Origin of the sequence: Rhizobium sp. YJ-22 (assembly GCF_029601685.1) — a bacterium.
In the GTDB taxonomy this organism is placed as follows: domain Bacteria; phylum Pseudomonadota; class Alphaproteobacteria; order Rhizobiales; family Rhizobiaceae; genus Metarhizobium.
This window is the reverse complement of record NZ_JARRIR010000012.1, coordinates 1-115,343: the sequence shown is the minus strand read 5'-3', so window position 1 is coordinate 115,343 and position 115,343 is coordinate 1. Positions and strand designations below refer to the sequence as shown.

Below are 115,343 nucleotides of genomic sequence, written 5' to 3'. Positions count from 1 at the left end.
GCGATGATGATCGCGGGGGCCGCCGTGATCGTCTGGATCGCGGTGACCATGTCGCTGCGGCCGCTCAGCCGACTGGGCGCGGCGATTGCCGAGCGCAATCCCGACGATTTGCAGCCGATCCGCGAGGATGTGCCGCGCGAGGTCGAGGGACTGGTGGAGCGCTTCAATTCCTTCATGGTGCGGCTTAGCACCGCCATCGAGGCGCTGCGGCATTTCACCGGCAATGCCAGCCATCAGTTGCGCACGCCGCTTGCCGTCATCCGCACCCAGCTTGCGCTTGTCGGCCGCGCGGCGACGCTGGAAGAGGCGCGCGAGGCGGCGCGCAAGGGCGACGAGGCGGTGGCGCGGGCCGAGCGCGTCCTGGCGCAATTTCTGACGCTCGCCCGCCTCAATGCCGCCGCTTCGCGGGAGACGCCGCCGCCCGCCCGCCTCGACCTGCTGCGCCTCTCTCAGGAGATCACCGCCGATCACGTTCCCGCCGCCGCTGTCGCCGGCATCGATCTCGGCTTCGAGGGGGAAGGGGCAGCATGGGTGACGGGCGAGATGCTGCTACTCGGGGAACTGGTGAAAAACCTCGTCGAGAATGCCATCGCCTATGCCGGTCGCGGGGCGGAGGTCACGGTGCGGGTCGCGTCCTCCAGCGAAGGCGTGCGGCTGGAGGTAGAGGACAACGGTCCCGGCATTCCCCCGGAAAAGCGCGTGGGAGTAATGCAGCGTTTCGTGCGCGGCGAACGCGAACGGGCGTTCGGGACCGGCCTCGGCCTGCCGATTGTCGAGGAAATCGCCGGCCTTTACGGCGCGGCCGTCACGCTGGAGGACGGGGCTGGCGGCAGGGGGCTGAAGGTTTCCGTCCTCTTCCCCGCGATATCGGTGGATGAGGCGGCCTGACTTTTACGCGACCAGCGTCTCACGCATGGCGCGCAGGATGATGACGGTGGAAGCCGCGCCCGGATCGACATGGCCGAGCGAACGTTCGCCCAACCGCGCGGCGCGGCCGCGGGCTGCGACCATGGAGCGGGTCGCCTTGGCGCCGGCTTCGGCCGCCGCCACGATGTTCGCCCACATCACGCTTGCATCCTCGCCGCGTTCTCGGGCTTCGGCGGCGGCTTCCGCAGCCGGAATCCAGGCGTCGAGCATGGTCTTGTCGCCGCGCTGGCCCTTGCCGCGCTCGCGAATGCCGATGGTCATCGCCTCGACGATCTCGGCCTGGGCGGAAACGCTCAACGCCTCATGCGACCTGACGGCCTGGGCGGCGCGGCGGAAGGCGGTGGCGTAGAGCGGGCCGGTGGAAGCGCCGACAGCATCGAGGAAAGCGCTGGCCGCCGCCTTGAACAGGTCGGAAGGCGTCGCTTCCGGGTCGAGACGACCAAGGGCTGACGTAACGGCGGCGAAGCCGAGCGACATGGTGATGCCGTGATCGGCATCGCCGATGGCGCCGTCGAGATCGGACAGCCGGTCCTTCTCCGCGTCAATATCCACGGAAATCCGCTGGAACATCCGGCAGATGCGCCGTGCAGCCTCATGCGACATTGATGTCCTCCCGCATGCCTTCAACCCACCCGCAGAAACGCCGTGTCGCACGGATGGTGAAGAAGATCGTTCAATTCCGCATCCAGATGCAAGATCGAAATAGATGCGCCCGCCATGTCCAGCGAGGTGCAGTAATGGCCGATCCAGTTGGCCTCGATATGGATGTTCTTGGCCGCCAGGCGCTGCTCGACGCGGCGGAAGAGGATGTAAAGCTCCATCAGCGGCGTCGCGCCGAAGGAATTGACCAGCACCGCCACCCGGTCGCCTGAAACCGCGTTCATTTCGGCGAAGATGCGGTCCATGATGCGGTCGGTCACCTCGTCGGCGGTCATCATCCGGTCGCGTGAGACGCCGCGCTCTCCATGAATGCCCATGCCGATTTCCATCTCGTCGGGGCCGATCTCGAAATTGTGCCGCCGCGTCTGCGGCAGGGAACAGGGCTCCAGCGCCACGCCGATGGTGAAGGTGCGGGCATTGGCCTTGCGGGTCACCGCCTCGCACTCGTCCAGCGACAGGCCGCGGTCGCAGGCAGCACCCGCGACCTTGAAGACGAAGAAATTGCCGGCCACACCGCGCCGGCCTTCCCGGTCCTCCAGCGAGGAGGAGGCGATGTCGTCGGTGGTGAGCACCGTGCGCACCTCGATCTGTGCGTCTTCGGCGGCCATTTCCGCCGCCATTTCGAAGTTCATGACGTCGCCGGCATAGTTGCCGTAGACGTAGAGCACGCCCTTGCCGCCGGAGGCGGCGCGGGTGCAGTCGAGGATGGGGGCAGGCGGCGGCGAGGAGAAGATGTTGCCGACCGCCACGGCATCCGCCAGCCCCTTGCCGACATAGCCGACAAAACAGGGCTCATGGCCGGTGCCGCCGCCGATGACCAGGCCGACCTTGCCGTCGCGCGGGCCATTGCGGGCGACAAGCGCGCGGCTGGAGCCGTTGATCGGCGCGAGATAGTTGCCATGCGCCTTGAGGATGCCCTGCAACAGCTCCTCGACGACATTGTCGGGATTGTTGAGGAATTTCTTGATCTGGGTGCGGAAATTGTTCGGCGCGGCGCCGGTGTCGCCACGGCCGCGCTGGCGCGGATCGGGGACCGCCACGCCCTCGGCATTGAGGATGCCCTGACCGGTCGCCGCATCGGTGATCAGTACGTTGACATAGCCGCCGCGCAACGCCGCCAGGATCGCCGGCACCTTGTCGAAGCCGCCGGCGACGGCGATGCGCATCCCGATGCTGCGCAGCTTGTCGAGCGACAGGCCGATGATGCGCCCGTCAAGCGGCCCGGAAACCGGCTGGCCCATGGCATCGATGAACCGCCCTGCGACGACCCCGACCGCGCCTTTTGACAGGTAATCCTGAATGGAGACGGATTCGAAGAAGCCGCTGGTGTGGATGGTCGAGTTCGGCCGCAGCGAGGAGACACCGAAGATCGCCTTGTTGGATTGGGAGAGCGCGGCGAACTGGTCGCCGATCAGCGCCTCGTCGAGCAGGGCGGCCCGCACCGTGCTGCTGGAGACGATGGCGGGCGCGGTGATGGTGATCAGTTTCGCGCCGATGGCGTTGGCCAGCGTGAAGGCGCATTGTTCCGGCGTATAGGAAAAGCTGGCGCGGGTGCCGCCGGTCGCCTGCACCACGGTCACGTCCTGGAGGTTGGACATGGCAAGGTTTTCAGCGATCGCCAGCGTCGTGCGCCCCCAGGCGATCGTCAGCGTGTCTCCGGATTTGATCAGCTTGGCGAGCGCCTGCGCGCCGGCCTTGCCGAGCCGGTCGATCAGCGGTTCCTTGCCCTCGTCATTGGGAACGACGTAGCAGTCCTGCAGGTGAAAATGCCGCTTCAGCTCCTGCGCGATGGTGATGGAGCTGAGGCGGGAAGGTTCGAGCGAGATATTGACGATGCCGCGGCTGCGGGCATCGGCGAGATAGCTGTTCACGGTGGCGCGCGAGATGCCCATGATCTCGGCGATCTCGCTCTGAGTGCGGCCGTCCTCGTAATAGAGCCAGCAGGCCCAGACATAGGGGTCGTCGCCATAACGCAAGGGGATGACATCGGCGGCCTCCGGCGGCGCGCTTGCGCTTTGTCCCGTTTTTCCGGCCGTCGAAGTCTTGGGCGCCATGAATACCTGCTGTTGTCGATTGCGTCAGGACCATGAAAGCAACGCGCGGTCTTTGCAATATCCCCGGTGCGAAAACAACGAAGACGGCGGCCGCAACCGGCGCCGTCTTCGCTGGGGAGGATCGGGAAGGTTTTCCCGACGGATTATTGCAGGCGCTGCGCCGCGCCGAGAGACAGCTCTTTCAAAATGATGGCGCAGGAGGTCGCGCCCGCATCGAGAACGCCGAGCGACCGCTCGCCGAGCCGGCTGGCGCGGCCGATCTTCGCCACCAGATCGATGGTCGAATCACGGCCCTTCTCGGCGGCGGCGACCAGCGCGTCCAGCGCCTCGGCAAAGGTTTTTCCATCCGCAATCGCCGCGTCGAAAGCCTCGACGGCCGGCACGAGCGTGTCGAGCAGCGTCTTGTCGCCGACCTTGGCCGAGCCGATCGACTGGATGCCTTCGAGGCCGGCATGCAGCATCGTGCTGAAGGCGGCGGGATCGATGGCCTCGGCGCCGTCGATCTTCTCGGCGAATTCGGTGAACATCACCCCGTAGAGCGGGCCCATCGAGCCGCCGATCTCGGTCATCAGCACAGTGCCGAGCGTATCGAGCGATTGCGCCAGCGAAAGGTTCTTGCCCGCCAGGCGCTCCGCCGCCATGCCAAACCCCTTGGCCATGTTGACGCCGTGGTCGCCGTCGCCGATCTTGCCGTCGATCTCGGAGAGATAGGCGCGGTTCTCGACGATCCGCTCGGCCATGGAAAGCACGATGGCGCCGGCATCGGCATTGTTGAAAGTCTGCATGTCCTCTTCCTCCTCAGAGCAGCGTCGTGCAGCGCACGTCGACATCGAGCAGCGTCTTCAGTTCGTCATCCAGCGCCAGCACGGTCAGCGTCGCGCCGACCATTTCCAGCGAGGTGAAGTAGTTGCCGATATAGGTCTTGTGAATCTTCAGTCCGCGCTTGACGATCTCGCTCTCGACGGTGTCGTTGAGGATGTAGAGTTCGTTGAGCGGCGTTGCCCCAAGGCCCGAGAGCAGCACGGCGACTTCGGTGCCGGCGGGAAGATTGTGATCGTCGAGGACAATCTGGCACATGTCCTTGGCAACCGCGTCGGCCGTCTTCAGCGCCTCGACGCGCACGCCGGGCTCGCCGTGATGGCCGATGCCGACTTCCATCGTGCCGGGCTCGATCTGGAAATTCGGATGGCCGACGGCCGGCAGCGTGCAGGGGCCGAGGCCGACGCCGATGGAGCGGCAATTGTCGATCGCCTTTTGTGCGGTGACGCGCACCTCTTCGAGGCTGGCGCCGGTCGCGGCCTTGGCGCCGCCGACCTTCCACATGAAGATTTCGCCCGCGACGCCGCGGCGCTTCTCGCGCTCCGAAATGGGGGCGGAGCAGACGTCGTCATTGGCGACCACCGTCGCCACCTCGATGCCGTCCTTGGCGGCGAGCTTGATCGCCATCTTCACATTCATGTTGTCGCCGGCATAATTGCCGTAGAGGACGATGACGCCCTTGCCGCCATTGGCCTCGCGAATGGCATCGTGAAAACTCTTGGCGGTCGGCGACGAGAACAGTTCGCCGACGGCGACCGCATCCAGCATGTTCCTGCCGGTATAGCCGATGAAGGCCGGCTCATGGCCCGAGCCGCCGCCGGTGACGACGCCGACCTTGCCGGCATGCGGTGCATCCTTGGCGACGACGACGCGCGGATTGTCCGCCAGTCGCACGATGTCGGAATGGGCCTTGACGAAACCCTTGACCGTATCTTCGACCACGAGGTCGGGATTGTTGATGAAGCGTTGCATAGAAGAGTCCTTACCGATCAGAGGATTGTATAGCCGCCATCGATCACCAGATCGGCGCCGTTGATCATGTCCGCGCCGCTGGAAGCCAGGAACACGGCGGCAGCGGCGATTTCCTCCGGATAGGCGAAGCGGCCGGCCGGGATGCGCTTCTTGGCGGCCTCGCCCTTTTCACCGGCCCAGGCCTTGCGGCCGAGATCGGTCAGCACGATGGTCGGCGAGATGGTGTTGACGCGGATGCCGTACTTGCCCCATTCGGCGGCGAAGGTCTTCGACATGCCGATGACGCCGAATTTCGAGGCGCAATAGGCGACATGCTCCTCGATGGCGACGGAGCCTGCCTGCGAGGCGAGGTTGACGATCTTGCCGCCCTTGCCGGCCGCGATCATCGCCCTGCCGACGGCCTGCGTCACCAGGAAGCTGCCCTTGAGGTTGATGTCGATGGTCTTGTCCCAATAGTCGAGCGACAGGTCTTCGGCGGGCGCGAGAAAGACGACGCCGGCGCTGTTGACGGCGATATCGATGCCGCCGAAGCTTTCGACCACGTCGGCAATCGCCTGATTGACCGAGTCCGGCTTCGAGACGTCACAGACGAAAGGCCTCGCACCGCCGCCGAGTTCCTCGGCCTTGGCCCTTGCGACATCGGCGTTGATGTCGAGAACGGCGACCTTCGCGCCCTTGGCGACGAAGGCGGCGGAAATGGCGGCGCCAATGCCCGAGGCGCCGCCGGTGACGACGGCAACCTTGCCGGTGAGCGGGAAGTTCAGGTCGATTTCAGGAGCTGTGTCGGTCATCTTGGTTCGGGCCTCGGTCTGGGACGGGAGGGCAGGGCGGATAAACCGCCCTGCAGGGATTTCAAATTACTTGCGGGTTTCCAGGAGCTTGTCGACGTTGTCCTTGGTCACCGGCGTCCACGGAACATTGTAGTTCTTGTCCTTGCCGTCGTTGAAGGGCATGTCCGGATACTGCGCCCAGATCGCCGATTCCGGCTTGTAGTCGCCCTTCTTGGCATGGAAGATCGCCAGATCCATCGCGCCTTGCGCCTGGGCGGTGGCGTCCTGCAGGATCGAGGTCATCGTGCCTTCCTTGACGGCGTGCAGCGCGTCGGTGATGCCGTCGATGCCGGCGATAGCGAAATCGTCGACCTTCAGCTTGGCCGCCTTGATCGCTTCGATGGCGCCCAGCGCCATCTCGTCGTTCTGGCCGATGACGCCGTTGATCTGGCCCGGATGCGCGGTCAGCCAGTTTTCCATCAGCGTCTGGGCTTCGGCGCGCGACCAGTTGGCGGTCTGGTCTTCCAGAACCTTGACCTCGGGGCACTCGGCCAGCGCCTTCTTGTTGCCTTCCAGGCGCGAGATCTGCGCCGACTGGCCGATCGGTCCCTCGAGGATCACGACATTGCCCTTGCAGCCGATCTTGTCGAGCACGGTCTTGGCTTCCATGTAGCCGGAGATCGTATCGTCGGAGCCGACATAGGCGGCGAGCAGGTCCGAATTGACGCGGGTGTTGGAGCCAACGACCGGAATGCCGGCATCGCTGGCGGCCTGGACGGCGGTGGCGCCGGCCTCGATGTCGATCGGCACGAAGATGATCGCGTCGAACTTCTGCGTGATCATCGTGTTGAACTGTTCCTGCTGGACCAGCGCGTCATAACGGCCGTCGAACACGGTCAGCTCGACTTCGCCGCTCTTGACCGCCGGGTGCTGTTCCAGCGCCGCCGACCAGATCTGCATGAATTCGGCATTGAGGCCGTAAGGGGCGGCGCCGATCTTCAGCTTCTTGTCCTGCGCCAGCGTCGGCGAGGCCAGCAGCGCCGTGGCGGCGGCAAGGGCGATGAGCATTTTCTTCATGATAGTCTTCTCCTCCGTTGAGATGTCTTTTGCGGATTTCCGGGTATTTCGGACAGCCGACAGGGCTGCCCGGTTCGATGGCGGGCGATAGTCGCTCCGGGCGTGACATGGTCTGGCGGGTTTAGCCGCCGTGATTGCGCTTCTGGTCGAGCATGACGGCGCCGACGATCAGCGCCCCTTTCAGAACCTGCTGGTAATAGGACTGGATTCCCATGAGATCGAGGCCGTTGTTCATGACGCCGATGATCAGGGCGCCGATCAGCGTGCCGGTGATGCGTCCGACGCCGCCCGACAGGCTTGTGCCGCCGATGACGACCGCCGCGATGGCGTCGAGCTCGTAGGCGATGCCGGCCTGCGGCAGGGCGGAACCGGTGCGGGCGGCGAGGATCATGCCGGCCAGGCCCGACAGGCCGCCGGAGATGACATAGACCGAGAAACGCAACCGGCCGACATTGATGCCCGAGGTGTTGGCGGCATGCGGATTGCCGCCGACGGCATAGATGTAGCGGCCGAAGCGCGTGCGGTTCAGCACCCACCAGGAAACGGCGAAGGCGATGGCGAGGATGACGACCGGCATCGGAATGCCGGCGATGTTGCCGGTGCCGATCCAGCGGAAATCCGCCGTCAGAGCCGGAACCGGCTTGCCGCCGCCATAGATCAGCGTCAGCCCACGCGCCGCCGAGAGCATGCCGAGCGTGGCGACGAAGGCGGGCACCGAAAAGCGCGAGACGATGATGCCGACCAGCGCGCCGCAGGCGATGCCGACCCCGAGCCCGACGGGAATGGCGATGAACGGCGAATAGGGCGCGCCGACGATGCCGGCCGTTGCCGAACCGGTGGCGAAACTGGCGCTGACGATGCCGGCCAGCGCCACCACCGAGCCGACCGAGAGGTCGATGCCGCGCGTCAGGATCACGAAGGTCATGCCGATGGCGAGCACCCCGTTGATCGAGGTCTGCAGCAGCACGTTGGAGATGTTGCCGGCTGTCAGGAAGAATTCGTTCGATACCGACAGGATGGCGGCGAGCAGCAGGAAGGCGAGGAAAATGCCGTATTCCTGGATGATCAGTCGGCGCCGGTCGGAGCTGAAAAGGCTCTTGCCGGCAGTGTTCTCGGTGGAAGACATGTCATGAACCTCTTTCGATCTCGGGCACGCGGGGCGCGGGTTACTTTCGACGTCAGGTCGAAAGATGCACCAGCGTCTGCGCGTCCGCCTCCTCCCTGGGGCATATTCCGGCCGGCCGGCCCTGACGCATCACCAGGATGCGGTCCGACATGCCGAGCACCTCGTCGATTTCCGACGAGATCATCACGACGGTGCCGCCGCTTTCGGCGAATTCGCAGATGATGCGGTAAATCTCGCGCTTGGCCCCGACATCGACGCCGCGCGTCGGTTCGTCGAGCAGCAGCACCTTCGGATTGCGCAGGAACCACTTGCCGAGCACCACCTTCTGCTGGTTGCCGCCGGAAAGGCCGGAGACCGGCATGGTGTCGCGCGCCGCCTTGATGCGGAAACGCTCGATCATCTCCCTGCTGGCCGCCGCCTCTCCGGCGCGGTCCATGTTGAAGCGCGGCGAGAGTTCCGGCAGGCTGGCGAGGCAGACATTGTTGCGCACGCTGTCGATCAGGTTGAGGCCGGTCTGCTTGCGGTCCTCGGTGACGAAGGCAAGCCCTTGCGCCATGGCATCGGCCGGCTTCTTCACCGTGATCGGCGCGCCGTCGAGCCTGATCGTCCCGGCCGATGGTGCATCGAGACCGAAGATGCAGTTGAAGATCTCGGTGCGCCCCGAGCCCATCAATCCGTAAATGCCGAGGATCTCGCCCTTGTGGGCGGTGAAGCTGACATTCTCGATCTTGCCCGGTGCCGTGAGGCCGGCAACCTCGAGGCCCGGCACGGATGTCGGCGCGTTGGTCTTGATATATTCCTCGCCGAGGGCGCGGCCGACGATCATCTCGATCAGGCGGGGGCGGTCGATATCCGCCAGCCTGCCGCTGTCGACATAGGCGCCATCGCGGAAGACGGTGTAGGAATCGGCGATCTGGAAAATTTCCGACAGGCGGTGCGAAACATAGACGATGCCCTTGCCGTCGGCCTTCAGGCGCCCGATGGCGGCGAAGAGCTGCTGCGCCTCCTTTTCGCCGATGGCCGAGGTCGGCTCGTCCATGAAGATGACTTCGGCATCGTGGCTCAGCGCCTTGGCGATTTCGACGAGCTGTACCTGCGCCACCGACAGGTTCATCATGAACTGGTTGGCGCGGATGTCGAATTCGAGGCGGTCGAGCAGGCCTTGCGCATTGCGGTTCATCGTCTTGAAGTCGATGCCGCCGAAGCGGGCGGAAGGCTCGCGGCCGAGATAGATGTTTTCCGCCACCGTCATGTGCGGAACCGGGCTCAGTTCCTGCTCGATGATGGCGATGCCGGCGGCCAGCGCCGCGGCCGGTGTCGAATAGACGACGTCGGTGCCGCGCCGGCGGATCGTGCCGCCGTCGCGATTGTGGATGCCCATGAGGATCTTCAGGAAGGTGGATTTTCCGGCGCCGTTGCCGCCGCACAGCGCATGCACGGAGCCGGCCTGCAATTGCAGGCGGCCGTTGCGCAATGCCGCGACGCCGTTGAACGACTTCTGCAGCCCGTCCACATCCAGCAGCAATTCCGACATGCCGTTTCCTCCCGACATCCTCGGGCGCACGCAAGCCTTTCCACGTTCGCCCTTCGATGATGACAATATTCGATCATGTCTCGACATTTGTCAATATTGCGATGACATATGACAAATGGAGGTGTATATGGAGGAAAATTTCTTTAAATTCAGCATGATATGCGTCAAGCTTCGCTTTCCTGCGCTCCGGCATATGAAAATTAAAATGCGACATCTGTAAATCGCGCATGGTCGACCATCGCGTCGGCGCTACCGGGAAGTGTCCGACGCCGGATTCTTCGCAACCGGGAAATAGCGGCGCCGTCCTGCAAAACTGTGATAGACTGCGCATCCGTTGCACAGGCAGGAGCGGCATGGCCCGCTCGATACCGAAGCGCTCATTCCGTTATCCGTATCGAATCCGCATGTCCAAATTCACGCCTGACGAAATCACCATCATTGGCGGCGTCTATCGCGCGCTGCTCTCGGAAGCCTGGTTCAACCGCAATGCGGTCACCGAGCGCGAGTTGCTCAAGCTGCTGATTTCATCCTATCGCCAAACCCCGGCCTCTGGGGAGGAGCTGCTTGTGCGCTGCGCCGCCGAGGCTGAACGGCGCTTCGGCCGGCGGCGGTGACGGAATTGCGTGCAATCCGGCATCGGGTCATCGAAACGGCGGCCGTAAACTGCTACTGACGCCTTATCGATTCCTTTTGCGAAGCCCGGACTTCATGAAAACCAAGACGCGCGGCTATATTTTCGTTCTCCTGGCAGTCAGCATTTTTGCCGCGCAGGACGGCTTCACCAAGTTTCTCGGCGACCGCTATCCGCCGATCATGGTGACGATGGTGCGTTTCTGGGCCTTCGCCGTCTTCGTGACCATCCTGGCGGCGGCCTCGCCCGGCGGTTTGCGAAAGGCGGTCGCCACGCGCCGGCCGGGGTTGCAGATCATGCGCGGCGTGTTGCTGGTCGCCGAAATCGTCGTCACCGTCTTTGCCTTCACCCATGCGGGGCTGGCCATGAGCCAGGCGATCTTTCAGGCGACGCCGCTGCTGGTCACCCTGCTGTCGGTGCCGCTGCTCGGCGAAAAGGTCGGCTGGCGGCGGGCGACGGCGGTCGTCGTCGGCCTGTTCGGCGTGCTGGTCATCCTCAATCCGGTCGGTGTGCATTTCGACCTGTCGCTGCTGCTGCCGCTGACGGCGGCCTTCATGTTCGCGATCTACAGCGTCGCCACCCGCGCCGTCAGCCGCTATGACAGCGCCGTCACCAGCGTCTTCTATGCCGGCGTCGCCGGTGCGGCGGCGATCTCGCTGGTCGGCCCCTTCTACTGGACGGCGATCCAGCCCGCCGACTGGTGGGCGATGGCAGCCCTGTGCATCTGCGGCACGCTCAGCCATTATTGCCTGATCCGCTCCTATGGCCTTCTGGAGGCGGTGGAAGTGCAGCCGATCACCTATCTGCAACTGGTGCTCAGCGTCATCGTCGCCGTCCTGTTCTTCAATGAAAGCGTCGGCTGGAACATGATGGCCGGAGCGGTCATCGTGGTCGGCGCCGGCCTCTTCACGGTCTTGCGCGAGCATCATCTTGAAAAACGGCGCGCGGCGGAAGGCGGTTGAAAGCCGCATTGAAATTCCGCCTTCAAGGTAATACATTTCTTCCAGCAGGTATTACCGAAGGGTCGTCATGAGCACCACCGTCACAGCAAAGGGCCAGGTCACCATCCCCAAGCCGGTTCGCGACCTGCTCGGCATCGTTCCCGGCAGCAAGGTCGATTTCCGCCGCACGCCCGATGGCGACGTGGTGATCATCCGCGCCGGCAAAGCCCCACCGGCGAGCCGCTTCCAGAAGCTGCGCGGCCATGCCGGCAAGGGGTTGGATACCGAGGCGATCATGGCCTTGACGCGCGGCGAGCCGTGACGCTCGTCGACACCAACGTGCTGCTCGATCTCGTCACCGACGATCCGCGCTGGGCGGATTGGTCGGTGGCGCAGCTCGAAGCCGCCAGCCTCGCCGGCCTGCTGCTGATCAACGACGCCATCTATGCCGAGCTTGCGGTGCGTTACGGGCGCATCGAGGAACTCGATGCCTTCATCGCCGAAGCGGGGCTTGAACTGACGCCCATGCCCCGCGCTGCGCTGTTCCTCTCCGGAAAAGTGTTCACGCGATATCGCCGCGCCGGCGGCACGCGCACCGGCGTGCTGCCGGATTTCTTCATCGGCGCCCATGCCGCCGTCGCCGACCTGCCGCTGCTGACCCGCGATGTCGGCCGCTATCGCAGCTATTTCCCGACCGTGAGACTAATCACGCCGGAGAGTTAATCCTGCAAATGCGGCCCGAGCAGCACGCGGTCGGCCTCGCTGAGACGGTCGTTGGCCGTGTTGAGTTGGTGCCAGTAGGGATAGAGGATCGGCGGGGCGCTGACCGCATCCAGCCGGGCGCGCTCCTCCGCCGTCAATGTCAGATCGGCCGCTGCCAGGTTGTCGGCAAATTGTTCCGGCGTGCGTCCGCCGACGATGACGGAGGTGATGCCGGGTCGCCCCAGCAGCCAGGCGAGCGCCACCCGCGCCGCCGACACGCCGCGCCCGTCGCTGATCTCCACCAACGTCTCGACGATCGTCCACAGGCGGTTTTCGTCGCGGATCGGCGGCTCCGTCCAGCCGGCGAACTGGCGGGTCCCTTCCGGTGCCGCCTGGTTGCGGCGATGCTTGCCCGAGAGCAGGCCGCCGGCGATCGGGCTCCAGACGAGCACGCCGAGCCCCTGGTCGACGGTGATCGGCAGCAGCTCGTATTCGGCCTCGCGGGCTTCGAGCGTATAATGGATCTGCTGGCTGACGAAGCGGGCGCGGCGATCCCGCTCGCTGACGCCGAGCGCCTTCATGATGTGCCAGCCGGAGAAATTGGAGCAGCCGACATAGCGCACCTTGCCCTGGCGCACCAGCGTGTCGAGCGCTTCCATGGTTTCTTCCAGCGGGGTGACGCCATCCCATTCGTGAAGCTGGTAGAGGTCGATGACATCGGTCTTCAGCCGCCGAAGGCTCGCCTCGCAGGCGCGGATCAGGTGATAGCGCGACGAGCCGGCGTCGTTCGGATCGCTGCCCATCGGAAAGCGCGCCTTGGTGGCGATCAGCACGCCATTCTTTCGCGGTCCGCCGATGATTTCCCCGAGGACTTCCTCGCAGACGCCGTCGGAATAGACGTCGGCGGTGTCGATCAGGTTGACGCCGGCGTCGAGGCACATATCGGTGAGCCGCCGCGCCTCGGAGACGCCGAGCTCGCCCACCGTCTTTGCCCAGCCCTTGCCGCCGAAGGTCATGGTGCCCATGGTGATGGTCGAAATTTTCAGGCCCGAGCGCCCGAGCAGCCGATATTCCATGTCGTTCTCCTCGTGTTGTCGGGTGAATGTGTAAGCCGAAACCAAGCCGCTGCCAACGGCCGCCGCCGATTGATTCTCTTGCGCATTGCAGCCTATACCTCAGGAAGCGAACGCATGCGGCGGCGGAGGGAAAGCGGTGCTGCGCTTCACGACGGACGACATTCCCGCTCAGGACCGGTTCGAACACTGGCGCGAGACGCGCGGCAGGAGCCTGTTCGGCGTCACCATCGAGCTGGACCGGGAAAAGCGCGGCGATTTCAGCGGGCATTTTACCGCTGAAGCCTATGGCGGCGCGATCGTTTCGGAACTGCAAGCTTCGGCTTACCGAGTCAGCCGCACCCCGCAGGATATCGCCCGCCTGTCCAGCGACAGCCTCTTGCTCGGCTGGCAGATCGAGGGCGGCGGCTGGATGGAGACCGGCCGGCGGCCGGCCCTGCACCGCATCGACAGCGGCGCCTTCACTGTCGGCCATTCCGAGCAGACCTATTCGGGGACGCCGAACACGGATCGCCGCTTCCTGTGGCGCATGATCAAGATCCCGCTCGCCGGCTGCGATTTCGCGCCGCCGCTCGCCGATCTCGCCAGCCAGCCGATCCGTGCCGCCTGGCTGCGGCCGGTGACCGCGCTGTTTTTGGCGATCGGCGCGCGCGATGCCGTGCTGCCCGATCCTGCGGCCGGCATCGATGCCATCGGCCGGCTGGCGCTGGTGGCGACGGGACGCCTGCCGCATCACGCGCCGGAAAACCGGGCCGCGCTGCGGCTGGCGCTGCTGCAGGCCGCGCGCGCCATCCTGCGGCGTGATCTCGACCGCCCGGACCTCTCGCCCTCGCTTGTCGCCCGCGAACTGGGCGTTTCGCCGCGGCAGCTCCACATCCTGTTCGAGCCTTCCGGCCTGTCCTTCGCCCGCACGCTCACCGGCTTCCGGCTGGAGCGGGCGCTGCGCCTGCTGCTGCACCGGCAGGAGCGCACGGTCGCCGACATCGCCTATGCCTGCGGTTTCGACAGCCTCGCCACCTTCTACCGGGCGTTTCGCGCCGCCTACGGCATGACGCCGCTGGACATGCGGGCCATGCCGCCGGCGGTGGTTTGATAAAAGGCAAGGCTTTGCGCAGAGTGAGAAGACCGGTCCTCCGCGGCTGTGATAGGGCGCGCTGATCCTTCAGCGAGGTGCCCGTTCATGCCGATCGCGTCTTCTCTCATGGAAAACGCTTTGCCAACGCCGTTTCCGGTCCCGCAGCCCCTGCCGCCGGGACTGGACAGGACGGCGATTGCCGCCCATCCGGCCCTGCGCGCCGTGCTCAAGGTCCAGGCCGGGGCCTTCCTGGCGGTGCATCGCCAGATCCCGCGCATCGCCGCGATCTTCGGCACGCAGCAGCGTTACCTGCTGGCGCAACTGGCAACCGCCATGGCCTTCGAACGCGGCGAGCGCGGCCTGGTCGTCGCGCATTTCCTGGAGGCGGTGAAGGAACATGCCATTGCCAGCCGCAACACGGCGATCAGCTTCGTCGAGGAAATGCTGCATTACCGCATGGCGCAGGCCGGCCCGGCCGGCGCCGATCGCCGCTCGCGCCCGGTGGTGCTGGCCGGCTCGACGGTCGCGGCGCTGGAAACCTGGCTCGCCTTGCATCTGGAAAGCCTCGACGCCCTCGACGGCGGTTCTCGCCGCGCGACGCTACGCCGCGATCCTGGCCTTCTGGCGCAGATGCATCCTCGGATCGTCCGACAACTGCTGTCTTCAAAAACGACGATGCAGCCGGCCCGCATCCTCGCGCTGTTCAGCGACATGAACGATGGCGGCCTGCTGATGGACAAGATCATCGCCAGCCTCGACGACGCGCCCGCCGGTGCGGAGCGGTTTCCGACACGGATACGCTCCTTCGGCCAGTTGAGCGAGCCGCTGCGCATCACCCGCACGCATCTCCTGCGCAAGCTTGCAGCTTCGGAACGCACCGCCCATGTCGGCTGGTCTGCCAAGCGCGGCGCCTCGATCTTCTGGATTTCGCGGGACTTCCTCACCGAATACGAGGCCTACCAGATCGACAAGCTCGCTTGTATCGAAGCCGCCTGGCAGGCTGCCGCCGCCTGATATTTGGTCACAGTTTTCGTCCGCATCCATTCACAACCCATATCGATGCATCGCATCCTTTGATGGGTTGTTTGCCCCACGCGCTCTTGACTTGGATCGCAACCTATTTCACACATTAGTTGTCAGACATCTTACATAAACGGGGAAAAGGCTGACGCAGCCTATCTGGAGGATCCTCATGAAAAAGCTCTTTGCGCGCCTCGTCATCGGCGCGGTCTTTGCCGCCGCCGCCGTGTCCGCCCAGGCGGGGCAGACGCTCGACCGTGTCATGGAAAAGAAGGCGATGGTCGTCGCCACCAACAGCGGCTGGCCGCCGCAGAGCTATCTCGACGACAACAACGAGATGGTCGGCTTCGATATCGACGTCTCGCGCGAGATCGCCAAGCGCCTCGGCGTCGAGGTCAGCTTCGAGACGCCGGACTGGCAGACGCTGACCGGCGGCCGCTGGCAGGGCCGCTACGATCTCGGCGTTGGCTCGGTGACGCCGACCAAGGCCCGCGCCCAGGTGATCGATTTCGTCGGCATCTATTATTACAGCCCCTATGTCTTCGTGGTTCACAAGGACAGCGAGGCCAAGACGGTCACCGACCTCAACGGCAAGGTGATCGGCGTCGAGACGGGCACGACCTCGGAAGACTATATCAACCGCAAGCTCGAAATCGACGCGCCCGGCCTGCCGCCGATCGAATACAAGATCGAGCCGGGCGAAGTCCGCACCTTTGCCGATTCCATGCTGCCCTTCGACGACCTGCGCCTCGGCAACGGCGTGCGTCTCGATGCCGTGATCGCGCCGGAACAGACCGCCCTCAACGCCATCAAGAACGGCTATCCGCTCAAGGTTCTCGAAGGCGAATATGCCTTCAAGGAGCCGCTGGTGGTGATCGCCGAGAAGGGCGATGCGGAATGGACCGCCAAGGTCGGCGGCATCATCGCCGACATGAAGAAGGACGGCACGCTCGGCAAGCTGACCACCAAGTGGTATGGCAAGGACTACGCCGCCGACTGATTTCGGCATGAGGGCATGGGGGATCGCCTCCATGCCTTGTCCGTTGGCGAAGATTGACGTTTCCCGAAGGCAGCCCACGCGATGAGTTATCCGGATACCTATTACAGACGCACCATGACCGACCCGGCGGAGCGATCCGCGCTCAAGGGCCGCGAGGAATGCGACACCGTGATCGTCGGCGGCGGGCTCGCCGGCCTAACGACGGCGCTGCAGCTTGCCCGTGCCGGCCAGTCCGTCATCGTGCTGGAGGCCGAAAGTGTCGGTTTCGGCGCCTCCGGCCGCAATGGCGGCTTCGTCGGCGCCGGGTATGCCACCGGCAGCGACGAGATCGCCCGCATCGCCGGCAAGGAGGCGGCGCGCAAGCTGCATATGATGTCGATCGAAGGCATGGATTTCGTGCGCGACACCATCCGCGACCTCGGCATCGGCGACGCCCGGCCGATCCCCGGCATCATGAGCGTGCTGCGCTACGACGATGCCGCCGACCTCAAGGCCTATGCCGACGGCTTGCGCCGCGACTATGACTACGAGCTGGAATTCATGGAGCGCGACCGCGTGCGCTCCGTGCTGAAATCCGAGCGTTATTTCCAGGCGCTGCGCGACGGCCGCGCCTTCCACATGCATCCGCTGAATTACCTGCGCGCCGTCGCCCGTGAGATCGAGCGGCTTGGCGGGCGTATCTTCGAGGGCTCGCCGGCCCGTTCCGTCGATCTCGATGGCGCGCAGAAACGTGTGGCGACCGCCGGCGGCGAGGTTTTCGCCCGGCATGTGGTGTTCACGACAGGCGGCTATACCGGGGCGCTGCTGGGCGCATTGAAACGCGCCTTCCTGCCGATTGCCACCTATGTGATGGTCAGCGAGGAAGCGCCCGATATGATCGCTTCGGCCATCGCCACCTCGGACGCCATCGGCGACAATCGCCGCGCCGGCGACTATTACCGGGTGATCGACGGCGGCAAAAGGCTGCTCTGGGGCGGGCGCATCACCACCCGCGCCGCCTCGACGGAGGCGCTGGTCAAGGAATTGCGCGCCGAGATGGTCGGCACCTATCCGCAACTGGCAGGCCTGAAGACCGAGCTCGCCTGGTCGGGGCTGATGTCCTATGCCCGCCATCTCATGCCCCAGATCGGCAAGATGCGGGATGGCGTGTGGTATTGCACCGCCTTCGGCGGCCATGGGCTCAACACCACTGCCATCGGCGGCAAGGTGATCGCAGAGGGCATTCTCGGTCAGTCGGAACGCTACAGCCTGTTTTCGCCCTTCGGCCTCGTCTGGGCCGGCGGTCTCGCGGGGCTGGCGGTGGCGCAGCTCACCTATTGGAAACTGCAGGCCCAGGACTGGTGGCGCGAGCGCGCCGCCTGAGGCGAGGGGGATCGACTACGATGATCGGCCGATTGATACTGACCTATCCGGAGGCGTCGCGTCGCGCCGCGAGCCTGTTCTTCCTTCTCGTCGTGACGCTTGGCCTCTACCAGCTCGGCATCAGCTCTGCCTGGCTTGGGCATCTTCTGCCGATGTCGTCAGCCTGGCTCGGCGAAAACCAGGCCGCCGGCCGGCTGGTCTCGGCGCTGCTGATCGCGCTGATCGTCGCCGCCAATTGGAAGCTGCTGCGGCAATTGTCGCGCCGTCAGCAGGTGGTCGGCGTCTGGGTCGAGCTGTTCGCCCTGCTGATGCTGTTCTTCTATTCCTTCGACCTGTCCTTCGCCTTCATCGCCAAGAAGATCGGCTACCTGATCACGCAAGGGGTGACGACGACGCTCTATATCTCGGCGATCTCGATCATCATCGCCACGGTGATCGCGCTGGCCGGCGCCATCGCCAAGCTGTCGACCAACGGTGTCATCTACGGTCTTGCGACCTTCTACACCTCGCTGTTTCGCGGCCTGCCGCTGCTCATGCAGATCTACATCATCTATCTCGGCCTGCCGCAGGTGGGCTACGTCATCGGCGCGGTGCCGGCCGGCATTCTGGCGTTGTCGCTGTGCTACGGCGCCTATATGACCGAAATCTTCCGCGCCGGCATCGAAAGCATTCCGCGCGGGCAGACGGAAGGCGCGACCGCTCTGGGACTCAGCCCCTCGCAGACCATGGCGCTGGTCGTCCTTCCGCAGGCGATGCGGGTCATCATTCCACCGACCGGCAATCAGTTCATCGCCATGCTGAAGGATTCTTCGCTGGTCTCCGTCGTCGGCGTCTGGGAAATCATGTATCTCGCCCGCACCCAGGGGCAGACGGAGTTCCGCCACATCGAAATGCTGATCACCGCCTCGATGATCTACTGGATCCTGTCCATCTGCCTCGAATATGCGCAGGCCCGGATCGAGGAAAGGTTCGGCCGCTTCAATGTCCGTTGAGCCGTCGCCCTTGTCCATCGATGCCGCCGCCGTCACGCCCGCCAACGGACGGGCGGCGGGCGTCGTTCTCTGCGCCTTCGCGCTGTTTTCCGGCGCGGATGTCTTCGTCAAGCTGCTGGCCGGGCATCTGCCGCCGCCGCAGGTGACTTTCATGATCACCGCCGTCGGCTTGATCTTCCTGACAGGACAGGCGCTGGTGCGCGGACAGGTGCGGCGGCTGGTGCCGCGCGAGCCGAAGCTGGCGCTGCTGCGCGGCGCGCTTCTGGCCGGCGATACCGTGCTGATCCACTATGCCTTTGCCAAGCTGCCGCTGGCGGAGGCCTATCTGATCGCCTTCCTGACGCCGATCCTGGTGGCGGTGCTGAGTTTCTTGCTGCTGGGCGAAAGGCTGTCGGCGCGCGGCTGGTGCGGGGTGCTCATCGGTTTCGCCGGCGTCGCCGTGGCGCTGGAGCCGGGCGTGGCGCCGCTGAATTACGGCCATGCCGCCGCGCTTGGTTCGGCGGTCCTCTTTGCGCTGTCACTGGTGCTGCTGCGCAAGGCGAAGCTGGCGGAGACCGACGACGCGCTGGTGGCGAGCGCGCTGGTGGTGCTGGCGCCCCTGGCGCTCGGCCTTGCCGTGGTGACTGAAGGCCTGGCGGCGGTCGGCACCACCGATCTCGTGCTGGCGCTGGCCGGCGGGCTGGCGATGCTCATGGGCCACGGCTTGCTCGTCCGCGCCTTCCGCATCGGCGAGGCTTCGGTGGTGGCGCCTTTCCAGTATAGCCAGATCGTCTGGGGCTGCCTGTTTGGCCTGCTCTTGTTCGCTACACCTGTCGAGTTGCATACGCTGGCGGGCGCGGCGATCATTATTCTTTCCGGCTGGCTCGTCCTCAAGAAAGCGTCACAAGGGTAGAGGCCGCTGCGGAAAACCCCCGACATGGGTACAGGTCCAGCTGGCATGGTCGCGGCCGGCCTCCAAGCAGCGTTGCAGCGGCGCACGGCCTAAAAAGGCGGCGAGGAAGCCGGCGATGAAACTGTCGCCGGCCCCCGTCGTATCGACGATCTCGACCGGGCGTATGCCGGTTTCGGCCCGCAGGCTACCGTCCATCGCCGCGGACCCGTTCGCCCCTCGGGTAACGACGGCGGTATGTGCACCACCATCGAGCAACGACCGCATGAGGCTGTCGGCATCGCCGTCGCCGGCGGAAGCGAAGGCGACGCTCAGCCCGTCTATGCCGAGATTGCCGGGATCGGCATTGACCGAAATATCCTGGGAAACGCTGACGCCCGCCGCTGCGAGCGCCCGCCGCAGCGCGCCGCCATCGTCGAGCCAGCCGATATGCACATGGTCCATGGTTTTCAGCGCCTCGATGTCGGAAGGCGAGGGGCGGTAGCCGGCGCAGACGCCGAAATCCTCATAGGCGATGACCCGGTCTCCCGAGGGAAGCACTTCGATATCCGTATACGCCGTCAGTCCGGGACGCGTTTCGGCATGGTCGAGGCGCACGCCGTTTTCCGCCAGCAGATCGAGCGTGCGGCAGCCATCGGCATCCTCGCCGACCGCGCCGAAATAGAAGGCGGTTTGCCCGAGCCGCGCCAGTTGCACGCCGACATTGACCGCGTTACCCCCGACCAGAGACTGGTTCAGCGGCGGCCGGAAACGATCGATGCAATTGTCGCCGACGGCGGCGAACCGGAAAGAGCCCATGAAAAGCCTCGCTGCGAACGAAAAGGCCGCGCGAGTTTTTTCGCCCGCGCGGCCGAGGATTAACGATATCGGGCCGGGCGGCTCAATAGGCAACCTTCTTGTAATAGCGGCGCGTGGTCAGCGGATGGTCGCGCAGCACTTCCAGATGCGCGCTGATGCGCTCCAGAACGGTGGCGAGCAGCACCGGCGAGATCAGGGTGCGGGTCTCCGCCGAAATGCCAGGCAGTTCGAAATCGGCGGTATCGAGCACCGTCAGCCTGTCGGTATAGCTCGGGGCGAAATTCTCGATGCGGTCGGCCAGCGGCCGAAGCGCGTCCTCGCCCTTGAAGAGGATGACGCTGACGTCCTTTTCCACCAGTTCGAGCGTGCCGTGAAAGAAATCGGAGGCATGCACCGGGCGAGTGCGGATCCATTGCATCTCCTCCAGAATGCACATGCCGTAATAGAAGGCTTCCGGCCAGACGTTTCCCGCGCCGGTGACGATGTGGTAATCCGCGCCGGCGAGGATCTTGGCAAAACCCTCGGCCTTCGGCTCATAGGCGCGCTTCACCTCCAGCAGCAGCGGCGGCAGCGACACCAGCTCGGCGACGATGCGTTCGTAACCCTCGATTTCGCCGCGCGCTTTCAGGATCGCCAGCGCGATGAACAGCGATTGCAGGTAGAAGGATTCGCAGGACGTGTCGTCCTCGGCGAAGTTGACGAAGACATGGTCGCCGCCCTTGCCGAGCGGCGTTTCCGCATGACCGACCAGCGTGATCACGGTCGCGCCGATTTCCTTCAGCTTCGCCAGCAGCGCCACGCTTTCCTTGGTCGTGCCGGAAAGCGAGGGCATGACGACGATGGATTTTTCGGTGAGGTTGGCGCAGCCGGTCAGCACGATCTCGGCCGGCATGTCGAGGAAGGCCGGAAAACGCGAACGGCGCTGCAGCAATTGCGCCGCCGGCTGCATCAGGATCGCGGCGCCGCCGGTGCCGAGGAAGAAGATGCTGTCGGCGCCCTCTGCCAGGCAGGTGTTGATCACCGTTTCGAGGCGCTTCTGCAGCGCAACGGCGCCCGTCTGGATACGCAGGAATCTCTGTTCGTCGAAGTTCAGCATGGCGGGTCTCTCGATGGCCTGGCGACGGTCGGGTCACCTTCAATAATGTTGTAAGACAACTGACATCATTGCGAGGTGCTGTCAAGCTGCCCTGCGTTTGGAAATCCCTGATGATCGCCGCAAGCGCCGTGTCGTCGGCCGGGTGATAAAACTTGACCCGACACTATTTGTCAGACAAGAAGAAGGTTGCAACAACCAGCATATGAGGCAATCCCTTGGAGGAGCCCCTTCGCGATTCCCGCACCCTTGCCGTTCAGTTGCGTGACCGGATCGCCGACCTGATCCGTTCGGAGGGACTGAAGCCCGGCGACAAGCTGCCGACCGAGGCGCAACTGACCCAGCGTTTCAAGATTTCCCGGCCGGCGCTGCGCGAGGCGCTGAAACTGCTGGAACAGGACGACATCATCTATGTCGAGCATGGGCGCGGCCGGTTCGTCTCGGCGCTGTCGGCTGTGCAGGTCGATCGTCCCATCACCGTGTTCGAAAGCGTCACCGACATGACGCGGCATTACGGCTATCGGCCGGTCAACAAGGTTCTGTCGATCTCGGAGGAGAAGCCGGACAAGCGGCTGGCCGAGGATCTGCAACTCGCGCAAGGCGACCGCGTCATCCGCATCGAGCGGCTGCGGCTGCACGAGGATGCGCCGATCCTCTATTGCGTCGATTACGTGCCGCGCAGCATCATCCCGACGCGGCTGTTCGACATTGACTGGAGCGGCTCGCTGATCGCGCTGCTGGATACGTATCGCAACCGTCCCCGCATGTCGGCAGCCACCGTTTCGGCCGTGCTGCTGCCGCAGGACGTGGTCGAACGGCATGATCTCGGCGATTTCGGCCCGGCGCTGCTGATCAAGGAAATCTGTTTCAACGCAGCCGGCGTTCCGGTCAACTATGCCATCGACTACCATCGCGGCAGCCATTTTTCCTTCAGCCTGACGCGCAAATAAGCGGCGTCTGCGGCTCCATCCGGCGCTGCAAGCCCACGTCTGATCCCAGCGCCTTCTCGGTTGAGCGGCATGCGGCAGCCATGGGTCGTGCTTCTCAAGACAGGCATCTCCAGTCAGCGCGGGCGGCATCTCGGGCGAACCGGCCAAAGGCAGCGAAGTTCTCCGGGCGCATCGCAAGGCCTTTGGGAACAATCGCGGGACGACGGTGTTGGAACGGCACCATCACGAAGGAACCTGCCATGCGTTTATGCTCCCGAATGGCCCGGCTGACTGCCGCGGCCGCCGTTACGATCGTCGTTTGGGCCCCCCTGGCTGCGGCCCAGGATATGGCAAAGCCGGCTCCCGAAATGCAGGCCGTACTGGACAAGCTCCAGGCACTGGAAGCCAAACCCGTTGCCGGTCTGTCTGTACCGGAAGCACGCATGCAGGCGAGCCCCGCCGATGCCGCCCGCGCCCTGCAATGGGAAAAGCACATTTCCTCCGATCCGGAAGCGAAGGTGACCACCAGGGATATCGCCATTCCCTCGCCGAATGGCGGGTTGGCGGCGCGGGTCTACGTTCCGGACGGCAAGGGACCGTTCCCCGTCGTCGTCTACTATCATGGTGGCGGATGGGTGATCGCCGACATCAACGTCTATGATGCAAGCCCGCGCGCCATTGCCGCCGGCGCGAAGGCGATCGTGGTTTCGGTTGAATATCGCCATGCGCCGGAGCACAAGTTTCCCGCAGCCCACGACGATGCCTGGACCGCTTACCAATGGGTGGTCGAAAACATCCATGAACTGAACGGCAATGCGGAGAAGATCGCGGTCGCCGGGGAAAGCGCCGGCGGCAATCTCGCCGCCAACGTCGCATTGATGGCCAAGACACAAAAGACCAGGCAACCCGTGCACCAGCTTCTCGTGTATCCCGTCGCCGGCAGCGACATGAACACGCCGTCCTACAAGGAAAATGCCAATGCCAAGCCGCTCGGCAAGGCGGATATGGAATGGTTCGTGAAACATGTCACCACGTCCATGGATCAGGCGAAGGATCCGCGCATCGATCTCGACGGTCGTTCCGACCTTGCCGGCGTCGCGCCGGCGACGGTGATCCTCGCCCAGATCGATCCGTTGCGTTCCGAAGGCGAAACCTATGCCGAAAAGCTTGAGAAGGCGGGTGTAAAGGTCAACGTCAAGACCTTCGATGGCGTCACCCATGAATTCTTCGGCATGGCCAAGGTCGTGCCGCAGGCCAAGCAGGCCATGGATATGGCGATCACCGATCTGACCGCCGCCTTCGACAGTGTAAAGTGAGGAGCGACCGATGAGAATATGGATCTCCACCGCAATCGTCTCGGGTTTCCTGCTGGCCGCGCCGGTCGCCCAGGCTGCAAAACTCGAGAATGCCGGCAAGGCCGCCGCCGCGATGAACATCGAAAAGATGTCCTTCGTAAAGACCGTCGAAAGTTCGAACGCCTTCGAAATCGAATCCAGCCGGATCGCCGAGAAGAAGGCGAGCGCCGGGGATGTCAAGGAATTCGCCAGACAGATGGTCGCCGACCACACCAAGGCGGGCGAGGCGCTGAAGAAGGCGGCAAAGCTTTCCGGCGACGCCAAACCGGAACTGGCGCCGAAACATGCTGCGATGCTGAAACTGCTCGATGCGGCATCGGGCGATGAATTCCAGGCGCTCTACATCGATATGCAGACGGTCGCGCATATGGAGGCCGTGACCCTCTTCGCCACCTATGCCAAGGGCGGTGACGACGAAGCCGTCAAGTCCTTTGCCGAGAAGACGCTGCCGACGCTCGAAATGCACAAATCTCATGTCATGAAGCTTGTCGCCGCCCATTGACGGCGACCGCCAACTCTGCGAAAGCCCGCCGGTCTCTTCGGCGGGCTTTCGCATGCCGGGCTCATCCACGCCCTGCTGAAGCTTTGAAGTCCTGCCGGTAACGGGTTGGCGCAACACCTTTGGCGGCGCGGAACTGACGGGCGAAATGGGCCATGTCGGAAAAGCCGCATTCGGCGGCGATATGCCCGATCGACAAGTCGGTCTGCACCAGCATCTGGCAGGCCCGGCCGATGCGCAGTTGCGCGACATACTGGCTGATCGACATACGGGTGCTGCGCTTGAACACCCTCTGCAACTGGCTGTCGGTCAAATGAGCGATGGCCGAGAGCGGCTCCAGCCGCAGTGGCTCCCGATAATGTGCATGCAGCCAGGTCAGCACCCGGCGCATTCGCTCGCGGTCGCGCGGGTTTCCGCCGACCGAAATTTCTCCCGACGCCAGTTGTCGGCCGTCGGCGGCGGAAAGGTCGAGCAGGATCGACTGCAATTCCAGCGCCTGCCGGGCGGGCGCCAAGGCGCCCAGCGCCAGCATGCGGGGGCGAAGCCGCGCCACCGTTTCGTCGTCGAATTCCAGCCCGCGCCCGGCCGCGGCGGCAAGCGGACCGAGGCTCGCATATTCCGGCATCAGCGCCATCAGCCCCTCGATCCAGTCGCGGGTGAACCAGCAGACGATAGCGCGGTGCAGCGGCGCATCGCCGACCAGCGCCTCGGACTGCCAGGCATGCGGCAGGTTTGGGCCGAGCAGCACGAGATCGTCGTGTGCATATCGCTCCACATGATCGCCGACGAAGCGCACCCCGCAACTGCCGACCGTCAGCGTCAGTTCGAATTCGGGATGGTAATGCCAGTTGAAGGGAAAGTCGGGCAATTGCCGGTCGAACAGCAGCCAGGAGCGGTCGCGCGGGATGGTGACGGTTTCGAACCAGGGCTGCATTGGTGCATTGCTCCCTTCCTGTACTGAAAGAATGCGGCAATCGTACAAAATCATGCGGCCGGAGGGAATGGTGCAATCCGTTGCCGTCGTTAGATTGGCGCGGACAGTTCAAGGGGTTCGCGGATGGATACGGCAATTCGACCGGATGTGGTCATCATCGGCTCGGGCGTGGGCGGCGGCACGGTGGCGCGCCAACTCGCCGGCACGGGCGCAAGAATCCTCATCGTCGAGCGTGGCGATTTCCTGCCGCAGGAGCCGGAAAATTCCGATGCCGAAGCCGTCTTCGTGCAGGCGCGCTACAAGACACGGGAGGAATATCAGGACCGGAACGGTCGCCGCTATCGCCCCGGCCAATACTACTTCGTCGGCGGGCATACGAAATTCTATGGCACCGCGATGTTCCGTTTCCGCGAAAGCGATTTTCGCGCGGTGGACCATGAGGATGGCGTTTCGCCCGCCTGGCCGGTTTCCTATGCCGACATGGAGCCGTGGTATGGCGAGGCCGAGCGTCTTTTCGGTGTGCGCGGGCAGGCGGGGCTGGATCCGACCGAGCCGTTCCGCTCGGCGGCTTATGATCATGCCGCCATTGCGCATGAGCCGGTCATTGCCGACATGGCCGAAAAACTGCGCGCCGATGGGCTTCGTCCCTTCCATATGCCCTCGGCGGTGGATTTCGGGCCGGGCGGTCTCTGTCGCCGCTGCGGCGCCTGCGATGCTTTCGCCTGTCGGTACGGCGCAAAAGGCGATGGCGAGACGCGGCTGATCCGCCCGATTCTGAAGCATCCCGATGTCACGCTATGGACGAAGGCGCAGGTCATGCGGCTGCTGCCGGGAGCGGACGGGCGCATCGAAGCGGCCGAAATCCGCCGCGAGGGCCAAGTGATCCGGGTCGAGGCGCCGCTTTTCGTGCTCAGCGCCGGGGCGATCAATTCGGCGCTGATCCTGCTGCGGTCGGCCGGTGAAACCTGTCCGGACGGGCTTGCCAACCGCTCCGGCGTCGTCGGCCGCTACCTGATGAACCATCACCTGACCGGACTCATGGGACTGATGCCGTTGCGGGTCAACGACACGAAATTTCCCAAAACCCTGTCGGTCAACGATTTCTATCACGGCCTGCCCGGCGATGGCGCGGCGCGGGGCAATGTGCAGATGCTCGGCAACATCCAGGGGCCGATGATCCGCGCCGCCTATTCCTGGGTGCCGCGCCCGCTCGCCAACCTGCTCGGCCGCCACAGCGTCGACTGGCTGTGCATGTCGGAGGATCTGCCGAACGCGTTGAGCCGGGTGCGGCTGCTTGCCAACGATCAGGTGGAGATCGACTACCGGCCCGGCGACCGGCCGGCGCATGACCGCTTCGTGCGGCATGTGAAGGCGCGGCTCGGGCGGATCTTCCCGCTGGTGCTGCGCCACGATTTCGGCATCGAGGCGCCGTCGCATCAATGCGGCACGGTGCGCATGGGGGACGATCCCGCCACGTCGGCGCTGGATGGCCTGTGTCGCGCCCATGATCACCGCAATCTCCATGTCGTCGATGCCTCCTTCTTCCCGTCCTCGGCGGCGCTCAATCCGGCCCTGACCGTCTGCGCACAGGCGTTGCGGGTCGGCAATCACCTGCGCACCGCCTGGCGCAACGACGATCTCGCCGCCTGACTTTCTGGAGCTTTTCATGACCCATAATTTCCTGTCGCCGCTGACCGGCTCCTTCGCCATGCCGGCCGCCGAAAATCCGACGGTCGCCATGATCGAGGCCGCCTATCGCCATCATGGCCTCGACTGGCGCTATCTCAATTGCGAGGTGGCGCCGTCAGCCTTGGCCGATGCCGTGCGCGGCGCCCGCGCCATGGGCTGGATGGGCTTCAACTGCTCGATCCCGCACAAGGTCGCGGTCATCGAACATCTCGACGGGCTTGGCGAAAGCGCCCGCATCATCGGCGCGGTTAACACCGTCGTGCGCCGCGGCGAGCGGCTGATCGGCGAGAATACCGACGGCAAGGGTTTTGTGGCCGCGCTCGCCCCGATCGTCGATCCCGCCGGCAAGCGGGTCGTATTGCTCGGCGCCGGCGGCGCGGCGCGCGCGGTCGGTGTCGAGATGGCGCTGGCGGGTGCTGCCGAAATCGCCATCGTCAATCGCAGCGCGGGGCGCGGCGAGGAGGTGGCGGCGATCATCGATGCCAATACGCCGGCAATCGTCCGTTATCAACCGTGGATGAGCCGGTATGTCGTGCCGGAAGGGACGGATATCCTCATCAATGCCACCTCCATCGGCCTGTTTCCCGATGTCGAGGCCATGCCGGATATCGATGCCGACAGCCTGCGGCCGGACATGGTTGTGGCCGACGGCATTCCCAATCCACCGCTGACGCCGTTCCTGCGGGCGGCCCAGGCGCGTGGTTGTCGCACCGCCGACGGTCTCGGCATGCTCGTCAACCAGGGCATCGTTGCCATCCGCTACTGGACCGGCATCGACGCCGATGCCGCCGTCATGCGCCGGGCGCTGCTCGATCTCGGCCTTTGATCATCGATTCCTGAACACGGTGCAGGGCACGCCGGCGGCACGGATGGCGGTGCAGAGCTTCGTCGCTTCTGCCCGGTTCTCCCGGCCGATCCGCGCGGCGTAGCGTGGCCGCGCGCCGAAATTGCCGCCGCGCTGACGCACGAACAGCGCCCGTTCGGCGCTCAGCGGCGGCGGCAGTTTCATCAATGCCAGATTGAACAGGCGATCGACGACCGCAGGATTGTAATGTGCGGCAAGTTGCACGCCCCAGGGCGCCCAGTCGGCGGATTGGAAAAGGATCGGCTCGCGCATCCGCCGCGTCTCGGCGAGCGTCACGCAGGCCTGCTGGAAGGGCGTATCCCTGGCGAGCTCGGGTGCGGCGCTCTCCGGCGGATTGTCGCGCCAGGTCTCGATGAAGGCGCCGGTGATCATGAAAACGTAGTCGCGCGTCTCGATCGGCAGCCGGTTGCCGGTGAGAAAACGACGCAAGCCATCTTCGCCGGCATTGTAGGCCGCCGCCGCCAGGCCGAGATTGCCGAAGCGGTTCCTGAGATCGCTGAGATAGCTGGACGAGGCATCCAGCGCCTGAATGACATCAAAGCTGTTCTGCAAGCCCCTGAGACGCGCCGTGCCGGGCATGAACTGTGCGATGCCCTCGGCCCCCTTGGGGCTGACGGCGTCCGGCCGGAACAGGCTTTCGCGCCAGATCAGCCGGGCAAAGAAAGCCGGCGGAATATCGCGCGTGGTGGCGAAATGGTCGATGACGGCGCAGAGATCGGTGTTGAACCTTTCCTTGCGAATGCAGAGCGCATGGTCGCCGTCGTGACCCTGGTAAAGACAGGCATCGCGGTCGTTCTCGTCGGCACGGGCTGTTGCCGCCAGCGCGAGGATGGCGAAGAGCGCCATGGCCGCCGCTCCTGATAATCCTGCCGGCTGGGGCAAAGCGACCGGTCCTTTCCAAATCCGGGGGCCAATCCTTGTGCAGGCGGAGTTAACCACGGAGCGGATTTCGGCTCAACACCGGATCGAGCCGGGACCTCGGTCGATCAGCCGTCCTGCAGGAAGGGAGAGAGGCAGTCAAGCTGCTCGCCGGAATAGGAGCGATAGGTATTGTCCTGCGCCCGGTAGGAACGATAGCGCGCTGCGCACCAGGACATATGCGCCTGCGACAGCCCGGCAGGCGAAGACGCGGCGCGGCTTTCGTCCATATGCGGCGAAACGCAGGTACGAACCGTGCCGGTATAGGAGCGATAGGTATTGCTGCCGGGATCGTAGGAGCGGTAGCGGTTGGCACACCAGGCGACATGCGCTTCGGAGGGCTGGCCGGCCGTATCGTCGATCACGGCCGTCTTCTGGACGACAGGCGCGGCTGGGCGCGGCAAGGCGGGCGGATCGACGGGCGCTATGGAGGCGAGGCGTTCGAAATTCTGCCTTGAGGGATCGACGCGCACCGGGCGAATCGTCCACAGGTCGGTAACGTCGACCTGGCGAATCTGCGGCCCGTCCGTCTGCGGCGACATGAGCAGCGAGGCGGTGGCCGAGCCGACGAAGCAGAGGCCGAGCGCCGAGCCGATTGCGAAAAGAAAGCGGCCGAACTGTTTCATGGGTCATGCTCCCCTCAAGGGGCCGGCCCCGTAAAACGGATCGGCGCCCTCGAGTCGGTTCAGTGTCAGTTGAGGATCTGGATCACCTTGCGGGAGGAAGGCTCGACGATCACGCGTTCGTCGTTGACCACCGCATAGGCATAGGTGGGATCCTCGGGCACCGGCGTGACGACGACGGTTTCCGGCAAGGCCGTGCCGACCACGACATGCTCCTCGACGACGACCTTCTTTGTCGGCATCGGCGCTTCGCGGACATAGGTGACGACCTTCTGCGGCGGCGGATCGATCGCCGTGCCGATCACCGCGCCGGCAACGCCGCCGACCGCGGCGCCGACCGGGCCGCCGACGATCGCACCGGTCGCCGCGCCGCCGACGGCACCGGTCAGGGCGCCGTCCTCGGCATGGGCGCCGGTGGTGAACAGGGCGGCAATCGTCAGCGGAACGGCTACGAAAATCTTACGCATATCGGTTCTCCTTCTTGAAAGGCCGCGACCCTTTGTGCGGGCGCGTGGCCGTATGCTCCCGGCAAGCCATTGGAAACGTTCATCCATCTGCAGCCACCGGAGACGAAGTATAAATTCCCGACCGGCCAAACAGTTCCTGATCCCCGCGTCAGATATGAAAGATGCGAGATTGCTCCGGCGGCAGCCACGGCTTCGAACCGCTTCAGCCTGTGTGACCGGCGGCTGCGTGGGGAGTTGGGGTCGTCTGGATAACCGGAATGCGGCCTGTCTTACGATGGCTGGTTCGTGGTGCCCGGCGGAAATTTCAGCGCCAGCGCTTCGATTTCCTGCCGGCAGGCAGTGCGCGCATGCGGCTTGGTCATGTTGCGGTCGGCATCCGGCACGAGGACGAGCCGCGCGTTCGGATATCGTGCCAGCTTCGCGCCGTCGGCGCCGAAGTGGTAGGAAAAATGGTGCAGGCCGACATCGTTATCCCGGTACAACAGCACCAGTTCCGCCTGATGCGCCTGGATGGCCTGCAGCGCGCCATGGACCTCCCGGCCCTCGCGCGACAGCGCCGGCACGGCCGCCGCCAGCGGCCCGGCAAATTCCAGAAGCCGCTTGCGCAGGAAGCGGAAGGTATTGAGGGCGGCATATCCAAGGTTGACGTCGCCGCGCAGGATCTTTTTCCAGGTTTCCAGTTTCAGCGCCTTGGAGCCGTAAGAGCTCAGCCGCTGCGGCGAGAATTGCAGCCATTCGTCGATCGACTGGGCAGGATCCCAGAACAGCGTATAGGCATTGACGACAACCAGGCCCCTGACGCGCGGATCACGCGCGGCGGTACGAAAGGCAAGATAGCCGCCGCTGCAACGTCCCGTCAGGATGACCGGCCCGAGGCCGCGGCCTTCGATGAAATCGATCGCCGCCGCGACATCCAGATGCTGCGCCTCGGAATAGATGATCTGGGCCGGCACGCCCGCCAGCGGCGGACTGTCGGCGACATTGGCGGGGTCGAAACGCAGCGAAGCGATGCCCTTGGCGGCGAATTGCCGGGCGGCGAGCGCGGTGATCCGTCCCCAGCCGGAAGCTCGCTCATAGGCGGTGCTGAGCAGGATCACCGTCGCGCCCTTGCGCTCACCGTCCGCCGGCTCGCAGAGGATGCCGTAAAGGCGCTCGCCTTCACCGAACCGGACAGGCGTCTCGACAAACCCATCGCCGCACAGAGGCATGTTGGCCGGGTCGGGGAAATCTTGCCGCATGGCGCCAATGCCCGGCAGCGGCGCGTCCTCGCTCCCGATCCTGCCGATCCAGTCTGTCACCCTGCCGATCATCGCCAAAGGAGGCCGCGAGGTCGAGAGGTCATGAACCAGCTCGTTATAGCCTTCATAGGCAAGCAGCTCGACCGTCGCGCCGTGGGCGCGAAGCTGTTCGGCCAAGGCGGTTTCGGACGGCGGCGTGTGGCGGCTCGCCAGCAGGTAGTGTTTCACCCGTGACGGCCCTGCGCGGCCGAGATTGATGCCCTTGATATCGGCGATCAGCGGTTCCGGCAGCGCAACGCCGCCGAACACCAGCGTGCCACCTTTCTTTTCCGGCGCCTCCTCGATCATCTGGGCCCAGATCGACATTTCGCGCACATAGCCACGCCCGGAAACCGCCGGCGCCAGCAGCGCCAGTCCCCGGACATGCCGTTCATTGGCAAAGGTTTCGTAAGCCAGCGATGCGCCGATGCCCTGGCCGATGACGACGAGTTCGCCCATGCCCGACAGGCCGCGCAGGGTCTCGGCGGCCGCAAGCAGCGTCGCGCGCCAGGCGGAAAGACCCGCATCCGGGTCGCGGAATTCCAGGGCATCGCCCGTGCCCGGATAATCGAAGCGCAGGCTGGCGATGCCGGCATCGGAAAGGGATTCGGCAAGGACGCGCCAGAATTTGCGCGTACACATGTCCTCATAGCCCCAGGGGCTCGCCAGCAGCACCGCGACGCCGGCCTGCCGGCCCGGTTGCGCGGGCGTGAAAAGGCCAATCGTGTCCGAGAAGGTCACGGGAGTCGCCACCGCGCCGGGCTCGCCCTTGCGGTATGGCTGGGTTTTTTCGAGATCGGAAATCGGGCGTGTCATGGCGGTCACGGACTCTTGCGGCAGGCCGGGGGATTGAAGGATGACGGCTTTTCCGGTCGTTTTCATTCGGGCACCGGCCGCTTGCGCAGCAACCGGAACATCGAGGCGTCCAGGCCTGTCAGCGCCTTGTCGGCCCGACGGAAGGCAACGGCCTGGATGGCATAGATGAGGGTGCTGGCGATGACCGCCCCGGTAATCCCGAAATGCGGGACGAGAGCGAACAAAGCGAGGCAGCGCAGCAACACGCCCATGGCGGTGATCAGCAGATAGCGGCCTTCATGACCTGACAGCATCAGCGCCAGCGTCGATGCCCGCGTCGTCCCGGCGGCTGCCGTTCCCAGGCACAGGATCAGCAATTGCGGGTAATATTGGGTGTAGTTCTCGTTGATGACCCATAGCGCCAGATAGCCGCCGGCGGTGATGCCGAGAAGGCCCATGCCGGTGAAGAAGGCCATGATCCAGGCGAGATTGTCGAGCATCTTGGCGAGCGCCGCGCGCTCGTCGCGGTAGTAGAGCGCGGGCAGGTGCTGGGTGGCGAACAGGTTGACGGCGTCGGCGGCTGCGGCAAACAGGTTGGCGAAGCGGACGGTGACGAAATAGGCGCCCGCGACCGTCGGATCCATCAGGAAACCGATGATGATCACGTCGATATACTGGTTGGTCGCTTCGAGCGAAGCGGTCATCCAGAGCTTGCCCGAGCGCGGAAGCCATTGGCGAAACTCGACGATGGCGCGCACCGTCCGGAAATCGGGAAAAAGCGCGAGGATGTGGCGCCGGATCATGACGAGCTGCGCCAGCAGCGCCACGAAGGCGCCGCAGGCGAGCACGGTGAAAATATCGGCGATGTCTGCTGGCGTGCCGTTGACGAGGCACATGCCGAGATAGACGATGGGCGGGAGGCCGACGATCGCGAAACTCAGGCCATCGCCATAGACGGTGCCCCGTTCGGTGCGCACCAGATGGATGCAGATCTGCAACGGCGACGAAATCACGAGATAGGCAAGCGTCGCCAGCGCCGTGCCATGGCCGACATAGGTGAGCGCCCAGGGATAGAAGATCGCCGTTGCGATCAGCGAGCCGCAAACGGAGGCGACGAAGGTGAATAGCAACGCGCCTTTGAGACGTGGGGCGTCCGCGTTCACCTTCATCTCGTTCCATATGCGCAGGACGAAGGGCTCCTGGCCGACGGCGGCAACGATATAGAGCAGACTGGCGGCGGAAAAGAGGATGGAATAATAGCCGAAGGCGCTGGGGTCGAGCGCGCGTGCGGCCAGCGTGATCAGCGTGAAATTCAGGGTCAGCACCATCACCTTGATGACGACCGCCGTCACCATGCCCGAGACATCCCGCTGTTTCAGGAGATCGCGCAGCCTTTGCGACAGCGAGGGCCGCCCGGCCGCCGGCGCGACCATATCATCCGACATGGGCCACCCCCATGCCATACGCCCTCTCCGCAACGCCAGACATCCGCCGCCCTAACCAGCCCGTCGATGGCATCATCATACTCCCAACACCGATCCGCCGCACCGATGACGATGCGAATTCATGCGCCCCGCCTGTTCCATCATGGATCATGCGATAGGGGGCCAGGAAGCCGGACTGCCCTTGGTCTATAGAAGATCCATCGCCGTAAAGCGTAAACGACGTACAGGATGTTAGCGCGAAGGTTAACGCGCCGAAACGGTATTCGTGAAAGTTGTGTCTATCTGCAGGCGGCGGAGATCGCGGCGGCGTCATTCATGAGGCGGCCGGCTCCGGCAGGACGGTGCTGACGATCGAGGCGTCCAGGGCTTCGTAGGCGGCGAGGCCGATGGTGTCGTAGAGTTCGGCGCGGGTCTGCATCTCCTCGAGCATGGCCCTGGTCGAGCCGTCGCGTTTCAGGATGGCATAGAGCTTCTCCTGGGCCTTGTTGGCGACGCGCAGCGAAGAGACCGGCCAGATGACCATGCGATAGCCCATCGTCTCGAATTCGGAGGCCGTGAAGAAGGGCGTGCGGCCGAATTCGGTCATGTTGGCGAGCAGCGGCACGCCCGGCATGCGGCGGGCGAATTCGCGGAACATCTCGGCGGTGGCCAGCGCTTCGGGGAAGATGGCGTCGGCGCCGGCCTCGACGAAGAGTTTCGCGCGCGCCACCGCCCCGTCAATGCCTTCGCTGGCGGCGGCATCGGTGCGGGCGATGAGATAGAGGTGGCGGCGCGCACGGGCGGCGGCGGCGACCTTGGCCGCCATGTCATGGGCATCGGCGAGCTTCTTGTCGTTGAGATGGCCGCATTTCTTGGGCAGCAACTGGTCCTCGATATGGACGGCGCCGGCGCCGGCATCCTCGAAGGTCCGCACCATGTGCATGACGTTCAGCGCCTCGCCATAGCCGGTATCGCCGTCGACCAGCAGCGGCAGGCCGCTCGCGCGGGCGATCTGACGGATGAAGAAGGCGACCTCGTCAACGGTGACGATGCCGAGATCGGGAATGCCCATGGAAGCGGTCATCGCTGCGCCGGAGAGGTAGAGGCCGGCGAACCCGGCGGCCCTGGCCTGCAGCGCCGCCATGCCGTTATGCGCGCCGGGAAGCTGCAGGATGCCGCCGCTTTCCACCAGGGCGCGGAAGCGGAGGCCCGCCGGCTCGGCGGGCAGGTCATGCGAAACGAGATAGGGCATCGGTCAATCCTCAGGCGGCTTTCGAGGGCGCGGCGGCCTCGCCGCGCCTGTCGATCGGCAGGAAGCTGCGGTTTTCCGGTCCGGTGTAGTTTGCGGAGGGGCGGATGATCTTGTTGTCCATCCGCTGCTCGATGACATGCGCGGCCCAGCCGGAGGTGCGTGCGATGACGAAGAGCGGGGTGAACATCGCCGTCGGCACGCCCATCAGATGATAGGAGACGGCGCTGAACCAGTCGAGATTGGCAAACATCGCCTTGGTCTCGGCCATGGTGGCCTCGATGCGGGCGGCGATGTCGAACATCTTCGTCGTGCCCGCCTCGACCGACAGGCCGCGCGCCACCCGCTTGATCACCTGGTTGCGCGGATCGGCAACGGTATAGACCGGATGGCCGAAGCCGATCACCACCTCCTTGGCCTCGATGCGGCGACGGATATCCGCCTCCGCCTCGGGGGGATCGGCGTAGCGCTTCTGGATCTCGAAGGCCACCTCGTTGGCGCCGCCGTGCTTTGGACCGCGCAGTGCGCCGATCGCGCCGGCGACGGCGGAATAGAGGTCCGATCCGGTGCCGGCGATCGAACGGGCGGTGAAGGTCGAGGCGTTGAATTCATGCTCGGCATAGAGGATCAGCGAGGTGTGCATGGCGCGCACATGCGACGGCTTCGGCGGCGCGCCGTGCAGCATGTGCAGGAAATGGCCGCCGATGGATTCGTCGTCGGTCTCGACGTCGATCCGCCTGCCGTTCTGGGCGAAGTGATGCCAGTAGAGCAGCATGGAGCCGAAGGAGGCCATCAGTCGGTCGGCGATATCGCGGGCGCCGGGATGGTTGTGATCGACCGCTTCCGGCAGCACGCATCCGAGCGCCGAGACGCCTGAGCGCATGACGTCCATGGGATGGGTTGCGGCCGGCAGCAGTTCCAGTGTGCGCCGGACGACATCCGGCAGGCCGCGCAGCGCCTTCAGCCGCGTCTTGTAGGCGGCAAGCTCGACCGCCGTCGGCAACCAGCCATGGACAAGCAGATGGGCGATCTCCTCGAATTCGCAGGCCTCGGCGATATCGAGGATATCGTAGCCGCGATAATGCAGGTCGTTGCCGGTGCGGCCGACCGAGCACAGTGCGGTGTTGCCGGCGACGACCCCGGAAAGGGCGACGGATTTCTTCGGCTTGGGCAATGTCATGGGTTTCTCCTCCGGCTTCAAGCGGTCCAGTCGAAAATGCCCCTGGCGGCGGCGGGGCCGAGGGTTTCGGGTGCGACCTCAAAATTCAGACGCGTGAGATCGCCGGCCGGCAGCAGCGTGAAGCTTTCGACGGCGGCGATGAAGCGATCCTGCTCGGCCGGCGCGACGACGCCGTCGGCCAGCGTGCGGAATTTATGGATGTAGTCGGCGCGCCGGAACGGGCGGGCGCCGAGCGGATGGGCGTCGGCGATCGCCAGCTCGTCCTCGATCACCCTGCCGTCGGCAAGCGTGACGACGACGCGGCCGCCAAAAGCCTTTTCCGCGGGATTGTGGCTGTGGTAGCGCCGCGTCCAAACGGGATCTTCCACCGTCGAGACCTTGTGCCAGAGCGCGATCGTTTCCGGCCGGCTCGCCCGTTCAGGCGCATAGGAGTGCTCGTGATGCCAGCCGCCGTCTTCGAGCGCCACGGCGAAGATATACATGATCGAATGGTCGAGGGTTTCGCGGCTTGCCTGCGGGTCCATCTTCTGCGGGTCGTTGGCGCCGGTGCCGATCACATAATGGGTGTGGTGGCTGGTGTGGATGACGATGCTTGCCACCTGCGAGAGATCGCCGATCTTCGGCCCCATGCGGCGGGCGAGATCGATCAGCGCCTGGCTCTGGTATTCGGCGGAATGTTCCTTGGTGTAGGTGTCGAGGATGGCGCGCTTGGCCTCGCCGGGTTGCGGCAGGGGCACGCTGTATTCGGCCTTGGGGCCGCCGAGCAGCCAGGCGATGAAACCGTCTTCGCCCTCCCAGGCGGGCGAAGGGGCGCCTTCGCCGCGCAGCACCCGGTCGACGGCCTCGACCGCCATCTTGCCGGCGAAAGCCGGGGCATAGGCCTTCCAGCTCGAAATCTCGCCCTTGCGCGACTGGCGGGTGGTGGTCGTCACATGCAGCGCCTGCTGCACCGCCTGATAGATCGTTTCGACCGGCAGGTTCAGCGCCGCGCCGATGCCGGCGGCGGCTGAAGGGCCGAGATGGGCGATATGGTCGATCTTGTGCTCATGCAGGCAGATGCCCTTTACGAGGTTCACCTGGATTTCATAGCCGGCGGCGAGGCCGCGCGCCAGCGCCTTGCCGGTCAGGCCGCAATGCTGGGCGACGGCGAGGATGGCGGGGATATTGTCGCCGGGATGGGAGTAATCGGCAGCGAGAAAGGTGTCGTGGAAATCGAGTTCGCGCACGGCGACGCCATTCGCCCAGGCGGCCCATTCCGGCGAGACGCGGCGGGTGCCGGGCAGGCCGAAGACGGTGGCGCCCGGCGCATAGGGATGGGCGAGCGCCTGCGCCCGGGCACTGGCGACCGGCCGCCGGGCGAGCGAGGCGGCGGCGACCGCGGCATTGTCGATGATGCGGTTGCCGATCATCTGGACGACCTCGTCCTCGATGGCGACATCGTCGGCGGCGACAGCGGCGATCTTCCAGGCAAGCTGGTCTTCACGGGCGAGATGTTCGGCGGACTTGTGGGTGCGGACGGTATGCGATTTCACGAATGCGTCTCCCGGAGTGTTGTCGTCTGAAGGCGCGGCGCTTGCCAAGCCGGTATTTATTCGCAATATCTACATCCTGAATTCGGCGCAAATGACTGAAAATGCAGATATTTGCGAAGTCGTTTCCGCAGAATTGCAAAGGTTGCGAAGAAGGGATGTCCGGTGAAGAAAGCGTTTGTGGGAGTGCGGCTGAAGCGCCTGCGCGAGGAGCGGCGGCTGACGCAGCAGGGGCTGGCCGACAGCCTCGGCATTTCGCTGAGCTATCTCAACCAGATCGAAAACAACCAGCGGCCGATCACCGTGCCGATCCTGCTGCGGCTCAACGCCGCCTTCGGCGTCGACGTGCAGCTTTTCTCCGACGAGGACGAGGCGCGGCTGGTCGGCGGGCTGCGCGAGGCCTTCGCGAGCCTGCATGGCGGAGAAGCGGTCAGCCTGGCGGAGATGCGTGAGATCGCCGCGAACATGCCGGCGGTCGCCCGTGCCGTCCACGCCCTGCACCGGCAAGGGAGCCGGGCGGTCGAGCAGGTGGAGGCGCTGTCGACGGTGCTTGGCGACGACCGCAAGCCACCGGCAGCAGGCCTGCCGACGATGCCCTACGAGGAAGTGCGCGATTATTTTTCGGCCCGCGCCAACCATATCCCCGAACTGGACGAGATTGCCGAACGGCTGGCCGGCGATCTCAACATGCCGCTCGGCCGATTCGACGCCCCACTCGAAAACCGGTTGCGGCAGAAGCACGGGGTCGCCGTCGAAATCGGCCGCGACCAGCCGGGGGCGGCGGCGCAACGCCGCTTCGATCCGGCCACCAAGACGCTCAGCCTGTCGTCGCGGTTGAGCGAGGGCCAGCGCGCCTTCCAACTCGCGACCCAGCTCTGTTTCCTGGAGCAGGAAGGCCTGCTGGACCGGCTGGCGGGGCCGGGCCAGTTCGGCAATGGCGAGACGCGGGCCCTGGCGCGCATCGGGCTTGCCAATTATTTCGCCGGCGCGCTGATCATGCCCTACGGGGCCTTCCTGCAGGCGGCCGAGGCCCTGCGCTACGATATCGACCTGCTGGAGCAGAAATTCAATGTCGGCTACGAGACGGTCTGCCATCGCCTGAGCACGCTGCAGCGGCCGCAGGCGCGCGGCGTGCCGTTCTTCTTCGTGCGCGTCGATCGCGCCGGCAATATTTCCAAGCGCCAGTCGGCGACGAACTTTCACTTTTCCCGGGTCGGCGGCACCTGTCCGCTGTGGAACGTCTATGAGGCCTTCGCCACGCCCGGGCGCATCTGCACGCAGCTTGCCGAAATGCCGGACGGGCGCGCCTATCTGTGGATCGCACGCACCGTGTCGCATCGCGGCGGCGGTTTCGGCGCGCCGGCGAAGGCCTACTCGATCGGGCTCGGCTGCGACCTGGAGAATGCCGGGCGGCTGGTCTATTCCAAGGGGTTGGCGCTTGGCGATCCGGGTGCGCGCACGCCGATCGGCGTGGGCTGCAAGCTCTGCGAACGCGCCGATTGCTCGCAGCGCGCCTTTCCCGCGCTTGCCCGGCGGCTGGTGGTCGACGAGCGGGTGGCGAGTTTCGCGCCCTATTCGGCCTCGTGACGAACGAATCTAATAAACATATAAAGATTTCTTTATGTCTATTGACATCCCCCGGGATTTCGGAGGATATGCCCCTGTCATGGTTCCCCGGAGCAGTCGACCTGCGCCCCCGGGGCTAAGAGGGAATCCGGTGCGCCCATGGCAATCCCGGAGCTGCCCCCGCAACTGTAAGCGGCGAGCCGCTGTCCACGATGTCACTGAGGCGAAAGCCTCGGGAAGACGGACAGCGGCGACGACCCGCAAGCCAGGAGACCTGCCACGACGAATAACGTCCACGGGCGGGGTGTCCCGGTGGTTGCTTGCCCGCTGCCGGCAACGGCAGCGCCTGCATGCGTCCGCTTTACCCATGCCCCCAGAACCAATGGGGTATGACCATGACCAACCAGACTCTCACCGTCGCCAGCCTCGGCTTTCCGCGCATCGGTCGCCATCGCGAGCTGAAATTCGCGCTCGAAGGCTACTGGTCCGGCAAGATTGCCGAAAGCGACCTTCTCGAAACCGCCGCAAGGCTGCGCGCCGAACACTGGGCGCTGCAGCGCGACAGGGGGATCAGCCGCATCCCTTCCAATGATTTTTCCTTCTACGACCATGTGCTGGATACCGCCGTGATGGTCGGGGCCATTCCGCCCGCCTATGGCTGGAGCGGCGGTGCGGTGCCGCTGTCGACCTATTTCGCCATGGCGCGCGGCAGCCAGGGCGAGGGTCATGCCGATTGCGGCCATGCCCATCACGGCCATGGCGTTCCGGCGCTGGAAATGACCAAGTGGTTCGATACGAACTACCACTACATGGTGCCGGAAATCGCCGAGGACCAGGAATTCGCGCTCACCGCGCTAAAGCCGGTGGAGCATTTCCTGGAGGCGAAGGCGCTCGGCATCCACACCCGCCCGGTCATCCTCGGCCCGGTCACCTTCCTCAAGCTCGCCAAGGCGCGGCCCTCGACCTTCAAGCCGCTCGACCTGCTGCCGAAACTGCTGCCGGTCTATGCGGAACTGCTGCGCCGGTTGAGCGAAGCCGGCGCCGACTGGGTTCAGGTCGACGAGCCCGTTCTCGTCCTCGACCTGACCGAGGGCGAACGCCATGCCTTTACGCTGGCCTATGAGGCGCTGGCCGCAGCCGCGCCGAAGCTGAAGCTGATGCTGACCACCTACTTCGGCGCGCTCGACGACAATCTCGCCGCCATGGCGGCGTTGCCGGTCGCCGGCCTGCATGTCGATCTCGTCCGCGCGCCGCAGCAGATCGAGGCGGTGCTTCAGGCGACGCGCCCGGATCAGGTGCTGTCGCTCGGCGTCATCGACGGGCGCAACATCTGGCGGGCGGGGCTTGCCGGCATCATCGAACGGGTGGAGCCCGTCGTATCGGCGCGCGGCCTCGACCGCGTCGAAATCGCCGCCTCCTGCTCGCTGCTGCATGTGCCGATCGACCTGGAGCTCGAGACGGCGCTGGATGCCGATCTCGCGACATGGCTGGCCTTCGCCACGCAGAAGCTTGATGAGCTTTCGATCCTCGGTCGTGGCCTGGCGCAGGGCAAGAGCGTCGTGCTGGAAGCGCTGACGGCGTCCACGAAGGCACTCGCCGCCCGCGCCGCCTCTTCGAAGGTCACCGATCCGCTGGTGCAGGGCCGGCTGTCAGCCATCGATGCCGGCATGCGCGAGCGCGCCAGCGCCTTCGAGCATCGCCGAAAGGTGCAGGCCGAAGCGAACCGCCTGCCGCTGTTCCCGACGACGACCATCGGCTCCTTCCCGCAGACCAGCGAGGTGCGCAAGGCGCGCGCGGCGCATGCCAGGGGCGCGATGAGCTACATGGACTACGAGGCATTCCTGCGGGCGGAAACCGAAACGGCCGTGCGCTGGCAAGAGGAAATCGGCCTCGACGTGCTGGTGCATGGCGAGTTCGAGCGCAACGACATGGTGCAGTACTTCGGCGAGCAGCTTTCCGGCTTCGCCTTCACCCGGCATGCCTGGGTACAGAGCTACGGCTCGCGCTATGTCCGCCCGCCGATCATCTTCGGCGACGTCTCTCGTCCCAATCCGATGACGGTGCGCTGGTGGGAGTATGCGCAATCGCTGACCGACAAGCCGATGAAGGGCATGCTGACCGGGCCGGTCACCATCCTCAACTGGTCGTTCGTGCGCGACGATATCGCGCGCAGCGAGACGTGCCGGCAGATCGCGCTCGCCATCCGCGACGAGGTCGTCGATCTTGAAAAGGCCGGCGCCCGCATGATCCAGATCGACGAGGCGGCGTTGCGCGAAGGCTTGCCGCTGCGTCACAGGGATTGGCAGCATTATCTTGACTGGGCGGTTGAATGCTTCCGCCTGTGCTCCAGCGGCATCGCCGACCGCACGCAGATTCACACCCACATGTGCTATTCGGAGTTCAACGACATCATCGCAGCGATTGCGGCCATGGATGCCGACGTCATCTCCATCGAGACCTCGCGCTCGAAGATGGAGCTGCTCGACGCCTTCCGCACTTACGCCTATCCGAACGAGATCGGCCCCGGTGTCTACGACATCCATTCGCCGCGCGTGCCGGAGATCGCGGAAATGACCGATCTCCTGTCGCTGGCACGACAGCGGCTGCAGGACCGGCAGATCTGGATCAACCCGGATTGCGGCCTCAAGACCCGCAAATGGGAAGAGGTCCGGCCGGCGCTGGTCAACATGGTCGCCGCTGCCCGGGAACTACGCAACGCCGCCCGGTAACGCTGCAAGACGTGAACGATGCGGCCCGGGTGAAAATCCGGGCCGCATCTTTTTGTGCGCATCGCGCAGCGGTGTATCTGTGCATAACCCGCTCCGACTGGCGCCGCTATCCACAGTTTTCATGCTTTCCGCCTCTTTCTTTTTGCAGGGAACACGCCACCCATTGACGGAACTTTAAGATCGCCTACTATATCTAGTGTTCAAGGTTCCTTCGATTCGAGAGGATCGAAGGCTAAGACGGGAATCCGGTCGGGCTTTGCCCAAGCCGGAGCTGCCCCCGCAACTGTGAGCGGAGAGCGTTCGTTCCTTCATGCCACTGGGCTTGCCCGGGAAGGCGGAGCGAGGGCTTCGACCCGCAAGCCAGGAGACCTGCCTTGGATGTTGATATCCACCGGCGGGGTGCCCGGCAGGAATGCGTTCCGTCGCGGCATGATGCCGCCGGCGCCTTCCCCGACAGCCCTGTCATGCGCAGCTTCGGGGTGAAGTCCATGTCGAATTTTCCGTTTTCGCGCCTCTAGCGCTTTCGACGCCGTTTCGGCGTGACCGTCCCATCTCTGCTTTTTTCCCGGCCGTCCCGCGGCGGCCGAATGATCCTTCACGTCCATTCACGAGGAAAATCCATGTCCATCACCGTCTACTCCAAGCCGGCCTGCGTCCAATGCACCGCCACCACCCGCGCCCTCGATCGCCAGGGCCTCGACTACACGGTCGTCGACGTCTCCGAAGATGCGGATGCCTTCGCGCTGGTGCAGGGGCTCGGTTATCGCCAGGTTCCGGTGGTCATCGCCGGCGAGCGCCATTGGGCGGGCTATCGCCCCGACATGATCGGCGGCCTCGCCTGAGACGCAAGCGATGGGCGACCTCGTCTATTTCTCCAGCCGGTCGGAAAACACCCATCGCTTCGTGGAAAAGCTCGGGCTGGCGGCGGCCCGTATTCCGCTGCGTGACGAGACGCTGAGGGCCAAGGCGCCCTTCGTGCTCGTCGTGCCGACCTATGGCGGCGAGGGCGGCAAAGGCGCCGTTCCCAAACAGGTGATCCGCTTCCTCAACGATGCGGAAAACCGCGGCAACCTTCGCGGCGTGATCGCCGCGGGCAACAGCAATTTCGGCGCGACCTTCGGGCGCGCCGGCGACGTCATCTCCGCCAAATGCGGCGTGCCCTATCTCTATCGCTTCGAGCTTCTGGGCACTGCGGAAGATGTCGCCAACGTCATCAACGGATTGGAACGGTTTTGGACACGATGACCTCTTCGGTGGCGCGGGATGCGGGTGAAAAGCCGCTCCACGCTTTTCCCCATGCCGCGGGCGACAAGCCGGCAAAGGCCCCGGAAATCACGGCGCTGGACTATCACGCGCTGAACGCCATGCTGAACCTCTATGACGAGCAGGGGCGGATCCAGCTCGACAAGGACCGGATGGCGGCCAAGCAGTATTTCCTCCAGCACGTCAACCAGAACACCGTTTTTTTCCATAACCTGCGGGAAAAGCTCGATTATCTGGTGACCGAGGGCTATTACGAACAGGAAGTGCTCGACCAGTATTCCTTCAATTTCGTGCGCGACCTCTTCGACCGCGCCTATGAGCGGAAATTCCGTTTCCCCACCTTCCTCGGCGCCTTTAAATATTACACCTCCTACACGCTGAAGACCTTCGACGGGCAGCGCTATCTGGAGCGGTACGAGGACCGGGTGTGCATGGTGGCGCTGACGCTGGCGCGCGGGCAGGAGGCGCTGGCCTGCGATCTCGTCGACGAGATGCTGTCCGGTCGCTTCCAGCCGGCCACCCCCACCTTCCTCAATGCCGGCAAGAAGCAGCGGGGCGAACTGGTTTCCTGCTTCCTGCTGCGCGTCGAGGACAATATGGAAAGCATCGGCCGCTCGATCAATTCGGCGCTGCAGCTTTCCAAGCGCGGTGGAGGCGTGGCGCTGTCGTTGACCAATCTGCGCGAGATGGGCGCGCCGATCAAACAGATCGAAAACCAGTCCTCCGGCGTCATTCCGGTGATGAAGCTCTTGGAGGATAGCTTCTCCTATGCCAACCAGCTCGGGGCGCGCCAGGGCGCGGGCGCGGTCTATCTGCATGCCCATCACCCGGACATCATGCGTTTCCTCGACACCAAGCGCGAGAATGCGGATGAAAAGATCCGCATCAAGACGCTGTCGCTCGGCGTCGTCATCCCTGACATCACTTTCGAACTGGCGAAGAACAACGAGGACATGTACCTGTTCTCGCCGCATGACGTCGAGCGCGTCTACGGCGTGCCCTTCACCGAGATCTCGGTGACCGAGAAATACCGCGAGATGGTCGAGGATGCCCGTATCCGCAAGAAGAAGATCAAGGCGCGCGATTTCTTCCAGATCATCGCCGAGATCCAGTTCGAGAGCGGCTATCCCTACATCATGTTCGAGGACACGGTGAACCGGGCAAACCCGGTCGCCGGTCGCATCACCATGAGCAATCTCTGCTCGGAGATCCTGCAGGTCAGCGAAGCCAGCGCCTTCAACGACGATCTCTCCTATGCGAAGATGGGCAAGGACATCTCCTGCAATCTCGGCTCGCTGAACATCGCCGCCGCCATGGACTCCGCCGATTTCGGCCGCACCATCGAGACCGCCATCCGGGCGCTGACCGCCGTTTCCGAAATGAGCCATATTTCCTCGGTGCCTTCGGTGGAGAAGGGCAATGACGACAGCCACGCCATCGGCCTCGGCCAGATGAACCTGCACGGCTATCTCGCCCGCGAACGCATCTTCTACGGCTCCGACGAAGGCATCGATTTCACCAATATCTATTTCTACACCGTCACCTATCACGCCATCCGTGCCTCCAACCGTCTCGCGGTCGAGAAGGGCGTGAGCTTCAAGGGTTTCGAGAATTCGAAATACGCCTCCGGCGATTATTTCGACAAATATGTGCAGGCCGAATGGCAACCGGCGACGGAGAAGGTGAAAGGCCTGTTCGAAAGGGCCGGCATCCACATCCCGACGCAGGAGGACTGGCTTGAGTTGAAGCGGGCGGTGATGCAAGGCGGGCTTTACAATCAGAACCTGCAGGCCGTGCCGCCGACCGGCTCGATCTCCTACATCAACCATTCGACCTCCTCGATCCACCCGATCGTTTCGAAGATCGAGATTCGCAAGGAAGGCAAGATCGGACGCGTCTATTATCCCGCCGCCTATCTCACCAACGACAATCTGGACTATTATCAGGACGCTTATGAGATCGGCCCGGAAAAGATCATCGACACCTATGCGGCGGCGACGCAGCATGTCGATCAGGGCCTGTCGCTGACGCTGTTCTTTCGCGACACGGCGACGACGCGTGACATCAACCGGGCGCAGATCTACGCCTGGAAGAAGGGCATCAAGACCATCTATTACATCCGCCTGCGCCAGATGGCGCTGTCCGGCACGGAAGTGCAGGGCTGCGTCTCCTGCGCGCTGTGATTTCGGGGATAACCATGAACATCCAAGTGAAGACCAAGGCCCCCAAGGCGGCGTCCGCCGTCAGCGCCATCAACTGGAACCGAATCGAGGACGACAAGGATCTCGAAGTCTGGAACCGCCTGACCGGCAATTTCTGGCTGCCGGAAAAGGTGCCGCTCTCCAACGACATTCCCTCCTGGGCGACGCTGAAGCCAGCCGAGCAGCAGCTCACCATCCGCGTCTTCACCGGGCTGACGCTGCTGGATACGATCCAGAACGGCGTCGGCGCCGTGAAACTGATGGAGGATGCCATAACCCCGCATGAGGAGGCGGTGCTGTCCAACGTCGCCTTCATGGAGGCGGTGCATGCACGCTCCTATTCCTCGATCTTCTCGACGCTGTGCCTGACGCCCGATGTCGACGACGCCTATCGCTGGTCGGAGGAAAACGAGTTCCTGCAGCGAAAGTCGGCGCTGATCATGGGGCAATACGGCTCCGGCGATCCGTTGAAGACGAAGGTCGCTTCCGTCTTCCTCGAAAGCTTCCTGTTCTATTCCGGCTTCTACCTGCCGATGTACTGGTCGAGCCGGGCGAAGCTGACCAACACCGCCGACCTCATCCGCCTCATCATCCGCGACGAGGCCGTGCACGGCTATTATATCGGCTACAAGTTCCAGCGCGCCCTGGAGCGCGTGTCGGCGGCGGAGCGCCAGGACATCAAGGATTTCGCCTTCGACCTGCTGTTCGAGCTTTACGACAACGAGGCGAAGTACACCGAAGCCCTCTATGACGGCGTCGGACTGACCGAGGATGTGAAGAAATTCCTGCATTACAACGCCAACAAGGCGCTGATGAACCTCGGCTATGAGGCGCTGTTCCCGCCCGAGGCCTGCAAGGTCAACCCCGCCATCCTTTCCGCCCTCTCGCCGAACGCCGACGAGAACCACGACTTCTTCTCCGGTTCCGGCTCCTCCTATGTGATCGGCAAGGCGGTGGCGACCGAGGACGAGGACTGGGATTTCTGAGGCCGGCGACGCCAGTCCCGATGTCGTGGCGTGGCGGGTGCATGTCGCATTCTCAAGCGGACGCTTCGGCGGATCGTGTTTTTTTAGCACTGTTCAAGGTGCTGCTTCGACGCCTGTCGAAGCGGATAATTGGGAAACCGGTTCAAAGCCGGTGCTGCCCCCGCAACGGTTACGGATAAGGCTCTCGACGGATGCCACTGGTTTTTACCGGGAAGGCGTCGGGAGCATCCCTCAAGGGATAGTCCGAAGCCCGGAAACCAGCCTCGGACAGCAGACCTGGCCGGTTGCGGAGGGCGATCGAGAGGCGAATGACGGCCCTCGCTCGGCCGTCTTTCCCGTCTCGTCTCCTTTCCCCGGTCATCCGATGCGCGCCATCGGCGCGTGCGTTGACAGATCCGTCCGTTGAGGAGCGGCGGCAACCCAGAGGAGATGAGCATGAGCAGCAACAGAGGCGTCGTCTACATGCGCCCCGGCAAGGTCGAGGTTCGCGACATCGACGATCCGAAGCTGGAGGCGCCGGATGGCCGCCGCATCGAGCACGGCGTCATTCTCAAGGTGATTTCCACCAATATCTGCGGTTCCGACCAGCATATGGTACGCGGCCGCACCACCGCGATGCCAGGCCTGGTGCTTGGCCACGAAATCACCGGCGAGGTCATCGAGAAGGGCATCGACGTCGAGATGCTGGAGATCGGCGACATCGTCTCGGTGCCGTTCAACGTCGCCTGCGGGCGCTGCCGCTGCTGCAAGTCGCAGGATACCGGCGTCTGCCTGACCGTGAACCCGTCGCGCGCCGGCGGCGCCTATGGTTATGTCGACATGGGTGGCTGGATCGGCGGGCAGGCGCGCTACGTCACCATTCCCTATGCCGATTTCAACCTCTTGAAATTCCCCGATCGCGACAAGGCCATGGCCAAGATCCGCGATCTCACCATGCTCTCCGACATCCTGCCGACCGGCTTCCACGGCGCGGTCAAGGCCGGAGTCGGGGTTGGTTCGACCGTCTATGTCGCCGGCGCCGGGCCGGTCGGTCTGGCGGCGGCCGCCTCCGCGCGCATCCTCGGCGCCGCCGTGGTGATGATCGGCGATTTCAACACGGATCGCCTCGCCCATGCCGCGAATGTCGGCTTCGAGCCGATCGATCTGTCGAAGAGCGACCGGCTGGGCGACATGATCGCCGAGGTCGTCGGCACCAACGAGGTCGACAGCGCCATCGACGCGGTCGGCTTCGAGGCGCGCGGCCATGCCGGCGGCGAGCAGCCGGCCATCGTGCTCAACCAGATGATGGAGATCACCCGGGCCGCCGGCTCGATCGGCATCCCCGGTCTCTACGTCACCGAGGATCCGGGCGCCGTCGACGATGCGGCCAGGCATGGCAGCCTGTCGCTGCGCTTCGGTCTCGGCTGGGCGAAGGCGCAATCCTTCCATACCGGCCAGACGCCGGTTCTGAAATACAACCGGCAGCTCATGCAGGCGATCCTCCATGACCGCCTGCCGATCGCCGACATCGTCAATGCCAGGATCATTTCGCTGGAGGATGCGGCGCAGGGTTATGAAAGCTTCGACCAGGGTGCTGCGACCAAGTTCGTCCTCGACCCGCATGGCGACCTGCTGAAGGCCGCCTGATCCTGTCTTGCAAGCGCCGGCCGCAAGACGCTTGCGGCCGGCGGCACATTGCGGCGGGAGGTTGTGCGTCATGCTTGACCTCACCGCCGATTGTCAAATAGTCTTGAGATACGGAACAGGTTCCGTCGATATGACGGATGAAAAGGGAATGCGGTGAGGTCTCTCCAGCAGGGACCGATGCCGCGACTGCCCCCGCAACTGTAACCGCAGAGCTTGCCCCATGATGCCACTGCGCCCGGCGCGGGAAGGCGGGGAGAGCGATAACGCGGAAGTCAGGAGACCTGCCTGTCCCGGTCACCCATGCCAGGATACGGGGTGTGTCCGGGCGCGGCCGTCCGTAGCGGTGACATTGTCGAAATGTTGCCGGGTCGCGTGACGGCGGGGGGAAGCGTCGCTTTCCGTTTTCCGATACGCGCCCGCGGTGGGAAGCCGTGCAGGATTCGTCCTGCCGTGAGGGAAAGATGAAGACGCTCGTGGCGGGAACCTTCCCGCTTGCAATCGCATTGCGCCGGCCGGGTTTCGCCCGGAAACGGCCGGAGGCCGACCAGCCGGCCACGCCCGACATCATCATCGCCGCCAACTGGCGGCTCTCCTTGGAACGGATCATGCGCGCCGGCGCGCCTGGAGCAACTGCGGATGCGCTGCGCCGAAGGCAGTCATGTGCTGCCGGCGATCGACGGCGTCGCGGCAAACTCGATTTTGGCGCTGGCGGCGGGCCGGCGGCATCCGGCGTGTCCAGGTCTTGCTCGGGCCGCAAGGCACCTTTCAATACCCATTCCCTGATCGGCGAGGCCAGGATGATCGTGCCGCCGGCCGGGCAGGGCGCGCGCGCGAAGCGTAAGGAGAAGAAGCCATGAGCGAGTTTCGTGAAATCCTGAGGGATTACCTCGCGGACGAGAGGGCGAGTTGGAGCCTCGGCTCGTTCGGGGCAATCGCCGAGTTCCATCAGGACCGGAACGAGGCGCTGGAGGTCGATTCGCCCGGCCTGTTCGAGCGCGCCAGCGCGCGCGGCGCCATCCGTCTTCATGCGGCGGCGATCGAGCGTATCGTGCCGGTGGCCTATGAGACGCTCAGCCCGAAGCCGCATCGCTGGAGCCACGCCATCGCGCTTTGCCTGCCGGAAAGGGATGCCGCGCGCGAGGCGCGCAGCGTGCTGACCGAACTGGGCCCCGATGCCGACGCCATCCGCGCCGTTGACCGCAAGGCCATCCTCTTCGACATGGGCCTCGGCCTGCCGCAATGCGATTTCTGCATCCGCACCCGGGATGAAGACCTTCTCGCGATCCTGCGCGCCAATCTCGGCCGCAGCCTGTTCGATCCGGCCAATTCCGCCGCCGGCGCCATCCTCAAGGCGCATCCGCACCGGGTCGCGCTGACCCAGGTCGGCCGCGTCGAGGTGTTCCAGATGATCGGCGGACCGGACACCGGCGGCGTCTCCCCGCCCGGCCCGCATACGCATCTGCTGCCGCAACTGTTGAAATCCGGCCGCACCCATTCCGCCAACACACCGATCCCGGAAGGCCTGTTGCCGCTCGGCTACCTGCATCCGGCCAATCCGGTGATGGATGGCATGGGCGCCGATACCGCCTTCGACATCGACGACCACGCCCGGTTCCAGGCGCTGTTCGACCGCTATGCCCGCGCCGATCTGCCCGCGCTGCGCAGGGCGGTGCTGGAGGCGCTGGCAAGCGAAGCCGATCCGGCCGGGTTCGCCCTGCCCGCCGACCGCTTCGCCCGCGCGACCCTGCGCCTGACCTTGCGTCAGCAGCATCGCCTCGCCGAACGCTTCGGCAGCCGCATCTATGCCGGCCTCGTCGCCCGTTGGCGCGACGCCTTCGACAGGGCGTCCGACACCGCCGCCGCCGAGGACGACAACCCCGGTCATTGATTGCTGTCCTAATTCGCCTCCTGCGCTTCAGGGTCCGTCGAACGGTCCCGCCTGACCGACCTCACGCCCGGCGGTGCTTGGGAGTGACGCCATAGGCCTTCTTGAAAGCGGTGGTGAAGCTCGAGGGATTGCGGTAGCCGGCGAGGTAGGCCGCCTGGGCGATAGGAATGCCATCGCGCTCAAGTGCGGCGCGGGCGGTTTCCAGTCGTTCGCGGCGGATGAAATCGGAGATGGGGATGCCGAAGCTTTCCTTGAAATGGCGCTGGATCGAGGAGGTGCCGATGCCGACGGCCTCGGCGATGCGGTCGAGCGTCAGTTCCTCGCAGACATGGGCGAGGATATAGTCGCGCACCTTCTCGCTCTGGCGGCGGCTGAGCGCGCTCGGGTGATGGGCGGTTTCCTGTTCCGAGCCGACGAGCGCCGAGCAGGCCTGGCAGAGAATGTCGAAGGCAAGGGAATTGCGGTGCAGGGTCAGGAGTTCCCCGGCCATCGAGGTCGGCGGGTTGAGGATCTGCTCGGCGATCTGGATGAGATGCCGGCTCGGCCAGAAGCGGAATTCGGCGAGATGCGCGCAGAAGAAGGCGCGCAGTTTCGGCATGCTGGTCGGCTGCGAATGGATGAGCCGCTCGATCCAGGGCAGGGGCGCCGAGATCATCACCTTGCGCAGCGGCGTCTGGCTTTCGTTGACGAAGCGCAGCTTGCAGCCGCGCGCGATGTTGAGCATGAAGACGATCGGTTCCGCAGTCTCGGCATCGCCGGCATCGATGCGGAAGTGCACGTCGTCCATGATGAAATGCTGCTGGCCCTGCAACAGCACCATGACGATGCATTTCGGCCAGACGTCATAGAGATCCTCGTCGGGCGTGCAGGTCGGCGGGCCTTCCATGGCGCCGACGAACAGGTGCTGGGGAATTTCCGGTTTCGTCATCACGTTCAAGGTTCGCTCCCTGGGCCTCGCCCGACGGAAGCCGGCGATGCCTGCGCGTAGTTTTTTGCCGTTTACGCGAAAGTCTTTCCCGTCGACAGCCCGGACAGGCTAATCATATAGTTGATCGCGTCAATCAAGTTTTAATTGCCGGCGCTTATGCCGGCCTTTCTGGCATGTGGGTTGGAAAATGTGGGGCATCTTTTCGCCGTCGATCGGACGGTGCCGTATCGTATTGCTGGCGGCGGCGAGCCTTGTCGCGCTGAATGCGGCGGAGGCGCAGCAGCGCAACGGGGCTGGCGACGGCACCGAACTGGAGGCCATCGTCGTCAAGAACGGCGGCACCGAGAAAGGCAACGGCCCGGTCGACGGTTATGTCGCCAGACAAAGCATGGCCGGCACGAAAACCGATACGCCGGTGGCGCGCACGCCGCAAAGCGTATCGGTGGTCTCCAGGCAGCAGATCAAGGACCAGCACGCGCAATCGGTCGCCGAGGCGCTGCGCTACACGCCGGGCGTCTTCACCGAATATCGCGGCACATCCAACCTGCGCGACGAGCTGTTCGTGCGCGGTTTCTATTACGTGCCGAAATATCTCGACGGCCTCTTCCTCGGCGGCGATCTCTCCTATGCGAAGATCGATCCCTATCTGCTGGAGCGCGTCGAACTGCTGTCGGGGCCGGCTTCGGTGCTCTACGGACAGGCCAATCCCGGCGGTATCGTCAACATGGTCAGCAAGCGGCCGACCGATGCGCCGCTGCGCGAGGCGGAGCTGTCGGTCGGCAGCGACCGCTCCGTCTCGGCCGGCTTCGACATCAGCGACCGCGTCAACGACACCGTCGGTTACCGCGTCGCGATCACCGGGTCGCGCCGCGATCTTCAGGAGGATTTCGCCAGGCAGCAATCCTTCGCCATCGCCCCGTCGATTGCCTGGTCGCCGGATGAGGGCACTTCGCTGACGGTGCTCGGTGGCTATCAGAACGAGCCGCATGCCGGTTATCGCAACTTTCTCGATGCGGCCGGAACGGTCGATCCGATCCCCGGCTTCGGTTATGTGCCGCGCGACTTCTTCGTGTCCGATCCAGATTACGAGCGCTCGCAACGCAAGCAGGCTTGGATCGGTTATGAATTCAAGCATGAATTCAACGACAGCCTGACGTTCCGCCAGAATGCCCGTTACCACCATGTCGACTGGCTGCATCACACGCTGGTCTATGGCAGCGCCGGCGCCGACCCGGCCTCTGGGGCCAACACGCTGATCAGCCGTTCGGCAAGCGGCGGCACGGATGCCTGGAACCAGTTCACTATCGACAACCAGCTCGAAGGCAAGTTCTCGACCGGCGCGGCCGAGCATACCCTTCTCGGCGGTGTCGATTACCAGTATCGCACGCGCGACTACGAATGGGGCCGCGCCAAGGTGCCGAGCCTCAGCATCGCCGCGCCGAGCTATGGCGGCTTCGACTACGATTCGCTGGTTCTGGCGACCTCCGACCTGCAGGAACTGACCGCCCGGCAGGCCGGCGTCTATCTTCAGGACCAGGTGGAATTCGGCAAGCTCGACCTGATGGCGGGCCTGCGCTACGACTGGGCCAAGACCGACATCGACGACCGGCTGGCCAGCAACAACGACCAGAACTACAAGGACGGCGCCTTCACCTGGCGCGCCGGCGCGCTCTACACCTTCGACAACGGCATCGCCCCCTATGTCAGCTATGCTACCTCCTTCGAGCCCTCGCTCTACATGCCGCCGGCCGGCCAGGATGCATTCTCGCCGACGACGGCAGGCCAGTTCGAAGTCGGCGTCAAATATGCGCCCGAGGGTTCGGGCATGTTGCTGACCGCCGCCTTCTACGACCTGACGCAGAACGACGTGGTCGCGGGCGCCTGGAACCCGACGCTTGCCCGGACGGAGTATTCGCAGATCGGGAAGATCCACAATCGCGGGCTGGAACTCTCGGCACGCGCGGAAATCACCGATTCGCTGTCGCTGATCTCGGCCTACAGCTATATCGATTCCGAAATCGAATCCTCGGTCACCAGCGGCGAAGTCGGCAAGATGCCGGCGCGCATTCCCCAGCATCAGGCCTCGTTGTGGTTGACCTACGCCATCGATCAGGGCCCGCTGGAAGGCCTGACGCTGGGCGGCGGCCTGCGCTATCTCGGCAGCAGTTGGGGCAACAACACCAACACCTTCAAGGTCGATCCGGTGACGTTGTTCGATGCGATGGTCTCCTATGATTTCGGCGCGAAGCAGCCGGACTGGAAGGGGCTTTCACTGCAGGTCAACGTCAAGAATATCGGCGACGAGCGCTATGTCGCCTCCTGCGCCAATGCCTATGCGTGCTTCTACGGCGAAGGCCGCAGCGTCGTCGCGACCCTGAAGAAGACATGGTGAGGACGGCATTGGGCCGAACCGGTATCGCGACCGCGATCATGATGCTGGCGATGGCGGGCGCCGTGCGCGCCGAAGCGCCGTCGCCGCTGGTCCCCGGACAGGAGATTGCCGGCCGCGCCGAGGCGCGCCGGCTGTTCGATCCGCAGGCGATGCCGGGCGACTACATCAAAGGGCGGATCAATGTCGGCGAAGGCCGCTTCGATCTCGATCTGGTCGACGGCGAGGGGCGGCACGTTCGCCGCCTTGCGGAAGATGCGACGGGCGTTGCCGAATTCCAGTTCGTCGCCGGCAGCGCCGGGGAGCGGCTGGCGGTGACGGCCGGCCAGGCGGCGGGACTCTATCGGCTGCTGATCGATCGCCGCATCACCGTCGCCGAGCAGCAGGCGCCGCCGCCCGCCTATCTCAGCCCGGAAATCGCCCGCATGGCCGCTTCGCTTGCCAGGGGCGAGACGACCGACGCTTTCTGGAAACGCATCGAGGAGCGCGGCACACCGCTGGTCGAGGACGGGCCGGACGGCACGGTTATCGTCACCTTTCTTGGCCGGGGCGCGCAGCGCAACATCCGCCTGTTCGGCGCGCCGAGCGGCGATCACGAGGAATTGCAGCGGCTCGATGGCTCGGACATCTGGTTCCGCAGCTTTGCGGTTCCGGCCGGCACACGCCTGTCCTACCAGCTCGCCTTCGATGTGCCGGACCTGCCCGGCAGCGCCCGCGAGCGCCGCGTCGCGATCCTCTCGACGGCCAGGGCCGATCCGCTCAACCCGCATCGCTGGCCGGCCGAAGCCATGGATGACTACAATCAGGATTCGGTGCTGGAATTGCCCGGCGCACCGCCGCAGCCCTTCGTGGCCGCGAGCGGCGCTCCGCAAGGCACGCTTTCCCATATCGAAATGGCAAGCCGCATCCTCGGCAACAGCCGCGACATCACCATCTATCGCCCGCCCGGCTTCGATCCGGCGCACAAGGATATCGTGCTGCTGTTCATGTTCGATGCCGATCAATATCTCGAAAAAGTGCCGTTGCCGCGCATTCTCGACACCATGATCGCCAGGGGCGCGGTGCCGCCCGTGGTGGCGGTGTTCGTTGCCAATCCGGATCGCGCCGCGCGCGCGCGGGAACTGCCTGGCAATGCCGATTTCGCCGATTTCATGGCGGGCGAGCTTTATCCGCGCGTTCTCGCCGAAACCGGCATAAGGCCTTCGGCGGAGCGCACGGTGCTGGCCGGCTCCAGCTATGGCGGGCTGGCGGCGGCGACGGTCGCGCTGCGCCATCCCGAAACATTCGGCGCGGTGCTGTCGATGTCCGGCTCCTTCTGGTGGAGCCCATCGGGAACGCCTGACGATCGCAAGGAATATGTGGCCGGGCTGGTCGCAGCCGCGCCCGCGCCGCCCTTGCGCTTCTTCCTCTCGGCCGGGATTTTCGAGACCGGCTCGGGCGGCACGGCCGGCATTCTCGATACCAGCCGGCATCTGCGCGACGTGCTGCAGGCGCGGGGCGTGCCGGTCATCTACCGCGATTATGCCGGCGGGCATGACTACCTCGTCTGGCAGGGCGCGATCAGTGACGGGTTGACCGCGCTCTTCCCGCAGCGATAAATATGAGTAAATGAGTTATATTTTTTAAGGAGCAGGCCATGCATCAGGCAAGCGCATATCTGGAAACCGTGAACGGCCCTAAATACCTGGCGCAGCTCTGCAAGCATTTCGCCCACAAGATCGAAGTCTTCCATTCGGAAGGCCATGGCGTCTGTCGCTTCCCGTTCGGCACCGGCATCCTCGATGCCGATGAGAGCGGATTGCGCATGGTCGCGGAGGCCGCTGGCGCGGATGAGCTCAGGCGGACGCAGGAGGTGATCGAATCGCACCTGATGCGTTTTGCCTTCCGCGAGCCGCAGCAGGCCCTGCAATGGCATGGCGCCGATCAGGCCGCCCCAGCGTGAACGGATGACCCGATGAAATATCTCAATGCCTTCGCCGCCCTTGTCGCCGTCGCCTTTGTCGCGTTCTCCGCCTTTGCCGTGGAGATCGCCACGGCGCGCGGCCCGGTCGAGATCGCGGCAACACCGCGGCGGATTGCCGTCTACGATATCGCCGCTCTCGATACGCTCGAACGGCTCGGCATCCACCCCGCCGGCATTCCCGACAAGCTTTATGTCCCCGAACTGGAAGCGGTGAAACGCGATGCCGTGTCGGTCGGCACGTTGTTCGAGCCGGATCTGGAGGCGCTGAGCGCGCTGGCGCCGGATCTGGTGATCGTTGGCAGCCGCTCGGCTGGCCGGGCGGAGATGACCGCCAAGGTCGCGCCAACCATCGACATGACCATCGACGGCAATGATCTGATCGGCCAGGCCCGGGCGCGGCTTGCCGCCTACGGCGCCCTGTTCGGCAAACAGGCCGAAGCCGATACCGCCATTGCCGGGCTGGATGTGGCGGTGCAGGCGGCCAAAGCGGCGATTAACGGCAAGGGCAAGGGCTTGATCGTCATGACCAACGGCCCGAAGGTCTCGACCTACGGTCCCGGCTCCCGCTTCGGTTGGCTGCACAGCGTGCTCGGCCTGCCGCCTGCCGTCCCGACCATCGATGCCGCGACCCATGGCGAAGCCGTCTCCTTCGAATTCATCCGTGACGCCAATCCCGATTGGCTGCTGGTGCTCGATCGCGCCGCCGCCGTCGGCAGCAGCGAGCAGGGCGCGAAGGTGACGCTCGACAACGAACTCGTCGCCGAGACCACCGCCTGGAAAAAGGCGCAGGTGATCTATCTGCCGCCCGCCGATTTCTACATTGCCGCCGGCGGCGTGCAAGCCGTCGAGCGCGTGCTGGCGACGATCACCAAGGGTTTTGCCGCCACGCAATGACATCGGCATTTTCCATTTTTCCGTCGCGCCGTGGGGTGGTGGCGACGCTCGGGCTTGCCGCCTTGGGTGGGCTCAGCCTGTTCGTCGGCGTCAGCCCGCTGCCGCCGGGACGGCTGCTGAGCGATCCGCAGGCGCTGCAGCTTCTCGTCGTCAGCCGTCTGCCGCGCACGCTGGCGGCGCTGCTGGCCGGCGCTGGCCTCGCGATTGCCGGACTGATCATGCAGACGCTGGCGCGCAACCGTTTCGTCGAGCCGGCGACAGCAGGGACGGCGCAGAGCGCCGAACTCGGCATTCTCCTGGTGACGCTGCTCTGGCCGGCAGCAGCGCTGCCCTTGAAGACGTTGATCGCCGCCGGCATGGCGATGGCCGGCACGGCTCTGTTCCTGGCGACGGCGCATCGTCTGCCGCCGACCCAGCCCTTTCTCGTGCCGCTGTTCGGCATCGTCTATGGCGGCGTCATCGGCGCGGCCGCCACCTTCGCCGCCTGGCAGGCGGGGCTGCTGCAATTCCTGTCGATCTGGACCAGCGGCGATTTTTCCGGCGTGCTGCGCGGTCGCTATGAATTGCTTTGGCTTTCGGCGGCGATGGTCGCGGTCGCCTGGGTTGCCGCCGACCGGCTGACGATCATGGCGCTTGGGCGCGATGCCGCCATCGGGCTCGGCATCGATCCCGCGCGAATGATGCAGCTCGGCCTTGTCATCGTCTCGGTCGTCACGGCGCTCACCGTCGTCGTTGTCGGCATGATTCCCTTTGTCGGGCTGGTGGTGCCGAATCTGGCGGCGCGGCTGATCGGCGACAACATGCGCGCCACGCTCGGCTGGGTGGCCTTCGGCGGCGCCACGCTGGTGCTCGGCTGCGATATCGCCGGCCGACTGATCCGCTTCCCTTACGAAATCCCGGTGGGAACGGTGATGGGCGTGGTCGGCGGCATCCTCTTCCTCTGGCTGCTTCTGCGGCGATCCTAGAGATGGCCGGTCGTCACATTCTCGGCCTCGCCCTGGTCGCCGTCGCCTGCATGGTCGCCTTCCTCGCCATCGGCCTGCGCGGCGATATCGCTTTCGTGCTGCAATTGCGCGCGGTCAAGCTGGCGGCGCTGGTGCAGGTCGGAGTGGCGATCGCGCTCTCCACCGTCGTCTTCCAGACGGTCACGGGCAACCGTATCCTGACGCCGTCGATCATGGGGCTCGACGCGCTCTATCTGTTCGGCCAGATGCTGATGGTCTTCCTGCTCGGCGGCGTCGGCTATGCGACGCTCGATCCGCAGCTCAAATTCGCCGCCGAAATCCTGCTGCTGATGGCGCTGGCCTGCGCGTTGCTGTTGCCGATGCTGCGCCGGCGCCTCGACATGGGGCTGATGCTGCTCGCCGGCGTCGTCTGCGGCGTGCTGTTTCGCAGCCTGCAGGCGCTGCTGGCGCGGCTCATCGATCCCAACGAATTCGCCGTGGCGCAATCGGCGAGCTTCGCCAGTTTCAATGCCGTGCGGACCGATCTTCTGGCCTTCGCCGCGCTCGTCACGCTTGCCGCTGTCATCGTCGTCTGGCGGGCGCGACATGTGCTGGATATCGTCGCGCTCGGCGCCGATGCGGCGACGGGACTCGGCATCCACTGGCAACGGACGGTCACCGGCCTGCTGGTGCTGGTTGCGGCCCTCGTGGCTGTGTCGACCGCGCTGGTCGGGCCGGTCGCGTTTTTCGGCCTGCTGGTCGCGGCACTCGCCAAACGCATAACCGGCACCGTCCGCCATGCGACGCTGCTGCCGGCGGCGGCGCTGACCGGCATCATCGTCCTGGTCGGCGGGCAGGCGCTGTTTCAGCATGGGCTGGGGTCGGGCGCGACGCTCGGCGTCGTCATCGAATTCGTCGGCGGGATCGTCTTCCTGCTGATGCTGCTTTGGGGGAGCCGGCGATGATCCGCATCGAAAACGTCTCGTTGCGCATCCGCGCGACGCCGATCCTGCGGGACATCAACCTGACGATCCCGAAGGGTGGCGTCGTGGCGCTGATCGGGCCGAACGGCGCCGGCAAATCCTCGCTGCTGTCGCTGATCGCGCGCCTGCGGCCGTTGCAGCAGGGCACGATCCATATCGACGGACTGCCGGTCGACCGCACGCCCGGCCCGGAGCTTGCCCGGGTCGTCGCCATCCTGCGCCAGGATTCGACTGTCGCCAGCCGGCTGAAGGTGCGCGAACTGGTCGGCTTCGGCCGCTTTCCCCATGGCCGCGGCCGGTTGACGGCGGCCGATCTCGAAATCGTCGACCAGGCCCTGGCGCGCTTCGAGCTCACCGATCTCGCCGACCGTTTCCTCGAAACCCTCTCCGGCGGCCAGCGCCAGCGCGCCCTCGTCGCCATGGCCTTCGCCCAGGATACCGATTACCTGCTGCTCGACGAGCCGCTCAACAATCTCGACATGCACCACGCCCGCGAACTGATGCGTTCGCTGCGCGCCATCGCCGTCACCAGGGCCAGAACGGTGGTCATCGTCCTGCACGACGTCAACCAGGCCAGCGCCTATGCCGACCGGATCGTCGCCATGCAGAACGGCTGCATCATCGCGGACGCCGCCCCGCTCGACCTCCTGACGCCCGACACCCTGGAAACCGTCTTCGGCTTCCGCATGCGTGTCGAGATCATCGCGGGCAAACCCTTCGTGCTGCATCACCTCTGATTGCGGGTCGGTCATGTCAGCAGGGAATGCGGTCCCGGCTGCTTATGCCGGCATTGGAACTTCTAATTTTCCAGTGCAAGCAAAGATTTCTACCCTGATCCTCGTCGAACGGATGCGGTTTGCCGCGGGATCAGGGAGTTTTCGAATGAACATGTTTGCGAGAGGAATGCCCAACCAGCTTCTCAGGCTGCAGGAGATGCACAATGGCGAGAAGGTGCAGCCGACCTTCTCGGCGGGCGAGATGGAGCGGCGGCAGAACGCCATGCGCCGTATCCTGGAGGAGCTGAAGCTCGATGCGGCGATCCTCACCTCCTATCACAATATCTGCTATTTCTCCGACTTCCTCTATTGCTCCTTCGGGCGGCGCTATGCCTTCGTCATCACGCCGGAAAAGGCGACGTCGGTCTCCGCCGGCATCGATGCCGGGCAGCCCTGGCGCCGCACCTTCGGCGACAACATCACCTATACCGACTGGCAGCGCGACAATTTCTTCCATGCCCTGCAGCAGCTCCTGCCCAAGGCCTCGCGCATCGGCATCGAGTTCGACCAGGTGAACCTCGATCTGCGCCGGCTGCTGGAAGAGGCGTTTCCAAACGTCGAATTCGTCGATATCGGTTCGCCGACCATGTGGCTGCGCACGATCAAGTCGGCCGAAGAAATCGTCCTCATCAAAGAGGGTGCGGCGATTCCTCTCTGGAGACAGATGTCACATACCCGTCGCGCTGCCCGTCTTGGATGCGGGCTATGAGGAAAACCTATGTTGCGACATGCGGCGACGCAAATAAGTAGGTGTCATGTCGACATGAGCACGGCTTATCGGAGGACGCGCAGCACCGAGAGCCGTCGTCACCGCTGCGTTCTTTCCAGTCGCATCGCGGCGCCGTCGATCAGCATCGTCAATCCGGCTTCGAAGAACAGTTCGTGGCCGCCTTGCCTGTAATGCGCGAGGGCACGACCGGTCAGGGGAAAGTCGGCGGCCGCGGCATCTCCTTACTGACGCGGGGCTGGATGGTCTTCCTGCTGATGCCGCTCTTCTGCCTTGGCGGGAGGCGCGCCCGCACTGCAATCGCTGGTGACAGGAGGGGTCGACGACGAACATCAGGGGCGCATGCAGGGGCTGCTGTCCAGCATGGCGAGCCTGGCGTCGATCGTCGGTCCGCTGGCGATCAGCACCGTCTATTTCGCGTCGTCCGATGTCTTTCCGGGGCGGGTCTCGGTGCTGGGCGCAGCCTGCCATCTGTTATGCCTGTCGGTCGCGTTGGCCCGTCCGCAGGTTGCGGGGGTGCAGGCGTTGGATCGTCGCTCCGGCTGATGTGGCATCGATTTTTGTGGCAATAGATTGGATGCCTGACCATTTGCTTCATTTTTTTGATTGAAAATCTGCTGCAATTACAAAAAATCAAGAAATATAGGCCCTATAAGGAAAAATTTTCATTGCCTGACCGGCTTATGCTGCGACGCGGCATCTTTTCCGATTGAAACCTCCGTTATTTTTGATACAAATGAAATGACAATGAACATTTGGTTCTGAGGCTGGTGCGGCAGTCGCGGATGTTCCATGGAGGGGAGCATGTGCGAGAGCGAGCGGCGGCCGGGAATGGTGTCAGCCATATGGAGGGAATGCCCTTCATCCCGACAGTGCCTTACGAATCTTGGGAGGAATGGATGCGGGTACTGGAGAATGTCGAGCCTCGCGAGGTGATGTTTTACTTCGAGGAGCTGAGTAGCAAGCACCGATGCTCGCAGCATGAAAAACAGGCGACGGATTACATTGCGGAATTCGCCGAGCAGCGCGGCCTGCGATATCACCGGGACGCGCTTCAGAATATCATCGTAAGGAAACCGGGCACGCCAGGATACGAGAATGCGCCGGCCGTGATCCTGCACGGCCACCTCGATATGGTGTGCAAGATCGATGAAGGCTACGCGCATGATTTCGCCAATGGCGGCGTGCGGCTGAAGCTCGACGGTAATTTCATCCGCGCCGAAGGAACCACGCTCGGAGCGGACAACGGCCTGGGCATCGCCTATATGCTGGCGCTGCTGGATTCCACGGACATCCCGCATCCGCCGCTGGAATGCGTCATGACCGCCATGGAGGAAATGGGCAAGGTCGGCGGCGACGGCGTCGACGTGACCCTCCTCACCGGCAAGCGGATGATCGATTTTAACTGGATCGACGAAAGACAATTGCTGGCGGGATGTTCAGGGGACGTGTCCTGCCGGATCCGTATCGACCCTGAGTGGGAGACGCCGGCGGCCGGGCATTCCCCGCTTTCCGTTTCCATCCGGGGCCTGAAGGGCGGACATTGCGAATTCGACATTCATTTCGATCGCGCCAATGCCATCGTTCTGGTCGGCAGGCTGCTGAGGGCGGCGATGCAGGTGGCCGCAGTCCGGGTGGCGACGGTTTCCGGTGGTGTCCAGAACAACGTCATTCCCGCCGACGGGGATCTGCTCCTTTGGGTGAGACATGACCAGATCGACGCCGTCGAGGCGGCCATCGCCAAGCTGACCGCGGTTCTGAAGAACGAATTCCGTTTTGCCGACCCTGATCTGAGGATCGAGACGCGACGCACGCAGCAGCAGATCGACCGTGTTCTTTCCGCGCATGCGACGTCCAGGCTCGTGCGCATCATCGCCTTGCTGCCGAACGGGGTGCAGACGCAAAATCTCGAAGTGCCGGGCAATTGGGAGACGTCCAACAACATCGGCCTGATGGTGACCAAATCGGCCGCGATCGAGATCGTCTGCACGATCACCAGCGCCGTCACCTCGCGAAAGCATGCTGTCCTCGATCAGATCGTGCTGCTTGCCGACCTTGCGGGCGAGGGGGTCAGCGCCGAGCAGATCGGGCTTGATGCACCGGAATTCCCTTGGAACCGCCATTCGCGGATGCTGGAAATTGCCAGGCAGAGCTACGAGCGCGTCATGGGCCGGGCTCCGGATGTTCTGGTGTCGGTGTGCAGCCTGGAACTGGGCATGTTCACCCAGCGGATCGACGGCCTCGACACGATCGGCATCGGCACGAATCTCTACGATCTCCACTCTCCCAAGGAGAGCATGGATCACACGTCCGCTGCCCGCGTGTGGCCGCTGATCAAGGACGTGATGAAGCATCTCGATCATTGAATGCCGGCCATCGCGACCGGTGGCCCCACAGACAACAAGAGTGCAGCGCCTATGCCCCGACGGGCACGGGAGGAGCGAACTTGTCCGTAAATTCAGGGGAAATGCCGTTGGTTATCGGGACACTGCCGCCGGGCGCCGGATGACATGACGGAAAGACCGGGGGCCTGTCGCCGGGCGGCGCACCGAGGCGCCGCCGTGTCCAGGCGCGCAAGGACTTCATTTTGAGGGCAGCACCGGCCCCGTCAAGGCGGCGGGCATTGCGTGCGGCTCCAAGCTTCCGGACCTCCCTGGCGACGATGTCCGGACATTTGTTCGAAAACCCACGCACGGGAATGGTTAACGACTGGTGTCAATAAGGAGAAATACACCATGCGCATATTCGACCGACTTCTGCCCGAACACAACAAACGCCTGAAGATGCTGCTGGCCTCGGCCTTGACGGGCGGCCTTGCATATATCGCCGCAATCGCTCCGGCGACGGCGGCGACCGTCGACAAGAAGGACATGGTGATGGTCGTGTCCGTCATCAACACCACCAATCCCTATATGATTTCGAATATCGAAGGTGCGAAAGCGCTGTCGGAGAAGCTGGAAATCCCGCTCGAGGTCGTCAACTCCAACAATTCCTCCCAGACCGAGATCTCATCCATCCTGTCCATCCTGGCAAGCGGCAAGAAGGTGATCATGTTCGTGAACACCGTCGCCAGCTCCGACGCGCCGACGATCGTCGACGCCGTGAAGCAGGCAGGCGGCTACGTCACGATCTGGTGGAACAAGCCGACGGACTATAAGCCGCAGAGCGTCGGCGACAACTTCGTGGCCTTCCAGAAGATTCCCGGAGTTGAATCCGGTCGTTGCGGTGCGAAGGCGATCGGCGACGCCCTTGGCGGAAAGGGCAGCGTCGTGATGTTCCCCGGCGTGCAGGACAGCACCACCAGCAAGACCCGCGTTGCCGGGTTCAAGACGGAGATGAAGGAGAAATACCCGAACATCAAGATCCTCGACGAGCGCCCGTCGAACTGGGATCCGCAGCTCGCCGCCCGCAACGCCAAGGATCTGATCGTCAAATATGGAAGCCAGATCAACGGCGTATGGAGCGCGGACGACGGCATGCAGATCGGTGCGATGCAGTCCTTCGAAAACGCCGGCCTTCTGGACAAGGTGAAATTCGCCTCCGACGGCCTTTATCCGAAGACGCTGGAGGATATCAAGTCGGGTCGCGGTGGCAACGCAATCGTCGGCGAAACCTTCCATCGGGGCTACATGGCCTCTGCGGTCGGCCTCTATACGGCCTATCTTGCGGCAACCGGCGAGGTGGTGCCGAGCACATTGCCGCCCGAAAAGCGCGAAAGCCTTTTCAAGCTCAGCTGCGTCACGCCCAGCAACTACCAGCAATATCTGCAATACGACGAGCCCGATGCGCCCAAGCAGTTTGTCGAGCGCCTTGTCAAGAACGGCCCCTGGAACACCGAACCGATGCCGCTTGTCGGCGGCGGTTCGAACGAGCAGGGCGAGTTCTGATCCGCCTGTCTTGCAAGACATCGGCCGGGCAGACGCATCCGGCCGATGGACCGGCCCCGAAAACCGGATCGAGGGGCCTCACTGTCAGATCTTGGGATCGGCGATCTGCCTGCCGATCCAGCCAACGGGACCAGCGCCATGCAGGATCATCTATCGAAAATCTGGAAAGGCCCGATCGGATTGATCGCGTCCATCGCCGTCCTCATTCTTCTCTTCTCGGTTCTCAATCCGAGGTTCGCGAGCGTTGAAAACCTGCAGAATGTTCTGTTTCAGGTCTCGGTGCCGCTGATCATCCTGGTCGGGACCAGCATGGTCATTCTCATGGGGTCCATCGATCTTTCCGCCCAAGGCGTCATGGGCGCGGCGGGCATGACCTGGATCCTGCTGTCGCCGAATACGCGGCTGGAGATCGACCTCGGCATCTGGGCCTGGGTCGCCGCCCTGGGGCTGGGGCTTCTGCTCGGTCTGGCAACGGGCGTAATTTATGCAAAGCTGCGCGTGCCGTCTTTCGTGGTGACGCTGGGAACCTGGTATGTCGGGCTCGGCATCGGCATCATTCTCTATGGCAACGGCATGCTGCCCAGCCTCACGGACGAAGCGCTGGCGCGCTGGCCGACGCGCTTGACCCTGGGACTTCCCAATTCCTTCTGGCTGGCGGCCTTCGTGGCGGTCGCGGGGGCGCTGGTCATGCAGTTCACCCATCTGGGCCGGGGCATACTGGCCATCGGAAACAACGAACTGATCGCCCGCAGCAGCGGCCTGCCGGTGTCGCTGATGAAGGTCTCCGTCTTTGGCCTCGCGGGACTGCTCAGCGCGCTCGCCGGCATCCTCGCCACGATGCAGTTGGGTTCCGGATCGCCCGACATCGGCAATGGCCAGCTTTTCACGGTCATTCCGGCGGCTGTCATCGGCGGCACGGCGCTCAGCGGCGGTGAAGGCGGCATGATGCGGTCGACGCTCGGCGTCTTCCTGCTCATCATCCTCAACAACGGTCTGGTGCTGGCAGGCATCAACCCGGATTATCAATCGGGCGTCTTCGGTGCCATCCTGATCGTCGCGATCGTCGCGGTCGCCTGGCCGGAGCGCAGTCGTCTGAAGGTGGCGAAATGACCGAGCATCCTGCAGTTCTGAAGCTCACCGACATCAGCCGATCCTTCGGCACGATCAAGGCGGTCAATTCGGTTTCCCTGGAGATCAGGCGTGGCGAGGTTGTCGGCCTCGTCGGCGAAAACGGCGCGGGCAAATCGACACTGCTGAAAATCCTCGCCGGAATCGAGCGGCCGGACAGCGGCCAGATCGAGATCAACGGAAAGCGAGTGAATTTCCGCGGCCCCAACGATGCGTTCAAGGCGGGCGTCGGCGTGGTGCATCAGGAGCAATCCCTGTTCACGAACCTGACCGTCGCGGAAAACATCGACAAGCAGAACTCCAATCGCCGCGGTCTCAGTCGCTTCGGCATCCAGGACTGGTCGCGCCTCAACAGGGAAGCCGCAGCCGTTCTCGACAAGATCGGCGTCAAGCTCAGTCCCAAGGCAATCGTCGGCGATTTGTCGTTCGTCGACCGTCAGATGGTCGAGATCGCCCGGGCCGTCTGCGTCGATCCCGGCGCCGGCGTGACGCCGCTTGTCATCCTGGACGAGCCGACGGCCGTGCTGGAACAGGCGGAAACCGAGGTGCTGGAGCGCGAAATTCGCAACCTGCGCCGGTTCGCCAGCGTGATCTTCGTCTCTCACCGGCTGGATGAGATCCTGCGGATCTGCGACCGGGTCGTGGTGATGCGCAGCGGCAAGCTGGTCAGCGACCGGCTGACCCGGGACATCACCAAGGACGATCTTTTCAGCTCGATGGTCGACGATGTCGCGATTGCGCCGCATCGAAGCCGGTCTCGCCCGCGGGCATCCGGCAATCCGGCCATCTCGGTGCGGGGGCTGAGCCGGAAGGGTCGGTTCAAGGATATCTCGTTCTCGGCTCATCGCGGGCGCATCGTTGCGCTGATGGGGACCAACGGTTCCGGCCGCGGCGCCCTTGCCAGGTCGCTCTTCGGCGCCGAGGCCCATGACAGGGGAACCATCGAGGTGAACGGCAAGCCGGTTTCCGGCTGGTCCATCGGGCGCGCGGTCGCGGCCGGCTTGGCTTACGTGCCTGCCGAAAGGAAAACGGAGGGTATGATCGGCGGCTTTTCGGCGGCGCGCAACGTGGCGCTGGTGCATCATGATGCGTTGAAAACCGGGCATTTTCTCAGCCCGGGCAGACTGGCGCGCCTCGCGCAGACCTGGTTCGACCGTCTGGATGTGAAACCCAACAACATCGACCTTCCCTTGTCGCAGTTCTCGGGCGGAAACCAGCAGAAGGTCGTCCTGGCCAAGTGGCTGACATCGCCCGACCTGAAGGTGCTCATTCTGGATCATCCGCTTCGCGGCCTCGACGTCGGCGCCTCCCAAGCGGTCAATCATCAGATCCGGCGCGCCTGCGACGAGGGCGCGGCAGTGATCATGATACCCGACACGATCGAGGAGGCCCTCGAGATGGCTGACGAAATTCTCGTGATGCGGGATGGGGAACTCTCCGCGCGCCATGACCTCACGGTCCAGGGCACTCCGGCAATCCAAGACATCATGGCGGAAATGGTATGACCGACAGAACCGATTATCCCACGCAGGCAGCAAACGCATTCCGCGCGGAGGGGACGATGAACCTGCCTGCAAAGCTTCGAGAGATGGCATCCTGGCACACCATGTCGCCGCTTCTGGTTTTTCTGGCGATGCTGCTGACGGTCTCCGTTCTGAATTCCGCCTATCTCGGCCCGCTCGGCATTTCCATCGTGACAGCGTCGGCCGCTCCGATTTTGCTGGTGGCGCTGGGGCAGGCAATGGTCTTGAACATCGGATCGATCGATCTGTCGAACGCGGCGATCAGCCTTCTCGGCTCCATCCTGCTGGCGCTTGCCCTGCCGTCGCTCGGGATAGGTTCGCTTCTTGCCATTCTTCTGCTTCTCACGCTGATCGGCGCGATCAACGGCGCCATCGTGGCCTACACACAGGTGCCCTCCTTCGCCCTGACGCTCGGAACCCTCGGCATCCTGCAAACGGCTGCCCTGGTCGCGAGCGGTGCCGAGACGATCTATGTGAGCGAGAACCGCGAACTGGTGACGATGTTCTACACCTACAAACTCGCCAATGCGCCGCTGACCTTCTGGATCGGGGTTGCGGTCGCCGTTCTCTACTGGTTCGTGCTGCGATTCACCGTGTTGGGACAAAACATGACGGCGGTCGGGAAGAACGAAACCGGCGCCATCTTCTCGGCGGTGCCCAATCGGTTGGTGAAGATCGTGACCTTCGCCATTTCGGGTTTCACCGGCGGTCTGGCAGGGCTGAGCATCGTGGCGCAGGCAGGGTCCGCGTCGACGAGCGGCCTGGGAAGCAATCTGCTCCTGCCGGGTATCGCCGCGGCGCTGGTCGGCGGAACCTCGATTTCCGGCGGCCTGACCAATCCGATCAACGTCGTCTTCGGGGCACTGACCGTGGCATTCGTGCCGATCGCCATCCAGGCCATCGGTGCCGGGGCAGAAGCCCAAAGCCTGGTGTACGGCATTTTCATCATTCTTGTGGTGGCGCTGACGACAGCCCGGACCCGTGATGCCGTGATCAAGTAAGCGCCAGCCCGCCAACGGGCCACGCAGACCGAAGCCTTTCCACCCGAAGCGGGATCGCTCCGGCGCCGGACAACTCCGCAAAAGCAAGATAGTTTATAAGCCGCCGAAACTCCGTTTCGGAGGTTTTCAGCATGCCAGTTCCGGACATTTGCCGGATCGACGTGAGGGCAAGGCGATTGCGTGAGGCAGCCGTAAGCAGGCTGAGCTTGCCTTTCGCTATTCGCACCTGCGCACTGTTGAACGTCTCGGGAATCATCCCCGACAACGCGTCATAACGACGGATATAATCCCGCTATGCGGGATATTTTGCCAAAAAAATGGTTTCGAAGAGAAAATCAGACTTGGCAAAACAGCCGAGTTCGTTGACAGCTTTCCGATCTCCCTTTATGAATTCCAATTATGGGAGATTAAATTCCGAATAGCGGGATTTGTAATCGATTTGTCAGTTTTGGCGCCTGTAGGTGCGCGGCTGGCGCGCGCTATCGGAATTCGCAGCATACTGGAGAGGAGAATTCATGCTAGGGCAGGTCGTGGTGAGCGGGCTGGCGATGGGCGCCATTTATGCGCTTGTGGCTCTTGGTTACGCCTTCGTCTGGAAAACGATGAACATCGTGAACTTTGCGGCCGGCGAGTTCCTGACCTTCGGCGCGTTCGTTTTCGTCGCCACATTCGTCACCCGAATGGGTCTTCCTTTCTATATTGCGGCCCCGCTGGCCATGCTCGCGATGGCCTGCCTTGGTGCCGCCTTTTCGCGCATCGTGTTTTCGCGTCTTCAGAAGCAGCGTACCATCGTTGCCATCATCGCCACCGTCGGCTTCGGACTTTTCCTCAAGGAAACCGCCCGCATCATTTACGGTCCCGAGCCGCTGCTCTATCCCGGCCCGTTCGGTTTCGACACGCTGAATTTCGGCGCGATCAGCATTTCCAAGCAGCAGATCCTGGTCTTCGCGGTCGTTCTCGTCATCATGGCGCTCCAGTATCTCGTGTTGCGTTATACGATGATCGGCAAGGTCATGCGTGCGGTTGCGCAGGACCGCGAAACGGCAGCGCTCATGGGCATCTCCGTCAATTGGGTTCTGGCCGGCACCTTCGCCTATGCGAGCGTTCTGTCGGCGCTCGGCGGCATTCTTCTCGCGCCGATGTTCTTCGTGACCACCGAACTGGGCACGCTTGTCGGCCTCAAGGGCTTCGTCGCCATGATCATCGGCGGTTTCGGCAGCGTTCCCGGCGCGATCATCGGCGGATTGATTCTCGGGCTGGGCGAGAACGTCGCCGCGTTCCTGATCTCGTCCACCTACAAGGACGCCATTGCCTTCATCGTACTTCTCGCCTTCCTTCTGGTCCGTCCGGAAGGCCTGATCCCCGAAGCAAACGCCGATCGCGCCTGAGGAGAAGCCTGCGATGAACGTATCCATGCGCGTGCGCAAGGTCATTCTGGCCGTCATCCTCATTGGCCTGTTGCTGCCGCCCTTCATCGGTGTCAACGGCTATGCATTGCAGGTTCTCAACCTCGCTTTCATCTATTCCATTGCCGCGCTAGGCGTGACGATTGCCACCGGCATCACCGGCATGGTGGTTCTGGGGCAGGCGGCCTTCATGGGCTTCGGCGCCTATACGGCCGGCCTGATCATGACCGGGCTCGCGCTCCCCTGGTGGATCGCGCTGCCGGTCGCGGTGGTTGCAACCGGCTTTCTCGGCGCGGCCCTCGGCCTGGTCAGCACCCGCATCAAGGGGCACTATCTGGCCATCACCACGCTTGGCCTCAACGAGATATTCCGCCTGGTCGTCTTGAACGAATCCTGGCTGACCGGCGGACCGTTTGGTCTGCGCGACATCCCGACGCTCAGCCTTCCGTTCATGGGCGGCGGTCTCTCGCAGCAGCTCTACATTCCGGTTTTCCTGCTGACGGTGCTGGCCTATGCGGTTGCGCTGCGCATCTACCGCACCGCATTCGGCCGCCAGATGCGATCGATCCGTGACGACGATCTCGCCGCCGAATCCATGGGCGTCAATTCGCGGTGGGTGCGGGTTCTGTCCTTCTCGCTGTGCAGTCTCTATGGCGCCATCGCCGGCGCAGCCTTCGTGCTGGTCTTCGGCTTCATTTCGCCCAACAATTTCCTGGTTTTCGAAAGCATCAAGATGCTGCTGATGGTCGTCATCGGCGGCCTGGGTTCGATCGGCGGCACCTTCCTCGGCGCGCTCGTCGTGGTCGGATTGCCCGAAGCGCTGCGCGATCTTCAGACCTATTATCTGGCGATCTTCGGCCTCGGCGTCGTGGTCATTCTTCTGACCGTGCCACGCGGGCTCGGCATCATCGCCGACTGGTTGCTGGCGCCCTGGCTTCCCGGCGAGGAAGGCGATGCGATCGCCGATGCAAGGGCCGAGGACAGCTCCAGCGAGGAAAGCGTCGAACAGGAAGAGAAGCGTGCGATCGCCGTGGCGGCGCGGCTGCAGGCCGAGCGGGAGCAATCCGAGGCGGCTCGGATCCGTCCTGCCGCCGGCCCCCTGCTGGTGGTCGACAACGTTTCGAAGTCCTTTGGCGGACTCGTTGCGCTGAAGGATGTGTCCTTCACCGTCAATCGGGGCGAGATCCTTGGCCTCATCGGGCCGAACGGGTCCGGCAAGTCAACGATGATCAACGCGTGCTCAGGCATTGTCGGGGTTTCGTCCGGCCGCATCTCCCTCGATGGCCAGGCGATCTCCGGGTTGCCGGCCTGGGACGTTCATGCCGCCGGCGTGGCGCGCATCTTCCAGAACGTCCGCGTCTGGAACACGATGACGGTCCTGGAAAACGTGATGATCTGCCATCCGGCGACGCGGCGTGCCCGCATCCTGACGGGCGCGATCGGCACGGCGCTGGCCCGCTCGGACGAGGAACTGGCGCGCGAGGAGGCGCTCAAGGCGTTGGACCTGATGGGCATCCGCCATCTCGCGGCGCGGCGCGCCAGCGATCTTTCCTTCGGACAGAGCCGTCTCGTCGAGCTGGCCCGCGCCATCGTCAGCAGGCCGAAGCTGCTGCTTCTCGATGAGCCGGGCGCCGGCCTGCGCGGCGGCCTGATCATGGAACTGGCCGAAATCCTGAAACAGCTCAGGAACCAGGGGATGACGATCCTGGTGGTGGAGCACCGCGTCAAGCTTGTCGTCAGCATGTGCGACCGCATCGTGGTGCTCAACCTGGGAGACAAGATCGCCGAGGGCTCTGCCCAAAGCGTGGCACGCGATCCGGTTGTGATCGACGCCTATCTGGGAGGAAAGGTCGAGCGCAAGCGCAGGCCTAAGATCGTGGAGAGTGCGACCTGACGCCCGGTGGGGAAGATGCAGGCGCAACAAGAGGAGAAGACAAGCATGAGGAAGAATTTCGCACCGACGCTTCTGGCCGGATTGATCGCCCTCGGCAGCATGGCGACGGCGGCCGTCGCCGCTGACGTGACCATCGGCGCCTCGGCCCCGATGACCGGCCCGCGGGCATTGCTCGGCAAGTATTTCAAACAGGGCGTGGACATGGCAGTCGAGGAAATCAACGCCGAAGGCGGCGTTCTCGGTCAGCCGTTGTCGGTCAGCTTCGAGGACGACCAGGCGGACAATCCGAATGCGGCCATCAACGCGATGAGCAAGCTGAAGGAAGTCGGCAAGGTGCCCGTCGTTCTCGGCCCCCATTTCTCGGTCGCTCAACTCGCCACGATGAAGACCTATTGCGATGGCTCGATGATCTCGATCACCGGCGCCAGCGGCGTGCCGGTAACGCAGCAGGGCTGCGATTTCGTCATCCGTATCCGTGGCAACGACAATCTCCAGGCGCAGGCGCTGGTGGCCTATGCGCTGGAACACCTCAAGACCACCAAGATCGGCGTCATCTCCATCCACGACGACTTCGGCAAGGGCGGAGCCGAGCGTGTCGTCGCCGCCTTGAAGGACAAGGGCATCACACCGGTCGCCAATGAAAGCCACAATGCCGGCGACACGGACTTTTCCGCTCAGCTTTCGCGCCTGAGTTCGGCCGGCGCGGAACTTGTCATCATGTGGACGCATGACAACGAGTCCGCGCTGATCGTTCGCCAAGCTCGTCAGTTCGGCCTCAACTTCAAGTTCGCCGGCAGCACCTCGCTCAGCCAGCCGGCCTTCATCAACCTGGCGGGTCCGACCGGCGAAGGCGTCATCAGCGCCACCGACTTCCTGCCGGCAAACCCCGATCCGAACGTCAAGGCTTTCGTCGAGAAGTTCCAGAAGAAGTATGGCGAACTGCCGGAACTCTATGCCGCGACCTATTACGACAGCGCCAAACTGGCCGCCGAAGCGATCAACATGGCCGGCAGCACCGATGCCAAGAAGGTGCGGGAAGCCTTCGGCAAGATCGACCGGCAGGGCGTTCTTGCGCATTACAAATGCGAGCAGAACGGCGACTGCAATCACCAGACCAACATCATCGAGATCAAGAACGGCCAGCCCAACCTGTTGACTGTCGTCAAGTTCTAAGGAGCGGTCATGCTGGCTGTAATGGAAAACTCGCCGGCGGACGTCGGCGAGGTCATGCTCAAGCTCTCGAACGTCGATTCCTACTACGGCAAGGCGCAGATCCTCTTCGATCTGTCGCTGGAGGTGCGGGAACGGCAGGTCGTCGCCGTGATCGGCGCCAACGGCGCCGGCAAGTCGACGACGCTCAATGTCATCATCGGCCGGGTCAAGCCTGCATCCGGCAGCGTCACGCTGGAAGGGCAGTCGATCGCCGGAGACAGCGTCCAGGCGATCGTCAAAAGGGGCATTACCTGCGTGCCGCAGCGCCGCCGGATTTTCCCCACGATGACGGTGAAGGAAAATCTCGAAGTCGGCTCGTATATCCGCCGGCACGACAGGGCGGGAACCCGCCGGGTAATGGAGGAAGTGCTCGATCTGTTCCCGGTGCTGGCGCGAAAGGCGGGCTCGCTCGGCGGCGTGCTGTCCGGCGGCGAGCAACAGATGCTGGCGATCGGGCGCGGATTGATGGCGCAGCCGCGCGTCCTGCTCCTGGACGAGCCTTCCATGGGTCTGTCGCCGAAGCTGACGACGGAAATGTTCGAGGACATCCGCCGCATCGCCGATACGGGTCGGACGGTGCTGATCGTGGAGCAGAATGCCTATGCCGCGCTTTCGGTCGCAGACCACGGTTACGTGCTGGAAAACGGTCGTGTCGCGCTGTCCGGCGAGGCCGACGACCTGATTGAAAACGACTATGTGCGCCAGACCTATCTCGGCGCATGACCACGGCGGCGGGTGAAGCGGTGAACGAGACATTCAAAGATGCACTTCTGGCTCTGTTCGGTGAAAGGGCGTCCTTTTCGGCGGCGCTGCGCGAGCAGCATAGTCATGGCGAGGGTTATGCGGCCGTCGGCATGCCGGATGCCGTGGTCTTTGCCGAAACCACCGATGAGGTCTCGGCGCTGCTCAAGCTCTGCAGCGCCGCGCGCGTCCCGGTCGTGCCGTTCGGCGCGGGCTCGTCGCTCGAAGGCCATGTCGCGGCGGTGCACGGCGGGGTCAGCCTCGATCTCACGCGGATGAACCGGATTCTGCAGGTCTCGGCAGAAGCGCTGGATTGCCGCGTCGAGGCCGGCGTGACCCGGGAAAGGCTCAACAGCGACCTTCGCGCCGAAGGCCTGTTCTTCAGCGTCGATCCGGGCGCCGATGCGACGATCGGCGGAATGGCGGCGACGCGGGCATCCGGCACCAATGCCATGCGCTACGGTACGATGCGGGAAAACGTGCTGGGCCTGACGGTGGTTACGCCCGCCGGCGAGATCATCCGGACCGGCGGCCGCGCGCGCAAATCGTCCGCGGGCCTCGACCTCACCCGGCTTTATGTGGGCAGCGAAGGCACCCTCGGCGTTATCACAGAAGTCCAGTTGCGCCTGCAGGGACTGCCGGAGGCGATGGTCGTCGCCACCTGCCAGTTCGACCGGTTCGAAGACGCCGTCGGCACGGTGACGACCGCGCTTCAATCCGGACTGCGCATCGCGCGTATCGAACTGCTGGACGAAGTCCAGATCCGCGGCTGCATCGGTTATTCGAAAATCGAAGGCTTCGACGAAAAGCCGACCCTGTTCTTCGAATTCCACGGCAGCCAGTCGGGCGTGCGGGAGGACGCCAGCGCGATGGAGGAACTCGCCCTCGCTTTCGGGGCCAGTCACTTCCGGCATGCGGAGCGGCCGGAAGAGCGCACGCGGCTCTGGAAGGCGCGGCACAATTGCTATCACGCCAGCAAATGGCTCGCGCCGGGCAAGGACAACATGGGCACCGATGCCTGCGTCCCCCTGTCGGAATTCGCCGCCTGCATCACCGAGACCAAGGAAGACGTACGCCGCAGCGGCTTGATCGCTCCGCTGGTCGGGCATGTCGGCGATGGCAATTTCCACCTCGGCATCATGCATGATCCGAACGACGCGGACGAGACAGCGCGGGCGGATGCGCTCGCCGCGCGCGTCAGCGAAAGGGCGATCCGCTACGGCGGCACATGCTCCGGCGAACACGGGATCGGTCTGCACAAACGCCAATACATGGCCGCCGAACACGGCGCCGCATTGGATGTCATGCGCGCCATCAAGCAGGCGCTCGATCCGTTGAACATCATGAACCCCGGCAAGATGCTGCCGTGATTTTCATGGAATATCATCCCGAAATGCGGGAAAGGAAGTGCTATGAAGAAATTGATGAATTCGGCTTCGGACTATGTCGACGAGGTCCTTGAAGGCCTGGTCCTGGCGCATCCACGTCTGAGCCTCGGCGGCTCGGCAAGGCGCGTCGTGCATCGCGCGGAAGGGATGCGCAGGGGCAAGGTCGGTATCGTTTCCGGCGGTGGCTCGGGCCACCTGCCGCTCTTCACCGGTTATGTCGGCAGCGGCATGCTGGATGCCTGCTCGATCGGCAATGTGTTCGAAGGGCCCAACATCGACAGTTGCATCGAGGCGATCAAGCTGGCCGATGGCGGCGCCGGCGTCCTGCGTCTCTATGGCAATTACGGCGGCGACCGAATGAATTTCGACATGGCTGGCGAATTCCTCGAAGGCGAGATCGAGACGACCACTGTGCTGGGAACCGACGATATCGCCAGCGCCGCGCCCGAGGAAAGCGCCAAGCGCCGGGGGGTCGCCGGCATCATCTATGCCTACAAGATGGCCGGCGCGCATGCCGAGGAGGGGGGCGATCTGGCGGCCGTGACCGAGACGGCGCGCCAGGCGGTCGCCGCGACCAAGACGATCGGCCTGGCGCTTTCGCCCTGCCAGGTTCCCGGTTCGGCAAAACCGACTTTCGAGATCGCGGCCGACGAGTTCGAGCTGGGCATGGGCATTCACGGTGAGCCAGGGCTTTGGCGCAGCAAGATGAAGCCAGCCGACGAGATCGTCGACGAGATGATCGGCCGTCTCCTGGCGGAGCGCCCGGCGGGGCATCGGGGCCGCGTCTCCGTGCTGGTCAATAGCCTCGGCGCGACGCCGCTCGAGGAACTGCTCATCCTCTATCGCCGCGCCTGCGCCAAACTCGGGGAAGCCGGGCTTGAGATCGTGCATCCGCTTGTCGGCCCCTATGCGACGTCGATGGAAATGGCCGGCGCCTCGATCAGCATCTGCTTCCTCGACGGCACGCTTGAGCGGCTGCTCGCCGCTCCCTCGGGCAGTCCGTTCTGGGAGGTGAAGTAATGGCAGACATCCGCATCGAAACCCTTGAAAATGCGATAAGGATCGCGAATTCCCGCATGGCGGCGCTGGAAGCGGAGCTGAACGCGGCGGATTCGAAACTCGGCGACGGTGACACCGGCGTCATGCTGGCCCGCGTGCTGGGCAAATTCGGCGAAACGGATATCGGCGCCGGCACCGACCTCGGCGCGGCCTTCCAGGCGCTGGCGCGCGCGGCGGCCGCAGCCACCGGCTCCAGCCTGGGCACGCTGTTCGCCACCGCGCTGCTGACCATCGGCAAGGCGACCAAGGGCAGGGAAACGGCGCAGTGGAGCGAGCTTTCCGGCTTGCTGGAAGCCGCGCTCGACGCGATGATCCGGCGCGGCGGGGCGTCGCTGGGCGACAAGACGGTGCTCGATGCGCTCGACGCCGTTGTCAAGGCGACCGCTGGCCTTGCCGATGCCGGGGAGATCGCGGCTGAGGCTTCAAAGGCTGGGAATGCCGCGCTCGCGGCCTTTCTCGACAAGCCTTGTAAAATCGGACGAGCCCGCATGTTCGCGGAAAAGAGCGCGGGAATCGACGATCCCGGCATGCTCGGCTTCGTCCGGCTCGTGGACGCGCTGGCCGACCGGGATTGAACAAAGACGACGCCATCGCCGGCGTCACGGCCTGCTTGCCCATGCGCCGCCCGGTTCGTCCGGTGCGGCCTTTCGGTTTCAGGGATGGTGGCCGATGCGCTGACCGATCATGTTGGCGTGATGGATGACGACCTTGGACAGCTCTTCGATATCCGTCATGTTGATCTGCCAGCTCGGACCGCTGACGCTGATGCCGGCAATGACCTGGCCCGTCTGCCCGCGAATGGGCGCACCGACGCAACGCAGGCCGGGCTGGTGTTCGCCGTCGTCGATCGCATATCCCCGCCGCCGGGTTTTCTCCAGTTCTTCCAGAAGGGCCGGGCCTGTCACGATCGTCTGGTCGGTATAGGCCCGCAGGCCGGCATTGATCACCTTCTGGATGACGGTTTCCGACTGCCATGCCAGGATCGCCTTGCCGACACTCGTACAGTGTACCGGCGCGTTCTCGATGGAGGTCGAGGTCGGCGCGTGATCGGGCGAGGGGTCGGCACGGTGGATGACGACGGCGCTCTGCCCGTCGAAAATCGCCAGATGGACCATCTGCCCGCTCATGCGCTTGAGGGAGTCGACGATGGGGCGCGCTTCCCGGTGGAGATCGAGGTTCATCAGCACGATATTGCCGAGCTCGAAAAGTTTCAGGCCGAGCCGGTATTTGTCGCGCTCCCGGTCCTGGTCGAGGAAGCCGACTTCCTTGAGCGACGCCATCAGCCGGTGCGTGGTGCTGCGCGGAAAGCCCGTCTTGTCGCAAATCTCGGACAGCGAGAGCGCCCTCTCGTTGACCGAGAAACATTCGAGAACGCGCATGATCTTCACCAGCGACTTCAGGTTCTCGTCCGAGCCGCGGGCAGGTGACTTGGTCTTGGGATGTTCGATTGAGGCGTCCATGGAGACTTTATAGCACCAATCCCGGCATGCGGTACAGACGTTCCAGGTTTCCGACAAAAATATCGATCCCGAAAGGCAGTTTTGCCACAGCGGTTATTGACTTGGCTCCGCCGCCTTCCTATGGTCTAAATCCGAAACGTCATCCCGTATTCCGGAATTAATCGAATGCTACCTTGATGAGGCGTTTCAGGCGATCAAGGAGGAGAGGATCATGAACCAGGAAAGCAAGCTCGCTCTGAAAAGCCAATTGCAGGGCATTCTGCCACCCGTTACGATGCCCTTCGACAAAAGCGGCAAGCTCGTCGCGTCCGGCATCAAGAAGCAGATCGACTTCATGATCGATTCGGGCGTGCATGCCATCGTGGCAGGCGGCAGCACCGGCGAAGGCCATACGCTTTCGACGGAGGAATTCGTCGAGTCGATGGAAGCGACGCATGAGGCGGTCGCCGGCCGCGTGCCCTTCGTCGTCGGCCTGATCGTCAACTCGACGATCGAGGCGATCGAGCGCACCAAGAAGATCGCGCATCTGAAGCCTGCCGCCCTGCAGGTCACCCCGGTCCACTATCTGTTCAAGCCCGGCGCCGAGGCCACGATCCGCCATTTCCGCGAAATCTACGACGAAACAGGCGTTCCGATTCTGATCTACAACGTCATCCCGTGGAACTACCTGTCCGCGGACCTGATGCTCAAGATCATGGAAGAAGTGCCCGGCGTCGTCGGCATGAAGCAGAGCTCGGGCGATCTGAAGTCGCTGTCCGACCTTCTGCAGAACGCCAGGAAGGACAATATCGTCCTCACCGGCATCGACGCGCTGCTCTATCCGGGCTTCTCGCTCGGTGCCGACGGCGCCATCTCGGCCCTGACATCGGCAGTGCCGAAGCAGACCGTCGAACTCTACAACGCCGTCAAAAAGGGCGATCACGCCAGGGCGCTGGAATTGCACTGGAAGCTCAACGGCCTCTGGAACGTCGTTCGCCACGACAATCTTCCGGCGTGCACCAAGTACATCCAGTCACGGCAAGGCGTCGACTACTTCCTCCCGCGCGCCCCGATGGAGCCCGTCTCCGACGAGCAGAAGAGGGTCATCGACGGCGCACTCAAGGCGTTTGGCATCTGATCGACCGTGGCGCGTCCCGGATTTTCCGGGATGCGCCGACATTGCGCCGGGAGGTCTGCGCGCAATCGCGATGGGGAGGAAGACATGAAGTTCATTCGCTTTGGCGAACCGGGGCAGGAACGCCCGGGACTGGTCGATGCCGGCGGAACGATCCGCGATCTGAGCGCGATCGTCGAAGACGTGTCCATGCGACACCTGACGGAGGACGTCATGCGCAGGCTCGCGGCTACCGATCCACAAAGCCTGCCGCCCGTCGATAGCGACGTGCGTATCGGCCCTTGCCTCGCCGATGTCCGCAATTTGATCTCGATCGGCCTCAACTATGTGGACCACGCCATCGAGAGCAATGCTCCGATCCCCGCGGAGCCGGTGGTCTTCAATAAACTGACCTCGTGCATCTCCGGCCCAAACGATCCGGTCGTGCTCCTGAAGGGCTCCCAAAAGACCGATTGGGAAGTCGAAGTGGCGATGGTGATCGGCGCACCCACCTATCTGGTCGACGAGGCGCAGGCGCTTGCCTCGATCGCCGGGCTCTGCATCTGCCACGATATTTCCGAGCGCGAATTCCAGCTGGAGCGCGGCGGCCAGTGGATGAAGGGCAAGAGCGGACCGACCTATGGTCCGCTTGGCCCATGGCTGGTCACGCCCGACGAACTGGACATCCAGAACCTCGACCTGTGGCTGGACGTCAACGGTACGCGGATGCAGACCGGAACCACCGCCAAGATGATTTTCGGCTTCGTCGCCATCGTCTCCTATCTCTCGCAATTCATGAAGCTCATGCCCGGTGACGTGATCACCACGGGCACGCCGGCGGGGGTTGGCATGGCGATGACGCCGCCGCGCTTCCTGCGGGCGGGTGACGTCGTCAGCCTCGGCGTGAGCGGGCTCGGAGAACAGCGGCAGCAGATCGTCGCCCATCGGGCCGTCTGACCCGCAAGCAAGTTTGACACAGATGGAAACGGAGGAGGACACCATGTTTCCAGATCGCAAGTTCAGCAGCCTCAAGCGCGGTGCCTTGCTCGCATCCGCCATCGCCCTGGCGCTGGCCGCGCTGCCGGCGGCATCCCGGGCGGAAGTCCGCGAGATGCGCCTGCGGGCCGGCACCAGCCAGAGCGACCAGCATCCCGACTATCTCGGCTTCAAGAAATTCGCCGAACTCGTCAGCGAAAAGAGCGGCGGCAAGATCAAGATCAGCGTTGCGCCGGGCGCAACGCTCGGCACCGACGTGCAGATGCAGGCCAACCTTCAGGCCGGCACCCAGGATTTCATGAGTGGTTCGCCGGTCACCATGGCGGGCCAGATCCCGGAAGTATCGGTGCTCGACCTGCCCTATGTCTTCCGTTCCACGGAAGAATACGACAAGTTGATGGACGGCGTCGTCGGCGCCCGGTTCAATGAACTGATGGCGCAGAAGGGATGGATCGGGCTCGGCTTCACCAATAACGGCTTCCGCGAAACCACGACCAAGACGAAGCCGATCACCAAGTGGGAAGACTTTCAGGGCCTGAAGATCCGCGCGATCCAGAATCCGATGTATCTCGAACTGTTCTCCACGCTCGGCGCCAACCCGACGCCGCTGCCGGTGAGCGAAATCTACACGGCGCTCGAAACGGGCACCGTCGAGGCCCAGGAAAACCCGCTGCCGCAGATCGTCTTCATGCGCCTGTTCGAGGTCCAGAAATATCTCTCGCTCACCAACCACAGTCTCAACTCCGTGGTCATGCTGGCCGGCAAGCCGACCTGGGAAAAGCTGAACGACGACGAGAAGAAGATCATCTCCGAGGCGGCGCGCGAGGTCACCCTCTACAAGCGCGATCTGGTCAAGTCCAAGACCGGCGAATGGCTGGAATCGGTCAAGAAGGCCGGCGTCACCGTCAATGAGATCTCGCCGGCCGAGCGCGAGCGCTTCGCCGAAAAGGTCAAGCCGGTGGTGGAGAAATTCTCCGCGCAGGTCGGCAAGGATTTCTCCGACATGTACTTCTCGGAGTTGAAGAAGATTCAGTCCGGCGCCAACTGACAACAAGCGCCGGCATGCGGTCACGCTTGCCGGCCAATTCCTTCGTCCGGGAGGGTCATCCGTGCAGTTTTCTATGCTTGGCCGCATCGTCGATGCCTATTTCAAATTTCTCGAGTTCATCCTCTTCCTCTGCATGGCGGGCATGGTCGTCATGGTGTTCGGGAATGTCGTGCTCCGCTACGGCTTCAATTCCGGCATCCTGATCTCCGAGGAACTGTCACGTTTCCTGTTCGTCTGGATGACCTTCATCGGCGCGGTGGTCGTGCTGCGCGAGCACGGTCATCTCGGCATGGATACCGTGGTGAAGATGCTGCCTCTTGCAGGCGCCAAACTCGCCAAGGCGATCAGCGATCTCCTGGTCATCGTCTGCTGCATCTACCTCGTTTCCGGCACATGGCAGCAACACGATGTCAACATCGGCAATCTCTCGCCGGTGCTCATGGTGCCGATGGAGTATGTCTATGTCGTTGCCTATATCTCCGGCCTCTCGATGATCGCGATCACCGTCGTCAGCCTCGTCTCGACCTTCCTGCCCGGTGCGCGTGACCCCCGCCAGTCCGTCTTCGTGGATGCGGAAGAAGAAGCCGCATTGAGAAGCATCGACTCCGTTACAGAAAAGCCCGATCGATGATCGTATTCGTTTTCATTGCGGCATTGCTCGGCGCCATGGCGCTCGGCATGCCCGTCGCCTTCGCGCTCATTGTCTCCGGCCTGGCGATGATGTGGCACATCGACATGCTGAGCCCGCAAATCGTCGCGCAGAACATGCTGAGCGGCGCGGACAGTTTCACGCTTCTCGCCGTGCCCTTCTTCCTGCTGGCAGGCGAGTTGATGAATGCCGGCGGCATCTCGCGTCGCATCGTCAACGCCGCTCTTGCCTGGATCGGACATTTCCGCGGCGGTCTCGGCTATGCCGGCATCGCGGCGGCCGTCATCCTTGCGGCGCTGTCCGGCTCGGCGATCGCCGATACCGCAGCCGTCGCCGCGCTGCTGGTGCCCGCCATGCGCGATTCCGGCTATTCGGTGCGGCGTTCGACGGGTCTTCTCGCAGCCGGCGGCGTCATCGCTCCGGTCCTGCCACCGGCCATCGCCCTCGTTCTGTTCGGCGTTGCGGGCGGCGTCTCGATCACCCAACTGTTCCTGGCCGGTATCTTCCCCGGCTTACTGATGGCGGTGTCGCTCGTCCTGACCTGGGCCTTCGTCTGCCGCCGCGACAGGATCGAGCCGTTGCCGAAGAAGACTATGCAGGAGCGGCTCCGGATCACGCTCGATGCCAGTATCGGCCTTCTCCTGCCGGTCGTCATCATCGGCGGCATCCGCGCCGGCATCTTCACGCCGACGGAAGCCGCGGTGATCGCCGCCGTCTATGCGCTGGTGGTCGGCCTGTTCGTCTATCGCGAGATCAAGATCCCGGATCTCTACGGCATCGTGGTGCGCGCCGCCAAGATCACGGCGTCGGTCATCTTCCTCGTCGCCGCCGCCATGGTGTCCGCATGGCTGATCGCCGCGGCCGATATTCCGAGCTATGTCCGCGACATGCTCGAACCCTTCATCGATACGCCCATCCTGTTGATGTTCATCCTCATGGTGCTGGTCATCATCGTCGGCACCGCGCTCGACATGGCGCCGACCATCCTGATCCTGACGCCGGTGCTGATGCCGGTGATCCGCGAGGCGGGCATTCACCCGGTCTATTTCGGCATCCTGTTCGTCATGAACAATGCCCTCGGCATGGTGACGCCGCCTGTCGGAACCGTGCTGAACGTGGCAGCCAGCGTCTCGCGGATTTCGGTGGACGACGCCTTCAAGGGGGTGTTCCCGTTCCTGATGGCGGAGATCGCGGTCATGTTCCTGCTGGTGCTCTTCCCGGATCTGGTCCTCGTGCCCCTAAGGTTCCTCATGCGGTGAGGGTCGCCGCATCTCATCGCACATGCGGATCGCGGTCGCGTTGCAGATGCCGGGCTGCAATGACCTCATCGCCGGGCGCGAGCAAATCATGCTTTTCGGCGAAGGCGACAAACAGGCTGCGAGCGGTTTCCGCTTCGATTTCACCCTGCAGGGCGGCGGCGCAGGCCTTCAGCGCAACCGAATGGGCGCCATCTCTTGCAGAGACGGGCCATTCGACAAGATGCCGATAGGCATCCATCACCGAACGGACCTCCGCCGGAAAACCGAGGCCCACGAGAATGGAAACGGGTTGGTTGAATATATCGGTTTTCATCGCATTCTCCTTTCCGATCCTCAATGCCGGAGGGCGCTGCCGCAGCGGCGCCCTCCTGGACACGACTTGCATCAAGCAGCCTTGTGCGTATCGATCTGCGCGACGGCTGCCGGCTGTTCGAGAGCCGATGTGCTCTGGATGGCGATCTTGCGCGGCTTCATGTCCTCGGGGATCTCGCGAACGAGATCGATGGTGAGAAGGCCGTTGCTCAGATCGGCTCCGATCACTCGCACATGGTCGGCAAGCTCGAAGCGATGTTCGAACGGGCGGGCGGCAATGCCGCGATGCAGGTAGGTCTGGGGCGGCGCCTCCTGCTTCCTGCCGGTCACGGACAGAAGGTTGGATTGGAAGGTGATGTCCAGATCATCCCGCGTAAAGCCAGCGACGTCGATCGAGATCGCGTAGTGGTCGTCGTCGGTCTTGACGATGTCGTAAGGCGGCCAGTCGCTGACCGGGCGGCTGCGCTGGGCATTCTCCAGAAGAGTGAATATCCGGTCGAAACCCACGCTCGAGCGGAACAGGGGTGCGTAATCGTAAGATGTCGTCATAGCCATATCCTCCTTGAAGCAACATGGGTATGGAGCGCCGAAAGACAGCGCTTCCAGCAAGTCCAGTCCTGTTATCAGCGACTGGCGCATATCGATTTGGTTTTGAGGGTTTTGATTTCAAGAGACGTGGCGAAAAAATTGAACGCATCCCTCGTCTGCGTCCTGCCTGCGGCACAGCACTGCGCGCGCCGGTCTGCCCAGGCATTCCGGTGACGTTTTCAGGCAGCCGGTTTAGCCGTCTTTTTGGCAGGCAGATCTGCTGCAAAGTTTTAACGTAACGGGCAGTTTTGAACAATCTTTGGGTGTGCGGCACTCGACATGGTTGATTTATTGTTGAATATTAACGGCCTGGATGACAGGGGCACACGTGTGTGGGGAACATCGTGCTATTTCGATTTGGCAAAGAACATCAATCCTTGATCCAGGATCAGGATTGCGTTGACCGCAGCCGACCGCAGCCAGCCCTCGCCCGCATCGTCAGGGTATTGTCGCCTTGGCGGGGCGTCCTGGTTGCGGTTTCCCTCTGTGGCGCACATGCGGCATATGGTGCGGATGTTGGGGCGGCGGCACCGAACGATCCGAGCCCGGCCGCATCGGAGGCTTCGAGCTGGGCGCTGCAGATCACACCCTATATGTGGGCGGCGGGGCTTGACGGGCGTATCTCGCCCTTTCGGCGAGGCCCGACGCTGGACGTCGAGAAGTCGTTCTCCGACGTGCTGGACGACCTCAACTTCGGTGGCTTCGTCAATGTGATGGGGCGCTACGACAGCTTCGTTTTCTCGGGCGACCTGATGTATGTCGACACCACGGACAGCCAAGGCAGCGGTCCCTTGCCGGCGCTGCAGATACCGGGTCTCGGCGTCATGATACCGCCGGGCGCCATCGTCGACGCTAAGGTCGACACGACCCAGTTCACGACCACCTTGCAGGGCGGCTATCGTGTCGTCGATACCTCGCAGGTCACGCTCGATGCGCTGGTGGGCGCGCGTTTCTGGTATGTCTCCAACGACGTGACGGTCACGGCCAGCCACCCGGGGATCGGAACCCGGACAGCCACCCACAACGAAGACTTCGGCTGGATGGATCCGGTGGTGAGCATGCGCGCATTCTTCGCACTTACGGACAAGCTTTCGGTGCAGGCGCAGGCCGATATCGGCGGCTTCGGCGTGGGGTCCGACCTGACATGGTCGGCGCTGGCGACGGTCAATTACGTCTTCTCCGATCACCTCTCCGCCTCCATGGGCTACAAGGTGCTCGATGTCGACTACGATCACAAGGGTCATGTCTACGACACGCGCCTGAGCGGCCCGGTCTTCGGCGTGACCTACCGGTTCTGACGGACAAGCTTTCACGCAGTTTTCATGGATTGGTTTCCGCTATGACTTGCTTCACGCGCATATTCACCACGCTGATTGCCGCTACGGCCTTGTTGACGGCGGAGGCGCAAGCCTGCACGCGGATCGTCTATCACGGACCTGAAGGGCGGGCGCTAACGGGCCGCAACATGGATTTCAAGGATCCGATGGTCAGCAATTTCTGGGTCTTTCCGCGCGGGATGAAACGGGATGGGGTTGCCGGTCCGCGTTCGATGCAGTGGACGTCGAAATATGGCAGTCTGGCCGTCTCGGGTTATGATATCTCGACGGTCGACGGCATGAACGAAGCCGGCCTCAACGCCAGCCTGTTATGGCTCAACGCGACGAAGTTTCCGCAGGATGACAAGACGACGCCTCGCATGTCGCTCGCCATCTGGGCGCAGTTCTATCTCGATCAGTTCGCGACGGTTTCGGAAGCGGTCGATTATACGCGCAATCACCCCATCCAGGTCGTCAGCGGCGAAGTGCCCGGCCGTCCCGGCAGTCTTGCCCCCCTGCATCTGACACTCTCCGATGCGAGCGGCGACAGCGCCGTCCTTGAATGGATCGATGGCGCGCTGAAGATCCATCACGACCGCTCATACCAGGTGGTGACGAACGATCCACCCTACGACATGCAACTTGCGAACCAGAAATACTGGAGCGCCGTCAACGCCCTCAACTTCGTGCCGGGAAGCGGGCGCTCCGAAGACCGTTTCGTGCGCGCCGGTTTTTACGTCAACGCCGTCACGCAAAATGAAGACCCACGGATTGCCGCGGCCGCGGTGTTCAGCGTCATTCGCAACGCGTCGGTTCCCTATGGCGTGAGCCTTCCCGAAGCGCCGAACCTGTCCACCACCCGCTGGCGGGTGGTTGCCGATCAGAAGAGCCTGCTTTTCTATGGCGAGTCGGCGACGTCGCCCAATATTTTCTGGGTGGACATGACGAAGCTCGACTTCTCCGAAGGCGCGCATGTCAGCAAGCTGGATCTTGGCGTGGACATGAATCGTGTGCTCGCCGGGGAAGTCTCGGACAAGTTCACCGCCGCGGAGCCGTTTCGCTTCGAAACCGCCGAGTGAGCGCGCACTGCAGATCCAAGCCGCGCACGGCGTGAGCCATCGCCTTCAGATGATCGGGATTGCGAAACGCCCTGGCGGTAAAGCTCGATCAACAGGGTGGCGATGCGGCCGCCCAGGCGCTTCGGCCGGCAGGCATCGATCGGGAACATGTCTGTCGGTCTGGCCTGCCACCGAAATGAATTGGGGCTTTCCAGGCTTCAGATACTTATATTGTGTTTTTCGGCTGTCTCGAGCACATGCCTGAGATTTTGCGCTGCCCCATGCGGTGACCATTCCAGCGTCTCCGCTGCGATGTCTGCCAGCTCGGCCGCCACTTTTTTCGTCAAGCAACCCGACAATGCGATGTCCGTACGCCGAAAAACGAGATCGTCGAGCGTTCCGACTTTTTCCGCGCGGCATAGCCAGGCGATTTCCTGTCTTGCGTAGCCCGGCAGCGATATCAGGGGTGTCCATCCCGTGCTTGCATCAAGTGCTTGCCTGGCGCGGCTGCCATAGCGGCGCAACAGGCGCAGGGCGGTTTCGCGGTCGAGGTCGTGCTTGGCACAAAGATCGCTTGCCCGCGTTTCGAAAGCGGCCTCGGCAGTCGGAAAGTCGCGACCGCCGCCGATGGCCAGATGTTGCGTCGACCGGCGCCGTCGTGCGCCGATCCGGTGCAGCACGCGATCGGCAGCCTCCTCGGCAAAGCCGCGAAACGTCGTCCACTTGCCGCCGATCAGCGCCAGGACCGGAATGTTCAAGCCGGCGATCGTGTCTTCGACGATGGCGTGATCGCGGCTGATTTCGCCGGGATCGAGCCCCTCGCTGCGCGGCAGGGGCCGCACACCGCAATAGGTCATCACGATCTGGTCGCGCCCGACGGCGATTTCGGGGAAGACCTCGCGAATGACTTTGGTCATGTAGTCGATTTCTTCGGCGCTGCAATGCGCGCTGTCCGGGTCGGATATCGGAAGATCGGTCGCGCCGATCAGCACGTTGCCCATGAACGGATACATCAGGTTGACGCGCCCGTCGGACGAACCGAAGTAGATCATCCGTCCGGCAAGCGCATCGTGAAGCGCGCGATTGCGGACGACGATGTGCGAACCCTTGGTGCCGCCCATATGGCGGGAATCGATCCCCAGCCCTGCATTGACGCTGTCGATCCAGGCGCCGCCGGCATTGACGACGACCCTGGCCTCGATGGCTCGGCGCTCCCCGGTCAGGCGATCTATGATCTCGAGACGCCCTGCCTCCAAACGAATTTCGGCATGATTGAGCCCGCGCGAAGCGGGGTTGGCCGCTTCGCCGTCGAGAATAAGTTCGAGGCCGAGCCGCTCGGCATGGCTGATGCGGGCTTCGTAATAGAGACCGACGCCGACAAAGGCCGCATTGAGGGACGGCATCTCGGCTCGCGCGCGCCGCGCCGACAGCATGCGGTGTTTCGGCATGGTTCGGAAATGCCGGCCGTAAAGATCGTAAACAAGCAATCCAAGACGGGTGATGATCGATCCACGGTCGCTCATCCTGGCCTTAAAGCCAAGAAATCGCTTGATGGATGGCACGATGCCGCCGAAATGCGACGCCACCGGAAGCACCGTCTCCAGCGCCGTCACATAATGCGGTGCGTTTTTCAACAGCAGATTCCGCTCTCGCGCGGACTGCCCGACCAGCCGAAATTCGCCGGTCTCCAGATATTTGATGCCGCCATGGATGAGGCGCGAGGGCGCGGCGCTGGCGCCCGAGCAAAAATCCGTTCGTTCGATCAGCAGAACGTCGACTCCCTGCTCGCAAAGATCGCGGAAAAGACCGCATCCGTTGATGCCGCCGCCGACGATCACCACGGGATAGTTTTCCCGCAATGCGCCGAGCCGGCCGGGCATTGCGGCGCCGCGTGCCGAACCGTCAGGCATTGACGATCGCCACCTTGATCGCATCGCCGCGCTCCGCCGTTTCCAGCGCCGCGAGGATATCGGACAGCTCGAAGCGATGGGTGAGCATGCTTTCCACCTCCAGACGTCCGGAGGCAATCATTGCCAGCGCCATCTCGAATTGCAGGCGGTCGAGACCGAAGGAGCCGGTGACGACGATCTCGTTGTAATGGATCGCGTTGACGTCCAGCATGGCCTGCTCTCCGGCGCTGAACCCGGCGAACAGGCTGACGGCGCCGCGGTGGCGCACCAGGGATATGGCATCATTGGCCAGGCGTGGGACACCGATCGCGACGATGACCTTGTCGGCGCCAAGCCCGTCCGTTTCGCGTTTGACGATGGCCTTCAGATCCTCGCAGGATGGATCGACCACCATGTCGGCGCCGGCTTCCAGCGCGGCGGCGCGCCGGGAGGAACTCGGCTCGCTGACAATGACCCGGGCAGCGCCTGAAAGCCGCGCCAGCTTCACATGCAGGAGGCCGATGGGACCGCAGCCCAGGATCACGACCCTGTCGCCGATCCCGATATCGATGCGCTGCTGCCCGTTGAGAACGCAGGCCAGCGGCTCGATCAGCGAAGCCTTTTCCCAGCCGAGACCTTGAGGCAGTTTGAAGACGTTGCCGGAGAGCACGGCTTTTGCGGGAATGCGGATAAATTCCGCAAAGGCGCCATCGATCTCGTAGCCGATCGCCGTCTGGTTCATGCAGATATTTTCGTAACCGCGCTTGCAATGGGCGCAATGACCACAGGGAATGGCCGGGCAGACTGCCACCGCGTCGCCGCAAGAAAACTGGCCATGGCCACCATTGTCGACGATTTCGCCGGAAAATTCGTGGCCGAGGATGGACGGATAGCGAACGCCCACCGTCTTCTTTCCCCGGAAGATGCGGATGTCGGTCCCGCAGACGGTCGCGGCGCGGACCCGTATCAGGAGATCGCCCGGCGCGAGCGCGGGATCGCTGACGCTTTCGTAGTCAAGATGATTGGGCGCCTTGAGCAAGCCAGCCTTCATGAAATATCTCCTTCTGTCGTCTGATCAAATGTAACAAAGAATTTTCAAATGTACATATTAAAAATCGCTGGCACTTTTGTCCGGCGTCAAAATCTATGCATGCGCTCGCGGCGCAGGTTCTCGATGATGAGGCGATGAAATGTTCGGGGCGCGCCTTCGACGCGCGTCGACGGCTGCCGACGTTCCCGGCCCCGTCGGAGCCGCGCCACCCACGGACGCGATAGCGGTCATCGTGAACCGCATGGGAATGGATAAAGGCGTGTATCTACTCTATAGGTTGCGATACTGTTTGGGAAAGAGGAATAGGCGTGTCCGATTTATCTGACGATCTGCGAACCAGGGCTGCATGGCTTTACTATAAGGAAGGGATGACACAGGACCAGGTGGCGCAGGAGCTGGGACTCAATCGCGCGAAAGTGCTGCGCATGCTGGCTGCGGCGCGCATGGACGGCACGGTGCAGATCAGGGTTCTTTCCCACCAGAGCAATTGCGTGGCGCTGGAGCGGCAACTGGAAAAGCGGTTCAAGCTCGAGCGGGCCATTGTCGTTCCCGTGCCGAAACAGGCGGAGCAGCTACCGGAAATCATCGGCGGCGTGCTCGGCGAGTACATGACCGATATCCTCAAGGAAAACATGACGATCGGCCTCGGCTGGGGCAAGACGCTGAGCGCCTGCCTGCCCGCCATTCCCCAGCAGGTGGATACGCATATGTCCGTGGTGTCGCTGCTGGGCGGATTGACGCGGGTCAACACCTTCAATCCCTCGGAATTTGCCTGGCGCCTTGGCGACAGGCTGGCCGCCGAGGCCTATCTGATCGCCGCGCCGGTGTTTGCGCCGGACGAGCGTACGCGGGACGCCCTGTTGACCCATCCGGGTATCCGCGAGGTCTTCCGGCGCTCAGAGAATCTCGACACCGCCATCGTCAGTGTCGGCGATCTGTCGCCGGGTTCGACGTTCAATCGCTATGGCCTGCTGGAGCGCGACGAAATCATCTCGTTGCAGAAGGCGGGTGCCGTCGGCGACATTCTGTGCCGGTTCATCGATGCCGACGGGGAGGTTGTGGATCACGAGGTCAACCGCCGCGTGGTGGCCGTCGATCCGCGGTCGCTGCGAACCGCGCGCAAGGTGGTGCTGGCTTCAGGCGGCTGGCATAAATATGCCGCCATCAAGGGCGCGATGAAACTGCTTTCGCCCCAGGTCGTGGTGACCGATCTCGAAGTCGCGCAACAATTGCTGGGCGAATAGGTCACCACGCGATGCCGATGTCGCCGCTTCTGCGGCGGCTTGTGCGCAGAGGTTTCGAAATGGATAAAACGTGCGGCTGGTGGTCGTCGACGTGTGCGTCGCGGCCGTCCAGCCTTGCTTGTTGCCAGCCTCGCCGCGACGCCTCCAGGTTGAACATTTGTAATTCGTGAAATTTGTTTGACACGGAAATGAACATATGTGACCTTATGAGCATTAATGTTCATTTGGGAGGATGGCATGGTCGAGATCTACGATCATGAGGGCGTGGCGGTTCGTCATGGTCGGGCGCGGGTGAACGGCATTCGCATGCATTATGTGACGGCCGGCGAGGGGGAGCCACTGCTGTTGCTGCATGGCACGCCGAAAACGCATTTCTACTGGTATCGCCTCATTGCGCTGTTGACGCCGCATTTCCGCGTCGTCGCGCCGGATCTGCGCGGATTTGGCGATACGGACAAACCTCCGGCCGAGGAAGGTTACGATTCGCGCACCAACGCGCGCGACATGGCGGAGTTGATGACCCAGCTTGGTCACGACAGATTTCATCTCCATGGTGAGGATCGCGGCGCGGAATTCGCCTATGTTCTTGCCGCCAGCGAGCCCGACCGCGTCAAGACCCTGTCCTTTGCGGAAATGCTGCTTTCCGGACAGGGGCTGGAGGAATGGTCGAATTTCACGCCTGACAAGGTGTCGGCGCAGTTTCGCATGAGCGGCGTGTGGCTGTGGCATATTCCGTTCTTCTGGATCCCGCATCTGCCGGAAATGCTGATCGCCGGCCGCGAGCGTGAATTCTGGGAATTCTGGATCAAGGCGGAGACCTGGAATCCGAACGCCATCGCCGACGAGGCGATCCGCGAATGGGTGGCGAAGCTTTCGGCTCCCGGCGGTCTGCGCGGTTGCCTGGAGACCTATCGCGCCGGCCTGAAGAATGCCCGGATCAACGACGAATTGATCCGCAGGAAGCTGAAGATGCCGGTGATGACCATCGGCGCGCCCGAGTTCTTCGGCGATCTGGTGCGCGACCAGATGCAGCGCGCGGCTGAAAACGTCGTCAGGTCTGACGTCTTCCAGGAATGCGGCCACAGCCTGGCGCTGGAAGCGCCGGAGCGGCTGAGCGCCGCACTTCTGGATTTCATCCGCACGCACGGATAGGGCGCCGGAAGGGCAGTTCGGCGGCCGCCGGACAGGGGAGAAGGCGCCATCGTCGATGGCGCCCGCGCTCCCGACCTGCAGTCCGCAATATCATTTGGAGGGAGCGCCACAGAAGCGTGGTGCCGGGTGGAGAAGATGACATACGATTACAGTTCGATCGGATTTTACACGTTCGATTGCCTTGCGCGGCCGGTGACGGCGATACCGCCCGGCGGCCATACCTATTTCGTCGAGGAAATCACCATGGCGGTGTCCGGCGCGGCCGGGGCGGCGGCCGTGGTGGCGGCGAAATACGGTCTCAGCGTGCTCGCCGTCGGCGGCATCGGCGACGACCTGATGGGCAAATGGGTGATCGAGCGCCTCGGCCATTTCGGGATCGACACGTCGATGATGCAACTGTGCCCCGGTGCCGGCACCTCGTCGTCGATCGTGACGACCAGGCCGGACGGGCAGCGCCCGGCCCTGCACATGCGCGGCGCCACCGGCGCCTTCGAAATTGCCGCCGCGGATATCGACAAGGTGCTCGATGCCAGGATCGTCCATATCGGCGGCACGGGCCTCATGAACCGTATGGACGGTGCGCCGAGCTTCGCCCTGATGGCCGAGGCCAAGCGCCGGGGATGCATCACCACGCTCGACGTATTCGCCGCCGACAGGAAAGACATGGCCAATGTCGCAGGCCTGCTGCCGAACACGGACTATTTCATTCCCTCCATCGAGGAGGCGCAGGCCTTGTCAGGCCTGTCCGACAAGGCCGATATCGGCAAGTTCTTCGTCGACCTCGGCGTGGGATGCATCGTCATGACCATGGGGGCGGACGGGGCGTATTATCATCATCGCGACGGCAGCCGCTTCCAGATGCCGGCTTTCGGCATCGATGTGGTGTGTACCTGCGGCTGTGGCGATGCCTTCAATGCCGGTTTCGCCACCGGCCTCGTCAAGGGCATGAACCCGGAGGATTGCGTGCGTCTGGGGCAGGCGTCCTCGGCCCTGAACGCCACAGGTCTCGGCAGCCAGGCAGGCGTGACGGATTTTCCGGCAGCCCTCGATTTCATCGCCCGCACGCAGCCGAAGATCGCCGCGCCGTCGATCGCGCGGGCGGTTTGACCGGCGGGACGACCAGCCCGCGCATCGGCTGATCGGACGGAATCGCGCCGGCATGACCTTGCCGGCGGCGACAGGGGGAACAGGATGAACGATCTTTCACCATCGACCTTCGTGCCCAGTGAGCCGGACCGGCTGCGGGCGCGCGTGTCCTGGCTTTATCACGTCGAGGGTCACACCCAGAACGAGATCGCCACACGGATGAACCTCAATCGCGTGATGGTCGTGCGCCTTCTGGCCGAGGCGCGCCGGCGCAACGAGGTGCGCGTGTCCATGGCCGCGCCGCTTTCGGAATTGATCGGACTGGAATGCCGTGTCGAGCAGAAATTCGCGGTGCGGCGCGTGCTTCTGGCGCCGTTTGCCGATCCTGACGGCGATCCCACCATGGTGATCGCCGCCGCCGCCGGCAGTTGCATCTCCGGGTTGATGCGGTCCGGCATGACGGTCGGCGTCGGCTGGGGCACCACGCTCTACAACACGCTGCGCTATATCGCCGGCGCCTCGCTGGAGGATTTTCGCGTCGTGTCGCTGCTCGGCGGCATCGCCGCCGCCAAGCGCTACAATCCCGCCGAATTCGCCTGGCAGTTCGCCGAACTGTTCAGCGGCGAGGGATATCTCGTGCCTGCGCCCGCCGTCGTCGACAGCCCCGAGACCAAACATGCCCTGCTGGAGCGATGCGGTCTGGCCGCAACCTTCGAGATGGCCGAGAAACTGGATCTCGCCTTGCTGTCGGTGGGCGGCATTTCCAACCTGACCACCAGCTACAGGACCGGCTATCTGAGCGAGGCCGACCGCCGGTCGCTGATCGACGGCGGCGCGGTCGGCGACGTGCTGTACAACTTCATCGACCGGGACGGCAACACATTGGATCACGACGTCAACCGGCGGGTGATTTCCGTCAACCTCGCCCGGCTGAAACGCACGCCCGAGCGGGTTCTGGTGTCGGGCGGGCGCGAAAAGCGCACGGCCCTGCGCGCCGCCTTGCGGACGATTGCGCCGACCATCCTGATCACAGACGAGCAGACCGCGATCGCTCTGCTGGAGGAGGCCGCAGATTGACCGGCGTCGAAGCGGCAGTCGGTCAGGCAATTGCCATATGAACAAATAAGAATTTAGAAACTAGAAAATACAAAACGATGCCATCAGAAATGAGGCATTTAGGCCGAATATCGTTTAAATTTTGATATTTTGCGTCTCTTCCATAAAATAATCACTGCACAATTGACTAAAAGAAAAACATTTTGTACATATGGCGTGACGGGTCGATCACGTGATCCCCCGGCGCATTGGAGGAGCGGGTCCAGGACCGCGACACTTTCCTGGATGATTTTCTTCGAACATGGGAGGCGAAGTAGTGAGCGCGAAGAAGTTGTTTTGGGCCTTGGCGTCGACGGCATTTCTGGCCGCATCCGGGCTGGCGCATGCGGACAACACGTCCGAGGTCAAGCAGCCGCTGTGGTTCAAGGAGCCCTCGGCCTATCTCCAGGAAAAGGCCAGGCTCGACGATCTCTCGAACATCGTCGTCGGCGAGGGGCCGAAGGGGGAAGAGGGTGTCCTCTATTCCGACATCAAGATCACCGACGAGCAGGCCGCCAAGATCAAGGCGGGCAATTTCACCGTCGCCATCGCGCTTGGCTGGCTCGGCGACGACTGGGCGCAGCAGCAGCTGATCGGCCTCAAGGAACAATTCGGCAAGCTCGGCATCAAGGTGATCGCCGAAACCAACGCCAACTGGGACGATTCCCGGCAGATTTCGGATCTGGCCACCGTCAGCGTCCTGAAGCCGAACCTCGTCGTCAGCTTTCCGCTGAATGCCCAGACGACCGCCAGCGCCTACAAGGAACTGGCCGATGCCGGCACCAAGATCGTCTTCATGGACCAGATCGCCGAAGGCATGGAGCCGGGCAAGGACTATGTCTCGATGGTTTCGTCGGATAACCATGCGCTCGGCATGAACATTGCCGACATGCTCTCCGATGCGATCGGCGGCAAGGGCGATGTCGGCGCATTGTATTATGCGCCGGACTTCTACGTCACCAATGTGCGTTACGAAGGCTTCATCGCCCGCCTGCGCGCCAAGCATCCCGACGTCCGTCTCGTCGTCGCCTCCGGTCATAACGGTCCGAACAAGGGCCAGGAAGTCACCCAAGGCCTTCTCGCCCGCTATCCCGACCTGAAGGGCCTTTACGGTAGCTGGAGCATCCCGGCCATGGGCGCGGTCACGGCCGCCTCGGTCGCCGGTCGCGCGCCGGAAGACTTCCGGATCGTCAACGAGAACTTCGACCATATCGTCGCCGCCAACATGGCCGAGAACGGCTACATCGCCGGCATCTCCGCCCAGATCCCGTATTTCAACGGCATCACGGAAGCCAAGCTCGGCGCGCTGGCGCTGATCGGCGAGAAAGTGCCTTCCTTCGTGGTCATCCCGCCGCTGAAGGTGACGCGCAACAACCTGGCCGAATCCTACCAGAAAATCTACCGCGCCGAACTGCCGGCCGAGATCAAGACCGCTCTCGACGCCTCGCAGTGAGGACAGGTCTGACGGACGGCCCCTTGTAACGAGGGGCCTTCCCATCGCAGACGGCATCAATCTTGTGGGAGGCAAAGCCGTGGTTGATCGCGACCCTATCCTTGAAATGCGCAATGTCGAGAAGTCCTTCGGCGCCATTCCGGTCCTCAGAAAAGTCAATTTCACCCTGCGGCGTGGCGAGGTGCATGCGTTGATGGGCGGCAACGGCGCCGGCAAATCGACGCTGATGAAGATCCTGACCGGCGTTTACCTGAAGGATTCCGGCTCGATTTCCATCGAATCCAGGCCGGTGGCCATCGCCAGCCCCAACGATGCCAAGCGCGCTGGCATCGCCATGATCTTTCAGGAATTCAGCCTGGTGCCGACGCTTACCGTGGCGCAGAACATCTTTCTCAACCGCGAGCCGCGCAAGGGTTCGTTCTTCCTGAACGATCGGGCCGCCCGAAAGATGGCGCGCGCCGTGCTGCAGGATCTCGGCGAGGATCTCGATCCGGATACACCGGTGTCCGAACTCAGCGCCGGCATGATGCAGATGGTCGAGATCGCCAAGGCGCTGTCGCAGAACGCCAAGATCCTGATCATGGACGAGCCGACCGCCTCGCTGTCCGAACACGAAACCCGGACCCTGTTCAAGATCGTGCGCCGCCTGAAGGCGGCAGGCATATCGATCATCTATATTTCCCATCGCATGGCCGAAATCTTCGAATTGTGCGACCGGGTCACGGTGCTGCGCGATGGCGAGATCAAGATCACGCAGGACTGCAAGAACCTCACCATTCCCGAGCTGGTCGACCATATGCTCGGTTCCTCGTCCGCATCCGCATTTGCCTGGCAAGACCGGCAGATCGTGTTTTCCGACGCGCCGGTGCTGAAGGTGAGCAATGTCTGTCTGCCGCCGCGCGTCCGCGACGTCAGCTTCGACGTCCATCCCGGCGAGATCGTCGGCCTTGCCGGCCTGATGGGCAGCGGCAGAACCGAAATCGCCGAAGCGATTTTCGGCCGGCGCACGCCCACATCCGGCGCCATCGCCATCGACGGCAAGCCGATCGCCCGCCAGCGCGATGCGATCGCCGCGGGTGTCGCGCTGGTGCCGGAGGATCGCCGCCGCATGGGGCTGGTTCTGGATCATTCCGTCCAGAGCAACATCATGCTCCCCAATCTGGACCTCTTCCGGCGCGGAGCCTTCGTTTCCGACGGCAATGCCGCCGATGTCGTCCGCAAGATGATCGATCGTTTCCAGATCAAGACGGACAGTCCCGCCAAGGTTTCGCGGTTGCTTTCGGGCGGCAACCAGCAGAAGATCGTCATCAGCAAGTGGCTGGCGCGCAAGCCCAGGCTGCTCATCCTCGACGAGCCGACCATCGGCGTCGACATCGGCGCCAAGGGCGAGATCACCACCCAGATCCGCGAACTGGCGAAGGCCGGAACCGCCATTCTCATCATTTCATCCGAACTGGAGGAGTTGCTCGCCGTCAGCGATCGCCTGCTGATCCTGCATGACGGGCGCATCGTTCAGGATATTCAAAGACGGGACGTTCAGTCCGAGGAGGAACTACATCATGCAGTCCAAGGCCATCTCATTGACAGAACGCGACATGCAACGGCGGTTTGACATCGGCCAGGTCCTGGGTTTCGTTCAGGATCATAGCGTCTATTTCTTCTTCGCCGCGATCATTGCCTTCTTTGCCGTGACGATCGGCGACAACGGCTTCCTCAGCGTCACCAATTTCTTCAACATCGCGCGCACGACGGCGATGATCTCGATCGTGGCCTTCGCCATGACCTTCGTCATCGCTTCGGGCGAACTGGACCTGTCTGTCGGCTCGGTCTGCGCCCTCTCGGCCCTGACCTGCGGCATGGCGATCGAAGCGGGGACCGGCTGGTTCGTCGCCGTCATCCTCGCTCTGCTGTCGGGGCTCGTCATCGGCGCGATCAACGGGTTCTTCGTTACCCGCATCCGCATACCCTCGTTCCTGGTCACGCTCGGCATGTTGCAGCTCATCCGCGGCGTCGACATGCGCGTCACCTATACCAATCCCGTCGCCATCGCCGACAAGACCTTCAACAGCCTGTTCGGTTTGGGCAAGCTCTACGGCATTCCCTCGCTGATCATCTGGTCGGTGGTCTTCGCCCTGATCGGCCATGTCGTCCTGAAATACACAACCTTCGGTCGGCAGGTGCTGGCAACCGGTGGCAATCGCGTCGCTGCGGAATATTCGGGCGTGCGGACCTCGAACGTCAAGTTCTGCGTCTTCATGATCTCCGGTGTCGCCGCCGCTCTTGCCGGTCTGCTCTACTCGGGCATGATGCAGACGGCGCGCTTCAATTACGGTGAAGGTCTCGAACTGTCGGCCATCGCAGCCGTCATCCTCGGCGGCACCAGCCTGTTCGGCGGCAAGGCGAGCATCATCGGCACCTTCGCCGGCGCCCTGATGATCGGCACCATCAACAACGGCCTGATCATCATGGGCCTCGACGTCAGCGAACAGATGATCGTCGCCGGCGCCATCATCATTCTGGCCGTCGCCTTCGCGCGAAAGCCGTCCCACTGATTTTACGCGCGCCCGTCCCGGAGGAATGGACGGGCTGCACGCAAAACGCCAGAGCCCTATCGAAAAACTGTCATGGAAGGAGACATGCAATATGGCTACAGCACTCGACAAATTCGCGGATCGCAAGCCGGGTTGGGATACCCCGCTCATCGTCGAATCGCATCTCAACGGCGAACGCACCAAGGAGATGAACCCCAATACGCCGCGCACCTATGACGAGGTGGTCGAGGACGCAATCCGCTGCTGGGACGCCGGCGCCTGCGCGATCCACACGCACAATACCAACTTCAACCTCAAGGGCCAGGCCGCGGTCGACGATTACGCGCCGGCATGGGATCGCATCCTCGCAGCCCGACCCGACATGACCTGGTATCCGACGACGTGCAACCGTGAACTCTGCAATGAAAACGAGCACGGCCTGGAGCATTCCGAGATCCTGAACCGCACCCACAACGTCAAGATCGCCTGCATCGATACGGGCGTGAACCTGTTCGCCTTCGACACCGACGAAAAGGGCCACATCATCGGTCGCGAATACGGCTGGAACTACCGACAGGTGGCGGGCCAGGTCGATCTGGCGCTGGCCCGCAAGATGGCGATCATCTGGGGCATCTACGAACCTGGACAGCTCAAGCTGGCGCAGCACTACATCAACCAGGGCATGTACACGCCCGGCTCCTTCATCGACTTCTACCTGATCGGCGAATATGCGCTGACCTCGACCAAGCCGATCGGCACGTCGGGCATGATGCCGACGCTGGAAAGCCTCTATTTCTACCTCGACATGATGGAGCAGTACAGCAAGCACAAGCTCAACTGGTGCATCTCGATCTGGGGCGAGGGCGGACGCGACACCCGCGAGGTCATCAAGCGCACCATCGAGCTCGGCGGCCATGTCAAGACCGGCCTCGAGCTGTTCTACGATCCGGCGCGCAATCCGACCAATCTGGAACTTCTCCAGGAAGTGCAGGAAATCGCCCGCGAAGTCGGGCGTCCCCTCGCCACCCAGCAGCAAGCCAGGGAAATCTACGGCATCGCCTGATGACCCAAGCGATGTGCCCGCGTCCTCCGGCGCGGGCACGTTCCGGCCGGGTGATGACCGGCCGGTTTCACGCACGAGCCGACCGAGCCTGCGCCATCCCGCCTATCCCCCCAACAATCCAGTTTGCCACAGACGTGCCTCTTCTTCAGCTGCCTGACGGGAGTACGGCATGCCGCTTTTTACAAAAGCCGGCTTAGTGCCTTGAACATATGATACTTTAGATAAACTTTGTTCGGAGGCTATTTGAGTCAAAAACCCTTTATCGGCGGCTTTCAAACGAAAAACTTTCAATTTAAGCGCATAATCGCGATAAAATTCTGAATAAAATGTTTTACAAAATTACAAAAGTACAATACGATACGGACATACAATCGAAGGAGGAGAGAAATGCCCATTAATGTCGCCCCCACCGGGCTTGCGCGGGATCTGGCGAACCGGGCCGAATCCGGCCGGCCGATCCGGATTGGTCTGATTGGCAGCGGCGAAATGGGGACGGATATCGTTACGCGCGTCGCCCATATGCCGGGAATCGAGGTCGGCGCCATCTGCGACCTGAATGCCGCCCGTGCTCGCAAGGCGGTCGATATCGCCTATCGTTCGGACGGCTTTCACCGCGACGCCGCCGGCGCCGATCAGCTCAACGCGGCGATGGAGCAGGGGAAGGTGGCGATCACCTCCAACTCCGGCGACATTCTGGAAAGTGGGCTGATCGACGTCGTGATCGACGCCACCGGGGTTCCCGCGGTCGGCGCGGAAATCGGCCTCGCCGCCATGGAGCACGGCAAGCATCTGGTGATGATGAACGTCGAGGCCGACGTCACCATCGGCGCCTATCTCAAGAGCGAGGCGGACCGTCTCGGCGTCACCTATTCGCTGGGCGCCGGCGACGAGCCGTCCTCCTGCATCGAACTGATCGAGTTCGTCACCGCCATGGGCCATCCGATCGTCGCGGCCGGCAAGGGCAAGAACAATCCGCTCAACATCGATGCCGTGCCGGACGACTATGCCGAAGAGGCGGCGCGCCGCAACATGAACGTTCGCATGCTGGTGGAATTCGTCGACGGTTCCAAGACGATGGTCGAGATGGCGGCGATCGCCAATGCCACCGGCCTCGTTCCGGACAAGCCGGGCATGCATGGTCCCGCCGCGACGCTGGACCAGTTGTCCTCGACGCTTGTGCCCCGTGAGCATGGCGGCGTGCTGTCGAAGACCGGCGTCGTCGATTACTCGATCGGCAAGGGTGTGGCGCCCGGCGTCTTCGTCGTCGCCGACATGTCGCATCCGCGCATTTCCGAGCGCATGGAAGACCTGAAAATGGGCAAGGGCCCCTATTTCACCTTCCATCGGCCCTATCACCTGACATCGCTGGAAGTGCCGCTGACCTGCGCCCGCGTGGTGCTTTACGGCAAGGCGGACATGGTGCCGCTGGCGACCCCGGTCGCGGAGGTCTGCGCCGTCGCCAAGAAGGATATGCAGCCGGGCGAGACGCTCGATGCCATTGGCGAATACTGCTATCGCGCCTGGATCATGACCACGCCGGAGGCGCGCGCCGCAAGGGCCATTCCCTGCGGCCTCCTGCAGGACGGCAAGGTCACGCAGGCGATCCGCAAGGGCGATCTCATCACCCATTCGAATGCATCCGTCGCACCGGGTTCGCGCATCGCGGCCCTGCGCGCCCGTCAGGATGCGCTGGTCTATGGCAAGGAGGCTTGATATGGCCGCACAAGCACGCGCAGCACAGGCAGACGCCGTCCCGCAGGACGGCGACGCCAGCAATCTGCCCTTCATCTATCGCACCTATTCGCGCGAGCAACTGCTCGCGGCTTTGCACAGGATGCACCTCATCCGCCAGTTCGAGGAGGGCGCCGAGGAAAGCTACATGCGCGGCCTGATCCACGGCACGATGCACCTGTCCATCGGCCAGGAAGCCAGCGCCATGGGCATCTGCATGCCGTTGTCGAAGGAGGATCAGATCACCTCGACCCATCGTGGCCACGGCCACTGCATCGCCAAGGGCGCCGAGGTGTCGCGCATGTTCGCCGAGTTTTTCGGCAAGACCACCGGTTATTGCGCCGGGCGCGGCGGCTCGATGCATATCGCCGACGTGACGACCGGCAACCTCGGCGCCAACGGGATCGTCGGCGGCGGCCTGCCGATCGCCGTCGGCGCGGCCCTGACCGCCAAGCGGCTTAAAACCGGAAAGGTCGTCGTCTGTTTCTTCGGCGACGGCGCCAACAACGAGGGCGCCTTCCACGAGGCGCTGAACATGGCGGCCGTCTGGAAGCTGCCGGTCGTCTTCGTCTGCGAAAACAACGGATACGGCATGTCGACCTCGACCGCGCGGTCGACGGCAGTCGCCAATATCGCCGATCGTGCGGCCGCCTATGGCATGCCGGGCGTCATCGTCGACGGCAACGTCCTGTCGGATGTCGCGGAGGCCTCGCATGACGCCGTGGAGCGCGCCAGGCGCGGCGAAGGTCCGACGCTGATCGAATGCAAGACCTATCGCTATCGCGGCCATTCCAAAAGTGACCGTAACCGCTATCGAACCAAGGACGAGATCGAGGACTGGATGAACAATCGCGATCCGATCGTGCGCTACGAGGCGCAGCTGCAGGAATTCGGCATCGCGACGCGTGAGGAGCTCGACGCCGTGCAGGAGGCCGTGCGCCAGGAAATCGCCGCCGGAATCGAGTTTGCCAAGGAAAGCCCGATGCCGGAACTCTCCGGTCTCGCCGACAACGTCTACACGGCGGAGGTTTCCCGATGAACGCGCCTGTTCGAGAACTCAGCTATTCCCAGGCCATCAAGGAAGCGATGGCGATCGCCATGGAAAACGACGAGCGCGTCGTGCTGATGGGCGAGGATATCGGCGTCTATGGCGGCGCCTTCCAGGTCACCGGCGATCTGGTCGAGCGCTTCGGCACCGACCGGGTGATGGACACGCCGATTTCCGAACTCGGCGGCGCCGGCGTCGCCGTCGGCGCTGCGGTGACCGGCCTGAGGCCGATCTTCGAATTCCAGTTTTCCGATTTCGCCGCGCTTGCCATGGAGCAGATCGTCAACCAGGCGGCCAAGATGCGCTACATGCTCGGCGGCGCGGTCTCGGTGCCGCTGGTCATGCGTTTTCCCGCCGGTTCGGGCACGGGGGCTGCCGCCCAGCACAGCCAGAGCCTGGAAGCCTGGCTCGGGCATGTGCCGGGGCTGAAGGTCATCCAGCCGGCGACCCCGCACGACGTCAAGGGCATGCTGCTTGCCGCCGTGGCCGATCCCGATCCGGTGATGATCTTCGAACACAAGCTGCTCTACAAGATGAAAGGCCCGGTTCCGGAGGGGCATTACACCGTGCCGCTCGACAAGGCTGACGTGCGCCGGCAGGGCAGGGACGTGACCATTGTCGCGACCTCGATCATGGTGCACAAGGCGCTGGAGGCCGCCGGGCAGTTGGCCGCCGAGGGCATCGAGGCCGAGGTGGTCGACCTGCGCTCGATCCGCCCGATCGACGGCGAGACGATCATTGCCAGCGTCAAGAAGACGACACGCCTCGTCTGTGTCTACGAGGGTGTGAAGACCCTGGGTGTCGGCGCCGAAATCAGCGCCCTGATCGCCGAAAGCGAAGCGTTCGACTATCTCGACGCTCCGATTGTCCGGCTCGGCGGTTCCGAGACGCCGATTCCCTACAATCCCGAACTGGAAAAGGCCGCCGTGCCGCAGGTGCCGGATATTCTTGCGGCGGCGCGCGATCTGGTCAGGGGAGCGCGATAGGTATGGCGAGCGAAGTCATTCTGCCCAAGGTCGACATGGACATGGCGACCGGCAAGATCTCCAAATGGTTCTTTTCCGAAGGCGACACCGTCAGGAAAGGCGATGTGCTGTTCGAGATCGAGACCGACAAGGCCGCGATGGAAATCGATGCGCCGGCTGACGGCATCTTGCGCGATGTGAAGGGCGGCGAAGGCGTCGACATTCCCGTCGGTGCGGCCGTCGCCTGGATCTATGGAGAAGGCGAGGCCTATACCGGTGCCGCATCGCCGGCCCCGGCCGCGCTGGAGGCGGCGCCTGCGCCTGCCGCAGCCAGCCCGAAGGCGCCCAGTGCAACGGTTTCCGCACCCGGGGCGCACGATGGCGCCGTGCGGGCAACACCGCTGGCAAGGCGTCTTGCGCGCGACAACGGCATCGACCTCTCCGGCCTCGCCGGCAGCGGACCGCATGGCCGTGTCGTCGCCATCGACGTGACGTCCGCGATGACGACAGCGTCTGTGCCTGTCGCAGTGGCCTCGACGGGTCCGGCCGCCGCGGCAATCCCGGATGCGGTCAGGGCGCCGGGCAATGCGCTGAAGCATTTCGCCGAGGGTTCCTACGAGTTGCAGCCGCATTCCTCGATGCGCCGCACGATCGCGCGCCGCCTCGTGGAGGCCAAGAGCACGGTTCCGCATTTCTATCTGACCGTCGACTGCCGTCTCGATGCGCTGATGAAACTGCGCGCCGAGCTCAACGCTTCGGCCCCGATTGCGGATGGTATCGCGTCCTACAAGCTGTCGGTCAACGACATGGTGATCAAGGCTTACGCGCTGGCACTCGCCGCCACGCCCGACGCCAACGTCTCCTGGACCGAGGAACAGCTGGTGCGCCACCGTTTCGTCGATATCGGCGTTGCCGTCTCTGTGCCCGGCGGGCTGATCACGCCCATTGTGCGCCAGGCGCAGGCCAAGAGCCTGTCGGCGATCTCCAACGAGATGAAAGATCTGGCGGCGCGCGCCAAGGCCGGCCGGTTGAAGCCGGAGGAATATCAGGGCGGCACGGCTGCGGTGTCCAATCTCGGCATGTTCGGGGTAAGGCAGTTCGCGGCGATCATCAACCCGCCCCATGCCACCATTCTGGCCGTCGGCGCCGGCGAGCGCCGGCCGGTGGTCGACGACACCGGCGAACTGGCGGTGGCGACGGTGATGAGCGTCACCTTGTCGACCGACCACAGGGCCGTCGACGGCGCGCTCGGCGCCGAGCTGGTCGGCAAGCTGCGCGCCTTCATCGAAAATCCGATGTCGATGCTGGTGTGACGGTTCGTCATTCGTGGCCGGGCAGGCGGGTGCGGCGCGCCCGCGCCCCTTCTCTTTTTCTTTCAAGGATCGATCCATGTCCTCCGCCTACGACCTCATCATCGTCGGTTCCGGCCCGGGCGGCTATGTCGCCGCCATCCGCGCGGCGCAACTGGGCCTCAGGACCGCCATCGTCGAGCGCGAGCACCTGGGCGGCATCTGCCTCAACTGGGGCTGCATCCCGACAAAAGCGCTGCTGCGCTCGGCCGAAATCCTCGATCACGCCAACCATGCGCGGCGCTACGGCCTGCGTATCGACGGCACGGTTACGGCGGAGATCTCCGAAGTCGTCGCCCGTTCGCGTGGCGTTTCGCAGCGTCTGAACGGCGGCGTCGGCTTCCTGATGAAGAAGAACGGGATCGATGTCATTTGGGGCGAGGCCAGGCTGGCGAAGCCGGGTGAAATCGTCGTCTCGGCTCCCGCGAAGCCGCCGATGCAGCCGCAAAACCCTGTGCCGAAATCGACCCTGGGGGCGGGCACCTATACTGCACGGCATATCGTGCTGGCGACCGGCGCAAGACCGCGCGCCCTGCCCGGCATCGAGCCGGACGGCCGGTTGATCTGGACCTATTTCGAGGCGATGGTGCCGAAAGCGCTGCCGAAGAGCCTGCTGGTCATGGGCTCCGGGGCGATCGGCATCGAATTCGCATCCTTTTATCGCTCCATGGGTGTCGAGGTCACCGTCGTCGAGGTCATGGAACGCATCATGCCCGTCGAGGACGCCGAGATTTCCACCCTTGCCCGCAAGGCGCTGGAAAAACGCGGCCTGACGATCCTGACCTCTGCCCGGGTCACGAAGGTCGAGAAGGGCGCCGATTCCATCACCACCACGATCGAGACCGCGGACGGCAAGGGCCGGACGATAACCGCCGACCGGATGATCTCCGCTATCGGGGTTCAGGGCAATATCGAGGGGCTCGGGCTGGAGGCTCTTGGCATCGCGACCGAACGCGGCTGCATCGTCGTGGATGGCTACGGGCGCACCAACGTCGCCGGCCTTTATGCGATCGGCGATGTCGCCGGGCCGCCCATGCTCGCCCACAAGGCCGAGCATGAAGGCGTCATCTGCGTGGAGAAGATCGCCGGCCTGGAAAACGTCCATGCACTCGACAAGGACCGTATACCCGGCTGCACCTATTGCGATCCGCAGGTTGCCTCTGTCGGGCTGACCGAAGCGAAGGCGAGGGAGCAGGGGCGTGACGTTCGTATCGGCCGTTTCTCTTTCGCCGCCAATGGCAAGGCCATTGCGCTCGGCGAAGACAACGGCCTGGTCAAGACCGTGTTCGATAATCGAACCGGCGCTCTGATCGGCGCCCATATGGTCGGCGCCGAGGTGACGGAACTCGTCCAAGGCTTCGTCGTCGCCATGAATCTCGAAACGACGGAGCAGGAACTGATGCACACCGTCTTCCCGCATCCGACATTGTCCGAAGCGATGAAGGAAAGCGTCCTGGATGCTTACGGCCAAGCGATCAATGCATGAAAACCATGAGCGGGTTCCAGCGCGGTGTATCTGAACTTTCTTCCGGTAAGTCGGAAGAATGATCGACTGGAAAAGCGCTATGCGGCGATTTGAGCGATTGACAGGGCTGTGTTCCCTATACACATTAATGTCGCAAGGTTCAGATGTTCGGTTCCGGCTGGATGAGAACTGGAGAAAGCGATGCATTTCAAGCGGCCGCAGACGCCTGACGTCGAACCCGTCCGGCATATGCTGCGCGGGTTGCGCGGTGTGCTGAAGGAAGGTCGCGACCGGTTCGCCCGCGAGATATCGGATCGGCTGCCGACGCCGGCATCGGTTGCCGCGCGCGCGCTGCTGCACGGCGTCGATCAAATGGCGCATGATATCGATCGGCTGGCTGTAAACATCTCGCATGGCCTCAGGTCCACGTCGCCGACGAAAGACGATGCGGGTCGTCCGCGAGCCCATCCGCTTGCGGACGCGTTCATGGGAACGCTTGCCGCCGCGCGGCGGCAAAGGGCGCTTCCCGATGCGGCCATGCCGGACGAAGCCGTCGTCCGCACCGCCTTTGCCGTGGCCTGCGGGCCGGACGGGCCGTTCGAACCCGATGGCGCGGCATCCCTCACACTTGCGCTGCTGGCCGGCGGCGAGGGAGGCGACGCCGCCGATCGCGGCAGGGCAGTGGTCATTTTCGGTGCGGCCCTGTCGCTGCTGGCATCGTGCGACGGCGAAACCTCCGCTTCGATCCTGCGATCCGCCGTAGACCTCAGCGCGGCGTTGAGCGACGATATTCTAGGCGCCTGCAAGAGTGACGACGGCGCGGCGCTGGCCGACCTTTATCGGAAGTATCGCGCTCATGTATGATCTCCAGGACCTGATCGCGGCGCTTCCGCCAAGCAACAAGCCGCTGCGGATTTCGGTGCGCCAGTTGCATTGGTTTCGAGCCGCCTTCGAAGCCTGCGCGCGCCTGTGCGGCGAGCGCATGGGATGTCGCTTCGCGGTGGACGATGCCAAACTTGCCCGAATTTTCCTGCGGTGGTTGCGGGCGATCGATGCCCAGAAGCCGCGAAACCTGCGTGAGCGGCGTGATTTCTTTGATTTCGTTCCCTCGCTCGTTTTGTGTGAACTGATCGCCGATATGCCGCTGAAGACGATATCGGGGCCGAGCCTTGCCGAGCCGGGTTCCGCGGCGGCTTTCTGGCCGGAGGGCTACGTCTGCACCCAGTTCTGCCTTGCCGTCCACGGCGCGGCGACGCAACAGGAATTCAACGTTCGCAGCGAGATCGACCGGATGGTCGACGATGTGCGCAGCTGGTATTCGTTTCGGGAAAATGCATCCGAGGACCAGAATTTTGCGGCCGGATTTTTCCAGAAGCTTTTAGGCCACGAGCCGAACTGGTTCATGCCTGCGAGCTTTCAAGCACGCATGCGCGTGAATGAATAGGGGTTGAAACCGGCGGCTTTCCGCGGAGCGTCAGATCGCCATGCAGAAAGCGTCCGCCTCGTCGGTCGGGCGTGCGGGTTCGCGTGAGGGCTCTTCCCGGTTTTCCGCCATGATGTGCATGATCGAGGGCAACGCCTTCAGAAAAGCGTCGACGCATTTCGGATCGAACTGGCTCCCGGCCCGCTCGCGAATATGGTCGATCGTCCGTTCCACGCTCCACGCTTCCTTATAGGGGCGCGCCGTGGTCAATGCGTCGAAATTGTCCGCGATGGCGACGATCCGGCCGGAGAGCGGTATTTTTTCACCCGAAAGGCGTGAGGGATAGCCTTGCCCGTCCCACCGCTCATGGTGGCTGGCGGCAATTTCCGCCGCCATGCGCAGGAGGCCGGATTTCGACTCCCGCAAGATGTCGAAGCCGGCCAGCGTGTGGGTCTGCATGGAGGCGAATTCGCGCTCCGTCAGTTTTCCCTTCTTCAGCAGCACCGCGTCTGGAATTGCAACCTTGCCGATGTCATGCATGGGCGAGGCGAGGCGAATATCGGAGCAGGTCTGGTGGTCGAGGCCGTAGGCGCTGGCGATCGCCTCCGAATAGCAGCCGACGCGCTTGGTGTGCTTGGCAGTTTCCGCATCCTTGTAGCTTGCGGCGATGCTCAGACGCTCGATGATCTCCTCTTCGCGGGCACGCAATTCCAGCACGGCTTTCTCGACCTCCGTGCGAAGCCACTCGGCCTTGTCCGCCAGCTTGTTCTGCGCGGTGACGAGAGCGACGAGATTGCGCATGCGCGCCTGAAACTCCAGCGGATTGACAGGCTTGGTCAGAAAGTCGATCGCCCCCGCATTCAAGGCCGCCATTCTGACCGCGCTGTCGCCGTCGGCGGTCACGAAGACGACCGGCTTGTTCCGGTAACCATCGAAACGAAGGATCTCGGACATCAGCTCGACTCCGTTGTAGCCGGGCATCTGGAAGTCGATGATCGCGATGTCGAAGTTCAGCCCAGGCATGGCGGCAAGCACGTCGACCGGATTGTCGAAGGGCAGGGCGGTGCATCCCTCCAGCTTCGCAACGAGCCTGGTCAGGAAGGTAAGATTGGTCTTGTTATCATCGACGAGGAGAATTTTCATACCATGTCCTTTCCAGAGCACTTCCGACACTCGCGGAGTCGCCGGAAATCTTTATTCCTTCGTTCTGCCGCATTGTCCAACGCCGGAGCGCTCATGCTTCGGCTGGAAATGCTCTCAAGCGCGCCGCGATCTTTCAGATTCGCTCCCGCGCTTCAGGTCGTTGTTTTTTCGCATGTCGTTGCCGCAAAACCGCTGCACACTCTTGCACGACATGCTTAGGCGGCCAAACGATGCTCCTGGCCTTTCAGCAGATGCTCCAGTTCGCCGATCTTTTCGAAGGAAATATCTCCGGAGCGCAATGCCTGGGCGGCCGCCGCGATCTCGCCGAAGCCGACACTTGCGGCGGCGCCTTTCATGGCGTGCAGCAGGTGGTCGATCGCCTTGGCATCGCTGGCCGGCATGATCGCCCGCAGATTTGACAATATGGCACGGGCGTCCTCGAAGAAGCTTTGCAGCAATTCATTGAAGCCCTCCTCGCCGATCGCCTCGATGACGTCGGTTCGGCGTTGTTCAAAAAGAGTATCGAAATCGTTTTGCATCGGCCCGAAAGCCGCCGGAACCGGCGCGGCCTCCATGGTATCCAAAGCCCCGGTCGTTTTTTCCGTCCGGGCGATGATGTCGCGCAGTTTCGACATGGTGACCGGCTTGGTTTCGAAGCCTGTCATCCCCGCTTCGTGGCACAGGCGCTCGTCGTCGGCCGATGCGTTCGCCGTCATCGCGACGATCGCTACAGTCTTGCCCTCCGGCAAGGCCCGGATACGGCGCGTCGCTTCGATACCGTCCAGGTTGGGCATCTGCATATCCATCAGGATCAGATCGAAATCGCCGTTGCCGAAAACCGTGATCGCTTCGAGACCGTCATTGGCGACGGTGACGGTCTGGCCGAGGTGGCGAAGGAAGCCCGCGGCGACCTGCTGGTTGACGGCGTTGTCCTCGACAAGCAGGATGCGCAGCCGGTGGAGCGCCGCTTTGGCCACGTTGTTCTCAGCGCCTTCGGAATCGGCGGTTTCGTCAAGCTTGGCCGGTCTTGTCGGAAAGTCGAACCAGAATGTGCTGCCCTTGCCTCGAACGCTGTCGACCCCTATGCGTCCGCCGATTGCTTCCACGATCTGTTTGCAGATCGTCAGTCCCAGCCCGGTTCCGCCATACTTGCGGCTGATGGAGGAGTCGACCTGCGAGAAGGGCTGGAACAGCTTGTCGAGGCTTGCCTCGTCAATGCCGATGCCGGTATCCGACACCTCGATGCGAAGGCGCGGCGATCTGCTTGTCGGCACCTCCCTGATGCGCAAGGTAACCACCCCGTCCCGCGTGAATTTGACGGCATTGCTGAGAAGGTTGAGCATCACTTGCCGCAGGCGGGTGGGATCCGACAGAATGACCGGCATGACGAAAGTGTCCGGCAGGACGAGTTCGAGCAGATTGCCGTTTTCCGATGCCCGGTCACGGACCATCTCGATCGTGCTTTCCGCCAGGGGCTTGAGCGCGACGGGCCGGGTTTCGACGTCCACGTTGCCATGCTCGATCTTGGCGAAGTCGAGGATCTCGTTGATGAGCTCCAGGAGGGCATTTCCCGACCGGCGGATCGTTTGCACGCCGAGGAGCATGTTGCGCGGCAGCGGCTGCAGTTCCAGAAGCTCGGCCGTCCCCAGGATCGCATTCAGCGGCGTGCGGACTTCATGCCCCATCGTGGCCATGAATTGCGATTTGGCGCGGTTTCCGGCTTCGGCGGCCAGATAGGAGTCGTTCAGCTCCGTGGCCATCGCCTCGAGGTCGAGGCCGGCGCGCTGGACGGAGCGTAACTGGCGTCGAAGGTTGAAGATGAGGAAACAGACGCTGGCGACGAGCAGCCCGACGAGCGCGACCGTCTGAAGCTGCAGCGCCATGAGGCTGCTGCGGTTCTCGGCCCTGTTGGTGCTGACCCAATTGTTGGTGAAGATCAACAGGTTCTCGGTGGACTCGAGAAGGCTTTCCAGCTTTCCATCGACGTCGCGCAACTGCTCGAGCGGCACGGCCTCGCCCGAAGCCATGGCGTCGAAGGGAGCGACAATCCCGTAAACCGTGCCTTTGATCGCGGCAATCCGCTCGCCGATCGCGGGGGCGAACTGGCGTTCGAAGCTGGCTTGCTCGAGGATGTTCATCCGGGAATAGAGGATATCGTATCGCGTGGCCAGCGACTTGGCGCCGACGCCGGCATGGGAGCCGTCGACGATGGAAAGATGCAATTGCTCGTGTAGCCGGCGCGCCTCCCGGTCGAGCTGGTAGACGGACCACAGGGCGTTCTCGCGGATACCGTCCTGAAGGGTCGAGTAGCGGCGGAAGACGTCGACGGCGAGATAGGCGAGGCCCAACAGCAAGGCGACGGAAAACACCTGCAAGATCATGGTGGTCTTGCTGACGCGGCGGATCACGTCGCCATTGTGCTGGGCCTTCTTGATCACTCGGAGACCTCGATATCCTTGATCTGCCAGACCGAGCGGGAGAAGTATTTCTCGTTGTAGAGGCTCGGATCCAGATCGAACGGATAGATGAGGAACAGCGGCCCCTTTTCGCGGACGGACATGTCCTTTCCGTTCATGGTCAGGGCGAGCATCGTATCGAGCTTGTCGGCGTCTTCGAATGGCACGTCGGCGGAATAGTCGTTGAGCGCGACGATCTTGAGCGATTGTCCGTGCGCTCCCGCGGCCTTCAGCACGGCGCGAAGGAGAGGGCCGGAAAACTCGACCTTTCCGGACGTCCATGGCGTCTCCATGGTCCCGGTGCGTTGTTCGAGCGCGCGCAGCATGTCGCGATCGAACTGCGCCGTTCCCGCGACATTCGCATTTTTCAGATCAGGACCGCGGACGGTCAGGATGACGTCGCCGGTCGGTTTGTCGAGTGAATAGGCGGGCGATACGGCGGCAAAACCGCCGATTGCTACGGCCGCCGCAAGCAATTTGGACAGCAAGTTCATGGGACCTCGAGGAGAAACGGTCGCAAGCGCTCTTCCCTGTCACTCAGGACAGGGAAGGTTGGCCCGAAAAACGGATCAGCGGTCCGCTGAGAGGGCGCGAAAGCACCACACTGCCGGCATCATGCCGGCACGACCCTTGCGGGTTCGGACAATCTGAAAATTAGGATGGAAAGTTTGAGGAAGGTTAAAGGCGACGATTTCAATTTGAGACATACGTTAAAAATATGAAACTTGTTTGTTGACCTTATCATCGCAAGAAAAATGTCTTGTGGTCAAGGGATGCACCGCAGAATAAATCCGGCATCCTCCCCGGAGCATGGCTGAACGATCTTTCGGCATATTTGATCTTGCGCAAAGTAAACACCGGCCGGCCATGACATAATCATGACGTCGGGAAAAATGTCGGCCTCGCTCGCATGGCGGCGCAGCTTCGTCAAGCTGCCGCGTGTGTCGCATGCTTGCGCAGCGGATACTTCCATGAACGCTATCAACCCGTTCGCGCTCTTATGGGCGCTCGGCGACCTGCACAGGTCTGTGCCTTTGTATCGAGTAGTGCAACTGTCATGAAGTACATCACCATAAAGACGTCTCTTGTCGCGCTCATGAGCGCGATCATCGTCGTTGTCAGCCTTTCGTCGCTCATCGCTCTGCAGAATATTCGCTCGATCACCGCCGCAGCGGAAAAGGTCGGCAATTTCTGGATCGAGCGGCTTCTGTCCTCACGCGAGGTCAAGAGCGACTTCGCCGATATCCGTCTGGCACTGGCGCGTTTTGCGCTGGTGAACAACGCCGCCGAGTTCGAAGCGGAGGCAAAGTCCTTCGAGGATGCGAAGGCCAAACTCGAGACGTCGCTGGAAAAATACGAGGCTGGGCTGTTCTCGCCAAAGGGTCGCGCGTTGATCGGCGCCATCAGGTCCCTGTCCGCTTCCTATGTGAGCCGCAGCGCGCCTTATATCGAGCATATCAGGAGCCATGACCTCGATGGCGCGCGGGCCTTTTTCAATGCGGAGCTGACGCCGATCGCCACGCAGACGAACGCAAAGATCGCGGAACTGGTCGCGTTCATAATGCAGCAGAGCGGCAGTGAAGTCGCCGCGGCGGGCGAGGCGGCAAACCAGGCCTTTATCATATCGTTGTCCATCGCGACGGTGGCGGTGCTGATCAATCTGTTCGGAATCTACATTGTGGTGGCGCGGGTCGCCAATCCGATCCAGCGGATCACCGAGGCCATGCGCAAGCTCGCCGATGGCGATGCATGCAGCGCCGTGCCGTTTACCGAGCGTGGCGATGAAGTCGGCGCCATGGCCGGCGCCGTGCAGATTTTCCGTGAAAACGCCATCGAGCGTGCACGGCTTGAGCGAGAGGCGGAAGAAAACCGCACGCTCAGCGAAACCGAACGGCTGGAAGCCGAGGCGTTCAAGGCGAAAGCGGCGGAAGACGTGAAATTCGCCGTCGGCAATCTCGCAACAGGCCTGTCGCGGCTTTCGGACGGCGATGTTTCCTACCGCATCGAGGCGCCGTTCACCCCGAGCCTGGATGCCGTGCGGCAGGATTTCAACAGTTCGGCCGAGAAATTGCAGGTTGCCTTGCATCGCGTGTCGGAAAACGCACTCGGGATCGATGCCGGTGTCAATGAGATCAGGGCCGCCACGGACGACCTCGCAAAGCGCAGCGAACAGCAGGCTGCCGCCGTCGAGCAGACCGCAGCCGCACTCGAGGAAATCACCACGGTGGTCAAGGACACGGCGAAACGCGCCCGCGCAGCGGGGCAACTGGTGGCCGATGCGCGAAACCATGCCGAGCATTCCGGCGACGTCGTCGGCCGCGCCGTGAAGGCCATGGAACAGATCGAGATATCCTCCCACGAAATCAGCAATATCATCGGCGTCATCGACGAGATCGCTTTCCAGACCAATCTGCTGGCGCTGAATGCGGGCGTCGAGGCCGCACGCGCCGGCGAGGCGGGAAAGGGGTTCGCGGTCGTAGCCCAGGAAGTGCGGGAACTGGCTCAGCGCTCGGCAAAGGCCGCAAAGGAAATAAAGGCTCTGATCAACGCATCCGAAGCCCAGGTGGCGGAAGGCGTGCAATACGTGGCCGATACCGGCCGGACGCTTTCGGCCATCGTATCCGAGGTACAGGAGATCAATCGTCACGTTCATGCGATCGCCGAAGCGGCGCAGGAGCAGTCGTCTGGTCTCCAGCAGATCAATTCCGCCGTGAACCAGATGGATCAGGACACGCAGAAAAACGCGGCGATGGTCGAGGAGACCACGGCCGCGACCCACAGCCTCTCAAGAGAGGTCGGCTCGCTCACCCAGCTGTTGCGGCTGTTCAAGCTCGATGCGTCGCATCCGGCGGCATCTTCGGCCCCGGCCGCACGCCCGGCCGTCGTCTCCTTGCCGGTCAAGGCGATCAACCGGCGTCTGTCGAGAGCCTATCCCGGCAGCGGTCCCGTCGCGATCAAGCAGGATGACTGGCAGGAATTCTGACCGCGGGGAGGGCGCCCCGGCTGCATGCGCGCAAGGAGGAGTGGGGCGTGCAACTCGCTGTCAGGTGGAGGGTGCGGATGTGTCAGATCCCGGACCCATCCAGTTCCTTTTCGTCGTCGCCCTGCCAAGGCGAAGGCGTAAAGGCGCGGCTGAGATTGGCCGAAGGCATCGGCATCCAGCATTTCAGCTCCGGTTCGGCATATTCGATGATGCAGCCCGGGGCTGAATCGGAGGCGCGCCAGCCCTCCGCGCCGAACCGGTCGCCATGCGACCAGTAGGCGACGTCGACTTCCGCCGGCCCCTGCTCGGATGAGCGGACGGTGACGAGGATGCGACTGCCGTCTCTTGGCGCGCTGGCCATCTGGCGCCATCTGTCCGGCTTATCCATCGTTTTCCCTCCTGCCTTGTCTCGAGTCCAAGTGTCGCCTCGCCATCGAAAGCGGTCAACCCAAACTTTTCGCGACACACCCGGCTGGTGCGGGCCGATGGCGACCTCAGTCCTCATGTGCCTCGCGGCCTGAGATTTCCTCGACGAAGACACGGAAAAAAATGTGGTCGGAGTGATCTGAAATCGGAAGCGGCACGGGTTTCAGGGCTCCGGGCTCCCACCAGTCGAAATGCTTGCTGAGCAGAGACCAGGCATGGTCCCGCTCATGCTGATAGCCCGTCTGATCGGACAACTCCTCGAAGCGCCCCCCGACAACGACGCTTTTCCACTCCCTTCCATGCCCTCTCTCTTCGACCACCAGCGAAACCTCGGGGTTGGCCCGCATGCAGTCGATCTTCTTGCCCGGCATGGAAAAAGCGTAGAGGCTGTTGTCGGCATAGGCGAAATAGATCGGCACGACATAGGGTTTCCCCTCCTTCGCGCAGGCCAGATGAGCAAGCCGGTTTGCCGAGAGCAGTGCAGTGCATTCGAGCGTATTCAATGATCGGATATGCATCGTCATTCTCCTACCCATGTTGACGGACAGGCGCCTCCCCCGGCCCGCGCGGCGGATACTGGAACTGCACACCGGCGAAATAGGGGTCGCCTGCGATGAACGGGATCACACGGACGGCGCGACCTGCCTTTTCAGATCATCAGACGGTCGGCCTCCTCGCCAGACCTTGGTCCCTTGCATCGCGACGATCATAGCCGAACTTGTCGCAAGTTGTCTTGAGCGGGATCAAATGTGCCGGATTTCAGCCATGGTGACGGGTCGCAGGTCAGGGCGGCCATGCGGCTTCGGCTTGATCCGCGTCAAGGAAGCATTGCTTGCAGCATCTATCATGGATGCAGGCTTGAGCCTGCGAAACGGAGGCGTGTTGCAATGAGCTACAAATCCATTGTCGTCAATCTGGACGTGGACGGACCGATCGAATCGGTCGTCAAGGTGGCGAGCGAACTGGCGGCGGCGTCGCGCGCCCGGCTGATCGGCTTTTGCGCCGCCGATGCCTATCTGCCGGTCACCGGACCGGAAGGCGCGGCCCTGGTCGCGCAGGCATGGCAGCAGATGCGCGATGACGACGAACGCCGGTTCAAGGAATTGCGCGAGGAATTCGAAAGCCTGGTGGCCGGCGTGGTGAAGACGGAGTGGCATGAGGCGCTGGACAGGCCGACGCCGGCGCTCGTCAGGATGTCGAGGGGCGCCGACCTCGTTCTCACCCAGGCGCTGGACGGCGCCGCAACCGGCGACACCGCGCGGATAGCCGACCCGGCCGGCGTGGTGCTGCAATCGGGCCGACCGCTTCTGATTGTCGGCACGGAGAAGGCGTCTGTCCCGGCCAGGAAGGCCGTCGTGACGTGGAAGGATACGAAAGAGGCGCGACGGGCGCTGTCCGATGCCGTACCGCTTCTGCAGAGCGCCGCCGAAGTGACGGTTGTGACGGTGGCTTCCACGATCGATCAGCCGGTCCGCGACAGCATGGCCGATGTCGACGCATTCCTCACCTGGCACGGCATCCGCGCACGCGGCGAGGCCATCGAGAGTATCGACGAAGTTGGCAGCCTGCTCGATTTTGTCGATGCGCAAGGCGCGGATCTCGTGGTATCCGGGGCTTACGGGCACAGCCGGCTGCGCGAATGGATCTTCGGCGGCATCACGCGCTCGCTTCTCGGTCGAAACCGGTTCAGTCGTTTCATGTCCGCCTGACAACCGCCTCCTTGGACATTTATGGTGGCAAGAGGCCGCTCTCGAGCGCCGGACCTGGAGACAAGTGCATGCCGTTACAGACGTCTTCGCAGGACGCCGGTGTCGCGGAGGCATATTGGGCGGTTCCCGCCGAGGAGCTCATGGCGCGCCTCGGCACGCGCCGCACCGGCCTTTCGCCCGATGACGCGCGGAGCCGGTTGCGGGCGATGGGCTCCAATGCGATCGAATCCAGGCGCGACACGTCGGCCATCACCGCCTTCCTTCGCCAGTTCCGAAGCCCGCTGGTCCTCATCCTGATCTTCGCGGCCATCGTGTCGAGTGTCGTCGGCGAAGGCAGCGAAGCGCTCATCATCGGCGTCATCGTTCTGGCGAGTTGTGTCCTGTCCTTCATGCAGGAATATGGCGCCTCGCGCGCCATGGAGGCTTTGCAGGCCCGAATTACACCGAAGGCGATGGTCCTACGTGACGGATCGGAGATCGCGGTCGCCGCTGCGGAGATCGTTCCCGGCGACATCCTCCGGCTTTCTGCCGGCAATCTCGTTGCTGCCGACGGCATCCTGCTGGAAAGCCGCGACTTCAACGTCAGCGAAGCCGCGCTGACGGGTGAAACCTTCCCGGTGGTCAAGGAGCCGGGCCTTTCGCCGCCCGACGCGCCGATCGCGCAACGCGCCAATGCGGTCTTTACCGGCACTTCGGTGCGCAGCGGCACCGCTTCCATGGTCGTTGTCAGGACCGGACTGCGAACCGAGTTCGCATCCATCGCCGCATCGGTGGCGCATGTCGCGCCGGAAACGGAGTTCGCCAAGGGCATCCGCCGCTTCGGTTATATGATGACGCAGATCATGCTGGTCATCGTGATCCTTGTCTTTTTCGCCAATCTCCTCCTGCATCGCCCAGCCGTGGATTCCCTGTTGTTTTCGCTGGCGCTCGCGGTGGGGCTGACCCCGGAGCTTCTGCCGGCGATCATCAGCGTCACCCTGGCACGCGGCGCCCATGCCATGGCGGCGAGCGGCGTGATCGTGCGCCGCCTCGATGCGATCGAGAATCTCGGCAGCATGGACCTGCTCTGCACCGACAAGACCGGCACGCTGACCGAAGGGGTTATCCATCTCGACGCCTGCATGGATGCATCGGGTGTCGAGGCGCCGCAGGTGCGCCTTTGGGCCTTGCTCAACGCCACCCTGCAGACGGGTATGGCCAATCCGCTCGACGAGGCGATCGCCAATGGCAAGGGTCCGCAGGACGACCTCTCCGGCTACGTCAAGGCGGATGAGCTTGCCTATGACTTCATTCGCAAGCGGCTGTCGGTGATCGTCCGGCAGGCGGGCCGGCCGGAGGATCTGATGATCTGCAAGGGCGCGGTCCAGAGTGTCGTCGCGGCGTGTTCCTCGGTGCTGGAGGGTGGGCTCGACGTGCCGATGGATGCGGACCGGGCAGGCGCGATCGACGAGAAGCTGCGCGCCTGGAGCGGGCAGGGATATCGTGTTCTCGGCCTGGCGATCCGCCGCTTTGCCCGGCAGGAGGCCTATCGCCGCGAGGACGAGGCAGACCTTGTCTTCGCCGGCTTCCTGCTGTTTCTCGACCCGCCCAAGGCCGGCATGGCGCAAACGCTGAAGGCGCTTGCCGATCGCGGCATCCGGGTCAAGATGATCAGCGGCGACAACCGCTATGTCGCGGCCCATCTCGCCGAAACCATCGACCTGCCGCACCGCCGGATCCTGACGGGAGCCGAGGTCGGCGCGTTGACGAAGGAGGCGCTGGTGCGTCGGGTCGGGCAGATCGATATCTTCGCCGAGATCGATCCCAACCAGAAGGAGCGCATCATCGCGGCGCTGCGCGGGCACGGCCATGTGGTCGGTTATCTCGGCGACGGCATCAATGACGCGCCGGCCCTGCACGCGGCCGATGTCGGCATTTCCGTCGACAGCGCAGTCGATGTGGCGCGCGAAGCG

At 63.5% G+C, this 115,343-nt stretch carries 102 protein-coding genes and 4 riboswitches (1 of these 106 running past the window's edge); of the genes, 71 read left to right on the top strand and 31 right to left on the bottom strand.

What is annotated here, in order from left to right:
- Window positions 1-888: the 3' portion of a sensor histidine kinase gene (locus tag P7F60_RS24095; protein ID WP_277920317.1), read on the top strand. The gene continues 510 nt to the left of window position 1, outside the view; only the last 888 of its 1,398 coding nucleotides appear in the window; the start codon falls outside the window, past its left edge; its stop codon occupies window positions 886-888.
- Window positions 889-891: 3 nt separating this feature from the next.
- Here P7F60_RS24095 and dhaL (P7F60_RS24090) read toward each other — a convergent pair whose 3' ends face one another.
- The 8 genes from dhaL (P7F60_RS24090) to P7F60_RS24055 all read right to left on the bottom strand — a co-directional run bounded on the left by dhaL (P7F60_RS24090) (window position 892) and on the right by P7F60_RS24055 (window position 9,939).
- Window positions 892-1,530 (bottom strand): dihydroxyacetone kinase subunit DhaL, encoded by a 639-nt coding sequence (gene dhaL / locus P7F60_RS24090; RefSeq protein WP_277920242.1) that lies wholly within the window; start codon window positions 1,528-1,530, stop codon window positions 892-894.
- 20 nt (window positions 1,531-1,550) lie between these two features.
- A complete protein-coding gene (locus P7F60_RS24085; RefSeq protein WP_277920241.1) occupies window positions 1,551-3,641 on the bottom strand; it encodes a bifunctional sugar-binding transcriptional regulator/dihydroxyacetone kinase subunit DhaK in 2,091 nt (696 codons plus the stop codon).
- 143 nt (window positions 3,642-3,784) lie between these two features.
- On the bottom strand, window positions 3,785-4,426 hold the full coding sequence (dhaL, locus tag P7F60_RS24080) for a dihydroxyacetone kinase subunit DhaL (protein WP_277920240.1): 642 nt from the start codon (window positions 4,424-4,426) through the stop codon (window positions 3,785-3,787).
- Between the two features lie 13 nt (window positions 4,427-4,439).
- The gene (locus tag P7F60_RS24075) at window positions 4,440-5,432 is read right to left on the bottom strand and encodes a dihydroxyacetone kinase subunit DhaK (protein ID WP_277920239.1); all 993 of its coding nucleotides are present in this window, start codon (window positions 5,430-5,432) and stop codon (window positions 4,440-4,442) included.
- A 17-nt stretch (window positions 5,433-5,449) separates the two neighbouring features.
- Window positions 5,450-6,223, bottom strand: a complete 774-nt coding sequence (locus P7F60_RS24070; RefSeq protein ID WP_277920238.1) for an SDR family oxidoreductase — start codon at window positions 6,221-6,223, stop codon at window positions 5,450-5,452.
- 66 nt (window positions 6,224-6,289) lie between these two features.
- Window positions 6,290-7,279: a substrate-binding domain-containing protein gene (locus P7F60_RS24065; RefSeq protein WP_277920237.1), complete on the bottom strand. Its 990-nt coding sequence runs from the start codon at window positions 7,277-7,279 to the stop codon at window positions 6,290-6,292.
- 121 nt (window positions 7,280-7,400) lie between these two features.
- Entirely contained in the window at window positions 7,401-8,405 is a 1,005-nt protein-coding gene (locus P7F60_RS24060) for an ABC transporter permease (RefSeq protein WP_277920236.1), read from the bottom strand.
- Window positions 8,406-8,457: 52 nt separating this feature from the next.
- Window positions 8,458-9,939, bottom strand: coding sequence for a sugar ABC transporter ATP-binding protein (locus P7F60_RS24055; RefSeq protein WP_277920235.1), 1,482 nt, complete (start codon window positions 9,937-9,939; stop codon window positions 8,458-8,460).
- 404 nt (window positions 9,940-10,343) lie between these two features.
- Between P7F60_RS24055 and P7F60_RS24050 the strand changes: the two genes are divergently transcribed.
- The 4 genes from P7F60_RS24050 (at window position 10,344) to P7F60_RS24035 (ending at window position 12,234) form a co-directional block, all read left to right on the top strand.
- Window positions 10,344-10,553, top strand: a complete 210-nt coding sequence (locus tag P7F60_RS24050; protein ID WP_277920234.1) for a hypothetical protein — start codon at window positions 10,344-10,346, stop codon at window positions 10,551-10,553.
- A 94-nt stretch (window positions 10,554-10,647) separates the two neighbouring features.
- On the top strand, window positions 10,648-11,532 hold the full coding sequence (locus tag P7F60_RS24045) for a DMT family transporter (protein ID WP_277920233.1): 885 nt from the start codon (window positions 10,648-10,650) through the stop codon (window positions 11,530-11,532).
- Between the two features lie 67 nt (window positions 11,533-11,599).
- Window positions 11,600-11,833: an AbrB/MazE/SpoVT family DNA-binding domain-containing protein gene (locus tag P7F60_RS24040; protein ID WP_277920232.1), complete on the top strand. Its 234-nt coding sequence runs from the start codon at window positions 11,600-11,602 to the stop codon at window positions 11,831-11,833.
- Window positions 11,830-12,234 carry a type II toxin-antitoxin system VapC family toxin gene (locus tag P7F60_RS24035; RefSeq protein ID WP_277920231.1) on the top strand — a complete coding sequence of 135 codons (405 nt, stop codon included), beginning with the start codon at window positions 11,830-11,832 and terminating at the stop codon, window positions 12,232-12,234. The genes P7F60_RS24040 and P7F60_RS24035 overlap by 4 nt, the downstream gene beginning before the upstream one ends.
- On the opposite strand, the gene P7F60_RS24030 is transcribed toward P7F60_RS24035, so the two are convergent.
- Window positions 12,231-13,289, bottom strand: coding sequence for an aldo/keto reductase (locus P7F60_RS24030; RefSeq protein WP_277920230.1), 1,059 nt, complete (start codon window positions 13,287-13,289; stop codon window positions 12,231-12,233). The genes P7F60_RS24035 and P7F60_RS24030 overlap by 4 nt on opposite strands.
- 136 nt (window positions 13,290-13,425) lie before the next feature.
- On the opposite strand from P7F60_RS24030, the gene P7F60_RS24025 reads away from it, so the two are divergent.
- The 6 genes from P7F60_RS24025 to P7F60_RS24000 all read left to right on the top strand — a co-directional run bounded on the left by P7F60_RS24025 (window position 13,426) and on the right by P7F60_RS24000 (window position 19,627).
- Window positions 13,426-14,379: an AraC family transcriptional regulator gene (locus P7F60_RS24025; protein ID WP_277920229.1), complete on the top strand. Its 954-nt coding sequence runs from the start codon at window positions 13,426-13,428 to the stop codon at window positions 14,377-14,379.
- A gap of 120 nt (window positions 14,380-14,499) precedes the next feature.
- Window positions 14,500-15,375, top strand: a complete 876-nt coding sequence (locus P7F60_RS24020; protein ID WP_277920228.1) for a hypothetical protein — start codon at window positions 14,500-14,502, stop codon at window positions 15,373-15,375.
- A gap of 178 nt (window positions 15,376-15,553) precedes the next feature.
- Window positions 15,554-16,381, top strand: coding sequence for a transporter substrate-binding domain-containing protein (locus P7F60_RS24015; protein WP_277920227.1), 828 nt, complete (start codon window positions 15,554-15,556; stop codon window positions 16,379-16,381).
- 81 nt (window positions 16,382-16,462) lie between these two features.
- Window positions 16,463-17,743, top strand: coding sequence for an FAD-binding oxidoreductase (locus tag P7F60_RS24010; protein WP_277920226.1), 1,281 nt, complete (start codon window positions 16,463-16,465; stop codon window positions 17,741-17,743).
- A gap of 20 nt (window positions 17,744-17,763) precedes the next feature.
- On the top strand, window positions 17,764-18,735 hold the full coding sequence (locus tag P7F60_RS24005) for an amino acid ABC transporter permease (RefSeq protein ID WP_277920225.1): 972 nt from the start codon (window positions 17,764-17,766) through the stop codon (window positions 18,733-18,735).
- The gene (locus tag P7F60_RS24000) at window positions 18,725-19,627 is read left to right on the top strand and encodes a DMT family transporter (RefSeq protein WP_277920224.1); all 903 of its coding nucleotides are present in this window, start codon (window positions 18,725-18,727) and stop codon (window positions 19,625-19,627) included. Before P7F60_RS24005 ends, P7F60_RS24000 begins: the two co-directional genes overlap by 11 nt.
- Here P7F60_RS24000 and P7F60_RS23995 read toward each other — a convergent pair.
- Complete coding sequence (locus P7F60_RS23995) at window positions 19,616-20,422, bottom strand: PfkB family carbohydrate kinase (RefSeq protein WP_277920223.1); 807 nt, start codon at window positions 20,420-20,422, stop codon at window positions 19,616-19,618. The genes P7F60_RS24000 and P7F60_RS23995 overlap by 12 nt on opposite strands.
- 82 nt (window positions 20,423-20,504) lie before the next feature.
- On the bottom strand, window positions 20,505-21,518 hold the full coding sequence (locus tag P7F60_RS23990; RefSeq protein ID WP_277920222.1) for an SIS domain-containing protein: 1,014 nt from the start codon (window positions 21,516-21,518) through the stop codon (window positions 20,505-20,507).
- 215 nt (window positions 21,519-21,733) lie between these two features.
- Between P7F60_RS23990 and P7F60_RS23985 the strand changes: the two genes are divergently transcribed.
- The 3 genes from P7F60_RS23985 (at window position 21,734) to P7F60_RS23975 (ending at window position 24,301) form a co-directional block, all read left to right on the top strand.
- Entirely contained in the window at window positions 21,734-22,465 is a 732-nt protein-coding gene (locus tag P7F60_RS23985; protein WP_277920221.1) for a GntR family transcriptional regulator, read from the top strand.
- 347 nt (window positions 22,466-22,812) lie between these two features.
- Complete coding sequence (locus P7F60_RS23980) at window positions 22,813-23,760, top strand: alpha/beta hydrolase (protein WP_277920220.1); 948 nt, start codon at window positions 22,813-22,815, stop codon at window positions 23,758-23,760.
- A 10-nt stretch (window positions 23,761-23,770) separates the two neighbouring features.
- Window positions 23,771-24,301: a DUF4142 domain-containing protein gene (locus tag P7F60_RS23975; protein WP_277920219.1), complete on the top strand. Its 531-nt coding sequence runs from the start codon at window positions 23,771-23,773 to the stop codon at window positions 24,299-24,301.
- Between the two features lie 61 nt (window positions 24,302-24,362).
- Here P7F60_RS23975 and P7F60_RS23970 read toward each other — a convergent pair whose 3' ends face one another.
- Complete coding sequence (locus tag P7F60_RS23970) at window positions 24,363-25,232, bottom strand: AraC family transcriptional regulator (RefSeq protein ID WP_277920218.1); 870 nt, start codon at window positions 25,230-25,232, stop codon at window positions 24,363-24,365.
- A 123-nt stretch (window positions 25,233-25,355) separates the two neighbouring features.
- Between P7F60_RS23970 and P7F60_RS23965 the strand changes: the two genes are divergently transcribed.
- Window positions 25,356-26,882, top strand: a complete 1,527-nt coding sequence (locus tag P7F60_RS23965) for a GMC family oxidoreductase (RefSeq protein ID WP_277920217.1) — start codon at window positions 25,356-25,358, stop codon at window positions 26,880-26,882.
- A gap of 16 nt (window positions 26,883-26,898) precedes the next feature.
- Window positions 26,899-27,747: a shikimate dehydrogenase gene (gene aroE / locus P7F60_RS23960; protein WP_277920216.1), complete on the top strand. Its 849-nt coding sequence runs from the start codon at window positions 26,899-26,901 to the stop codon at window positions 27,745-27,747.
- Here aroE and P7F60_RS23955 read toward each other — a convergent pair whose 3' ends face one another.
- The 8 genes from P7F60_RS23955 to P7F60_RS23920 form a co-directional block, all read right to left on the bottom strand.
- Window positions 27,748-28,632 (bottom strand): transglycosylase SLT domain-containing protein, encoded by an 885-nt coding sequence (locus tag P7F60_RS23955; RefSeq protein ID WP_277920215.1) that lies wholly within the window; start codon window positions 28,630-28,632, stop codon window positions 27,748-27,750. It lies immediately after the preceding gene.
- A 140-nt stretch (window positions 28,633-28,772) separates the two neighbouring features.
- Window positions 28,773-29,330 carry a BA14K family protein gene (locus P7F60_RS23950; protein WP_277920214.1) on the bottom strand — a complete coding sequence of 186 codons (558 nt, stop codon included), beginning with the start codon at window positions 29,328-29,330 and terminating at the stop codon, window positions 28,773-28,775.
- Window positions 29,331-29,395: 65 nt separating this feature from the next.
- Window positions 29,396-29,794 (bottom strand): DUF1236 domain-containing protein, encoded by a 399-nt coding sequence (locus tag P7F60_RS23945; RefSeq protein WP_277920213.1) that lies wholly within the window; start codon window positions 29,792-29,794, stop codon window positions 29,396-29,398.
- A 269-nt stretch (window positions 29,795-30,063) separates the two neighbouring features.
- Window positions 30,064-31,953 carry an alpha/beta fold hydrolase gene (locus P7F60_RS23940; RefSeq protein WP_277920212.1) on the bottom strand — a complete coding sequence of 630 codons (1,890 nt, stop codon included), beginning with the start codon at window positions 31,951-31,953 and terminating at the stop codon, window positions 30,064-30,066.
- On the bottom strand, window positions 31,950-33,311 hold the full coding sequence (locus tag P7F60_RS23935; protein WP_277920211.1) for a lipopolysaccharide biosynthesis protein: 1,362 nt from the start codon (window positions 33,309-33,311) through the stop codon (window positions 31,950-31,952). The genes P7F60_RS23940 and P7F60_RS23935 overlap by 4 nt, the downstream gene beginning before the upstream one ends.
- A 313-nt stretch (window positions 33,312-33,624) precedes the next feature.
- Window positions 33,625-34,542 (bottom strand): methylisocitrate lyase, encoded by a 918-nt coding sequence (prpB, locus tag P7F60_RS23930; RefSeq protein WP_277920210.1) that lies wholly within the window; start codon window positions 34,540-34,542, stop codon window positions 33,625-33,627.
- Between the two features lie 10 nt (window positions 34,543-34,552).
- A complete protein-coding gene (gene prpC / locus P7F60_RS23925; RefSeq protein ID WP_277920209.1) occupies window positions 34,553-35,719 on the bottom strand; it encodes a 2-methylcitrate synthase in 1,167 nt (388 codons plus the stop codon).
- 17 nt (window positions 35,720-35,736) lie between these two features.
- On the bottom strand, window positions 35,737-37,251 hold the full coding sequence (locus tag P7F60_RS23920) for an MmgE/PrpD family protein (protein ID WP_277920208.1): 1,515 nt from the start codon (window positions 37,249-37,251) through the stop codon (window positions 35,737-35,739).
- A 162-nt stretch (window positions 37,252-37,413) separates the two neighbouring features.
- On the opposite strand from P7F60_RS23920, the gene P7F60_RS23915 reads away from it, so the two are divergent.
- From P7F60_RS23915 to P7F60_RS23875, 9 genes are all read left to right on the top strand, one after another.
- Complete coding sequence (locus P7F60_RS23915; protein ID WP_277920207.1) at window positions 37,414-38,835, top strand: short-chain fatty acyl-CoA regulator family protein; 1,422 nt, start codon at window positions 37,414-37,416, stop codon at window positions 38,833-38,835.
- A 63-nt stretch (window positions 38,836-38,898) separates the two neighbouring features.
- A riboswitch (cobalamin riboswitch) is annotated at window positions 38,899-39,111 on the top strand.
- 98 nt (window positions 39,112-39,209) lie between these two features.
- A complete protein-coding gene (gene metE / locus P7F60_RS23910; protein ID WP_277920206.1) occupies window positions 39,210-41,543 on the top strand; it encodes a 5-methyltetrahydropteroyltriglutamate--homocysteine S-methyltransferase in 2,334 nt (777 codons plus the stop codon).
- A gap of 186 nt (window positions 41,544-41,729) precedes the next feature.
- Window positions 41,730-41,935, top strand: a riboswitch (cobalamin riboswitch).
- A gap of 228 nt (window positions 41,936-42,163) precedes the next feature.
- Window positions 42,164-42,385, top strand: a complete 222-nt coding sequence (nrdH, locus tag P7F60_RS23905; protein ID WP_277920205.1) for a glutaredoxin-like protein NrdH — start codon at window positions 42,164-42,166, stop codon at window positions 42,383-42,385.
- Between the two features lie 10 nt (window positions 42,386-42,395).
- Window positions 42,396-42,788: a class Ib ribonucleoside-diphosphate reductase assembly flavoprotein NrdI gene (nrdI, locus tag P7F60_RS23900; protein ID WP_277920204.1), complete on the top strand. Its 393-nt coding sequence runs from the start codon at window positions 42,396-42,398 to the stop codon at window positions 42,786-42,788.
- Complete coding sequence (nrdE, locus tag P7F60_RS23895; RefSeq protein ID WP_277920203.1) at window positions 42,776-44,989, top strand: class 1b ribonucleoside-diphosphate reductase subunit alpha; 2,214 nt, start codon at window positions 42,776-42,778, stop codon at window positions 44,987-44,989. Before nrdI ends, nrdE begins: the two co-directional genes overlap by 13 nt.
- Before the next feature lie 14 nt (window positions 44,990-45,003).
- Window positions 45,004-45,993 (top strand): class 1b ribonucleoside-diphosphate reductase subunit beta, encoded by a 990-nt coding sequence (gene nrdF, locus P7F60_RS23890; protein WP_277920202.1) that lies wholly within the window; start codon window positions 45,004-45,006, stop codon window positions 45,991-45,993.
- A 79-nt stretch (window positions 45,994-46,072) separates the two neighbouring features.
- Window positions 46,073-46,274: riboswitch (cobalamin riboswitch) on the top strand.
- 154 nt (window positions 46,275-46,428) lie between these two features.
- Window positions 46,429-47,619, top strand: coding sequence for a formaldehyde dehydrogenase, glutathione-independent (gene fdhA, locus P7F60_RS23885; protein WP_277920201.1), 1,191 nt, complete (start codon window positions 46,429-46,431; stop codon window positions 47,617-47,619).
- 100 nt (window positions 47,620-47,719) lie between these two features.
- Window positions 47,720-47,923: riboswitch (cobalamin riboswitch) on the top strand.
- Between the two features lie 157 nt (window positions 47,924-48,080).
- Window positions 48,081-48,476, top strand: a complete 396-nt coding sequence (locus tag P7F60_RS23880) for a hypothetical protein (protein WP_277920200.1) — start codon at window positions 48,081-48,083, stop codon at window positions 48,474-48,476.
- The gene (locus tag P7F60_RS23875) at window positions 48,473-49,507 is read left to right on the top strand and encodes a hypothetical protein (protein ID WP_277920199.1); all 1,035 of its coding nucleotides are present in this window, start codon (window positions 48,473-48,475) and stop codon (window positions 49,505-49,507) included. Before P7F60_RS23880 ends, P7F60_RS23875 begins: the two co-directional genes overlap by 4 nt.
- A gap of 61 nt (window positions 49,508-49,568) precedes the next feature.
- Here the strand turns inward: P7F60_RS23875 and P7F60_RS23870 are convergent, their stop codons facing one another.
- Entirely contained in the window at window positions 49,569-50,435 is an 867-nt protein-coding gene (locus P7F60_RS23870; RefSeq protein ID WP_277920316.1) for an AraC family transcriptional regulator, read from the bottom strand.
- A 187-nt stretch (window positions 50,436-50,622) separates the two neighbouring features.
- Between P7F60_RS23870 and P7F60_RS23865 the strand changes: the two genes are divergently transcribed.
- The 21 genes from P7F60_RS23865 (at window position 50,623) to P7F60_RS23765 (ending at window position 74,925) form a co-directional block, all read left to right on the top strand.
- Entirely contained in the window at window positions 50,623-52,827 is a 2,205-nt protein-coding gene (locus P7F60_RS23865; RefSeq protein WP_277920198.1) for a TonB-dependent siderophore receptor, read from the top strand.
- Window positions 52,821-54,422, top strand: coding sequence for an alpha/beta hydrolase-fold protein (locus P7F60_RS23860; RefSeq protein ID WP_277920197.1), 1,602 nt, complete (start codon window positions 52,821-52,823; stop codon window positions 54,420-54,422). The genes P7F60_RS23865 and P7F60_RS23860 overlap by 7 nt, the downstream gene beginning before the upstream one ends.
- 38 nt (window positions 54,423-54,460) lie before the next feature.
- The gene (locus P7F60_RS23855; RefSeq protein ID WP_277920196.1) at window positions 54,461-54,766 is read left to right on the top strand and encodes a DUF2218 domain-containing protein; all 306 of its coding nucleotides are present in this window, start codon (window positions 54,461-54,463) and stop codon (window positions 54,764-54,766) included.
- 12 nt (window positions 54,767-54,778) lie between these two features.
- Window positions 54,779-55,681, top strand: coding sequence for a siderophore ABC transporter substrate-binding protein (locus P7F60_RS23850; protein ID WP_277920195.1), 903 nt, complete (start codon window positions 54,779-54,781; stop codon window positions 55,679-55,681).
- Window positions 55,678-56,646, top strand: coding sequence for an iron chelate uptake ABC transporter family permease subunit (locus P7F60_RS23845; RefSeq protein ID WP_277920194.1), 969 nt, complete (start codon window positions 55,678-55,680; stop codon window positions 56,644-56,646). The genes P7F60_RS23850 and P7F60_RS23845 overlap by 4 nt, the downstream gene beginning before the upstream one ends.
- A 2-nt stretch (window positions 56,647-56,648) precedes the next feature.
- Entirely contained in the window at window positions 56,649-57,590 is a 942-nt protein-coding gene (locus P7F60_RS23840) for an iron chelate uptake ABC transporter family permease subunit (protein ID WP_277920193.1), read from the top strand.
- Entirely contained in the window at window positions 57,587-58,345 is a 759-nt protein-coding gene (locus P7F60_RS23835) for an ATP-binding cassette domain-containing protein (protein WP_277920192.1), read from the top strand. The genes P7F60_RS23840 and P7F60_RS23835 overlap by 4 nt, the downstream gene beginning before the upstream one ends.
- A 145-nt stretch (window positions 58,346-58,490) precedes the next feature.
- A complete protein-coding gene (locus P7F60_RS23830; protein WP_277920191.1) occupies window positions 58,491-59,093 on the top strand; it encodes an aminopeptidase P family N-terminal domain-containing protein in 603 nt (200 codons plus the stop codon).
- A 324-nt stretch (window positions 59,094-59,417) separates the two neighbouring features.
- Window positions 59,418-59,657 carry a hypothetical protein gene (locus P7F60_RS23825; protein WP_277920190.1) on the top strand — a complete coding sequence of 80 codons (240 nt, stop codon included), beginning with the start codon at window positions 59,418-59,420 and terminating at the stop codon, window positions 59,655-59,657.
- A 239-nt stretch (window positions 59,658-59,896) separates the two neighbouring features.
- Window positions 59,897-61,477, top strand: coding sequence for a beta-Ala-His dipeptidase (gene pepD / locus P7F60_RS23820; protein ID WP_347276887.1), 1,581 nt, complete (start codon window positions 59,897-59,899; stop codon window positions 61,475-61,477).
- Between the two features lie 369 nt (window positions 61,478-61,846).
- Window positions 61,847-62,998: a sugar ABC transporter substrate-binding protein gene (locus P7F60_RS23815; RefSeq protein ID WP_166096934.1), complete on the top strand. Its 1,152-nt coding sequence runs from the start codon at window positions 61,847-61,849 to the stop codon at window positions 62,996-62,998.
- Window positions 62,999-63,136: 138 nt separating this feature from the next.
- The gene (locus tag P7F60_RS23810) at window positions 63,137-64,108 is read left to right on the top strand and encodes an ABC transporter permease (protein ID WP_277920189.1); all 972 of its coding nucleotides are present in this window, start codon (window positions 63,137-63,139) and stop codon (window positions 64,106-64,108) included.
- Window positions 64,105-65,631 carry a sugar ABC transporter ATP-binding protein gene (locus tag P7F60_RS23805; protein ID WP_166096931.1) on the top strand — a complete coding sequence of 509 codons (1,527 nt, stop codon included), beginning with the start codon at window positions 64,105-64,107 and terminating at the stop codon, window positions 65,629-65,631. The genes P7F60_RS23810 and P7F60_RS23805 overlap by 4 nt, the downstream gene beginning before the upstream one ends.
- Window positions 65,628-66,650 (top strand): ABC transporter permease, encoded by a 1,023-nt coding sequence (locus tag P7F60_RS23800; RefSeq protein ID WP_166096929.1) that lies wholly within the window; start codon window positions 65,628-65,630, stop codon window positions 66,648-66,650. The genes P7F60_RS23805 and P7F60_RS23800 overlap by 4 nt, the downstream gene beginning before the upstream one ends.
- Window positions 66,651-67,165: 515 nt before the next feature.
- Window positions 67,166-68,038 carry a branched-chain amino acid ABC transporter permease gene (locus tag P7F60_RS23795; RefSeq protein WP_166096928.1) on the top strand — a complete coding sequence of 291 codons (873 nt, stop codon included), beginning with the start codon at window positions 67,166-67,168 and terminating at the stop codon, window positions 68,036-68,038.
- A gap of 13 nt (window positions 68,039-68,051) precedes the next feature.
- On the top strand, window positions 68,052-69,950 hold the full coding sequence (locus tag P7F60_RS23790) for a branched-chain amino acid ABC transporter ATP-binding protein/permease (RefSeq protein ID WP_166096926.1): 1,899 nt from the start codon (window positions 68,052-68,054) through the stop codon (window positions 69,948-69,950).
- Between the two features lie 45 nt (window positions 69,951-69,995).
- Window positions 69,996-71,123, top strand: coding sequence for an ABC transporter substrate-binding protein (locus tag P7F60_RS23785; protein WP_277920188.1), 1,128 nt, complete (start codon window positions 69,996-69,998; stop codon window positions 71,121-71,123).
- A 9-nt stretch (window positions 71,124-71,132) separates the two neighbouring features.
- Window positions 71,133-71,885 carry an ABC transporter ATP-binding protein gene (locus P7F60_RS23780; RefSeq protein ID WP_277920187.1) on the top strand — a complete coding sequence of 251 codons (753 nt, stop codon included), beginning with the start codon at window positions 71,133-71,135 and terminating at the stop codon, window positions 71,883-71,885.
- Between the two features lie 20 nt (window positions 71,886-71,905).
- A complete protein-coding gene (locus P7F60_RS23775; RefSeq protein ID WP_277920186.1) occupies window positions 71,906-73,273 on the top strand; it encodes an FAD-linked oxidase C-terminal domain-containing protein in 1,368 nt (455 codons plus the stop codon).
- Between the two features lie 42 nt (window positions 73,274-73,315).
- Window positions 73,316-74,311 carry a dihydroxyacetone kinase subunit DhaK gene (locus P7F60_RS23770; RefSeq protein ID WP_277920185.1) on the top strand — a complete coding sequence of 332 codons (996 nt, stop codon included), beginning with the start codon at window positions 73,316-73,318 and terminating at the stop codon, window positions 74,309-74,311.
- A 56-nt stretch (window positions 74,312-74,367) separates the two neighbouring features.
- Window positions 74,368-74,925: a dihydroxyacetone kinase subunit L gene (locus P7F60_RS23765; RefSeq protein ID WP_277920184.1), complete on the top strand. Its 558-nt coding sequence runs from the start codon at window positions 74,368-74,370 to the stop codon at window positions 74,923-74,925.
- Between the two features lie 78 nt (window positions 74,926-75,003).
- Here P7F60_RS23765 and P7F60_RS23760 read toward each other — a convergent pair whose 3' ends face one another.
- Window positions 75,004-75,810: an IclR family transcriptional regulator gene (locus P7F60_RS23760; protein ID WP_277920183.1), complete on the bottom strand. Its 807-nt coding sequence runs from the start codon at window positions 75,808-75,810 to the stop codon at window positions 75,004-75,006.
- Between the two features lie 211 nt (window positions 75,811-76,021).
- Here P7F60_RS23760 and P7F60_RS23755 point away from each other — a divergent pair, with 211 nt between their 5' ends.
- The 5 genes from P7F60_RS23755 to P7F60_RS23735 all read left to right on the top strand — a co-directional run bounded on the left by P7F60_RS23755 (window position 76,022) and on the right by P7F60_RS23735 (window position 80,855).
- The gene (locus P7F60_RS23755) at window positions 76,022-76,927 is read left to right on the top strand and encodes a dihydrodipicolinate synthase family protein (RefSeq protein ID WP_277920182.1); all 906 of its coding nucleotides are present in this window, start codon (window positions 76,022-76,024) and stop codon (window positions 76,925-76,927) included.
- An 84-nt stretch (window positions 76,928-77,011) separates the two neighbouring features.
- Window positions 77,012-77,860 carry a fumarylacetoacetate hydrolase family protein gene (locus tag P7F60_RS23750; RefSeq protein ID WP_277920181.1) on the top strand — a complete coding sequence of 283 codons (849 nt, stop codon included), beginning with the start codon at window positions 77,012-77,014 and terminating at the stop codon, window positions 77,858-77,860.
- Between the two features lie 43 nt (window positions 77,861-77,903).
- Window positions 77,904-78,947, top strand: coding sequence for a DctP family TRAP transporter solute-binding subunit (locus tag P7F60_RS23745; protein WP_277920180.1), 1,044 nt, complete (start codon window positions 77,904-77,906; stop codon window positions 78,945-78,947).
- Between the two features lie 61 nt (window positions 78,948-79,008).
- Complete coding sequence (locus P7F60_RS23740) at window positions 79,009-79,578, top strand: TRAP transporter small permease (protein WP_277920179.1); 570 nt, start codon at window positions 79,009-79,011, stop codon at window positions 79,576-79,578.
- Complete coding sequence (locus P7F60_RS23735) at window positions 79,575-80,855, top strand: TRAP transporter large permease subunit (RefSeq protein WP_277920178.1); 1,281 nt, start codon at window positions 79,575-79,577, stop codon at window positions 80,853-80,855. Before P7F60_RS23740 ends, P7F60_RS23735 begins: the two co-directional genes overlap by 4 nt.
- A gap of 13 nt (window positions 80,856-80,868) precedes the next feature.
- Here the strand turns inward: P7F60_RS23735 and P7F60_RS23730 are convergent, their stop codons facing one another.
- Window positions 80,869-81,168, bottom strand: coding sequence for a DUF982 domain-containing protein (locus P7F60_RS23730; protein ID WP_277920177.1), 300 nt, complete (start codon window positions 81,166-81,168; stop codon window positions 80,869-80,871).
- Between the two features lie 71 nt (window positions 81,169-81,239).
- Window positions 81,240-81,716 carry an Hsp20 family protein gene (locus P7F60_RS23725; protein WP_277920176.1) on the bottom strand — a complete coding sequence of 159 codons (477 nt, stop codon included), beginning with the start codon at window positions 81,714-81,716 and terminating at the stop codon, window positions 81,240-81,242.
- A 416-nt stretch (window positions 81,717-82,132) separates the two neighbouring features.
- On the opposite strand from P7F60_RS23725, the gene P7F60_RS23720 reads away from it, so the two are divergent.
- Complete coding sequence (locus P7F60_RS23720; RefSeq protein WP_277920175.1) at window positions 82,133-83,053, top strand: hypothetical protein; 921 nt, start codon at window positions 82,133-82,135, stop codon at window positions 83,051-83,053.
- A gap of 41 nt (window positions 83,054-83,094) precedes the next feature.
- On the top strand, window positions 83,095-84,150 hold the full coding sequence (locus P7F60_RS23715; RefSeq protein WP_277920174.1) for a linear amide C-N hydrolase: 1,056 nt from the start codon (window positions 83,095-83,097) through the stop codon (window positions 84,148-84,150).
- A gap of 197 nt (window positions 84,151-84,347) precedes the next feature.
- Here P7F60_RS23715 and P7F60_RS23710 read toward each other — a convergent pair whose 3' ends face one another.
- Entirely contained in the window at window positions 84,348-86,039 is a 1,692-nt protein-coding gene (locus P7F60_RS23710) for a glycerol-3-phosphate dehydrogenase/oxidase (protein WP_277920173.1), read from the bottom strand.
- A complete protein-coding gene (locus P7F60_RS23705) occupies window positions 86,032-87,069 on the bottom strand; it encodes a zinc-dependent dehydrogenase (RefSeq protein WP_277920172.1) in 1,038 nt (345 codons plus the stop codon). Before P7F60_RS23705 ends, P7F60_RS23710 begins: the two co-directional genes overlap by 8 nt.
- Before the next feature lie 368 nt (window positions 87,070-87,437).
- Between P7F60_RS23705 and P7F60_RS23700 the strand changes: the two genes are divergently transcribed.
- The 15 genes from P7F60_RS23700 to P7F60_RS23630 all read left to right on the top strand — a co-directional run bounded on the left by P7F60_RS23700 (window position 87,438) and on the right by P7F60_RS23630 (window position 104,695).
- Window positions 87,438-88,313 (top strand): sugar-binding transcriptional regulator, encoded by an 876-nt coding sequence (locus P7F60_RS23700; RefSeq protein WP_277920171.1) that lies wholly within the window; start codon window positions 87,438-87,440, stop codon window positions 88,311-88,313.
- 237 nt (window positions 88,314-88,550) lie between these two features.
- Window positions 88,551-89,465: an alpha/beta hydrolase gene (locus P7F60_RS23695; protein ID WP_277920170.1), complete on the top strand. Its 915-nt coding sequence runs from the start codon at window positions 88,551-88,553 to the stop codon at window positions 89,463-89,465.
- A 135-nt stretch (window positions 89,466-89,600) separates the two neighbouring features.
- Window positions 89,601-90,572 (top strand): sugar kinase, encoded by a 972-nt coding sequence (locus tag P7F60_RS23690; RefSeq protein WP_277920169.1) that lies wholly within the window; start codon window positions 89,601-89,603, stop codon window positions 90,570-90,572.
- A gap of 84 nt (window positions 90,573-90,656) precedes the next feature.
- The gene (locus P7F60_RS23685; RefSeq protein ID WP_277920168.1) at window positions 90,657-91,628 is read left to right on the top strand and encodes a sugar-binding transcriptional regulator; all 972 of its coding nucleotides are present in this window, start codon (window positions 90,657-90,659) and stop codon (window positions 91,626-91,628) included.
- 295 nt (window positions 91,629-91,923) lie between these two features.
- Window positions 91,924-93,099: a substrate-binding domain-containing protein gene (locus tag P7F60_RS23680; RefSeq protein ID WP_277920167.1), complete on the top strand. Its 1,176-nt coding sequence runs from the start codon at window positions 91,924-91,926 to the stop codon at window positions 93,097-93,099.
- Window positions 93,100-93,178: 79 nt separating this feature from the next.
- A complete protein-coding gene (locus P7F60_RS23675) occupies window positions 93,179-94,711 on the top strand; it encodes a sugar ABC transporter ATP-binding protein (protein ID WP_277920166.1) in 1,533 nt (510 codons plus the stop codon).
- Entirely contained in the window at window positions 94,695-95,651 is a 957-nt protein-coding gene (locus P7F60_RS23670; protein ID WP_277920165.1) for an ABC transporter permease, read from the top strand. Before P7F60_RS23675 ends, P7F60_RS23670 begins: the two co-directional genes overlap by 17 nt.
- 91 nt (window positions 95,652-95,742) lie before the next feature.
- Window positions 95,743-96,693, top strand: coding sequence for a 3-keto-5-aminohexanoate cleavage protein (locus P7F60_RS23665; RefSeq protein WP_277920164.1), 951 nt, complete (start codon window positions 95,743-95,745; stop codon window positions 96,691-96,693).
- A 387-nt stretch (window positions 96,694-97,080) separates the two neighbouring features.
- Window positions 97,081-98,406 carry an NAD(P)H-dependent oxidoreductase gene (locus tag P7F60_RS23660; RefSeq protein WP_277920163.1) on the top strand — a complete coding sequence of 442 codons (1,326 nt, stop codon included), beginning with the start codon at window positions 97,081-97,083 and terminating at the stop codon, window positions 98,404-98,406.
- Window position 98,407: 1 nt separating this feature from the next.
- A complete protein-coding gene (locus P7F60_RS23655) occupies window positions 98,408-99,463 on the top strand; it encodes a thiamine pyrophosphate-dependent dehydrogenase E1 component subunit alpha (protein WP_277920162.1) in 1,056 nt (351 codons plus the stop codon).
- Window positions 99,460-100,458, top strand: coding sequence for an alpha-ketoacid dehydrogenase subunit beta (locus P7F60_RS23650; RefSeq protein WP_277920161.1), 999 nt, complete (start codon window positions 99,460-99,462; stop codon window positions 100,456-100,458). Before P7F60_RS23655 ends, P7F60_RS23650 begins: the two co-directional genes overlap by 4 nt.
- A gap of 2 nt (window positions 100,459-100,460) precedes the next feature.
- On the top strand, window positions 100,461-101,750 hold the full coding sequence (locus tag P7F60_RS23645) for a pyruvate dehydrogenase complex dihydrolipoamide acetyltransferase (protein WP_277920160.1): 1,290 nt from the start codon (window positions 100,461-100,463) through the stop codon (window positions 101,748-101,750).
- A 76-nt stretch (window positions 101,751-101,826) separates the two neighbouring features.
- Window positions 101,827-103,272 carry a dihydrolipoyl dehydrogenase gene (gene lpdA, locus P7F60_RS23640; RefSeq protein WP_277920159.1) on the top strand — a complete coding sequence of 482 codons (1,446 nt, stop codon included), beginning with the start codon at window positions 101,827-101,829 and terminating at the stop codon, window positions 103,270-103,272.
- A 228-nt stretch (window positions 103,273-103,500) separates the two neighbouring features.
- Window positions 103,501-104,115, top strand: a complete 615-nt coding sequence (locus P7F60_RS23635; RefSeq protein ID WP_277920158.1) for a hypothetical protein — start codon at window positions 103,501-103,503, stop codon at window positions 104,113-104,115.
- Window positions 104,108-104,695: a hypothetical protein gene (locus P7F60_RS23630; protein WP_277920157.1), complete on the top strand. Its 588-nt coding sequence runs from the start codon at window positions 104,108-104,110 to the stop codon at window positions 104,693-104,695. The genes P7F60_RS23635 and P7F60_RS23630 overlap by 8 nt, the downstream gene beginning before the upstream one ends.
- Before the next feature lie 30 nt (window positions 104,696-104,725).
- Here the strand turns inward: P7F60_RS23630 and P7F60_RS23625 are convergent, their stop codons facing one another.
- The 3 genes from P7F60_RS23625 to P7F60_RS23615 all read right to left on the bottom strand — a co-directional run bounded on the left by P7F60_RS23625 (window position 104,726) and on the right by P7F60_RS23615 (window position 108,767).
- Window positions 104,726-105,817, bottom strand: coding sequence for an HD domain-containing phosphohydrolase (locus P7F60_RS23625; protein ID WP_277920156.1), 1,092 nt, complete (start codon window positions 105,815-105,817; stop codon window positions 104,726-104,728).
- 215 nt (window positions 105,818-106,032) lie between these two features.
- On the bottom strand, window positions 106,033-108,255 hold the full coding sequence (locus P7F60_RS23620; protein ID WP_277920155.1) for an ATP-binding protein: 2,223 nt from the start codon (window positions 108,253-108,255) through the stop codon (window positions 106,033-106,035).
- The gene (locus P7F60_RS23615; RefSeq protein WP_277920154.1) at window positions 108,252-108,767 is read right to left on the bottom strand and encodes a molybdopterin-dependent oxidoreductase; all 516 of its coding nucleotides are present in this window, start codon (window positions 108,765-108,767) and stop codon (window positions 108,252-108,254) included. Before P7F60_RS23615 ends, P7F60_RS23620 begins: the two co-directional genes overlap by 4 nt.
- 563 nt (window positions 108,768-109,330) lie before the next feature.
- Here P7F60_RS23615 and P7F60_RS23610 point away from each other — a divergent pair.
- The gene (locus P7F60_RS23610; RefSeq protein ID WP_277920153.1) at window positions 109,331-111,256 is read left to right on the top strand and encodes a methyl-accepting chemotaxis protein; all 1,926 of its coding nucleotides are present in this window, start codon (window positions 109,331-109,333) and stop codon (window positions 111,254-111,256) included.
- An 82-nt stretch (window positions 111,257-111,338) separates the two neighbouring features.
- On the opposite strand, the gene P7F60_RS23605 is transcribed toward P7F60_RS23610, so the two are convergent.
- Together P7F60_RS23605 and P7F60_RS23600 are read right to left on the bottom strand one after the other, a co-directional pair.
- Window positions 111,339-111,644 carry a hypothetical protein gene (locus P7F60_RS23605; protein ID WP_277920152.1) on the bottom strand — a complete coding sequence of 102 codons (306 nt, stop codon included), beginning with the start codon at window positions 111,642-111,644 and terminating at the stop codon, window positions 111,339-111,341.
- A 106-nt stretch (window positions 111,645-111,750) separates the two neighbouring features.
- Entirely contained in the window at window positions 111,751-112,200 is a 450-nt protein-coding gene (locus P7F60_RS23600) for a pyridoxamine 5'-phosphate oxidase family protein (RefSeq protein WP_277920314.1), read from the bottom strand.
- A 369-nt stretch (window positions 112,201-112,569) separates the two neighbouring features.
- Between P7F60_RS23600 and P7F60_RS23595 the strand changes: the two genes are divergently transcribed.
- Both P7F60_RS23595 and P7F60_RS23590 read left to right on the top strand, forming a co-directional pair.
- On the top strand, window positions 112,570-113,391 hold the full coding sequence (locus tag P7F60_RS23595; RefSeq protein ID WP_277920151.1) for a universal stress protein: 822 nt from the start codon (window positions 112,570-112,572) through the stop codon (window positions 113,389-113,391).
- A 68-nt stretch (window positions 113,392-113,459) separates the two neighbouring features.
- The coding region (locus tag P7F60_RS23590) for an HAD-IC family P-type ATPase (protein ID WP_277920150.1) at window positions 113,460-115,343 on the top strand (1,884 nt) is incomplete at its 3' end.

Coding starts and splice junctions, on each gene's coding strand:
- P7F60_RS23990 (WP_277920222.1), bottom strand. CDS start 21,518: ATGCTGAACTTCGACGAACAGAGATTCCTGCGTATCCAGACGGGCGCC.
- P7F60_RS23935 (WP_277920211.1), bottom strand. CDS start 33,311: ATGTCGGATGATATGGTCGCGCCGGCGGCCGGGCGGCCCTCGCTGTCG.
- P7F60_RS23725 (WP_277920176.1), bottom strand. CDS start 81,716: ATGACGACATCTTACGATTACGCACCCCTGTTCCGCTCGAGCGTGGGT.
- P7F60_RS23595 (WP_277920151.1), top strand. CDS start 112,570: ATGAGCTACAAATCCATTGTCGTCAATCTGGACGTGGACGGACCGATC.
- P7F60_RS23975 (WP_277920219.1), top strand. CDS start 23,771: ATGAGAATATGGATCTCCACCGCAATCGTCTCGGGTTTCCTGCTGGCC.
- P7F60_RS23780 (WP_277920187.1), top strand. CDS start 71,133: ATGCTGGCTGTAATGGAAAACTCGCCGGCGGACGTCGGCGAGGTCATG.
- P7F60_RS23715 (WP_277920174.1), top strand. CDS start 83,095: ATGACTTGCTTCACGCGCATATTCACCACGCTGATTGCCGCTACGGCC.
- P7F60_RS23860 (WP_277920197.1), top strand. CDS start 52,821: ATGGTGAGGACGGCATTGGGCCGAACCGGTATCGCGACCGCGATCATG.
- P7F60_RS23845 (WP_277920194.1), top strand. CDS start 55,678: ATGACATCGGCATTTTCCATTTTTCCGTCGCGCCGTGGGGTGGTGGCG.
- P7F60_RS24070 (WP_277920238.1), bottom strand. CDS start 6,223: ATGACCGACACAGCTCCTGAAATCGACCTGAACTTCCCGCTCACCGGC.
- P7F60_RS23945 (WP_277920213.1), bottom strand. CDS start 29,794: ATGCGTAAGATTTTCGTAGCCGTTCCGCTGACGATTGCCGCCCTGTTC.
- P7F60_RS24060 (WP_277920236.1), bottom strand. CDS start 8,405: ATGTCTTCCACCGAGAACACTGCCGGCAAGAGCCTTTTCAGCTCCGAC.
- P7F60_RS23705 (WP_277920172.1), bottom strand. CDS start 87,069: ATGAAGGCTGGCTTGCTCAAGGCGCCCAATCATCTTGACTACGAAAGC.
- prpB (WP_277920210.1), bottom strand. CDS start 34,542: ATGCCCTATCTCGTTTCGCATGACCTGCCCGCCGAGCCGGCGGGCCTC.
- aroE (WP_277920216.1), top strand. CDS start 26,899: ATGACCCATAATTTCCTGTCGCCGCTGACCGGCTCCTTCGCCATGCCG.
- P7F60_RS23665 (WP_277920164.1), top strand. CDS start 95,743: ATGGCTACAGCACTCGACAAATTCGCGGATCGCAAGCCGGGTTGGGAT.
- P7F60_RS23830 (WP_277920191.1), top strand. CDS start 58,491: ATGAACATGTTTGCGAGAGGAATGCCCAACCAGCTTCTCAGGCTGCAG.
- P7F60_RS23695 (WP_277920170.1), top strand. CDS start 88,551: ATGGTCGAGATCTACGATCATGAGGGCGTGGCGGTTCGTCATGGTCGG.
- nrdI (WP_277920204.1), top strand. CDS start 42,396: ATGGGCGACCTCGTCTATTTCTCCAGCCGGTCGGAAAACACCCATCGC.
- P7F60_RS23750 (WP_277920181.1), top strand. CDS start 77,012: ATGAAGTTCATTCGCTTTGGCGAACCGGGGCAGGAACGCCCGGGACTG.
- P7F60_RS24055 (WP_277920235.1), bottom strand. CDS start 9,939: ATGTCGGAATTGCTGCTGGATGTGGACGGGCTGCAGAAGTCGTTCAAC.
- P7F60_RS23735 (WP_277920178.1), top strand. CDS start 79,575: ATGATCGTATTCGTTTTCATTGCGGCATTGCTCGGCGCCATGGCGCTC.
- P7F60_RS23670 (WP_277920165.1), top strand. CDS start 94,695: ATGCAACGGCGGTTTGACATCGGCCAGGTCCTGGGTTTCGTTCAGGAT.
- P7F60_RS24010 (WP_277920226.1), top strand. CDS start 16,463: ATGAGTTATCCGGATACCTATTACAGACGCACCATGACCGACCCGGCG.
- P7F60_RS24015 (WP_277920227.1), top strand. CDS start 15,554: ATGAAAAAGCTCTTTGCGCGCCTCGTCATCGGCGCGGTCTTTGCCGCC.
- P7F60_RS23605 (WP_277920152.1), bottom strand. CDS start 111,644: ATGGATAAGCCGGACAGATGGCGCCAGATGGCCAGCGCGCCAAGAGAC.
- dhaL (WP_277920242.1), bottom strand. CDS start 1,530: ATGTCGCATGAGGCTGCACGGCGCATCTGCCGGATGTTCCAGCGGATT.
- dhaL (WP_277920240.1), bottom strand. CDS start 4,426: ATGCAGACTTTCAACAATGCCGATGCCGGCGCCATCGTGCTTTCCATG.
- P7F60_RS23770 (WP_277920185.1), top strand. CDS start 73,316: ATGAAGAAATTGATGAATTCGGCTTCGGACTATGTCGACGAGGTCCTT.
- P7F60_RS23755 (WP_277920182.1), top strand. CDS start 76,022: ATGAACCAGGAAAGCAAGCTCGCTCTGAAAAGCCAATTGCAGGGCATT.
- P7F60_RS24085 (WP_277920241.1), bottom strand. CDS start 3,641: ATGGCGCCCAAGACTTCGACGGCCGGAAAAACGGGACAAAGCGCAAGC.
- P7F60_RS23805 (WP_166096931.1), top strand. CDS start 64,105: ATGACCGAGCATCCTGCAGTTCTGAAGCTCACCGACATCAGCCGATCC.
- P7F60_RS24065 (WP_277920237.1), bottom strand. CDS start 7,279: ATGAAGAAAATGCTCATCGCCCTTGCCGCCGCCACGGCGCTGCTGGCC.
- P7F60_RS23870 (WP_277920316.1), bottom strand. CDS start 50,435: ATGACGAAACCGGAAATTCCCCAGCACCTGTTCGTCGGCGCCATGGAA.
- P7F60_RS23700 (WP_277920171.1), top strand. CDS start 87,438: ATGACACAGGACCAGGTGGCGCAGGAGCTGGGACTCAATCGCGCGAAA.
- P7F60_RS23800 (WP_166096929.1), top strand. CDS start 65,628: ATGACCGACAGAACCGATTATCCCACGCAGGCAGCAAACGCATTCCGC.
- P7F60_RS24040 (WP_277920232.1), top strand. CDS start 11,600: ATGAGCACCACCGTCACAGCAAAGGGCCAGGTCACCATCCCCAAGCCG.
- P7F60_RS23790 (WP_166096926.1), top strand. CDS start 68,052: ATGAACGTATCCATGCGCGTGCGCAAGGTCATTCTGGCCGTCATCCTC.
- P7F60_RS23815 (WP_166096934.1), top strand. CDS start 61,847: ATGCGCATATTCGACCGACTTCTGCCCGAACACAACAAACGCCTGAAG.
- P7F60_RS23690 (WP_277920169.1), top strand. CDS start 89,601: ATGACATACGATTACAGTTCGATCGGATTTTACACGTTCGATTGCCTT.
- P7F60_RS23880 (WP_277920200.1), top strand. CDS start 48,081: ATGAAGACGCTCGTGGCGGGAACCTTCCCGCTTGCAATCGCATTGCGC.
- P7F60_RS23660 (WP_277920163.1), top strand. CDS start 97,081: ATGCCCATTAATGTCGCCCCCACCGGGCTTGCGCGGGATCTGGCGAAC.
- P7F60_RS23980 (WP_277920220.1), top strand. CDS start 22,813: ATGCAGGCCGTACTGGACAAGCTCCAGGCACTGGAAGCCAAACCCGTT.
- P7F60_RS23655 (WP_277920162.1), top strand. CDS start 98,408: ATGGCCGCACAAGCACGCGCAGCACAGGCAGACGCCGTCCCGCAGGAC.
- P7F60_RS23685 (WP_277920168.1), top strand. CDS start 90,657: ATGAACGATCTTTCACCATCGACCTTCGTGCCCAGTGAGCCGGACCGG.
- P7F60_RS23970 (WP_277920218.1), bottom strand. CDS start 25,232: ATGCAGCCCTGGTTCGAAACCGTCACCATCCCGCGCGACCGCTCCTGG.
- P7F60_RS23865 (WP_277920198.1), top strand. CDS start 50,623: ATGTGGGGCATCTTTTCGCCGTCGATCGGACGGTGCCGTATCGTATTG.
- P7F60_RS23795 (WP_166096928.1), top strand. CDS start 67,166: ATGCTAGGGCAGGTCGTGGTGAGCGGGCTGGCGATGGGCGCCATTTAT.
- P7F60_RS23940 (WP_277920212.1), bottom strand. CDS start 31,953: ATGAAAACGACCGGAAAAGCCGTCATCCTTCAATCCCCCGGCCTGCCG.
- P7F60_RS23630 (WP_277920157.1), top strand. CDS start 104,108: ATGTATGATCTCCAGGACCTGATCGCGGCGCTTCCGCCAAGCAACAAG.
- P7F60_RS23965 (WP_277920217.1), top strand. CDS start 25,356: ATGGATACGGCAATTCGACCGGATGTGGTCATCATCGGCTCGGGCGTG.
- P7F60_RS23635 (WP_277920158.1), top strand. CDS start 103,501: ATGCTGCGCGGGTTGCGCGGTGTGCTGAAGGAAGGTCGCGACCGGTTC.
- P7F60_RS23650 (WP_277920161.1), top strand. CDS start 99,460: ATGAACGCGCCTGTTCGAGAACTCAGCTATTCCCAGGCCATCAAGGAA.
- P7F60_RS23645 (WP_277920160.1), top strand. CDS start 100,461: ATGGCGAGCGAAGTCATTCTGCCCAAGGTCGACATGGACATGGCGACC.
- P7F60_RS24050 (WP_277920234.1), top strand. CDS start 10,344: ATGTCCAAATTCACGCCTGACGAAATCACCATCATTGGCGGCGTCTAT.
- P7F60_RS23765 (WP_277920184.1), top strand. CDS start 74,368: ATGGCGGCGCTGGAAGCGGAGCTGAACGCGGCGGATTCGAAACTCGGC.
- metE (WP_277920206.1), top strand. CDS start 39,210: ATGACCAACCAGACTCTCACCGTCGCCAGCCTCGGCTTTCCGCGCATC.
- P7F60_RS23810 (WP_277920189.1), top strand. CDS start 63,137: ATGCAGGATCATCTATCGAAAATCTGGAAAGGCCCGATCGGATTGATC.
- P7F60_RS24005 (WP_277920225.1), top strand. CDS start 17,764: ATGATCGGCCGATTGATACTGACCTATCCGGAGGCGTCGCGTCGCGCC.
- nrdF (WP_277920202.1), top strand. CDS start 45,004: ATGAACATCCAAGTGAAGACCAAGGCCCCCAAGGCGGCGTCCGCCGTC.
- P7F60_RS23955 (WP_277920215.1), bottom strand. CDS start 28,632: ATGGCGCTCTTCGCCATCCTCGCGCTGGCGGCAACAGCCCGTGCCGAC.
- prpC (WP_277920209.1), bottom strand. CDS start 35,719: ATGACATTGCCCAAGCCGAAGAAATCCGTCGCCCTTTCCGGGGTCGTC.
- P7F60_RS23745 (WP_277920180.1), top strand. CDS start 77,904: ATGTTTCCAGATCGCAAGTTCAGCAGCCTCAAGCGCGGTGCCTTGCTC.
- P7F60_RS23850 (WP_277920195.1), top strand. CDS start 54,779: ATGAAATATCTCAATGCCTTCGCCGCCCTTGTCGCCGTCGCCTTTGTC.
- P7F60_RS23760 (WP_277920183.1), bottom strand. CDS start 75,810: ATGGACGCCTCAATCGAACATCCCAAGACCAAGTCACCTGCCCGCGGC.
- P7F60_RS23835 (WP_277920192.1), top strand. CDS start 57,587: ATGATCCGCATCGAAAACGTCTCGTTGCGCATCCGCGCGACGCCGATC.
- P7F60_RS23610 (WP_277920153.1), top strand. CDS start 109,331: ATGAAGTACATCACCATAAAGACGTCTCTTGTCGCGCTCATGAGCGCG.
- fdhA (WP_277920201.1), top strand. CDS start 46,429: ATGAGCAGCAACAGAGGCGTCGTCTACATGCGCCCCGGCAAGGTCGAG.
- P7F60_RS24000 (WP_277920224.1), top strand. CDS start 18,725: ATGTCCGTTGAGCCGTCGCCCTTGTCCATCGATGCCGCCGCCGTCACG.
- pepD (WP_347276887.1), top strand. CDS start 59,897: ATGTTCCATGGAGGGGAGCATGTGCGAGAGCGAGCGGCGGCCGGGAAT.
- nrdH (WP_277920205.1), top strand. CDS start 42,164: ATGTCCATCACCGTCTACTCCAAGCCGGCCTGCGTCCAATGCACCGCC.
- P7F60_RS23785 (WP_277920188.1), top strand. CDS start 69,996: ATGAGGAAGAATTTCGCACCGACGCTTCTGGCCGGATTGATCGCCCTC.
- P7F60_RS24045 (WP_277920233.1), top strand. CDS start 10,648: ATGAAAACCAAGACGCGCGGCTATATTTTCGTTCTCCTGGCAGTCAGC.
- P7F60_RS23625 (WP_277920156.1), bottom strand. CDS start 105,817: ATGAAAATTCTCCTCGTCGATGATAACAAGACCAATCTTACCTTCCTG.
- P7F60_RS23710 (WP_277920173.1), bottom strand. CDS start 86,039: ATGCCTGACGGTTCGGCACGCGGCGCCGCAATGCCCGGCCGGCTCGGC.
- P7F60_RS23875 (WP_277920199.1), top strand. CDS start 48,473: ATGAGCGAGTTTCGTGAAATCCTGAGGGATTACCTCGCGGACGAGAGG.
- P7F60_RS24030 (WP_277920230.1), bottom strand. CDS start 13,289: ATGGAATATCGGCTGCTCGGGCGCTCGGGCCTGAAAATTTCGACCATC.
- P7F60_RS24075 (WP_277920239.1), bottom strand. CDS start 5,432: ATGCAACGCTTCATCAACAATCCCGACCTCGTGGTCGAAGATACGGTC.
- lpdA (WP_277920159.1), top strand. CDS start 101,827: ATGTCCTCCGCCTACGACCTCATCATCGTCGGTTCCGGCCCGGGCGGC.
- P7F60_RS23855 (WP_277920196.1), top strand. CDS start 54,461: ATGCATCAGGCAAGCGCATATCTGGAAACCGTGAACGGCCCTAAATAC.
- P7F60_RS23950 (WP_277920214.1), bottom strand. CDS start 29,330: ATGAAACAGTTCGGCCGCTTTCTTTTCGCAATCGGCTCGGCGCTCGGC.
- P7F60_RS23840 (WP_277920193.1), top strand. CDS start 56,649: ATGGCCGGTCGTCACATTCTCGGCCTCGCCCTGGTCGCCGTCGCCTGC.
- P7F60_RS23995 (WP_277920223.1), bottom strand. CDS start 20,422: ATGGGCTCTTTCCGGTTCGCCGCCGTCGGCGACAATTGCATCGATCGT.
- P7F60_RS23600 (WP_277920314.1), bottom strand. CDS start 112,200: ATGCATATCCGATCATTGAATACGCTCGAATGCACTGCACTGCTCTCG.
- P7F60_RS23615 (WP_277920154.1), bottom strand. CDS start 108,767: ATGAACTTGCTGTCCAAATTGCTTGCGGCGGCCGTAGCAATCGGCGGT.
- P7F60_RS23730 (WP_277920177.1), bottom strand. CDS start 81,168: ATGAAAACCGATATATTCAACCAACCCGTTTCCATTCTCGTGGGCCTC.